The organism is Sorangium sp. So ce426 (assembly GCF_051475585.1).
Lineage (GTDB): Bacteria > Myxococcota_A > Polyangia > Polyangiales > Polyangiaceae > Sorangium > Sorangium cellulosum_B.
Genome location: NZ_CP150341.1, coordinates 4,233,594 through 4,348,936, shown reverse-complemented (window position 1 = coordinate 4,348,936; position 115,343 = coordinate 4,233,594). Strand labels below are relative to the sequence as shown.

General features: G+C 72.4%; 80 protein-coding genes and 1 pseudogene (2 of these 81 cut by a window edge). 43 read left to right on the top strand and 38 right to left on the bottom strand.

The features are described 5' to 3' along the window. Positions 1–1,325, top strand: the final stretch of a protein-coding gene (locus WMF44_RS16245; RefSeq protein WP_437301568.1) for a protein kinase domain-containing protein. Its footprint begins 2,230 nt before the window's first position; the window shows 1,325 of its 3,555 coding nt (coding positions 2,231–3,555); its start codon lies beyond the left edge, outside the window; its stop codon occupies positions 1,323–1,325. Positions 1,326–1,543: 218 nt separating this feature from the next. Beyond that, positions 1,544–2,227, top strand: coding sequence for a DNA mismatch repair endonuclease MutH (gene mutH, locus WMF44_RS16240; protein ID WP_437300017.1), 684 nt, complete (start codon positions 1,544–1,546; stop codon positions 2,225–2,227). Between the two features lie 39 nt (positions 2,228–2,266). On the opposite strand, the gene WMF44_RS16235 is transcribed toward mutH, so the two are convergent. Together WMF44_RS16235 and WMF44_RS16230 are read right to left on the bottom strand one after the other, a co-directional pair. Continuing rightward, positions 2,267–3,997, bottom strand: a complete 1,731-nt coding sequence (locus WMF44_RS16235) for a serine/threonine-protein kinase (protein ID WP_437300016.1) — start codon at positions 3,995–3,997, stop codon at positions 2,267–2,269. 274 nt (positions 3,998–4,271) lie between these two features. Next, on the bottom strand, positions 4,272–6,389 hold the full coding sequence (locus WMF44_RS16230) for a hypothetical protein (RefSeq protein WP_044964985.1): 2,118 nt from the start codon (positions 6,387–6,389) through the stop codon (positions 4,272–4,274). 1,023 nt (positions 6,390–7,412) lie between these two features. Here WMF44_RS16230 and WMF44_RS16225 point away from each other — a divergent pair. Genes WMF44_RS16225 through WMF44_RS16215 form a run of 3 tightly spaced genes read left to right on the top strand, consistent with a single transcriptional unit; the run spans position 7,413 to position 10,761 of the window. Then, a complete protein-coding gene (locus WMF44_RS16225; RefSeq protein ID WP_437300015.1) occupies positions 7,413–8,744 on the top strand; it encodes an HD domain-containing protein in 1,332 nt (443 codons plus the stop codon). Next, positions 8,744–9,466: a hypothetical protein gene (locus WMF44_RS16220; RefSeq protein ID WP_437300014.1), complete on the top strand. Its 723-nt coding sequence runs from the start codon at positions 8,744–8,746 to the stop codon at positions 9,464–9,466. Before WMF44_RS16225 ends, WMF44_RS16220 begins: the two co-directional genes overlap by 1 nt. 32 nt (positions 9,467–9,498) lie before the next feature. After that, complete coding sequence (locus WMF44_RS16215; RefSeq protein WP_437300013.1) at positions 9,499–10,761, top strand: DUF4147 domain-containing protein; 1,263 nt, start codon at positions 9,499–9,501, stop codon at positions 10,759–10,761. Between the two features lie 122 nt (positions 10,762–10,883). On the opposite strand, the gene WMF44_RS16210 is transcribed toward WMF44_RS16215, so the two are convergent. The 4 genes from WMF44_RS16210 to WMF44_RS16195 all read right to left on the bottom strand — a co-directional run bounded on the left by WMF44_RS16210 (position 10,884) and on the right by WMF44_RS16195 (position 14,092). Further along, positions 10,884–11,888 (bottom strand): hypothetical protein, encoded by a 1,005-nt coding sequence (locus WMF44_RS16210; RefSeq protein ID WP_437300012.1) that lies wholly within the window; start codon positions 11,886–11,888, stop codon positions 10,884–10,886. A 190-nt stretch (positions 11,889–12,078) separates the two neighbouring features. Continuing rightward, positions 12,079–12,660, bottom strand: coding sequence for an ExbD/TolR family protein (locus tag WMF44_RS16205; RefSeq protein WP_020735583.1), 582 nt, complete (start codon positions 12,658–12,660; stop codon positions 12,079–12,081). A gap of 15 nt (positions 12,661–12,675) precedes the next feature. Beyond that, a complete protein-coding gene (locus WMF44_RS16200; RefSeq protein ID WP_437300011.1) occupies positions 12,676–13,245 on the bottom strand; it encodes an ExbD/TolR family protein in 570 nt (189 codons plus the stop codon). A 226-nt stretch (positions 13,246–13,471) separates the two neighbouring features. Continuing rightward, the gene (locus WMF44_RS16195) at positions 13,472–14,092 is read right to left on the bottom strand and encodes a MotA/TolQ/ExbB proton channel family protein (RefSeq protein WP_231864858.1); all 621 of its coding nucleotides are present in this window, start codon (positions 14,090–14,092) and stop codon (positions 13,472–13,474) included. 996 nt (positions 14,093–15,088) lie between these two features. Here WMF44_RS16195 and WMF44_RS16190 point away from each other — a divergent pair. Genes WMF44_RS16190 through WMF44_RS16180 form a run of 3 tightly spaced genes read left to right on the top strand, consistent with a single transcriptional unit; the run spans position 15,089 to position 16,938 of the window. Beyond that, positions 15,089–15,766 (top strand): MotA/TolQ/ExbB proton channel family protein, encoded by a 678-nt coding sequence (locus tag WMF44_RS16190; protein ID WP_012235624.1) that lies wholly within the window; start codon positions 15,089–15,091, stop codon positions 15,764–15,766. Positions 15,767–15,769: 3 nt separating this feature from the next. Beyond that, positions 15,770–16,333, top strand: a complete 564-nt coding sequence (locus tag WMF44_RS16185; protein WP_012235623.1) for an ExbD/TolR family protein — start codon at positions 15,770–15,772, stop codon at positions 16,331–16,333. Next, entirely contained in the window at positions 16,330–16,938 is a 609-nt protein-coding gene (locus WMF44_RS16180; RefSeq protein WP_437300010.1) for an ExbD/TolR family protein, read from the top strand. The genes WMF44_RS16185 and WMF44_RS16180 overlap by 4 nt, the downstream gene beginning before the upstream one ends. 162 nt (positions 16,939–17,100) lie before the next feature. Here WMF44_RS16180 and WMF44_RS16175 read toward each other — a convergent pair whose 3' ends face one another. From WMF44_RS16175 to WMF44_RS16165, 3 genes are all read right to left on the bottom strand, one after another. Then, the gene (locus WMF44_RS16175; protein ID WP_437300009.1) at positions 17,101–20,430 is read right to left on the bottom strand and encodes an SNF2-related protein; all 3,330 of its coding nucleotides are present in this window, start codon (positions 20,428–20,430) and stop codon (positions 17,101–17,103) included. A 95-nt stretch (positions 20,431–20,525) separates the two neighbouring features. After that, complete coding sequence (locus WMF44_RS16170) at positions 20,526–22,742, bottom strand: sodium-translocating pyrophosphatase (RefSeq protein WP_437300008.1); 2,217 nt, start codon at positions 22,740–22,742, stop codon at positions 20,526–20,528. Positions 22,743–22,915: 173 nt separating this feature from the next. After that, positions 22,916–24,583 (bottom strand): TolC family protein, encoded by a 1,668-nt coding sequence (locus WMF44_RS16165; RefSeq protein WP_437300007.1) that lies wholly within the window; start codon positions 24,581–24,583, stop codon positions 22,916–22,918. A gap of 438 nt (positions 24,584–25,021) precedes the next feature. Here WMF44_RS16165 and WMF44_RS16160 point away from each other — a divergent pair, with 438 nt between their 5' ends. From WMF44_RS16160 to WMF44_RS16140, 5 genes are all read left to right on the top strand, one after another. Next, positions 25,022–26,842, top strand: a complete 1,821-nt coding sequence (locus WMF44_RS16160) for a c-type cytochrome (protein WP_437300006.1) — start codon at positions 25,022–25,024, stop codon at positions 26,840–26,842. Positions 26,843–26,940: 98 nt separating this feature from the next. Beyond that, positions 26,941–29,154, top strand: coding sequence for a hypothetical protein (locus WMF44_RS16155; RefSeq protein WP_437300005.1), 2,214 nt, complete (start codon positions 26,941–26,943; stop codon positions 29,152–29,154). Positions 29,155–29,255: 101 nt separating this feature from the next. Then, positions 29,256–30,869, top strand: coding sequence for an aldehyde dehydrogenase family protein (locus WMF44_RS16150; protein WP_437300004.1), 1,614 nt, complete (start codon positions 29,256–29,258; stop codon positions 30,867–30,869). Positions 30,870–30,893: 24 nt separating this feature from the next. Next, positions 30,894–31,670 (top strand): 5'/3'-nucleotidase SurE, encoded by a 777-nt coding sequence (gene surE, locus WMF44_RS16145; protein WP_437300003.1) that lies wholly within the window; start codon positions 30,894–30,896, stop codon positions 31,668–31,670. A gap of 41 nt (positions 31,671–31,711) precedes the next feature. After that, complete coding sequence (locus WMF44_RS16140) at positions 31,712–32,314, top strand: adenine phosphoribosyltransferase (RefSeq protein WP_437300002.1); 603 nt, start codon at positions 31,712–31,714, stop codon at positions 32,312–32,314. Between the two features lie 4 nt (positions 32,315–32,318). Here WMF44_RS16140 and WMF44_RS16135 read toward each other — a convergent pair whose 3' ends face one another. Further along, on the bottom strand, positions 32,319–33,533 hold the full coding sequence (locus WMF44_RS16135) for a hypothetical protein (protein ID WP_437300001.1): 1,215 nt from the start codon (positions 33,531–33,533) through the stop codon (positions 32,319–32,321). Between the two features lie 129 nt (positions 33,534–33,662). Here WMF44_RS16135 and WMF44_RS16130 point away from each other — a divergent pair, with 129 nt between their 5' ends. Together WMF44_RS16130 and WMF44_RS16125 are read left to right on the top strand one after the other, a co-directional pair. Beyond that, a complete protein-coding gene (locus tag WMF44_RS16130; RefSeq protein ID WP_437300000.1) occupies positions 33,663–34,913 on the top strand; it encodes an esterase/lipase family protein in 1,251 nt (416 codons plus the stop codon). Further along, entirely contained in the window at positions 34,910–35,671 is a 762-nt protein-coding gene (locus WMF44_RS16125; RefSeq protein ID WP_437299999.1) for a uracil-DNA glycosylase, read from the top strand. Before WMF44_RS16130 ends, WMF44_RS16125 begins: the two co-directional genes overlap by 4 nt. Here the strand turns inward: WMF44_RS16125 and grxD are convergent. Then, on the bottom strand, positions 35,668–35,982 hold the full coding sequence (gene grxD, locus WMF44_RS16120; RefSeq protein WP_012235610.1) for a Grx4 family monothiol glutaredoxin: 315 nt from the start codon (positions 35,980–35,982) through the stop codon (positions 35,668–35,670). The genes WMF44_RS16125 and grxD overlap by 4 nt on opposite strands. A gap of 701 nt (positions 35,983–36,683) precedes the next feature. On the opposite strand from grxD, the gene WMF44_RS16115 reads away from it, so the two are divergent. Continuing rightward, positions 36,684–37,367, top strand: coding sequence for a hypothetical protein (locus tag WMF44_RS16115; RefSeq protein ID WP_437299998.1), 684 nt, complete (start codon positions 36,684–36,686; stop codon positions 37,365–37,367). Between the two features lie 127 nt (positions 37,368–37,494). After that, positions 37,495–39,069 carry a hypothetical protein gene (locus WMF44_RS16110; RefSeq protein WP_437299997.1) on the top strand — a complete coding sequence of 525 codons (1,575 nt, stop codon included), beginning with the start codon at positions 37,495–37,497 and terminating at the stop codon, positions 39,067–39,069. Between the two features lie 4 nt (positions 39,070–39,073). On the opposite strand, the gene WMF44_RS16105 is transcribed toward WMF44_RS16110, so the two are convergent. The 5 genes from WMF44_RS16105 to WMF44_RS16085 form a co-directional block, all read right to left on the bottom strand. Continuing rightward, the gene (locus tag WMF44_RS16105; protein WP_437299996.1) at positions 39,074–42,175 is read right to left on the bottom strand and encodes a hypothetical protein; all 3,102 of its coding nucleotides are present in this window, start codon (positions 42,173–42,175) and stop codon (positions 39,074–39,076) included. A 216-nt stretch (positions 42,176–42,391) separates the two neighbouring features. Further along, a complete protein-coding gene (locus WMF44_RS16100; protein WP_437299995.1) occupies positions 42,392–43,735 on the bottom strand; it encodes a zinc-ribbon domain-containing protein in 1,344 nt (447 codons plus the stop codon). 402 nt (positions 43,736–44,137) lie between these two features. After that, complete coding sequence (locus WMF44_RS16095) at positions 44,138–45,871, bottom strand: sigma-54-dependent transcriptional regulator (RefSeq protein WP_437299994.1); 1,734 nt, start codon at positions 45,869–45,871, stop codon at positions 44,138–44,140. A gap of 298 nt (positions 45,872–46,169) precedes the next feature. Then, a complete protein-coding gene (locus WMF44_RS16090; RefSeq protein WP_437299993.1) occupies positions 46,170–47,816 on the bottom strand; it encodes a GMC family oxidoreductase N-terminal domain-containing protein in 1,647 nt (548 codons plus the stop codon). Further along, on the bottom strand, positions 47,813–48,400 hold the full coding sequence (locus tag WMF44_RS16085; RefSeq protein ID WP_437299992.1) for a gluconate 2-dehydrogenase subunit 3 family protein: 588 nt from the start codon (positions 48,398–48,400) through the stop codon (positions 47,813–47,815). The genes WMF44_RS16090 and WMF44_RS16085 overlap by 4 nt, the downstream gene beginning before the upstream one ends. 179 nt (positions 48,401–48,579) lie before the next feature. Here WMF44_RS16085 and WMF44_RS16080 point away from each other — a divergent pair, with 179 nt between their 5' ends. Next, a complete protein-coding gene (locus WMF44_RS16080) occupies positions 48,580–50,232 on the top strand; it encodes a hypothetical protein (RefSeq protein ID WP_437299991.1) in 1,653 nt (550 codons plus the stop codon). Positions 50,233–50,309: 77 nt separating this feature from the next. Here the strand turns inward: WMF44_RS16080 and WMF44_RS16075 are convergent, their stop codons facing one another. From WMF44_RS16075 to WMF44_RS16060, 4 genes are all read right to left on the bottom strand, one after another. Next, positions 50,310–52,403, bottom strand: a complete 2,094-nt coding sequence (locus WMF44_RS16075; RefSeq protein WP_437299990.1) for an ATP-dependent DNA helicase — start codon at positions 52,401–52,403, stop codon at positions 50,310–50,312. A gap of 10 nt (positions 52,404–52,413) precedes the next feature. Continuing rightward, positions 52,414–52,839, bottom strand: a complete 426-nt coding sequence (locus WMF44_RS16070) for a hypothetical protein (RefSeq protein ID WP_437299989.1) — start codon at positions 52,837–52,839, stop codon at positions 52,414–52,416. 127 nt (positions 52,840–52,966) lie between these two features. Beyond that, positions 52,967–53,350: a PilZ domain-containing protein gene (locus WMF44_RS16065; RefSeq protein ID WP_437299988.1), complete on the bottom strand. Its 384-nt coding sequence runs from the start codon at positions 53,348–53,350 to the stop codon at positions 52,967–52,969. Between the two features lie 121 nt (positions 53,351–53,471). Further along, the gene (locus WMF44_RS16060; protein WP_012235598.1) at positions 53,472–53,981 is read right to left on the bottom strand and encodes a hypothetical protein; all 510 of its coding nucleotides are present in this window, start codon (positions 53,979–53,981) and stop codon (positions 53,472–53,474) included. A gap of 129 nt (positions 53,982–54,110) precedes the next feature. Between WMF44_RS16060 and WMF44_RS16055 the strand changes: the two genes are divergently transcribed. The 5 genes from WMF44_RS16055 to WMF44_RS16035 all read left to right on the top strand — a co-directional run bounded on the left by WMF44_RS16055 (position 54,111) and on the right by WMF44_RS16035 (position 62,010). Continuing rightward, positions 54,111–55,919, top strand: coding sequence for a peptidylprolyl isomerase (locus WMF44_RS16055; RefSeq protein WP_437299987.1), 1,809 nt, complete (start codon positions 54,111–54,113; stop codon positions 55,917–55,919). Further along, the gene (locus tag WMF44_RS16050; RefSeq protein WP_437299986.1) at positions 55,916–57,211 is read left to right on the top strand and encodes a M16 family metallopeptidase; all 1,296 of its coding nucleotides are present in this window, start codon (positions 55,916–55,918) and stop codon (positions 57,209–57,211) included. Before WMF44_RS16055 ends, WMF44_RS16050 begins: the two co-directional genes overlap by 4 nt. A gap of 264 nt (positions 57,212–57,475) precedes the next feature. Then, positions 57,476–58,588, top strand: a complete 1,113-nt coding sequence (locus tag WMF44_RS16045) for an ArsR/SmtB family transcription factor (protein WP_437299985.1) — start codon at positions 57,476–57,478, stop codon at positions 58,586–58,588. Continuing rightward, a complete protein-coding gene (gene ahcY / locus WMF44_RS16040) occupies positions 58,578–59,894 on the top strand; it encodes an adenosylhomocysteinase (RefSeq protein ID WP_437299984.1) in 1,317 nt (438 codons plus the stop codon). Before WMF44_RS16045 ends, ahcY begins: the two co-directional genes overlap by 11 nt. 46 nt (positions 59,895–59,940) lie before the next feature. Beyond that, a complete protein-coding gene (locus WMF44_RS16035) occupies positions 59,941–62,010 on the top strand; it encodes a bifunctional aldolase/short-chain dehydrogenase (RefSeq protein WP_437299983.1) in 2,070 nt (689 codons plus the stop codon). A 19-nt stretch (positions 62,011–62,029) separates the two neighbouring features. Here the strand turns inward: WMF44_RS16035 and WMF44_RS16030 are convergent, their stop codons facing one another. Both WMF44_RS16030 and WMF44_RS16025 read right to left on the bottom strand, forming a co-directional pair. Continuing rightward, on the bottom strand, positions 62,030–63,535 hold the full coding sequence (locus WMF44_RS16030) for an MATE family efflux transporter (protein ID WP_437299982.1): 1,506 nt from the start codon (positions 63,533–63,535) through the stop codon (positions 62,030–62,032). A gap of 65 nt (positions 63,536–63,600) precedes the next feature. Beyond that, positions 63,601–66,414 carry a serine/threonine-protein kinase gene (locus WMF44_RS16025; protein ID WP_437299981.1) on the bottom strand — a complete coding sequence of 938 codons (2,814 nt, stop codon included), beginning with the start codon at positions 66,412–66,414 and terminating at the stop codon, positions 63,601–63,603. 290 nt (positions 66,415–66,704) lie between these two features. Between WMF44_RS16025 and WMF44_RS16020 the strand changes: the two genes are divergently transcribed. After that, a complete protein-coding gene (locus tag WMF44_RS16020; RefSeq protein ID WP_437299980.1) occupies positions 66,705–67,199 on the top strand; it encodes a hypothetical protein in 495 nt (164 codons plus the stop codon). A gap of 411 nt (positions 67,200–67,610) precedes the next feature. Continuing rightward, positions 67,611–69,638, top strand: coding sequence for a DsbA family protein (locus WMF44_RS16015; RefSeq protein WP_437299979.1), 2,028 nt, complete (start codon positions 67,611–67,613; stop codon positions 69,636–69,638). 208 nt (positions 69,639–69,846) lie between these two features. Here WMF44_RS16015 and WMF44_RS16010 read toward each other — a convergent pair whose 3' ends face one another. Together WMF44_RS16010 and WMF44_RS16005 are read right to left on the bottom strand one after the other, a co-directional pair. Further along, positions 69,847–73,911, bottom strand: coding sequence for a HEAT repeat domain-containing protein (locus tag WMF44_RS16010; RefSeq protein WP_437299978.1), 4,065 nt, complete (start codon positions 73,909–73,911; stop codon positions 69,847–69,849). A 120-nt stretch (positions 73,912–74,031) separates the two neighbouring features. Beyond that, complete coding sequence (locus WMF44_RS16005) at positions 74,032–74,853, bottom strand: sensor histidine kinase (RefSeq protein WP_437299977.1); 822 nt, start codon at positions 74,851–74,853, stop codon at positions 74,032–74,034. 376 nt (positions 74,854–75,229) lie between these two features. Between WMF44_RS16005 and WMF44_RS16000 the strand changes: the two genes are divergently transcribed. The 3 genes from WMF44_RS16000 (at position 75,230) to WMF44_RS15990 (ending at position 77,613) form a co-directional block, all read left to right on the top strand. Beyond that, positions 75,230–75,694 carry a response regulator gene (locus tag WMF44_RS16000; RefSeq protein ID WP_012235586.1) on the top strand — a complete coding sequence of 155 codons (465 nt, stop codon included), beginning with the start codon at positions 75,230–75,232 and terminating at the stop codon, positions 75,692–75,694. A gap of 224 nt (positions 75,695–75,918) precedes the next feature. Continuing rightward, positions 75,919–76,347 (top strand): response regulator, encoded by a 429-nt coding sequence (locus WMF44_RS15995; RefSeq protein ID WP_012235585.1) that lies wholly within the window; start codon positions 75,919–75,921, stop codon positions 76,345–76,347. 273 nt (positions 76,348–76,620) lie between these two features. Continuing rightward, positions 76,621–77,613 (top strand): sensor histidine kinase, encoded by a 993-nt coding sequence (locus tag WMF44_RS15990; RefSeq protein ID WP_437299976.1) that lies wholly within the window; start codon positions 76,621–76,623, stop codon positions 77,611–77,613. A 96-nt stretch (positions 77,614–77,709) separates the two neighbouring features. On the opposite strand, the gene dapE is transcribed toward WMF44_RS15990, so the two are convergent. Genes dapE through ndk form a run of 4 tightly spaced genes read right to left on the bottom strand, consistent with a single transcriptional unit; the run spans position 77,710 to position 81,070 of the window. Then, on the bottom strand, positions 77,710–78,813 hold the full coding sequence (gene dapE, locus WMF44_RS15985) for a succinyl-diaminopimelate desuccinylase (protein WP_437299975.1): 1,104 nt from the start codon (positions 78,811–78,813) through the stop codon (positions 77,710–77,712). Continuing rightward, positions 78,810–79,685 carry a 2,3,4,5-tetrahydropyridine-2,6-dicarboxylate N-succinyltransferase gene (locus tag WMF44_RS15980; protein ID WP_012235582.1) on the bottom strand — a complete coding sequence of 292 codons (876 nt, stop codon included), beginning with the start codon at positions 79,683–79,685 and terminating at the stop codon, positions 78,810–78,812. Before WMF44_RS15980 ends, dapE begins: the two co-directional genes overlap by 4 nt. Positions 79,686–79,727: 42 nt before the next feature. Continuing rightward, positions 79,728–80,636, bottom strand: coding sequence for a hypothetical protein (locus WMF44_RS15975; RefSeq protein WP_437299974.1), 909 nt, complete (start codon positions 80,634–80,636; stop codon positions 79,728–79,730). Continuing rightward, a complete protein-coding gene (gene ndk / locus WMF44_RS15970) occupies positions 80,636–81,070 on the bottom strand; it encodes a nucleoside-diphosphate kinase (RefSeq protein WP_437299973.1) in 435 nt (144 codons plus the stop codon). The genes WMF44_RS15975 and ndk overlap by 1 nt, the downstream gene beginning before the upstream one ends. A gap of 326 nt (positions 81,071–81,396) precedes the next feature. Between ndk and WMF44_RS15965 the strand changes: the two genes are divergently transcribed. From WMF44_RS15965 to phoU, 7 genes are all read left to right on the top strand, one after another. Next, positions 81,397–82,092 carry a response regulator gene (locus WMF44_RS15965; protein WP_437299972.1) on the top strand — a complete coding sequence of 232 codons (696 nt, stop codon included), beginning with the start codon at positions 81,397–81,399 and terminating at the stop codon, positions 82,090–82,092. A gap of 7 nt (positions 82,093–82,099) precedes the next feature. Beyond that, a complete protein-coding gene (locus WMF44_RS15960) occupies positions 82,100–83,596 on the top strand; it encodes an ATP-binding protein (RefSeq protein ID WP_437299971.1) in 1,497 nt (498 codons plus the stop codon). Between the two features lie 96 nt (positions 83,597–83,692). Then, positions 83,693–84,802, top strand: a complete 1,110-nt coding sequence (gene pstS, locus WMF44_RS15955; protein WP_437299970.1) for a phosphate ABC transporter substrate-binding protein PstS — start codon at positions 83,693–83,695, stop codon at positions 84,800–84,802. An 80-nt stretch (positions 84,803–84,882) separates the two neighbouring features. After that, positions 84,883–85,866, top strand: a complete 984-nt coding sequence (gene pstC / locus WMF44_RS15950) for a phosphate ABC transporter permease subunit PstC (protein ID WP_437299969.1) — start codon at positions 84,883–84,885, stop codon at positions 85,864–85,866. After that, entirely contained in the window at positions 85,863–86,774 is a 912-nt protein-coding gene (pstA, locus tag WMF44_RS15945) for a phosphate ABC transporter permease PstA (protein WP_437299968.1), read from the top strand. Before pstC ends, pstA begins: the two co-directional genes overlap by 4 nt. A gap of 9 nt (positions 86,775–86,783) precedes the next feature. Further along, the gene (gene pstB, locus WMF44_RS15940; protein ID WP_437299967.1) at positions 86,784–87,647 is read left to right on the top strand and encodes a phosphate ABC transporter ATP-binding protein PstB; all 864 of its coding nucleotides are present in this window, start codon (positions 86,784–86,786) and stop codon (positions 87,645–87,647) included. A gap of 20 nt (positions 87,648–87,667) precedes the next feature. Further along, positions 87,668–88,393 carry a phosphate signaling complex protein PhoU gene (gene phoU / locus WMF44_RS15935; RefSeq protein WP_437299966.1) on the top strand — a complete coding sequence of 242 codons (726 nt, stop codon included), beginning with the start codon at positions 87,668–87,670 and terminating at the stop codon, positions 88,391–88,393. On the opposite strand, the gene WMF44_RS15930 is transcribed toward phoU, so the two are convergent. From WMF44_RS15930 to WMF44_RS15915, 4 genes are all read right to left on the bottom strand, one after another. Continuing rightward, positions 88,390–88,914 carry a molybdenum cofactor biosynthesis protein MoaE gene (locus WMF44_RS15930; RefSeq protein ID WP_437299965.1) on the bottom strand — a complete coding sequence of 175 codons (525 nt, stop codon included), beginning with the start codon at positions 88,912–88,914 and terminating at the stop codon, positions 88,390–88,392. The genes phoU and WMF44_RS15930 overlap by 4 nt on opposite strands. Then, a complete protein-coding gene (moaC, locus tag WMF44_RS15925; protein WP_044964956.1) occupies positions 88,911–89,426 on the bottom strand; it encodes a cyclic pyranopterin monophosphate synthase MoaC in 516 nt (171 codons plus the stop codon). The genes WMF44_RS15930 and moaC overlap by 4 nt, the downstream gene beginning before the upstream one ends. A gap of 78 nt (positions 89,427–89,504) precedes the next feature. After that, positions 89,505–90,626: a GTP 3',8-cyclase MoaA gene (moaA, locus tag WMF44_RS15920; RefSeq protein WP_437299964.1), complete on the bottom strand. Its 1,122-nt coding sequence runs from the start codon at positions 90,624–90,626 to the stop codon at positions 89,505–89,507. Positions 90,627–90,652: 26 nt separating this feature from the next. Next, the gene (locus tag WMF44_RS15915; RefSeq protein WP_044964953.1) at positions 90,653–90,904 is read right to left on the bottom strand and encodes a MoaD/ThiS family protein; all 252 of its coding nucleotides are present in this window, start codon (positions 90,902–90,904) and stop codon (positions 90,653–90,655) included. A 136-nt stretch (positions 90,905–91,040) separates the two neighbouring features. Here WMF44_RS15915 and WMF44_RS15910 point away from each other — a divergent pair, with 136 nt between their 5' ends. Then, positions 91,041–94,586: a protein kinase domain-containing protein gene (locus WMF44_RS15910; protein ID WP_437299963.1), complete on the top strand. Its 3,546-nt coding sequence runs from the start codon at positions 91,041–91,043 to the stop codon at positions 94,584–94,586. 247 nt (positions 94,587–94,833) lie between these two features. On the opposite strand, the gene WMF44_RS15905 is transcribed toward WMF44_RS15910, so the two are convergent. After that, the gene (locus WMF44_RS15905; protein ID WP_437299962.1) at positions 94,834–95,526 is read right to left on the bottom strand and encodes a hypothetical protein; all 693 of its coding nucleotides are present in this window, start codon (positions 95,524–95,526) and stop codon (positions 94,834–94,836) included. 373 nt (positions 95,527–95,899) lie between these two features. On the opposite strand from WMF44_RS15905, the gene WMF44_RS15900 reads away from it, so the two are divergent. Next, a complete protein-coding gene (locus WMF44_RS15900; RefSeq protein ID WP_437299961.1) occupies positions 95,900–97,906 on the top strand; it encodes a PAS domain S-box protein in 2,007 nt (668 codons plus the stop codon). A 10-nt stretch (positions 97,907–97,916) separates the two neighbouring features. On the opposite strand, the gene WMF44_RS15895 is transcribed toward WMF44_RS15900, so the two are convergent. Continuing rightward, positions 97,917–101,513, bottom strand: coding sequence for a protein kinase domain-containing protein (locus tag WMF44_RS15895; protein WP_437299960.1), 3,597 nt, complete (start codon positions 101,511–101,513; stop codon positions 97,917–97,919). A 268-nt stretch (positions 101,514–101,781) separates the two neighbouring features. Between WMF44_RS15895 and WMF44_RS15890 the strand changes: the two genes are divergently transcribed. Further along, complete coding sequence (locus WMF44_RS15890; RefSeq protein WP_437299959.1) at positions 101,782–102,498, top strand: hypothetical protein; 717 nt, start codon at positions 101,782–101,784, stop codon at positions 102,496–102,498. A 46-nt stretch (positions 102,499–102,544) separates the two neighbouring features. Here the strand turns inward: WMF44_RS15890 and WMF44_RS15885 are convergent, their stop codons facing one another. From WMF44_RS15885 to WMF44_RS15875, 3 genes are read right to left on the bottom strand one after another with little or no spacing between them, the layout of a single operon-like run. After that, positions 102,545–104,449 carry a L,D-transpeptidase gene (locus tag WMF44_RS15885; protein ID WP_437299958.1) on the bottom strand — a complete coding sequence of 635 codons (1,905 nt, stop codon included), beginning with the start codon at positions 104,447–104,449 and terminating at the stop codon, positions 102,545–102,547. Between the two features lie 60 nt (positions 104,450–104,509). After that, positions 104,510–105,874: a DUF1552 domain-containing protein gene (locus tag WMF44_RS15880; RefSeq protein ID WP_437299957.1), complete on the bottom strand. Its 1,365-nt coding sequence runs from the start codon at positions 105,872–105,874 to the stop codon at positions 104,510–104,512. Beyond that, positions 105,871–107,586, bottom strand: a complete 1,716-nt coding sequence (locus tag WMF44_RS15875; protein WP_437299956.1) for a DUF1592 domain-containing protein — start codon at positions 107,584–107,586, stop codon at positions 105,871–105,873. Before WMF44_RS15875 ends, WMF44_RS15880 begins: the two co-directional genes overlap by 4 nt. A 323-nt stretch (positions 107,587–107,909) precedes the next feature. On the opposite strand from WMF44_RS15875, the gene WMF44_RS15870 reads away from it, so the two are divergent. The 3 genes from WMF44_RS15870 to WMF44_RS15860 all read left to right on the top strand — a co-directional run bounded on the left by WMF44_RS15870 (position 107,910) and on the right by WMF44_RS15860 (position 112,449). After that, the gene (locus WMF44_RS15870; protein ID WP_437299955.1) at positions 107,910–109,283 is read left to right on the top strand and encodes a hypothetical protein; all 1,374 of its coding nucleotides are present in this window, start codon (positions 107,910–107,912) and stop codon (positions 109,281–109,283) included. Between the two features lie 20 nt (positions 109,284–109,303). Beyond that, the gene (locus WMF44_RS15865; protein WP_437299954.1) at positions 109,304–109,897 is read left to right on the top strand and encodes a c-type cytochrome domain-containing protein; all 594 of its coding nucleotides are present in this window, start codon (positions 109,304–109,306) and stop codon (positions 109,895–109,897) included. A gap of 107 nt (positions 109,898–110,004) precedes the next feature. Then, entirely contained in the window at positions 110,005–112,449 is a 2,445-nt protein-coding gene (locus tag WMF44_RS15860) for a hypothetical protein (protein WP_437299953.1), read from the top strand. 1 nt (position 112,450) lies between these two features. Here the strand turns inward: WMF44_RS15860 and WMF44_RS15855 are convergent, their stop codons facing one another. After that, positions 112,451–114,013, bottom strand: a complete 1,563-nt coding sequence (locus WMF44_RS15855) for a tetratricopeptide repeat protein (protein WP_437299952.1) — start codon at positions 114,011–114,013, stop codon at positions 112,451–112,453. 277 nt (positions 114,014–114,290) lie between these two features. Here WMF44_RS15855 and WMF44_RS15850 point away from each other — a divergent pair. Together WMF44_RS15850 and WMF44_RS15845 are read left to right on the top strand one after the other, a co-directional pair. After that, a pseudogene (locus WMF44_RS15850) lies at positions 114,291–114,467 on the top strand (hypothetical protein); the annotation flags it as partial. 26 nt (positions 114,468–114,493) lie between these two features. Then, a protein-coding gene (locus tag WMF44_RS15845) for a hypothetical protein (protein ID WP_437299951.1) crosses the window boundary here: on the top strand, positions 114,494–115,343 show its 5' portion. 632 nt of this gene lie beyond the right edge of the window; only the first 850 of its 1,482 coding nucleotides appear in the window; its start codon is at positions 114,494–114,496; its stop codon lies off the right edge, out of view.

Sequence of the window (115,343 nt, the reverse complement as noted above, 5' to 3'; positions counted from 1 at the left end):
CCCGCGCGCTCAGCGCGCTGACCGGCGCGGGTGACGGCGACGCGGACGCCTCGCCGCTCGCCGCCCTGGAGGAGGCCCTGACGCGCCTCGCCCAGCTGACCGCGGGCGCGCGCCGGCGCTGCGGGGAGCACCCGGCCTCCGCGCCCTCCGGCGCGACCGAGCCGCTGCGCCTCGCGATCGAGGTCGCGCTGCAGCAGGAGGAAGGCGACGCGGAGCCGAGCGTCGCCGCGCCGATCGAAGCGCTCGTCTCGGCCGCGCGCGCGAGCATCCCGAGCGCGCTCGCCGATGTGGTGGCCCTCGTCGTGCCGCGCGTCCTGCTGCTCCCGGTCCGGCGGCAGAGCGCGCCGAGCGGGGTCGCCCTGCCCGAGCAGCCGCTGCCCGCGTGGCTGCCGAGCCGGCGCACGCTCGGCGGCTTCTACGTGCATCGCCAGCTCGGCGGCGGCTCGCTGGGGACGGTGTTCGTCGTCACCCGCACCGAGGAGCGACACGATCCGTCGGCGGAGCGCTTCGCCCTCAAGGTGCCGGAGTACGATCACACGGCGGCCAGGAGCGTCTCGGAGGCCGACTTCCTCCGCCTGTTTCGGGAGGAGGCGGGCGCGCTGCTCTCGCTGCCCGATCACCCGAACATCGCCCGCTTCGTCACGTTCGACGCGGGCGCGCGCCCCAAGCCGATCCTCGTGATGGAGCTCATCGAGGGCATCCGCTGCGACAAGCTGCTCGACGCTCGAGGCCTCACCTCGCGGAGCGCGGTGGCGCTGCTCGACGGCATCCTCGCCGGGCTGGAAGCCATGCACGCCGTCGGCGTCGGGCACCTCGACATCAAGCCGACGAACGTGATCCTGCGCGGGGGACGCGAGCCCGTGCTCGTCGATTTCGGCCTCGCCGGCCGCCACATCCGCCCTGGCTGCGCCACTGGTTGCTACGGCGCCCCGGAGATCTGGGGCGTCGTCCCCGCCGGGGTCACGCCCACCCCGCTCACGGCCGACGTCTACAGCTTCGGATGCGTCGCCTACGAGATCCTCACCGGCAAGACGCTGTTCGACGCGCCCACCGAGGTCGCGCTCATCACCGCGCACGTCACCCACGACGGGCTCCCCGCGCCGATCAAGCGCATGGCCGACGATCCGAGGACCGCGGACATCGCGGCGTTCATGTATGCATGTTTACGACACAACCCGAACGATCGCGCGACCGCCTCCTCCCTGAGGGAAATGCTGCTGCGGATCACCGGCCAGCTCGCTGACCTGAGATGGCCGCTCGACGACGAGCGGGCTGCCAGGCCCAGCATCGGTGGACCTCGGAAAGTCCATACAGGAAATTCCTGATGCGTTTTTCCTCTGAATCCTGTCGGCTCAAAGAAGGATTTAAGCAGTAGGTTGTTTCTCGGCGGCGCGTTCGGGGGGGCCGCGTATCAGGCCGCCATGGCCCCCGGGTCAGCGCTGCTCGATCCCCATCGACGTCCCGGCGCACCCCGGCGGCCAACCTTTCTCGATCGCGGCTGAGCGCTGGAGTCGCGCCCCGCGATGCTCTAAGGGCGGCGTCGTTGATCTCTGCGCTGCAACCGCCTCACGACGAGGCCGAGCTCCGGTGCCGGGCGGCCGCGCTCGCCGGCCTGACGCTCGCCGATCTCGCACGCGCGCTCGGTTGCGCCGTGCCCCGAGGCGGCGTGCGCACGAAGGGCGCCGCCGGCGCGCTCGTCGAGCGCGCGCTCGGCGCGACGGCCGGCTCGACGTCGAGGCCCGATTTTCCCCACCTCGGGATCGAGCTCAAGACGATCCCCGTCGAGGTCACCGGGGCGCCGCAGGAGTCGACGTTCGTCTGCTCGATCTCGCTGGCGGACGCCGATCGTGCGGAGTGGGAGACGTCGCGCGCTCGCGCGAAGCTCGCCTGTGTGCTCTGGGTCCCGATCATCGCCGCTCCGGGCCGGCCGAGCGAGGAGCGACGGCTGGGCGCCCCGCGGCTCTGGCGGCCGACGGACGCGCAGGAGCGCGTCCTGCGCGCCGATTTCGAGGACCTGATGGGGCTCATCGGCATCGGCGCCGTCGAGGCGCTCACCGCGCACGCGGGGCGCTGGCTCCAGGTGCGGCCGAAGGCCGCGAGCGGGCGCTCGCGGACGCTCGCGTTCGGGCGCGACGGGGAGATGATCGCCGCGCTGCCGCGCGGCTTCTACCTGCGCCCCAGCTTCACCGGCGCGATCCTCGGCGATCCTGCCGCGATCCCGTCGTGACCGGAGAGCCCCCGCCGCACACGGGCAGCCCGGCGCGCGTCACTTGCAGGGGACGACCTTCTTGGAGCCGTCCGGCATCGTGGCGGTGCATGTCTCCAGCGAGAGATCGTCGTTCACGGTCGGCGTGACGGTGCGCGGCTGCGCCGGCGCATCCACGGCAGCTCCCCCAGCTTCCGTGGGGCGCGTGCGCCCTCGCCCGCCCGCGCCGGCGCGCGGCGGCTTGCCAGCGCTGGCGCTCGGCGACGTCGTCCCCGCTGCGGACGGCCCGCTCCCCGCGTCCGCCGCTGTCTCGGTCGAGCTGGCGCCCGCGTCCGATGCGCCTGCGTCCACCTCGCTCGCGCTCGCCGCGCTCGCGCCAGCGTCAGCGTCAGCGGCCGCCGCGGTGGCCGCAGGGGCAGCGACCGTCGGGATCGCGGAGGCCGTGTCTGGCGCCTGAGGCGCCGTCGCTGCCGGCGCGCCGGGAGCCGCTGTGTCGCCTGACGAAGGCGCGCCCGCCGGAGCGGTCGCCTCGCTCCCTCCCACGGCGAACCGGCTGCGCTGAAACTGGAGCGCGCCCCACGCGCCCACGAGGACGGCGACGGCCCCGACCCCCACGTAGAGCAGCGTGCGCCCGCGGCGCGGGGCCTCTTCCTCCACCGGAGGCGCCGAGTTGCCCGTGCGCGCGCCCCTGTCGCTCACCGACGGCCCGCCGCTGCTCGCGCGCGAGGCGCGCGACGTCCGCGTCATGGCCGTCCGCGAGGCCGGCGGAGGCAAGTCGAGCTCCACGGCGTGCTGGCGAAGGATCGCGCCGATGGTCGTGCGCGTGCTCGGCGCGGCGTACGGCGCGAGCGCCTGAACGAACTCCGCGATCGACTGGAAGCGATCCTCCGGCTCGCGCGCGATCGACTTCTCGATCACCTCGACGAGGCCCTCCGGCACCTCGGGGCGGAGGTCCTGGAGCGCCTCGGGCGGCGATGTGTAGATCTTCGCGCACAGCTCGGGGAAGCTGTCGGCGACGTACGGCGGCCTGCCGCCGATGATCTCGAAGAGGCACACGCCGAGCGCGTAGATGTCGGTGCGAGGATCGACGCTCTTCGAGGAGCGCATCTGCTCAGGGGACATGTACAGCGCGGATCCGAGGATCGTGGTCGTCTGCGTGAGCGAGACGTTGCCCGTGTCGCCGGTGAGGATCTTCGAGACGCCGAAGTCGAGCACCTTGATGTGCGGCGCGCCGTCCGGGCGCTTCGTCAGGAACAGGTTCGCCGGCTTCAGATCGCGGTGGACGATCCCGAGCGCGTGCGCCTCCGCGAGCGCCTCGCACGCCTGGACGATGTGATCGATGCACTCGCCGATCGCGAGCGTGCCCGCCTCGGCGGCGTGGCCCGCGAGGTCCACGCCGTCGAGCAGCTCCATCACCATGTACGGCTCGCCGCTGTCGAGGGCGGCCACGTCGAGCACGCGCACGACGTGGGGCGTCTGCAGCTTGGCGACCGTACGCGCCTCGCGCATGAACCGCTCCGACGCCTCGGTGTACGACATGAACTCCGGGAGCAGGAACTTGATGGCGACACGCGTATCGAGATCGAGGTGCAGCGCCTCGACCACGAGGCCCATGCCCCCACGGCCGATCGTGCGCTCGACGCGGTACTTGCGCGCAATGACGGTGCCAGGCGCAATCGTGTAGACGTTGTCAGCCTTCGGTTCCCCCGGGCCGAGCGGAAACGCAGCCGTCTCCGGGCCGACCGAGACTTCTCCTTCGGTCGAGTCCGGCTCACCAGAGGAGGGCGCCATCGAGCTAAGGTATACACGTCGCGCTTCTCCGAAGCGATTCCCCTCACGCCGCAGGAATGCAAAGAGCTGCGAAAAACCACCTCCCAGGTGGGACCCGGGCGCGGAACAGGCGGAACCAAGCGCAGCCCAGGGCCAGCCTGCGCGCCTCACGCACCGCGCACGACGCGCCCCTGCGGTCCGTTTGTGAGCGCCGATGACCGAAAGGCCGTTCCTTCAGGTTCGGCTCAGCGGTCCGCCCGCGCTCGTGGCCTCTCGATGCCGGTTGACAGCGGGCTCAACGGGTGCGCGCCGGCGGAGTCCGTGATCGGCGCATGTTCGCCGTCGAGGAGGTCCGGTGCGGTCCCTCGGTGCCGTGCGCCGGGGTTTGCCGCGTCGCCTTGAGGTTGCCGAGATCGGCCTCGATCTCGACGCCGAGCGCGCGGCAGCGACGGATGAGCCGCTCCAGATCGACCCCCGCCTCGATCAGCAAGCCCGAGGGGGGTGACGGATCGACGAACATCTCGGCCGCCGGCCTCCGCGTGCGGAGCAGCTCGCGGATCTCGGGATCCTCGATCCAGAGGAAGCCGGAGGCGCCGACGAAGCTCGCCTTGCCGATGACGACGCTCGCCTGGATGAGCATGCGCGAGATGGTGTCCGGCAGCGGCGCGACCGCCTCGATGCGAGAGCGCAGGGCGTCGCTGTCGAGGCCCACCGACAGCGCGCGCGCGATCGACGGCGGCGTGAGCAGGAGATCGACCTGATCGCCGACGCGGCCGATCTCGGCGAACGACGAGAGCCCGAGCACGGCAGCGACCTTGGCGCTCAGGCCGACGCGCAGCGCGTGCGCCTCGACGAACTTGCTCTTGCTGTTGTCCGAGCTCGGCGCGGAGCCCGCGAGGAGCGCCCGCCCGCGCGGCGTCAGCCGGAGCGCCAGCTCCGCGCTGGCCACGTCCTCGGCCCCGCCGAGATCGATGATCCCGAGCGCCGGCAGCGACTCCAGCGCGATCCGCCGCGTGATGTCGGGGACCTCCGGCGCCTCGACCGAGGCGCGCTCGGCCCAGCGACGGACCAGCCGCTCGACCCCGGCGATGCGCTCGTCCGCCGCCAGGTAGCCCTGCAGCGACTGCCAGGGGACCCAGCGGCCCTCGCCGAGGTCGTGCAGCGCGTCGAGCACCATCTCGCGGAGCGCGCCGATGGGGCTCGCGTCGCGGTTGTCCGACGCGACCCGGAGCACCTCCCGCTCGGCGCGCGCTTCATCCCACGCGCCGCCGCGGCGCCACGTCGTGAACAGGAGCGGCGTCAGCTCCTGCACCTGGAGCGAGCCGGGCGGCGTCGCCGGCGACGCCGCCGATGCGTCCCAGAGCCCGACGGCGCGCGACAGCGCCGCGACGAGCGCGACGCCCTCGACGTCCCGCCCGAAGCGCTGCGCGAGCCGGACGAGCAGCGAGCGCGGCGTCCCGACGCCGGGGCGCACGTCGCTGCCGGGCTCGCGCACGCAGTACGCGAGCGCCAGCGCGAGCATCCCGGGATCCGAGGCGAAGCGAGCGCGCCGCGGGGCGTGATCTTCCTCCAGGACGAACGACCGGATCTGCTCGCGCCGCTTCTCGCGCATCCGGCGGCGATCCGCGCCGACGATGGCGGCCACCTCGGTCGGCACGACGTGCCGGTTCGGATGGATCGGGATGAGGAAGGCGCGGCGCTCGAGCGCGAAGCCCGCGCCGCGGCGGCTCGCCGTCACCCCGCTCGCGCTGCGCAGGCGCATCGGCTCCCGCTCCAGATCGAGGAGCTCCTGCGTGTCCACCTCGCCGCCGACGGCCTCGATGGACTCGAGCAGGCGGCGCTCGACGGGCGCGAGGCGATCGATCTCCTCGCGGAGCCGCTCCGGATCGCTCAGCGTCTCCCACGCGTTCTCGAGGGACAGCGCGATGGGCGGCGTGGCCGGGCGGCCGAGGTAGTGCGTCGCGATCGCGCTCATCGTCTCGAAGGGCGCCTGCGCGAGCAGCGCCCTGATCGCCCGGGGGTCCTCGCTCTCCCAGCTCTTCAGCTGGACGAGGAACGCCGCCGGGAGCACGAGCTCGATGCCCTCGTCGGTCTTGCGCGCGTAGACGACGCCACGGGCGATGAGCGGCTCGAGGCCGGCCGGGAGCGAGGGGACGACGAGCACGCCGCCCGCCTCGGCGATGCGATGGAGCAGCTCGCGGCTGGCGGTCGGGAGCCGCGACGGGTCGCGCACGTCGGGGAGGCCGACCAGCGCCCGCGCCGCCTGAGAAGGCGCGTCGATGCGCTTCGCGGCGTCGATGCGGATCCCCATGCGTGTGATGAGGCCCTTGAGCTCCGACTCTGGGAGGGCGCGGAGGATGGCGTCGAGCCGCCTCGGCGACTCGTCGAGCTCAGCATCATCACTGCTCGCCATGCCTCCCGATTCGCGTGTCACCCGACCTTGCTCCTCATCTGCAGGATGCTCCCGCCCTGACTGCCGTCCGTTGGTCGTGGTCATGCGCTCGACTTGATCTCCCGGATATCCGATGACCCGCGTTAACCAACGGAATAGTCAGCCTCCTACCGTACACCAGGATGCTCGTCCAGCTTCAAGAAATCGAGCACTTTCCTCCTCCGAACACAATTTTCTCCGATCGCAATTTCGCTCGCTGGGCATCGCGGCGCCTCCTTTTCGTCTGTTCTTCGTCTGTTCGCGTCTGTTCACGTCCGTTCGCGTCTGTTCGCGTCTGTTCACCCCGCTTCACCCCGCTGTGGTTCACGTCGTCGTCGCGCGTTCCTCGCACGTTCCTCGCGCGTTCCTCGCACGTTCCTCGCAGGGTCACGCGCTGTTCGCCCGATTCGCCTCAGGCATCTCAGCCGCGCATCTCGCGCGCTCGTCTCGTGTACCGCGACCGCACGCAACCGCACGCAACCGCACGCAATCACACGCGCTCGTACGCAATCGCAGGCGGCCGCGGGACAGCGTTCGCGGTGCCGTGGTGCGCCACGCGCGCCTTCGCCTCACGCGACGCTCGACACGATTTGCCCCTCGCTCGACCTTGGCGACGTCCGCGACGTCGGCCGCGCGACGTCCGCCCCGCGATTCCGCCTCGGCGTGGCTGGCCCCGCCGCGTGGATTCCGTCGCACGCCACGCTCATGCCGCCCCGATGCCGCGCGCCTGCCGTCCTCGTCCGGCGGAGCCGACCGGTTCGCTGGATCGCTCACGAGGAAGGCTCGGCGACGAGCCGCGCTTGCCTTCCCGCGGGCCCACGTGGGAACGTCGCATACCTCCTTGATTTCCCGCCCCTGTTCGAGGCGCACCATGCTGTGCTCCACGCCGCACGCCCGAAGCAATGAGCCCTCCCCCCCGCGCGCACGCCCGCAGATCGACGCCATCAGGCGACTCCTGAGTGACTCGGCGCCGTTTGCGCCCATGGCGTCGAGTGGAGACCCATCTTGATTCTGCGCGACCCAGTCCACGGCTTGATCGAGTTCGAGAGCGGCGAAGCGGCCATCGTTCCGCGCTTGCTCGGCGCTAGCGAGGTGCAGCGGCTGCGGCGCATCCGTCAGCTCGGGCTGACGTCGCTCGCCTTCCCGGGCGCCGAGCACACCCGCTTCTCGCACGCGCTCGGGGCCGCCCACGTGATGCGCCTCCTGATCGCGAGGCTCCGCCAAATCGATCGCGACCTTCCGTTCTGGCAGAGAGTGACCAGCGACCGCGCGCGCGACGCGATCGCCGCAGCGTTCCTGCACGATCTCGGCCACGGCCCGCTGTCGCACCTCTTCGAGGAGGCCATGCCGGGGGCGCTCCACCACGAGCGCTGGACCGAGCGCATCCTGCTCGACCCGTCCTCGGACGTGCACCAGGTGCTCGTGCGCCAGGATCCCTACCTCCCGCGGCGGGTCGCCGACCTCATCGGCGGGCGGCACGAGCTGCCGTACCTCGCCAAGGCGGTGAGCGGCACCTTCGACGTCGATCGCTGCGACTACCTGCTCCGCGACGCGCACGCGACGGGCGTCAGGTACGGCGAGTACGACCTGCCATGGCTGCTCCGCAGCCTCAGGTTCAGCGACGTCCAGGTGGAGATGCCCGGCGGCGGCGCCGCGTCTGCCCCGCCAGCGCCCGCGCTCGCCATCGACGGGACGAAGGGGATGAGCGCGATAGAGTCGTTCCTGCTCGCCCGCTTCTTCATGTTTCAGCAGGTCTATTTCCACAAGACGACGCGCAGCGCGGAGTGGATGATCGGCGCCATCCTCCGGCGCGTCGTCACCCGCCTCGCCGCCGGGGACCGGATCCCCGAGGTCCCCACGGCCGTCGCCGCGATGGCCGTCGGCGAGATGCCCACCCTGGCGCAGTACCTCGAGCTCGACGATCAGGTCCTGCTCGGGGCCATCCACGCCTGGGAAGCGGCGCCCGATCCCGTGCTGTCCGATCTCGCCCGCCGCCTGCGCGTACGCTCGCTCTTCAAGTCGGTCGAGCTGTTCCCGGAGCCCGGCGAGTCGCCGGCCGAGCGCGACGCCCGGCGCGCGTCGGCGCTCGAGACCGTGCGCGAGATCGCGCAGAGCGCCGGGCTCGACCCGGAGGTGTACGTCGGCGTCGACGTCGCCGAGGACACGCCCTACGCCGAGGACGCGTCGCTCATGGTCGTCTACTCCAAAGGGCGCCCGCGACGCCCCGCCGAGGTGTCCTTCTTGCTGGATCGGCTGCGCAACGAGACGATGACACGCACCCGGATCCTCTTCGCGCCCGAGCTGCGGGATACGGTGCGGGAGGCGCTGATACGCTGATGACCACCAGGGACAAGGCAGCCCGTGGATCGTCCGAGCCCACGCGCCGCGCCATCGCCAGAGCGCTCGCCAGCGTCGCAGCGCTCGCGGTGCTCGCGGCGGCGTCCACGGCGCACGCGGAAGGCGACGGCGCGTACGGCCGGCTGGACGGAGACCTCGATCTGCGCGCGGGCGCGGGCGCCTCGTTCGCGGACGGCGGTCCGGCGCTCTGCGCGCGCGGCGCCGCTGTGTACCTCTCGACCGCCGGCGTGTACGCGCACTACACCGACGCGCTCGGCGCAGAGGGAGCGCCCGTCGCGCGCTCGATCGCGGGCGGCGTCTTCATCCAGCCGCTCTTCCTCGCCCGCTATGCGAGCGATCTCGAGCGCAGCGCCCCCTGGCTCGACCTCTTCATCGACTCCGTTGCGCTCGGCGTCGGCTCGTTCTGGGAAGCGCCGCCCGGAGCCGGGCTCGCCGCGGAGCCCGGGCTGGAGCTCTCGCTGTCGCTCGACGTGCCGCTCCTGGGAGACGCCACGGGCCCGTTCCTCGGCCTGCGGGGCGCGCTCCGCTTTCGCGGGCCGGAGCTCTCGGGCGACGACGGCCCGCGCGACGCGCAGCGGGCGCTCCTCTCGGTCACGCTCGGCTGGCATCACGTCCTCCGCGCGCACCTCGTCGACGCAGGCGACCGCGCCCCCGCCCAGGGGGCGGCGCAGCGCGGCGTGGTCGGCGCGAGGACCCGCTGAGCGCCGCGCTCGACGAGCTGCGCGCGGCGCTGGTGGCCGCGTTCCGCGCCGGGCTGTCAGAGCTCGACCCAGCTCGGCTCGTCGAGCGCGCGCTCGACGCCGAGGCCGGAGCGCACCGCGGCCGCGTGTTCGTGATCGCGGCGGGGAAGGCGGCGCCCGGCATGGCCCAGGGGGCGCTCCGCCGCTGGGGTGACAGGATCGCCGGAGGGCTCGTCATCACCGTCGCGGCCCCGGCGCTCGCCGCGCGCGGTGAGACGGCATCGCTGGCCGACCCCGAGGAGGCCGCGCTGTGCCCGCTGCGCGTGATGCGCGCGGCGCACCCCATCCCCGACGCGCGCAGCGTGGACGCGGCCGAGGCGGCCCTCGCCATCGCGGCCGCGCTCGGGCCCGAGGATCTGTTGATCGCCCTCCTCTCCGGCGGCGCCTCGGCGCTGCTCGCCGCGCCGCCTCCGGGCGTGTCCCTCGCGGACAAGCAGGCCGTCGTCGCCGAGCTCCTGGAAGCAGGCGCGCCGATCCAGGACGTCAACCTCGTTCGCCGCCACCTGTCGCGGATCAAGGGCGGGCGGCTCGCGGCGGCGGCCCCGGCGCGCGTGCTGACGCTGCTCATGAGCGACGTCGTGGGTGGACTCCCGCACGACGTCGGCTCGGGCCCCACCGTCCCGGACCCGACGCGCGTGGACGAGGCGCTCGCCGCGCTCGATCGCTGGGCCCCTCGGTTCGCGCGGCTCGCGCCCGCGTTCAGCGAGTCGCTGAAGCCAGCGGACGCGCGGCGCCTGGAAGCGCGCGTGCTCGCCGATCCGGACGAGCTCGCGGAGCGCGTGGCGGCGGCCCTCGCCGACAGGGCAGGCCTCCGCGCCACCGCCGCCCCCGCCGAGGACGGCGACGCGCGCGCGATCGTGGAGCGTCGCCTCGCGCTCGCGCGCACCCTCGCTCCCGGCGAAGCGGCCGTGATCCCGTGCGAACCGACGCTCGCGCTGTCGGCCCACCGCGGCGCCGGCGGCCGCGCAGGATGGATCGCGCTCGCCGCCCTGCGCGGCTTGCCGCCGGACGTCGCGCTCCTCTGCGCGGCCTCCGACGGCGTCGACGGCAGCTCCGGCGCGGCGGGAGCGGCCGTCGCCCGCGCGGCAGCCGCCGCGATGGACGAGCGCACGATCGACTCCGCGCTCGCGCGCTTCGACGACGCCGTCGTTCACCGCGCGCTCGGCACGCGCGTCGAGACGGGCCCGACAGGTCACAACCTCACGGACTTGCACATCGTCGCGCGAGACTTCCTCGGAGGCGCGCGTGTGCGCTGACGCGGCGGCGCGCGCCGCGGCGCGGCAGCGCGCGTGAGCTCACGCGGCGGCGCGGGCCACGAGGCGAGCTCACGCGCGCAGGCGCGATGAGCGGCACCGCCCGCCGCAGAGGCGGCGCGCCCTCACTGCGGCTCGGTGACCGCGGCCGTGGTGTCGCCCATCGCCTCGCGCACCGCGAGCGCGAGCGCGCAGCTGTTCGCCTGCCGCTGCCGTGCGTCGAGCACGCTCCCCTCGACCGAGGGCGTCCCGCCGATGAGATTGCCGCTCGCTTCGCGGCGCACCCGCAGGATGGGCTTGCCGTCCGACAGCCGCCACACCCCGACCCGCGCCATGTGCGGCACCCCGAGCAACGCCTCGGTGCTCGCCGCTCCCTCGGCCGGCTCGTCGAGGACGAGGAGGTAATACTGCGCCCGCGTGAGGAGCTCCGCCGCGAGCGGAACATCGTCGCGCATCGTGTCCTCGAAGCTGGACTCCAGCAGCCGCAAGCGGAGCTCGCTCGAGGCATCCTGTGCGTCACGCACCCACTCGTCCGAGAGGACGTGCATCGTCCGGTAGGCGACGCGCAGGTTGAAGGGCTGCGCGGGCCTGGAGCAGCGCTCGGCCTCGTTGCAGTACTCGCCCGCGGGGCAGTCCCGCGTGCGCTTGCACTCCGCGCCGGCCAGCGGGTTCGGGTTCGGCACACGCAAGAGACACGCGGTGAACGCGTCGCGGAGCGACTGCTGCGCGTTCTTCCGGACGGCGTCGACGCCCGTGGCCTCGTCTACCCGGAGGCGCAGGTAAATGCCCGCAAGCTCGCGGAAATTCCACGTTCTGAGCGCCTCCCGATCCACGAGATCGGCGCCGGCGCTCCGCGCAAGATCGAGGGTCCAGCCCTCCACGCGCTCGCGCATGGGGAACCAGCGCGGGCCGAGCTCGACGGCGACCGCGCGCTGGCGCGCCATCAGCTTCTGGCGCGCGCTCTCCATCTGCCCCTGCGACCACTTCCAGTGGAGGATCGCCGAGACCGCCAGGACGAGGGCCGTGTAACCCCAGAACTTCGCCGGGGGCCAGCGCATCTTGGAGCGCGCCTCGCGCGCCTTGTAGACCGACGGCAGGCCGCGCTCGCGGGGCGGCTGTTCAGAGGACATAGCGGAGGCTCCACGCAGGAGGCCCCAGCCCGATCACCCGAGCAAGGCAGCCTCCTCCACGCGAGCCGCGTGGAGGCGAAGGCCGCGCCGAGCGCGCCGCTGGAGCCACCACGTTCCATGGTGACCGAGGCCGCCGGGGGTCGCCCGGCGTGCCCCATCCTTCTGTGCTCGATAGGTCAAGAAGCGGGGATCACTGCGACTTCGGGAGCTTGCTGACCATGAAGCTGACGTTCGGGTAACCGGCGAACGCCGCGGTCTGGAACACGCTCTTCACGACCAGCGCGGGCACGTTCTGATCGACCTGGAGGATGCACACGCCGGGGAACGGCTTGTTCGGCTGCACCTGCTTCCACAGCTCGCGCTTGTTCTTGAGCAGGTTGAAGAGCTCGTCGATCTTCTGAAGCCGCCCGAGCTCCTCGATCGCGCGGGTCGATCCGGCCAGGGCGCCGTCGACGAGGATCTGGTTGCCGTTCACGGCGACCATCGGCGCGTCGATGACGTCCTCGACGTTCTCCGCCTTCGGGAGCTTGACGTTCTTGTCGACGGCGATCTCGCCTGACGCCGAGAAGGACATCAGGAGGAAGATCACGGTCACGACGAGGAAGTCGATGAAGCTCACGAGGTTGAGCCCCGCGTTCGGGCTGCGAGCCCCGTGTCCGGACACCTTGTTCCACACGAACCGGAGCGGCACGCCCTTCATCAGCCGGCGGCCCGGCTGGTGGATCACGTGGGCGTGCGGGTTCTTGTGGTGCTTCGGATTGAACCTATCCATGTGCGCGCTCCTGCCTCAGCGGACCGAGAACGTCATGTTGAACACGGGGACCTGCTTGTTCCCATCGGGCAGCCGCATCTCGCGCTTGGGCGCGTAGAGCGCGTCGAGCACCGCGACGATCTCCTTGAAGGGCGTCCGGTTGTCGGTGTGGAGGATGGCCTGGTCGAGCTTCTTGTCGCTCGGATCCCGGTGGCCGCCGTGGGTCTTCCACTCCTCCTCGATCCGCTTCGCCAGCTCGGGGTAGCGGACGATCTTCGAGCTCGCGTCGCCGATCTCGACGGGCGACTTGTTCACCTTGACCTCGTTGACCACCGTCGCGCCCTGCTTCCACACGAGCCCGAACTCGCTCTCGCCGATGTGCAGGTTCAGCACCTTCTCCGGCGTCTGCGGGGTGAGCTCCTTGTTCGGGTCCGGAGGGCCAGGGACCTGGGCGTCCGCGTTCATGCGCGAGTTGGTGACCCAGACCGCCGTGATCAACAGGAATGCAATCGTGACCATCAGCAGGTCGATGAACGGGATCATGTTGATATCGCTGTTCGTCGACCGCTTCTTGCCGCCACCGTCGCCGACGTCTACGCCGCCCATATTGCCTTCCCAACGTGAGCCTGAGCTCACCTATCCAAGTTGTTCCGGGGAACGCCCTGCCCGCAGCTCGCGGTGGGCCACCATGCTGGGTCTGACTTCGTCGCTCTTCCGAAGTTCCCGGGGCCCCGGCGGCGGAAGCCGCCGTCCGGGGCTTCGAGGCGCGAAAGCGGGCCCAGGCAGCATCGCGCGCGGAGGGCGCTCGACGACCCGGGCCCGCCGAGGACCATCAGGCAGCCGCCTGACCTACTGCTGCGACATTCACCTTCTGACGGTTCGCGACGACGAGGTTGAGGATCTGCACCGACGCCTCGTTGATGTCGTCCTCGATGTGCTGCGTCTTGCCGTTCAGCACGGCGAAGCCGATGAGGCCGATGATGGCCACGCCGAGGCCGAAGGCGGTGCAGTTCATGGCCTCGGAGATCCCGAGCGCGAGCACGCGGGCCTTCTGGCTGGGGTCGACCGACTCGCCGGCGACGGAGCCGAACGACTTGATGAGGCCCGTCACCGTCCCGAGGAGGCCGGAGAGCATCGCGAGGTTCGCGAGCAGCGCGAGGTACGAGGTGCGCGCCGAGATCTTCGGCAGCTCGCGGAGAGCCGCCTCGTCCATCGCCGCCTGGACCTCCTCGTCGGGACGGTTCACCTTGACAAGGCCGGCCTGGACGATGCGGGCGAGCGGGGCGTTCGCCGCCGAACACATCTTCACGGCCTTGGCAACGTCACCCGCCAGGATGCACTTCTGCATGGTGGCGAGAAAGACGTCCTTGTTGATGGACGAGCCGAACAGGTAGAGGGCGCGTTCGACGATGATGCCGATCGTGAGGATCGACCAGAACAGGATGGGCCACATACCCCACCCACCCTCTTTGAAAGCTTCATACGCTCCGTGCATTGCTTCTGTCCTCCAGTTCGCCTCGCGTCCCCGGGATGAGGTTTCGCGCAACTCGATCGGTTCCCTTTGTCAGACTCGTGTTGCCGAGAGGCGGCAGTCTTTCACTCACACGTAAAGACGGATGAGAGGCCTGTTTTGCTTGGCGGCGCTGGCCGTGGACGGCGTGCTGCTGTCGCTCTCTGGCGAGATGCCCACGGGACGCTAACCGAGCGGCGCTGACCTCTGCAAGAGTCCTGATCGTCTCTTCTGGTGCCGGCGCGCGGCGCCGTCCCAGCTCTCCCACCTGTCGTCCAAGACTGACTTCGCGTCGTCGCGCCAGGGGCCCTTTCATGGCTCTGGGCGCGGCTCCCCGTTCACCGCAGAGCGTGCCGCCTTGTGGCCGAGCTACGCCGACGCGCCCGGGGGACTCGCGCATCTTCGCGATTGAGACCCGGCGCCGTCAAGAGAGATTTGGCCACACGTGAGCGCTCTGATACGGGCAAAACTTTACAACAATCGCGGGGTTATGTCATGATCGGCCGGGAGCGATGCGGGCCGACCAGCGGCAGATGCCGCGAATTTCAGGGGGCGCAGCGCCCGCATGACCGCCGCCGGCCCGACAGCGCGCCGCGGCAGTGCGAGCCGCGTCACCCGAGAGCGAGCGCAGCGGCTCATCCGCCCGGACGACGCGGCGATGGCAGAGCACGGCAGCCCGCTCAGACGCCCGCAGCCGGAGCGAATCAGGGGTCTCCGGACCACCCTGTCCGGCCTCGACGCGGACGGCGCCCGTCCGCGTGGCCGGAGCGAGCTCGCCGTGAGATACGCTGGTTCTTGCGGCGATTTTCGGCGATCTCGGCCTCGCGGCTCGGGGCGCGGCAGCATCGCCGAGCTTGCGCGCGGGATCGGGCGGCAGTTATAGTCGCCGCGCCTGGAGATTGTCGGGCTTCTGACGACGCTGAGAAAGGGACTTCGAGGATGCGTCATCTGCTGATGTTGGCGGCCGAGGGTGGTGGCGAAGGTGGGATGTGGGAGGCCATCAAGCACAATCCGACCTTCCTGATCGCGAACCTGGTCGTCTCCGCGGTCGTGGTGACCATCATCATCGAACGAACCGCGTTCCAGCTGGGGCGCTACCGCGTGAACTCCAAGGAGTTCTTCGCGCAGGTCAAGAAGCTGGTGGCGGCCGGCAACATCGACCGCGCCATCAAGCTCTGCGACGCGAGCGACTACCCGATCCTGCAGCTCGTCAAGGCCGGCCTGACCCACGCGAACAAGGGGGCCGACGAGATCGACGCCGCCCTCAGCGAGAAGCTGTCCGAGCTCAAGCCCGCCGTGGAGAAGCGCATCGGCGCCCTGTGGTCGCTCGCGAACATCGCGACGCTGATCGGCCTCATCGGGACGGTCTCCGGCCTGATCAACACGTTCGCCTCCATCGCCGCCCAGGGCCTCTCGCAGGCCGACAAGCAGCGGATGCTCTCGAACGGCATCGCGGAGGCCATGTACAACACGGCGTTCGGCCTCGCCATCGCGGTCGTGTGCATGATCGCGCACGTGCTGCTCCACACCCGCTCCAAGAACATCCAGCACGATCTCGAGTCGACGACCGAGCGCGTCTTCAACCTGCTCACGATCAGCAGCAAGCCTGGCTACTAGCCCATGGCGGACCCGCAAGACGTCCCGCTCAGCTCGGCGCAGCGATCGAAGATCCGGCGCCTATCGCAGCCCAAGGAGCCCGAAGCCGGGGAGGAGGCCGGCGAGCTCAACGTCGTCCCGTACCTCGACATCATCACGAACATCCTCATCTTCGTGCTCGCCAGCGTGTCGGTGACATTCGTGTCGTCGATCGACACGACCCCGCCGTCCATCGGCGGCGGCAAGGTGCGCAGCGAGCTCTCGAGCAAGGCGTTGAACCTCTCCGCGTTCATCACCAGCCAGGGGATCTCGCTGAAGACGTCGAGCGGCAACATCGCGACCGGCTGCCAGGACGTGGGCGGCGGGGTCACGGTGCCGAAGGCGAACGACAGCTATGACTACCCCGCGCTCACGGCGTGCGCGAAGCGCCTCAAGAACGCCCGCCCCGAGTTCAAAGAGGAGACGCAGGTGACGATCACGGCGAACCCGGGCATCGACTACAAGACGATCATCGACGTGATGGATGCGCTGAGGAGCGACGACGGGGAGGTGCTGTTCCCGGAGGTCCACTTCGGGGTGGCCCGATGAGCGCCGATCAGCGACCTGCTCCGCGGCCGAGGGCGACAGTCGTCCGCTACAAGGCGGCCCTCCGGAAGGCGATCCGAAGGAACCGGCGGGAGCCCGAGATCGACTTCCTGAACATCACGGCGATGCTCGACCTGATGACGATCATCCTCGTCTTCTTGCTGAAGAGCGTGGGATCGTCGGCGGCATCCATCCCGCAGTCGAAGGACCTCACCCTGCCGAAGTCGGTGATGCAGGCCGAACCTTCCCAGGAGGGTGTCGTCGTCATCGTCTCGAAGTCGCAGATCCTGGTCGGCGAGGATCCGACCCCGATCGTCATGCTGCCCAACCGCGAGCAGCTCGCGCAGTCGGGCGTCGACGCAAAGTACAAGCGCAGCGGCCCGAACGATCTCTACATCGTGCCGCTGGCGAACGCCCTGTCCCACGCGCGCGAGACGGACAAGGCCATTCGCGCGGCGAAAGGGCTCGATCCGTCGTCGTCGGAGGCGATCATCGTCGCCGACGCAACCACGCCGTACCGCCTGCTGATCGAGGTCCTGTTCACCCTGGGGCAGAGCGAGTTCGGCAAGTACCACCTGATGGTCCTGAGCGGCGGCCGCAAGCCGTAGCCCCCTCCCCCGCCCTGCGGTGCCGGAAGGCCCCGCGAGGGCCACTCCGAGCGCCGCCATGGATCCACCCGTGCCCCCATGAGGGCGCGCTCCACTGCGCCCCCTCATGGATCGGCCCGGTGCTCCCCGACCGGCGCGCTCCCCCTGCGCGCCGTCGTTCTCTCATTCCACCGCGAACAGCTCTTCCAGGTCGGCCTTGGTGAGCTTCTTCGCGCCGCCCGCGTCCTCGCTGAGGACGGAGGCGACGAGCTGACGCTTCTTGTCCTTGAGCAGCAGGATCTTCTCCTCGATCGTCCCCTCGGCGATGAGCCGGTAGGCCGTCACCACCTTCGTCTGCCCGATGCGGTGGGCGCGGTCGGTGGCCTGCTGCTCGACCGCCGGGTTCCACCACGGATCGAAGTGGATGACCGTGTCGGCCGCGGTGAGGTTCAGGCCCGTGCCGCCCGCCTTGAGGCTGATGAGGAAGACCGGCACGCTCGGATCGTTCTGGAAGCGGTCGACGCGCTCCGCCCGGTCCTTCGTGGAGCCGTCGAGGTACTCGTAGGCGACACCATCCTCCTTCATCGCCTTCTCGATGAGCCTCAGCATCATCACGAACTGGCTGAAGACGAGGACCTTGTGCCCGCCCTCGACGGCGTTCGCGATGAGCTCTCGGACCGCGACGAGCTTGCCCGAGTCGTCGTCGCCGAACTCCCGCGGCAAGCCGAGCAGCCGCGGGTCGCAGGCCGCCTGCCGGAGGCGGGTGAGGCCGGCGAGGATCTGCAGCTGGCTCTTCGCGAGGCCGACGCGCTCGACCTCGCCGAGGACCTGCGCCCGCACCTCGCGCGCGACCTGCAGGTAGAGCGCCCGCTGCTCGCCGGTGAGATCGCAGATCTGATCCATCTCGATCTTCTCGGGGAGATCCTTGGCGACCTCCTGCTTCGTGCGGCGCAGGATGAACGGGTGGATGGCGGCGCGGAGCCGCTGCGCGGTCTTGTAGTCGCCCGCCTCGATCGGGCGCGAGAAGCGGGCCTCGAACTTGTCGAGCGAGCCGAGCAGGCCCGGCGAGACGAAGTCGAAGATGGACCAGATCTCCGAGAGCCGGTTCTCGATGGGCGTGCCCGTCAGCGCGAGCCGGCGCTTCGCGCGGAGCCGCTTGGCCGCCGCGGCGGTGGCGCTCATCGGGTTCTTGATGTGCTGCGCCTCGTCGAGGATGGCGTAGCTCAGGTCGAGCTGCGCGAGGAAATCCTCGTCGCGACGGAGGAGCGCATAGCTCGTGATCACCACCTCCGCGGCCTTCACCTCGTCGATCTGATCCTTGCGATCGGCGCCGTGCCAGAGGGCGACCGACAGCGACGGCGCGAACCGGGCGAGCTCGCGCTCCCAGTTCGTGACGACGCTCGTCGGGGCGACGATCAGCGCGCGCATGTGCTTCTCCTCCTGCTTGACGGCGAGCAGGAGGGCGAGCGTCTGGACCGTCTTGCCGAGGCCCATGTCGTCGGCGAGCACGCCGCCCGAGCCGATGTCATGGATGAACTTGAGCCACGAGAGGCCCGCCTCCTGGTAGGGGCGGAGCGTGGCCTTCAGGTTCCTCGGCCGCTTGGTGCTGCCGATCTCGTCGATGTTGCTGAGCTTCTGGAACAGCTCGCGCGCGGAGGCGGTCACGCTCGATCCGCTCGCGTGCTGGAGCAGCTCGTGCACCCGCCCGGCCTGCGCGAGCGGCAGCCGGCCGTTCTTGCCGGCCGCCATCATCAGCTCGACCTCGCGATCGAGCATCGCGCGCACGGCGTCGGGATCGAACGCGGCGAACGACCCGTCCTCGAGGCGGACGTAGCGCTTGCCCTCGGCGAGGCAGCGGCGCAGCTCGTCGCGATCGACGCCGATGCCCTCGCTCTCGAAGCTGAGCTTGACGTTCAGCCAGTCCATCCCCGAGGTGACCTTGGCGAACACGCCGATCGGCCTGCCGCGCACCTGCGTGTCGACGAGATCCTCCGGGACGAAGAGGTCCCAGTCGTCGGGGAGCTCGGCGAGCCCCTCGGTCCAGAAGGTGAGCGCCTGGTCGCCGTTCGCGATGAAGCCCTGGCCCGTCTCGTCCGGCTTGAGCCCGAGGGCGAGCAGCCTGCTCGCCGCCTCCTGCTGCGCGGCGATGTCCACGCGGATGCAGCGGGCGCGCTTCATCCCCTCCTCGGGCGGCTGCACGAGCACCGGGGGCGACATGCCGTCGGCGCGCACCGCGACCTCGGCGTCGCCGTAGGCGGCGGTCAGCGTGACGCGCGCCTCGATGAGCGAGCCGCCTGCGCGCATGCGGAACGTGGGCACGAGGTCGACGACCTCGGCGATCTGGTTGAGGTCGGGCAGCTCCGCGCCGACCTCGAGCGCGATCTTGGGCAGCCCCTGCATGATGATGCGGGCCAGCTCGCTCATCGGCTCGCCGATGGTCGGCGAGCGGAGCAGGCGGCGCATCGCCGCGGGGGAGACGCGCTTGTCGATGCGGCGCGCGAGCCCCTCCTGCGTGTCGATGTGCCAGCCCGGCCAGCCCTCGAACCACCCGCCCTGCAGCAGCGAGAAGCGGCGCTTGTCGTTCCCCCGCTCGAAGCTCGTCTTCACGATGATGGTGTCGCCGCCGACGGTCTCGAGATCGAAGCGCGGCCGCAGGCTGTCGTCGCCGAAGCGGAGCTGCATCAGCGCCGGCTCGAGCAGCACGCGCTGGCCCTCGAGCAGCGGGAGCAGCTCGGCCACGTCCTCGCCGCGGATGTCGACGGCCGGGTGGCGCGGGTTGCCGCTCTCGAACCGGGCGAGCAGCCGGAGCGCGTCGCGATCCGGCGTCGGGTAGAGCGCCTGCCAGGCGAGCGCCGCAGAGGGCAGCACCGGGACGCGCGCCTCGGCGTCGAGGACGGTGACGGTCAGCGCCCCTTGCCGCACGTGGAGGCGGAACTCCACGCGCCGTGCTCCAGTGACGCCCTCGGGCGGAAGCCAGGCGCCGATCCCGGTCTGCTTGGCCGTCGCGTCCAGGATCGGCGCCGCGAGGGCGACGGGTGAGCCCGGCGGCCCGTGGGAGCCGACGACGGTCGGGACGGGCGCCGCCGGCGTGATCGCCAGGCGCCCGCGGCGGTCGCGACGGCGCACGCGCTTCAGGGCGTCACCGCCGGCGTGGGCGGTCTGCGGGACGAGCGCCGGGATCGGCGGCTCGCGCCGCGGCTGCGCGCCGCGCGCCTGGTCGCGGATGCTGATGAGCAGCGCCGCGACGTGCTTGCAGTGCTGCCCAGCCTTCTGGAACGCCGGACAGGAACACTGCGACTGGATGCCATCGGGGGATAGCTCGACCTTGACCGGATACGGCTCGGAGTCGGCGGCGCGGACGGTGCCGCTCGCCATCGTCTCGTTGATGGAGATGTCCTCGACGACGCGGCGGCGGAAGTACTCCAGCCCGCGGAGGAAGGTGCGGGCGCCAAGCAGCCTTCGCAGGCCACGATCGCTGAGGGTGGAGAGTGCGTCGGAGATCGGAGGCGGCACGTCGTGGGCTCGGGATACGGGTGCGGCGGTGATTCGCCGGGATGGGTCGGGTGAACGGGATCTCTTGGCAAATCCCGCTGGGTGAAGAACCGTCATCAGATGAAGAACGGCAAGAACACGATGATCACGGCGGGGAGCATCTTGATGAGCACGTGGATCGCGGGACCGGCCACGTCCTTGAGCGGATCGCCGATCGTGTCGCCGACGACGGCGGCACCGTAGGTGGGGTTGTCCGCCCGCGCCCCCGTCTCGTCGACAAGGTAGCGCCCACCGTGCGCGCCGGTCGCGATGTACTGCCTCGCATTGTCCCAGATCGCCCCGGTATTCCCCAAGAAGAGCGACCCGAGGACGCCTGCGACCGTCCCGGCCATGATCAAGGCCGCGACTGAATCGGCCGCGACCAGAGGATTATCTTCCGTCCTTGCAAAGCGCAAGGCAAGTCCCACGACGACGGGCACCACCGCGGAGACGAGGGCTGGCGCGATCATATGGCGCAGCGCGGCCCGAGAGACCATCTCGACGCAGGGCTCGTGGTCGCCGACGAACCCCGGCGGGCGGGCGCGGGCCTGGCGCCTCACCTCGTCGAGGACGCGCCGGCCAGCCTGGAGGACGTTGCGAATGCAGCGGCCGGCCAGCCAGAAGACAAGGAGGATCCCCACCAGGGCGCCGAGATAGACCTCGGGCCGGTCGAGGCGCAGGACCATCGCGGTCGTCTCGCCGCGGATCGGCGCGCTCGACGTCAACGCGCGGCGCCGGGACTCATCGAGGTAGCCGGCGACGAGCAGCAGCGAGGCGAGCGCGGCCACGCCGGCCGTGTACGCCTTCGTGAGCGCCTTGGTCGTGTTGCCGACGGCGTCGAGCACGAGGGTGCGGCCACGCACGTCCGGCCGCTCGCGGGCGACGGTCACGGCGACGATGCCGCCCGCGTTGTCCACGATGGGGCCGAACGCATCCATGGCGAGGACGTACCCCGCGGTGCCCAGCATCCCCATCGTCGCGACCGCGGTGCCGAACAGGCCCCCCCCGGCGAGCCCGGAGCGGGCGCCGAGCAGGTAGGAGCCGAAGGTGGCGCCGACGACGACCAGGAGCGGGAGCACCGAGCTCTCGAGGCCGATGGCGAGCCCGCGCAGCACCGCCATCGCGGAGCCGCTGCGGGCCGCCTCGGCGAGCTCGCGCACCGGGCGGTGCCGCTGCTCGGTGTAGTACTGCGTGACGTGCAGCACGGCGATGCCGGTGACGATGCCGATCACGCCGCAGGCGAAGAAGACGACCCAGTGGGCGCCGAGCAGCCACTTGGCGGCCCCGGCGATGCCGACGGCGTGGAGGGTGGCCGTGACGTAGAGCCCTCGCACGAGGGCGTTGAAGGCGTCCTCGCGGTCGTCGGTCTTGACGACCATCACGCCGAAGAGCGTCGCGATGAGGCCGAACGCGCGGCTGACGAGCGGGAAGAGCACGACGGCGAGGGCGCTCGGGAGCCCGGCGTTGTTGCGGAAGAGCATCGCGCCGACCACCATGGCGCCCGCGTTCTCGGCGACGGTGGAGGCGAAGACGCCGGCCGCGCGCCCGGCGCAGTCGCCGACCGTATCACCTGCCAGATCGACGATCGTGGCCGGGTTCTGGAGGTCGTCCTCGTCGAGCCCGACCTCCGCGCCGGCGAGGTCCGCGCCGAGGTCGGCCGCCTTGGAGAAGGTGCCGCCGCCGAGCTGCGCCATCAGGGCGGCGAAGGAGGCGCCGAGCGGATAACCGGCGATGACCCAGGGGATGGTCGGGGCGAGCGCGAGCGCCTCGGCCGGCTCGGCGCCGAAGCCGCCACGGAACGCGAGGACCGCGGCGAACAGGCCGCCGAGGCCGAGCAGGCTCATGCTCGCGACGAAGAGCCCCGACACGGCGCCGCCGCGGAGGGCGATCTGCAGCGCGAGATCGAGCGAGCGGCGGGCGCCGCTCGCGGCGCGCACGCTGGTGCGGGGCGCGATCCAGGCGGCGACGCGGCCTGTCGCGACCGCGCTGGCGGCCCCGACCGCGAACGAGAGCGTCAGCCAGACACCGAGCTCCAAGGCTGGCACCGGGTTGTTCTCCCCGGTGCGCCGGAGGAGGCCGTAAGCGAGGAAGATGGCGCCTCCGAGCATCGCGGAGACCGCGCCGATCACGCTGCTCTGGCGGCGAAAGTACGCCTCCGCGACGCCCTGGATGATCGCGGCGACGCGCTGCATCTCGGGCTCGACCGCGGGGCGCGCGACGACCCAGCGAGCGAGGTAAGCCGCAAAGGCGAGCCCGAGCAGGCCGCCGCTGAGGATGAGCGCAAGCTCCGTCATGACGGGCGGACCGGGCGCGCACCGTGGACGCGCTGCCTCGGCCGGTGAGGGATGATGCGGGTGATTGCCGCGGTGTCGACGAGGGCGCCGCAGGAACCCGCGCTGCAGCGGCGCACGCCTTCCCTACTCCGGCCAGGATGGCCGCGCAAGCGAAGAAGACGCGCGCGGCCAGGTCATTTCAGGTCCTTCGCGTCGCGTCCGACCACGTGGTCCAGCCGGGTCTTGGCGACGAGCGCGCCGACACGCGCGTTGAGCTGCTGGAGCCGCGCGCGCGTCACCTCGCCCTCGGCGTCGACAACGTCGACGCTCGTGGCCCGCCCTGCCCGGAACAGCTCGGATCGGACGCGCATCGACTCCGCGGCCGCCGCGAGCTGGCGCTCTGCAGACTCGATGCTGCTCGCGGCCTTGCTCAGCTCGGAATACGCCGAGACCACCTCGAGGCGGAGGGCGTCGCGCAGCGCGGCCTTCTGCTCCGCGATCTGCGTGGTGCGGGCGTTCGCCTCGGCGGAGGCGCCCGCGGTGGTGAAGATGTCGTTGACGACCCACGTGGCGCGGACGCCCGCGGACCACGTCGCATCGAACCTGTCCTGAGCTCCGAAGACGCGCTGGTTGGGGTTCGCGTAGGTGAGATCGGCGAACCCGTCGAGCCGCGGGAAGTAGCCGGCCCGCGTGACCGCCTCGGCCTTCTCGAGCGAGTACTGCGTCTCGTCGAGCGCGCGGATCTCGAGGCGCCTCTGGAGCGCCTCCTGGACCAGCGCCGGGAGCGCCTCCGCGGGCGGCTTCGCAGGCGCGCTCCCCATCACGTCGATCCCCAGCGTGAGCGGCCTGTCCGGCGCGGCGCCGAGCGCGATACGGATCTGGTCGTCCGCGACCATGAGCGCGGCCTGCGCCTCATTGAGCACCTGCTCCGCGCCGGCCACCTGGGCCTCGAGCCGGAGCACGTCCGCGCGCGAGAGCAGCCCGACTTCGAAGGTGCGGCGCGCGTCCTCGACGTGCGCCCTGGCCTGAGACACCGCCTCACCTGCGACGACGACCTGCCCCTTCACGCGGACCCAGTTGAAGAACGCGATCTTCGCGTCGGCGGCGGCTTGCAGCGTCTCCGCCTGCAGCTCGAGCTTCTTCGCGCTCTCTGCGTGGGACGCAGCGGCGTATCCCTGCGAGATGCGGAACACGTAATCCGAAATGGGTACGGCGAGGCTCGCCGTCAGGGAGTAGGAGTTGACGGACGAAGGGAGGCTGAGCCCAGGAGAACGGCTGAGGGTCACGAAGCGGCCGCCGCCGTCGACGACACACTGCCCCGCAGCGTCTGCGCAAGGCGCGGTGGAGAGGGGTCCCTCGCTGAATCCAGACTGCCCCGGGCCGTTGGTCACGCCGACGACCGGCGCCCCCGCGCCGAGGGCCGGGGTCTCGACCTCCGACAAACGCGTGTAGGTGGCCGTGAGCGTCAGCCGCGGAAAGTAATTGACCATGGCCTGGTCGACCTTCGCAGCCGCCGCGCGGAGATCGGCCTGCTTGGCCCGGAGCGACGCGCGCGTCCGCAGCGCAGCCTTCGCGATGTCGTCCGGCGTCAGCCCCCCCGGCTGCGGCGCGAGCGCCGTGGCGAGCGGATCGGCCTTCGGCGCCGCCGGCGGGGCCGCAGCGACAGGAGCGCCCGGGGGTTGCGGCTGGCCTGCGGCAGGAGGCGCCGGGGCGGGCGGCGGGGTGACCGGCTGCGGAGCCGCCGGTCGGGGAGCGGCCGGCTGCCCCGCGGCCGGTGAGGCGATGAGCCCGAGGGCGAGCAGCCCGGCGAGCGTCGAAGCCAGCGAGATGCTGCGTCGAGACGAGGGTGCGGTGCTTTTCATGACCGGTCGGTCACTTATGGGCGGCGAGAGCACCCGTCAAGTCACAGGCGATCCCACGCATCGCGTCTCGGCGATGGCTCGCCTCGCGGTCTGGCGAAGGTGACCGGCAGCCCGCGCTCTCGGCCCACGGGGTGCTTGCGCCCAAAGGACCACGTCATGGGCCGGCCGCGCAGGACACCGTCCGGGACCACGCCGGACCCGATGGTCTGGTGCGCTCGTCATGCCGTGCCGCAATGGGCCACGACAGCAGGGACGGCGTCACCGATGCGCATCACGGGACCCGCGCCAGACGCGCCACCCAACCCCGGCTCACGCGCGTTGTGGACGGCAAGACTACGTCGCTCTCTCCGCGGCAACACATATTGCCGCGCGCGATCGGATGGAAGAACATCGAATGAAGTGGCCGCCATCTTGCTTGGCGGCGGACCGGAGGCCCTCATGCATAGACTGCTTGCGTCGCGCCGCAGCTTCTCCCCGTTCCTCGCCGTCCTTGTGATTGCATCACCCTTTGCCGCCTGCGCTCCGTGGGAGCTCGGTGAGGACGACACCCCCGACATCGGCGATCCTGGGAGCGTCGCGGTCGCGGCGGAGCCGCCGCCCGCCATCAGCGGCGGAACGCTGGCCGTGAGCAAGAGCGCCCTCCGCGCGGTGGCCGCGGATCCGGATCGCGACCGGGTGTGGATCGTCGATCTCCAGGCGCAGAAGCTGACCGCGGAGATCGCCCTGCAGAAGGGCGACGAGCCGGGCAGGGTCGTCGAGGACGACGCGGGTCGCTTCCACGTCGCGCTCCGCCGCGGCGGCGCGATCGTGACCGTCGACGCGGACAGCGGGACGATCGTCGACCGGCGCGACGTGTGCCCGGCCCCGCGGGGGGTCGCCTACGATGCGCAGGCCGACGCGATCCATGTCGCCTGCCTCGGCGGCGAGCTCGTCACGCTCCCGGCCGGTCCCGGCGCGGCGACGCGCCGCCTGAAGCTCGATCGCGACCTGCGCGACGTGGTCGTGGACGGGGACCGGCTCCTGGTCAGCAAATTCCGGTCTGCCGAGTTGCTCACCATCGGGGCGGACGGCATGGTCATGGAGCAAAAGAAGCTCCCGAAATTCAACCTGTTCGGGCAGGAGTTCGCGCCGACCGTCGCCTGGCGGACGATCAAGCTGCCGACAGGCGGTATCGCGATGGTCCACCAGCGCTCCTTGATCGCGCCCGTCGAGATCGTGGAGGGGGGCTACAGCTCCGGCGGGTGCGATGGGAGCGTCGTCCACGGCACGGTCTCGGAGGTCGGCACGCCCGACTCCGACGGCCAGCCGAACCTGGCCGCTGCCCTCCCCTCCGCGACCCTGCCGGTCGATGTCGCGGTGTCCGATGACGGTCTCTCGTATGCGGTCGTCGCGGCCGGCAAGAGCGAGATCCTTATGACCAGCCGCGCGAACCTGAACATGACCATGGATTCCTTCGAAGGAACCTGCGTCGAGGCGGAGCAGCGCGTGGTCGTGGAAGGCGAGCCCACGGCCGTCGCGTTCGCCGGCGGCTCGGTGGTGGTGCAGACCCGCGAGCCGGCGGGCATCCAGGTCCTCGGGGCTCCCAACAGCGTCGGCAACCGCGTCGCCAAGGTCATCACGCTCCCCGGGGAGAGCCGCAGGGACACCGGCCACGAGATGTTCCACCGGAACGCTGCCGGCCCGATGGCGTGTGCGTCGTGCCATCCGGAGGGAGGCGAGGACAGCCATACCTGGCACTTCAACCCCATCGGACCGCGGCGCACCCAGTTCGTCAGCGGCGGCATCCTCAACACGGCCCCGTTCCACTGGGACGGCGATATGTCGGGTATCGAGGCCATCATGGACGAGGTCTTCGAGCGGCGCATGGGCGGCATGCACCAGGGGCCGCGCCGGGTGAAGGTCTTCGCCCGGTGGATCGACAGCCTCCCCGCTCCGCCGGTGTCGTCGGCGCCCGACGCAGAGGCCGTCGCGCGCGGCGAGGCCCTCTTCCACGACAAGGCCGTCGACTGCGCGAGCTGCCACGCGGGCGCTCAGCTCACGACCAACGATTCGTTCGACGTCGGTACGGGCAAGGCCTTCCAGGTGCCGTCGCTGGTCCGCATCGGCGCGCGCGCGCCGTTCATGCACGACGGATGCGCGCCGACGCTGAAGGACCGGTTCATCAACCCCGCCTGCGGCGGCGGCGACCGGCACGGCAAGACGTCCCAGCTCTCGGACGCCCAGATCGACGATCTGGTCGCCTACCTCGAGACCCTCTGACCCCTTCCGGCGGGATTTTCCGCCGATGAGCCCGCCCGATCGCGCCCCTTCACCGCGAATGATGTAACGAGCGCCGAGCCGCGATATGCTGGCGCGGCGTGAACGTCGCCGAAAAAGTCGCCACCCTCGAAGCGCTCCTCCACCGGGTGCAGCGGAACGCCGCTGCGCCTCGCACCCGGGCGCAGCTCGCGGCCTCCGCCGAGCTCGTCCCGCATCGCGGCGAGGCGCCCGGCGCCATCGCCAACGACACGGCGGGCGCGGCCTCGCCCGACCCCAGGTTCAGCTCGCCGGCGAACGAAGCACGGCCGGCAGCGGCGGCCAGCGCGGTCGCCGCGAGCGGACCGTCTGCGCCGCGCGCCATCGAGCCCGTCCTGGACGACGTCGGTGGCATCGACGCCTTCAGCCCGGCGGCCGCGCAGGCGTCGCAGACCGCGGCGGCCAGCGCCGCGAAGCAGCCGGCAGCGGCCGCGAAGGCGCCACAGCAATCTCCGGCGAAGACGCCGCAACAGCCGCCGGTGAAGACGGCTGCAGCCGCCACGCCCGCGGCGAGCGGGGTCAAGGCCGCGGCCGCCAAGCCGGCAGCGGCGACGCCGGCGCGCAACCCTGCGCCGCCTCCCAGCTCACCCGGGAAGCCGGTCGCGAGGCCCGCCGCCTCGATCGATCTCCCGCGGGCTGACGCCGGCCCCCCGGCCGGTGCTCAGGAGACCTTCCGGCCGCCCGCGGAGGCGGCCGAGCTGAAGCCGAGAGAGGCAGCCAGGACCGCGGCCAAGGTCACGGCGCCTGCGGCCAGGTCAGCTGCCCTGGGCAAGGACGCGCCCACTGCAGGCCCGGCGGTGCCCCCGGCCCGGGGCTCCAGCCCGCGCGCAGAGACGAAGCCGTTCTTCCCTCACGAGGACGTCGCTGCGCGGCCGAAGGTTGCGGAGAGCGACAGCGAGCTCTCGTTCGCAGGGCTCCTCCCCGACGAGCCGGAACCCGGCCAGAAGCCCGCTGCAGCGCTGAAGCTCCCGGCCGAGCGCAGGGCGGCGCCGGATGCCGAGGCGCGCGCGGAGCGCCGATCTCGGCCCGACCGCGCGGAGGTACACGCCACGACCGCGTCGGCCGCCGCGGACGACGCCGCCACGCTCGAGGCGGTCACCGCCCGTGGGCCGTCCTCTTCTGGTGAGCCGGTCACCCCCAAGGCGCCGGATCCGATCGCCGCCGCCACGCGGCGCGCGATGGGGGAGCCTGCCACCGAGCGAGAGTTCAGCCGCGAGATGGTCGACGACGAGCCGACCGTGATCCGCGGCATGCTCGAGGACGAGCCCACCGTCATTCGTTCTCGCCCCGAGGGCCTCGAGGACGAGGAGACGGCCGTCCGTTCCGCGCGGTCCGAAGCCCAGGCCATCGCGCGCTCGGTCGCGGAAGAGGCCGGCGATGCGTCGCCCGGAACGCTGTCGAGAGACGCGGGCGACGAAGCGGATCGCAGGTCCAGGCCGAAGGCGGCCGATCGCGATCTTCTCCCGAAGGTCATCACCAAGGACCCGCCCCTCCCGGCCGACAAGGACGTGAAGCCTTCCGACCACGTCACGGCGCGGCCCGCCGCGGACGCCGGCATCACCGTGCGACCGCCGCCGCGCCCGCGCTCCCGCGTGGGCATCGTGATCGCCGCGGTGGCGCTCCTCGTGGGCGGCGCGGCGGTCGCGTACCGGCTCAGCGTGTCTGACCCCGAGCCCGCGCCCCTCCCCAACGTCGACACGCCTCCGGGAGCGACCCAGGGCGCGACCGCGCAGCCGCCGGCCACCGCGCCGACGCCGACCGCCGCGCCCACCGAGACGGCGCCCGCTGCGCCGTCCGCGGCCGAGACCGCGACGCCGGCAGCGAGCGCCGCGCCCGAGGCGAGCGCCGCGCCCGAGGCGAGCGCCGCGCCCGAGGCGAGCGCTGCGCCGGCCGCAGGCAAGGCCGAGGATCTGCCGCCGAGCCGGGGCCACCTGACGGTCAATTCGCCAGAGCGCGCGTCGGTGTATGTGAACGGCTCGCTCGCCGGAAGCACCGGAGAGACGCTCGACGTGCCTTGCGGGACGCGTTACGTGCGGCTCGGCAAGCTGACGACGGAGAAGACGTCGGATCCCTCGTGGCTCTCCGCCGGCCAGGCGGTCATCGTCGGTTGCCGCAAGCAGACGGTCGTGTCGATCACGCCCTCCGCGGCGAGCCCGGCGCCCGACCGCGCCACGAAGCGGAAAGGCAGCCCCGCCGGCACCGCCACCCCGGACGGTGAGGGCGCTGCGCCCGCGCCCGCTGAAGAGACCGCGCCTGCGCCGGATCCCGCTCCGTAGAAACCCGCGCCCCCGGCCGGTCCGGTCGGGGCCTGCTCCCTAGGGGTCGCGCTCCTGCCCCATGCAGAGGGGCAGGAGCGCGGTGCTAGGCTCCGCGCCCGATGGATTCCGAGACGACTCCCCTTCCCCACGAGGCCGGCGCCGCAGCTGGCGACGCGGCCTCGTCGGCGTCCGTCAGGGTAGCGAGCTCCGGTCCCTTCCCTCTGCGCAGCCCGGCAGGGGGAGCGCCCCTCGACGGCGTGGCAGCGACAGAGCTCAGCGCCCTCGCGACGATCGTCGCCAGCGCGCGGGCGGCGCAGATCGCCTGGGCGGAGGTCCCGATCAGGGAGCGCGCCGAGCTCATCGCGCGCGTCAAGAAGCGCCTGCTCGCGCGGGCCGAGGAGATCGCGACGCTCGTGCACCGCGAGTGCGGCAAGCCGCTCGAGGAGGCCGCGCTCGCTGAAGTGCTCCCGAACGCGGATCTCATCGACTACTGGACCCGGTCCATCGAGGAGCTGCTCGACGACCCCCCCGTCGCGCTCGACCCGCTCGCCTACCCCGGCAAGGTCGGGCGCATCCAGAGGGATCCGCGCGGCGTCGTCGCGCTCATCACGCCCTGGAACTACCCTGTCGCGATCCCGCTGCGCACGATCGTGCCGGCGCTGCTCGCGGGCAACGCCGTCGTCTTCAAGCCGAGCGAGGTCACGCCGCGCTCCGGCGCGCTCGTCACGTCGCTGTTCGACGGGCTGCTCCCGGACGGCGTCCTTGCCGTCGCGCAGGGCGGCAGCGACGTCGGCGCCGCGCTCGTCGGGGCCGGCGTCGATCTCGTCGTCTTCACCGGCAGCGTCGCCACCGGCAAGAAGATCGCCGTCGCGTGCGCCGAGCGCCTCATCCCGACGTCCCTGGAGCTCGGCGGGAAGGACAGCGCCATCGTCCTCGGCGACTGCGATCTGGAGCGCGCCGCGCGCGGCGTCCTCTGGGGCGCCTTCACGAACGCCGGACAGAACTGCGCCTCCATCGAGCGCGTCTACGTCGAGCAGGCGATCGCGGACCGCTTCATCGCGCGCGTCATCGCGCTCACGGGGCAGCTCCGGGCCGGCATCGACGTCGGCGTGATGACGACGGCGCGGCAGGCGGCGATCGTGCGGCATCAGCTCGAGGCGGCCGTCGAGGGCGGGGCGGAGATCCTCGCCGGCGGCGCGCCGGAAGAGGGCTCGCTCGCCTTCCCACCGACGGTCCTCAAGGTGGAGCGCGAGGACACGCCGCTGCTCCGGGAGGAGACATTCGGCCCCGTTCTTCCCATCCTCGTGGTGAAGGACGCCGAGGAGGCGATCGCGCGCACCAACGCGTCCCGCTTCGCGCTCACGACCAGCCTCTGGACCCGCGGCTACGAGCGGGCCCACGCGCTCGCGCGACGGCTGCGCTCCGGCGTTGTGACGATCAACAACCACGGCTTCACAGGCGCGCTCCCGGCCGCGCCGTGGACGGGGGCGGGAGACAGCGGCTACGGCGTCACGAGCAGCCCACACGCGCTCGCGGAGCTCACGCGGCCGCGCTTCTTGCTCGAGGACCGCAGCAGGGCGAAGAGCGAGCTGTGGTGGTACCCTTATACGCCCGCGCTCCGGACGGTCGCCTTCGCGATGGCGCGGGCGCGCGGTGGAGCCGGATGGTTCGGCCGCGTCAGCGCCCTCGTCGAGCTCGTCGCCGCGCTCGCGAGGCGCCTGCTCGGTCGCTGATCCAGAGACCCATCGAACGAACGCATGCGCCCTCTGATCCTCCTCTCCAACGATGACGGCTACTCGGCGCCGGGTCTGACCGCGGTGCGGGACGAGCTCGCCCGGCACGCCGACGTGGTGGTGTGCGCCCCCGCGGTCAACCAGAGCGCGACGAGCCACTCCCTGAGCCTGCACCGCGTCCTCCGGCTGCTGGAGGCTGCGCCCGGCGTGTTCGCGGTCGACGGGACGCCCGCCGACTGCATCTACGTCGCCCTCCACGCCGGCACGCGCGTGCTGCCGCGGCGCCCCGATCTGGTCGTGTCGGGCATGAACCACGGGCTCAACCTGGGCGCCGACATCTTCTACTCGGGCACCGTGGCCGCCGCGCGCGAAGGAGCGCTCCGCGGCGTCCCCTCGATCGCGCTCTCCGCCGATGCAGGCGCGTCGCTCCCGGCCGCAGCGGCGCTCGGCGTCGAGCTCGCCCTCGCCCTCCACCGCGCCGCCGGGCAGGAGGGACGCCGGCCAGCGCCGCTGCTCAATGTCAACATCCCTGCGGGCAGCAGCTGGCCCGTGCGGGCCACGCGCATGGGCGCGCGCCTGTACACCGAAGAGGTGATCTTCCGCCGGGATCCGCGCGGGCACGAGTACCTCTGGATCGGCGGCGCGGGCGTACGCCACGACCTCGTCCCCGGCTCGGACACCGAGGCCTACGACGCAGGGGCCGTCAGCGTCACGCCGCTGACCCTCGACCTCTTCGCCGCGCAGCACGAGGGCATCGCAGCCCTCCTCGCCGCGGAGCTCAACGACGGCCACGTCACCTGACGTAGCTCGCGTCGCGGCGCGTGGAGCGCTTTCCGGCTCGAATGCGCTCGCCTACGCTCGGCGTCATGTTCAATCACGACGCCCTGCCCTCCGAGCACGCGCTCCGTTATCTCAAGGCGCACCTCCGGAACGTCCCGGATTTTCCGAAGCCCGGGATCCTCTTCAAGGACATCACGCCGCTCCTCGCGGATCCGCGCGCGCTCCACATCACGCTGGATCTCCTGGCCCAGCGCTTCGTCGGCGAGCACGTCGACGTCGTGGTCGGCGTCGAGTCCCGGGGCTTCATCTTCGGCGGCGCGCTGTCGGCCCGGCTCAACGCCAGCTTCGTGCCCGTGCGCAAGCCAGGCAAGCTCCCGGCCGCGACCGATCGCGTGGCGTACGCGCTCGAATACGGCACGGCAGAGCTCGAGATGCACAAGGGCTCGATCAGGCCGGGGGCCAGGGTCCTGATCGTGGACGACCTGCTCGCGACCGGCGGCACGGCCGCGGCCGCGGCCGAGCTCGCGCGCAAGCAGGGCGGCGAGGTCGCCGGCTTCGCCTTCGTCGTCGAGCTCGATTTCCTCGGCGGTCGTGCGCTCCTCGCGGAGCGCGCCGGCGACGCGGCGCCGGTCTTCTCGATCGTGCACTTCGCCGCGGGCGAGTGAGCGTTCACTCCTGGCCCACGCCGACCTGCAGCTTGCGCGCGACGGTGCGGCTCGCGGTCGTCGCCCGGGTCGGCCCGCCGACGGGGAACGTGATGACGACCGCGCCTGCCCCGCCCTTGGTGATGCCCCCGCCGTGCGCCCCCACCAGCTTCCCCAGGCTCGCCGCGTCGAGCGAGGCGCCTGCGCCGCGCAAGGCGTCGATCGGCCCCACCCCTGGCAGCGCGGCGAGCGCCCCGCGATCGACCGCCGACATCTCGGCGAAGAGTCCGGACGCATAGACGAGCGCCGTCGCCGCCGTGGCCGGATCCGAGCCGCGGAACCAGGCGCCGGCGTCGTGGTAGGGCAGGTGCGCGCAGCGCGCGTACAGGGCGCCCAGCGCCGCGGCGGCCGCGTCGGCCATGCGATCGCCGAGCGCGACGAAGCGCGCCCGGTGCGCGGGATCGAAGTATGCCCGCGCGTATCCGCCGGAGAAGCGCGCGGTGATGGCGCGCCACGACGGAGAGCGCCTCGCCTCCTCCGCATCGAACCCGGGGACGATCTCCACGACCCCGTCGGTGATCGCGGCGAGCTCGGCGTCGGCGCCCGCCGTCAGCTTGCCCTGCGCGATGAGCGCGCCGAGCCCCACGGACTCGGCGGTCAGGGCTGCTGGTTCCCCGGCGCCGGCGGCGACCTCCGCTGCAGCGGCGCCGCGCGGCGTCGCCAGCCAGAGCTCGGCGACCCAGCCCGCGAGCTCGAAGGGCCCCATGGAAGCCCCGGCGTAGATCCGCTTGCGCGCGGCCTCGCAGGTGCGCGCGTTCCGCGCCGCGTCCTCGCCGGCGGTCGTCTCCGGCTCCGTGGGCGAGGCGGCCGGGGCCTCTCGCGATCGGAGCATGCGCGACGCGAAGAGCGCGCCGACGACCACCAGCGCGAGCACGCCGACGGGGATCACGAGGTGCCGCGCCGGCCGGACCCGGGCGGCCGGCGCTGGCGGCGCGAGCGAGCTCACCGATCGGTGCGCCTGAGCGAGCCGCCGCGCGATGTCGGACGCCTTACGCGTGCGCAGCTCTTGTGGCAGGAGCGGCCACTGCTCGACCAGCTGCTCCAGATCGATGGCCACGGGCGCGCCGCGCCCACGCAGCGCGATCTGGCGTCCCTGCACGCTCACCGAGCCCGATGTTCCAAACAGGCCCAGGGCCTCCTGTACGGCCGCCTCGATCTCCCGCGCGCTGGGGTCGTCCACGATCGCAGGGTAGCCGGATTTGCCGCCGGCATGCCGCCGCTTCTTCACGCCGCCCGGCTGTCACGGTCGCAGGCGCGGGCGGCGATGGAAATGCCGCAGAGGGCCGGCGGACATGGCACATTCCCGCGCGTGCAGAAGACGCGCGTCTACCTGTCGCCGGGCATGTTCGGCTTCGCGACCCTCGCCTCCCTCGAGTATTTCGAGCACTTCATCCGCGCGATCGAGGAGCGGTTCCGCGATCGCGGCCGCATCGTCGAGATCCACGTCTGCGAGGTCCACCCGACGGCCTCCATCCTCCGCCGGGCGGCGAAGCTCGCCCGCCTCGTGGACGAGAGCGCCGGGGACGACGGCGGCCCAATCCACATCGTGGGCCACTCGACCGGAGGCCTGGACGCTCGCCTCGTCGCTTCGCCGACGGCGCGGCTCCCCGGGAACGCTCACCGCCGGCTCGGCTGGACGAGCCGGCTGCGGTCCGTCACCACCATCAACACGCCGCATTTCGGCACCCCGCTCGCCGCCTTCTTCGCCACGGTGAGCGGCCAGCGCCTGCTCTACGCCGTCACCGCGCTGACGGTGGCCGGCCTCAAGCTCGGCGCGCCGCCGCTCGCGGCCGCGTCGGCGCTGGTCGCCGCGTTCGGCCGGGCGCAGCTCGGCTTCTTCGAGATCGAGCTCATCGATCGCGCGGTCGAGAGCTTCATCCGCGTGCTCGACGACGCCTCGAGCCGCGAGCTGCGCGCCTGGCTGAAGCTCTTGCGCGACGACCAGGGCGCCATCGTCCAGCTCATGCCCGAGGCGATGGATCTGCTCCACGCCGGCCTCGAGGACCGCGCGGGCTTGCGGTACCAGAGCGTCGCGACGTACGCGCCGCGCAACGCCGTCCGGGACTGGGTATCGGCGCTCCGGTCGCCGTGGGGAGCGATGTCGGCTGCCATCTTCACCGCGCTGTCGAACATCACCGCCCGCCTGAACGAGCACTACCCTTGTCGCTCCCATGACGGCTCGATCGAGCAGAAGCTCGCGCGCGTGCTCGGGGAGCTGCCGCCGCCGGACGCCAACGACGGCGTGGTCCCGCTGGCCTCGCAGGTCTGGGGGGAGCTCATCTGGGCCGGCAAGGCCGACCACCTGGACATCGTCGGCCATTTTCCGGGCAAGGGCGGGCACATCGACTGGCTGGCGAGCGGAGCCCGCTTCAATCGCCTGCGCTTCGACGCGGTGCTCGACCGCATCGTGACCGGGATGGTGGCCGGCGAGCAGGGCGGCCTGACAGCGCACGCGGCGGCCCCGCCGCGCCCGCTCGCGGAGGCGCGCGCATCGGAGCGCGGCGCGGACGCGGGGCAGAGCGGCGCCTCGACGAGCTCGGGCGGCGAGCCCGCCGCGTGAGCCGCGGCGGCGCGGCGCGCGCGCTCGATCTGATCACGGCGGAGCTCATCGAGTGCCGGCGCTGCCCGCGGCTCGTGGCGTGGCGCGAGGAGATCGCGCGAGAGAAGCGGCGCGCTTACCGGGACCAGACCTACTGGGGCCGCCCTGTGCCGGGCTTCGGCGATCCGGACGCGCCGCTCGTGATCGTCGGGCTCGCCCCGGCGGCGCACGGCGGGAACCGCACCGGCCGCATGTTCACGGGCGATCGATCGGGTGACTTCCTCTACGCGGCGCTCCATCGAGCGGGGCTCGCCTCGCAGCCGACGAGCAGCTCGCGCGACGATGGGCTCTCGCTCCGGGGCGTGTTCATCACCGCTCCCTGCCGCTGCGCTCCCCCGGACAACAAGCCCACGATCGCCGAGCTCGCGGCGTGCCGCGGGTGGATCGACCGAGAGCTCGCGGCGCTGCATCGGGCGCGCGTCTACCTCGCGCTCGGCAAGATCGGCTATGACGCCGTCGCCGCGCTCGCCCGCTCGCGCGGCGCGTCCGCGGGGGATCGCGCGGAGGCTCCCCCGCGCCTCCCGCCGTTCGCGCACGGCGTGGAGGCGGCGATCCCCGATCCGCGCGGCGGCGCCGGGGCGGCGCTGCTCTTCGGCAGCTACCACGTCAGCCAGCAGAACACCCAGACGGGGCGGCTCACCGGCGACATGTTCGACGAGGTCCTGCGCCGCGCCGTCAGCGCGGCGAGGCTTCGCGCCCCCGAGCGATCCGGACGTTAGTCCTGCTTCGACAGGAGCTTCTGCAGATCGCCCGACTGGAACATCTCCATCAGGATGTCAGAGCCGCCGATGAACTTCCCGTCCACGTAGACCTGCGGGATCGTCGGCCACTGCGAGTAGTCCTTGATGCCTTGGCGCAGCGAGGGATCGGACAGCACGTTGACGTCCTTGAAGTCCACGCCGCACTTTTTCAGGATGTCGACGGCCCGCGCCGAAAATCCGCATTGCGGGAAGGTCTTGGTGCCCTTCATGAAGAGGACGACGCGGTTGCTCTCGACGGTATCCTTGATCGCCTGGTGGATGTCGCTCATGGCTCGTTCCTGATCTCCCGCCGCGAGCGGGATCGCCCATTGTTCAATCTACACAGAAGCGGCGCGTGACTGCCGGGCCGCGCGCCGTGGCGTGCCGGCGGGGCTCGCGATGGGACCGCGCTGGGCTCGCCAAGCGGACCACGTGACCGCCCCGCCCCGCGCGCGGTCGTGAACGGGGTTTCTGGTGTCGCCCTCCGCCCGCGTCAACTGGGCTGGAGCGCCGCAGGGGTCCCATGGAGGGCTGCATGGACCGGTGGTTCCTCGGGCGGGTGCGCCGACGGCTTGGTGCGTCTTCGCGAGGGACGGGGGGCGGCGGGCGGCGCCGGCCAGGCTCAGCGCATCCATCGGCGGCTCGACGGCCGCGGCCGTGCGGGGAGGCGGCGGGCAATCGACACCGCCGACACCGCCGACACCGCCGACACCGCGCGCGTCCGCCCGCGAACACGGAAACGTCGAACGCTGGTCGACAACGTGCTCCAGGACCTGTGTACACCCAGGCCGCGGCGGCGCCGCTTTCCGCTCGCTGGACGCGCCTCGCGCCATCTGCACCGCAGCGTCTGGCCTCGCGCCGCCAAGTCGTTGTAGAACACGCCCCCACCTCGGCCGTCTTACCGACCGTGACCAGCGGCCGTGAGCCGCCGCGGGTGCGGCAAGCGTCCCATTGTCGCGGCCTCACCCGCACAACCCTGAAGGAGCCTCGTATGCGCTTGCACGTCCTCATCCCAGCGGCCCTGCTCGGCCTCGCGCCCCTCGCCTGCGGCGGCAGCGACCCGGAGCCGAACAACCCGTCGCAGATGCAGAACCAGTACGGGGCGTCAACCCAGTACCCCCCCGGACAATACCCGCCCGGACAATACGGTCAGCCCACCCAGCCGGGCCAGTACGGCCAGCCCACCCAGCCGGGCCAGTACCCGCCGCCGGCCACCACGACCCCCGCCCCGACGCAGACGGCGCCGACCGCAACGGGCACGAGCACCGGCCAGGCGACCCCGATCGCGCCTGCCGCGGTCAGCGCAGCGACCCCGATCCTCACCGCCATGGCGGCCTCCGAGGTCCAGGGCATGCAGCCGGAGGGCGGCGCGTTCGCCGGGCAGTTCCAGGACGGCCAGACGCTCGAGCAGCCGTTCAATATCCAGCCGGGCAAGTGTTACTCGGTGATCGGCGTGGGCCTCGGCGTCCAGGAGCTCAACCTGCAGATCGTCGCGCAGCCCGCGCCGATGCTGCCGCCCGTGGTGCTCTCCCAGGACAACACCACGGGACCGAACGCCACGCTCGGTGGCAAAGGCACTTGCTTCAAGAATCCGCTCCCCGTGGGCGGCCCCGCAAAGGCCATCATGACCGTCCGGGGCAGCGGCCTCGCCGTCGCCCAGATCTACGTGAAGTAGTCGCGTCCCTGCGGGCCGGCGCCATCTGCCTCATCGAGGCGCGGCGCCACCGCTCGCGCCTCGGGACCTCCGTCGTACGTTTGCCCCTCCACTGTTCGCCGGGGGAGATGCAAGGTACACTCCAAGGGTGAGCTTGCCTTGGAAGTACTCGGCTCCCTGGATCGCCATCGTCGGACTGGCGGCCTGCTCTTTTCGTATGGCCGATGAGTCGGCGGACAGCCCCGAGTTCCCCGGGGACGCCGCTCGACCCACCGTCCTGGCGTTCGAGGAGGACGGCACGCTCCAGCTCGTGCCAGGGGAGCTGCGCACGGTCTGGGTCACGGGACAACCGCCGGCGCCCTACGAGGTGAGCTTCACCCTCCTCGGCGAAGCTGCAGGTGCATGGGTCGACCGCACGACGGCCGTCGCGGACGAAAATGGCAGGGCCTCGGTTCAGCTCCACGCGTCGACCCTGGGAAGCACGTTTCGGCTCCGCGCCGCGACGAAGGGCGGGCCGTCCGCGGAGCTCGGCGTTTCGGTGAGCGCGGATGGCTTCGGCACGCTCCGCGTCATCCCGGTCTACGAGGGGACGCGCGTCGCGAAGGACTGGACGGCGAGCGTCGTCGCGGAGGCCACCTGCGAGGAGCTCGCAGCCGCTGCGCCCGAAGCACCCGTGGGCGCGCTCGTGGCGCACGGCGGTCCAGACGAACCGGTGGTCGTCGAGGGCGCGCCTGTAGGGCCAAGCCTTACCGTCGCGCTGCACAGCGGTCGGATCATGTGGGGTTGCGTGGGCGAGCGAGAGCTGCAGGCTGGCTCAGCGCGCGACGTCTGGGTCCCGATCAAGGACCTGCCGATCGACATGGCGGCGACGCGCCTCGACACGAAGCTGACCCTCGTGACGGCGGAGGGGCTGACCGCGATGCTCGAAGCAGCGACCGAGCAGCTGCTCGACGCGTTCTTGCCTGCCGGCGCGGAAGCCGCGTCCCTGCTCGACGCCATGCAGCGCGCGGCGCCGCCGGACCAGGCGCGCGCGTTTGCCGCGCAGCGGATCGAGCGTGACTGGGACGCCGCAGCACAGGCGCACCTCGCCGCGCTCCCGCTCCCCCTGCGCGACAGGTGTCGTGGATGGGCGCGTACCGGGCTCGCGGGTACGCCGCTCACGCTCGACGGCCAGCTGAGCGGCGTGGCAGACATGCAGGGACGCGCGCTCTTCGAGGCGAGCTGGCTCGGCAGCGTGACCTCTGACAACGCGGGCGGACCACCGGCACATTTCATGTCGTGGAAGGCGGATCCCGGCGACGTGCTCCGGCTCGCGGGAACGCTGACATGGTCGCCAACCCGAACCATCGGCGGAGTGACCGGGCTCGGGGTCGCAGCGGAGGCGGACGCGGAGTCCGTCCCCGCGGCGCTCGCCATCGCCGCAGAGTGCGAGGCGCTCGGCGAGCTGCTCGGCGGCTACTCCGACTGCACGAGCGACTGCATGGCGATGCTGTGCGCTGGCGGGCTCACGCTCCTGTGGCGCGCTGGGACCGAGGCGTCGGAGACGGCCGGGATGATCGGCGAGATCGTCGTGAACGCTTCAGGCCCCGCGGAGCTCAACAGCTCCGCCGCGCCGATCGCATGGACGGCCGACTGGCTCGGGACCATCCGCTACGGAGAAGGCGAGGAGGTCGCCGTCGAGGGACGGGTGAACGCGGTTTCGCCGGAGGCCATCACCCGCTAGCGGATCATCTTGCGGCGTCCTTCGGCTCGCAGCGCAACCGCCACCTCCGGCCCGTTGCGCGCTCGGTCGCAGCGAGCGGGATCGCGCTGGCGCCGACGGCGTTCTGCTTCTCGGGTGCCTTCGAGAAGGCGCCCTGCAGCCTCACCGCCATCGCCTCGACGCACGCGCTGCCTGGATCCAGGCGAAGCCGGAACTCGGCGCCGTCGACGGAGGGAGCGCTTCCGCCGAGATCGAAGCTCGGCGAGCCCTCCAGGCTCGTGTCGAGGAGCCAGCCGTCCTGACCCGGAGCGCAGCGCTCGATCCGCGTATCCGCGAGGTCCTTGCGGCCGAGCGGCACGGCCTCGCCGAGCGCGCCGGTCTCGCGGTCGATCGGGAGCACGTGCCAGGAGCCGGCGCGCACGCCAGGGTCGGGAGCCGCCGAGATGAGCAGGCCGACGCCGCCGCCCAGCGCACGCCGGACCAGGCGCGGAGGATCCACGCCGTAGCCCGTGCGGCCAGGGCGATAGTAGGTCGCCAGCTGCCGCGCGATCCCGAGGTCGGCGCGCCACAGCGCCACGACGTCGTACGAGCCGCCGGGCGTCACGAAGAACCACGTCTCGCCGAGCCGCACGGCGCCGTTCGGAAACGGCCGGAGGAAATGGCCGGCGCGGCCTGCGCTGTCGCGCAACGGAAGGATCGGCAGCCCTTCAGAGGCTGCGAACAGGCTGCATCCGGCGCCCCGACACACGTGGGTCAGCGCGGCCCGTCCGCCAGGATCGAGGTACGCGCCCCAGGACGCCGCCCCCTGAGCCACCACCCCGAGCGCCTCGGCGGCCGACGCCTCATCCGACCAAGGCGAGGCGCTCACGCCGCTGGAACGCACCCCGCCATCCGGGTCGAAGCGATCGTCGAAGCGGAGGAGCCAGCGCCCGGCGCGCGCCCAGTCCGCGCCTCGCTTGCCCCATGCGTAGGCGCGCATCGTCACGATGTCGTACGGAGCCCCGTTATCGAGGCCGATCTCGTCGGCCCCGCGCTTGGGCGGCGGCGTGTTGCGGAAAGGAGCCCACGGCGACGTCGGTGTCTCCGTCGACGCCGAGCGCGTGACCGACGAGGCCGGGCGCGCTCTCTCGGCGCGCGCGGAGGGCGCGGCGGGAGGCTTGTCCGAAAGCGGCGGCGTCGAGGCGCCGAGGGCCTCGCAGCGCATCGCGATCGGGCTCCCCGCGCGGAGCGGCGTCTGGAGCACCGGCGGCGGCTTCGCCTCGGCGAGATCGTCCGGCAGCGCCGTCTTGCCCCAGCCGACCCGGATCCAGCCCCTGAAGACGCAGCCGACGGGGCCGCACGCGCGCGTCCTCGACGCCGCGGTGTCGTCGTCCCGCTCCGGCAGATCGAGCGAGCGCCAGGTCATGCCGCCGTCCGTCGACTCGGCGGCGCGCTCGCCTTCTCCGAGGGAGAACGCGAACCGCCCGGACAACAGCGCGCCCGTGCCGTCCTGGCGCGGCGCCCCCGCGGTCACCTTCCCGCTCTTCGCGTCGATCCGGACGCCCACGATCGGACCGCCCGCCTCCACCCAGCCGCCGATGACGCCGGGCTCACGCTCCTCGAACCCTTCGATCCACATACCGCGCTGCAGATCGCGCGCGGTGCTGCGCGGCTTGGGCGGGAGGATCAGCGGGACGGTCGTGACGTCGCTCCCCTTGAGCAGCGTGAGCTGCCCCGACGCGTCCAGGCGAGGCGGCGAGAGGACGGCGATGCGGCCGTCGGACAGCGCGACGACGCGCTCGATGCCGACGTCTCGCGCGGGCGCGCGGACGTGGATCTCGCGGGCGCGCCCGTCGGCGGCGACGACGCAGTACGCACGCCCGGTACGCACCGCGCTGTCTTCGCTGCAGGAGCCGCGGATCACCAGCGCGCCGTTGCCGCTCGCGACCACGAAGCGGGGCTCGTCGAAGCGCATCAGCCGGCGCATGCCGAGCGGCGGCTGGAACGCGTACAGGGTCGTCGGCCCCTCGCGCTCGCCGCACACGAACCCGAACGACGCCCCCGCGCGGATCGCATGGCAGGCCGCCTCTCGCTCCGGATAGGCGTCGGGCGCGACGTCGATGACCGCCCCGTCGCGCAGCGAGACGCGCGCCAGGGCGCCGCCGCGAGCCACCACCGCGGTCGCGCTCGAGTCGGGCCACCCGTCCTCGACCGCGGCGCGGAGCGGGCGCCTCCCGAGAGGCCCCTGGGCGCGCGCCGGCGGCTCGTGCACGTCGTCGGAAGCCTCCAGCGTGCGGTACGTCACGCCGCCGCGCGCATCGACCGCATAGAGCCCGCTCGCGGTCATGACGGCAGGATCGCCGCCGACGACGGCGACAGAGGTCGGCCGCGCGTCGATCTCGACCTCACGCCAGGTGGCCCCGGCGTCGAACGTGACGAGCAGGCCGCGCAGATCGGCCTCGACCAGGGCGCGCCATCCGTCGGCGAACGCGATCTGGCCGTACGTGCTCGCCGGTGGGAGCGGGCCGAGCGGCATCGCCGCGCCCGTCTGCGCGTCGATCGCGAGGAGCCGGTGGCTGTGCGAGAGCCGCGCGTAGAGGCGATCGAACCCCGCGAGGATCTCGTTCGCCTCCGACGGAAGCTGGACGAGCGGCTCGAGCGGGGCGAGCCACGCCTGGGCCCGCCAGAGCTGCGCGCCGCCGCGGTTCGAGGCGTGGAACAGGTACCCGCCGCCCAGGCGCGTCGGCAGCTTGAGCGAGGTGACCTGACCTGACGGCAACAGGTCGGCGGCGCGCTCGAGCGATCCATCGTCGTGCGCGACGACGCGCATGCGATCGATGAGCACCCGCTTGGCCCCCGCCTCGCTGGCCACCACGCCGCGCTCTCCGACGAGATCCGGGAGCAGCCGCGATGGAGTGACCATGGTCACGAGCGCCCCCTGCGAGGATCGCCCGCCCGGAGCAGGGCGCGACGCTTGCCCGGAAGCGCTGCGATCGCTCGACGCCGGTCCTCCGGAGGGCGCCATCGCCGCCTGTCCACCGCACCCTGCCGCGCTCGCGCAAAGGAGCAGCGCCATCGCGGAGCGCCGCGCCGCGCCCGGCATCCGCCGAGGAACCGGCGCGCGCAGCCGCCCGTCGGGCTCACTCATGACGGACGATGCTAGCGCGGCGGTCCAGGCGCCGCACCGTCCTTGCGAGCGCCCACGCCAAGGTTCAGCCGCGGCTCGCGTCGCGCATGTCTGCAGCGGCTGGCTCACGCCGGTCGCGCATCGCACGCCCAGCGCCGGAGCAGCCGCTGCACGCGCGGCTCCGGCGACGAGGATCTCCGCTCACCGATCGGACGACGGCCGACGGCCGACGCGCGTTCACTTGCCCTTTGCGGAGCACTGCATCGCGCACATCAGATCGCCGACCGCGCACCCGCAGCCGCCGCGCTTCGCGGGGGCCGGAGCGGCCGGCGCCGGGGCGGCCGCAGCAGGCGACTGCTTGCCTGCGGTGCCGCCGCCGGTGTTCGGTCGCGGCGACGGCCTCGTGTTCGGACGCGCCCCCGCTGCCGTCGGCGCGGCGCTCGGCGCGGCGCTCGCGACCGGCTCCGCCGTCGCGGTCGCCGACGCCGTCGCCGACGCGGTGGGCGCGGGCGCCGGCGCCGTGTCGAGGGGCGCCGGCGTCGCCGGCGCGGCGGCCGTGGTCGGCGCGGCCTCGACCGCGGTGGGAACCGGCGTGCTGCCCCCGCCCTTCATCAGGAAGAAGACACCTGCGATCGCGATGCCCGCGATCGCGATGCCCGCGGCGATGATCAACGGGGCGCGGTTCTTGGAAGGGGCCTCGCCGACGTTCGGCGGCGCGACCGACGGCGCTCGCGCCGTGGTCACGATCGGCGCGCTGAGCTGGAACAGGCCGCCATCGTTGGCGACGATGCTCGCGACGGGCGACGGCGCTCGGACGCCGGCCCCCGACGCGAGGGCCTTCAGATCGATGAGGCCGGAGTCGTCCGACGCGCTGACGGCCGCCCGCGCCGGAGCCGGAGCGGCGGCCTTCGCCGTGAGGGCGCTCAGCGAGAACAGCATCGAGTTCTCGTCGCGCTGGCCAGGCGCGGCGCCGCTCTTGAAGAGCGGAGCGCTCGTGGCCACGTCGTCGGAGCTGGGCCGGTGCGCCTCGACGCCCGGGCTCGCGCCGAAGAGATCCTGCGTCGGACGCGCCGGATCGCGACGCACCGCCGCTGCTCGAGGAGCGGCCGCCGCGACCGACTCCACGCCCGGCGAGGTCTGCCCGAGGGCCGCTCCCCCGCTGGGCACGGACGTCGACTGCACCGGCGCCGCCTCCTGCGCGGCCACCGAGGCAGGAGCGCTGCCTGCATGCAGGGCCGCGACGATCGTGTCGATCTGGCCGAGCGGCTGCCAGTCGGCCATGCCGTCCGCCCAGACGTACGTCTCGGCGTTGATCACCCCCGACTGGTAGCTCGTGACGATCTCGGCCAGCGCCATCGAGCGCTGATCGCCGTCCGCCACGTTGACCAGGTACGTCGTCCCGTCATTCGGAACGCTCGTGCCGGAGACCGGATCGGCGACCCCGCCGTTGGTCGTCACGCCCGAGCTGTTCACGAGGATCGTCGCGCCGCATTTGCGGCACTTGATCTTGACGGTTCGGCCTTGGACCTTCTCGTCCGAGACGGTGTATTTCGACTGACAGGACTGGCAGGTGATCTTCATTGGGGGCTGGCCCGCTGGGGTGTAGTGCCGGCGAGGCGTCGCGTAGAGTTTACCTTGATGCCGCGCCGGTGGCTCGCTCTCTGACGTGCCAGTCGCGCGTCTGATCTCGCAGCTCCGCTTTACGATAGCCGAGGTCGTCGTCCCTTCGTAAAGCACAAAGGGACGGACCTCCGACGGGACCGTTGTCGGGGTGCGGCGCAGCAGCGCGCAGGTCGGGCTCCGGAGTGCGACCAGCCGCCTCGCGGCGCGGCTCGGGCGCCCATCCGCGCGGGGAGGCGCCTCACACTCGACGCGCCCGCGAGGCCCGTGATTGCTGCGGTACTGCGAACCTGCGGTGTGGCGGTGTGAGCTCGCGGCGCGGCGCGCTGTGGCCTCGCGGCGCAGAGCGGCAAGGAGGCCCCGTCAGGCGTCGCCGCGCACGGAACCGAGCTCTTCCAGGACGGGCTCGTCGGTGACGACCGGCACATCGTCGACCGGGTCTTGCGGCTCGGCGCTCTCGCTGTGCCCCTGGGCCTCGTGGCTCCCCACGTGCTCCCCGTACGCCTGCAGCTTCGAGTACAGGCCGCGGCGGCTGATCCCGAGCACGCGGGCGGCGCGCTGTTTGTTGCCGCGCACCGCCTCGAGGGTCAGCAGGATGAGCTTGCGCTCCGCGTCCGCCAGGCGCGTTCCGACCGGAAGGCGCAGCACGAGCGGGTGCTCGGCCGCTTCGCCGGCGTCCCGCGACGGCTCGGCCTCGTGCGTGCCCGTCTCCCCCGGCCTCCGCGGCATCGAGGCCGGGCCGATGGAGGACGGCACAGGCTGCGCGCCGACGTGCGACGGCACGGGCTCGGAGGGAACCACCAGGTCGGCGGCGTGAACGATCGGCACCGAGAGCGGCTCGGCCGGCTCGGCAGGGACGACGGGCGCCGCCACCCTCGCCGACGGGATGCTGTCATAGGAACGCCGGCCCGAGCGCCGCTCGATCCGGCCCTGGCCGAGCTGGACGTCGTTGGCCGAGACCAGCTCGTTCGAGGCGAAGAGCGCCGTCTGCTCGATGACGTTGCGCAGCTCGCGGACGTTGCCCGGCCAGTCGTGCTCGGCCAGCCGCTCGACGGCGGCGTCCGAGAGGCGGCGGGCCGGGGTGCCGTAGCGCTTGGCGAACTTCAGCAGGAAGCGCTCGGCGATGGGCAGGATGTCCTCCCTGCGCTCGCGCAGCGGGGGCAGCGTCACCGTGAACACGTTGAGCCGGTAGTAGAGGTCCTCGCGGAAGACGCAGTCGTCGACGAGGTCGAGCAGGTCCTTGTTCGTGGCGGCGACGACGCGGACGTCGGCCTCGATCTCCTTGCGGCCGCCGACGCGCGTGAACCGGTACGTCTCGAGCACGCGGAGGAGGCTGACCTGCACGGCCGCGTCCATCGTGCCCACCTCGTCGAGGAAGACGGTGCCGCCCGCCGCCGCCTCGAACTTGCCCTCCGCGGCCGCGAACGCGCCGGTGAACGAGCCCTTCTCGTGGCCGAAGAGCTCGCTGCCGATGAGCTCGCGCGGGATCGCGCCCGTGTGGACCGGCACGAACGGGCCCGCGCGGCGGCGGCTCCGGTTGTGGATGGCGCGCGCGACGAGCTCCTTGCCCGTGCCGCTCTCGCCGACGATGAGCACGGGGGCCATCGTCGCGGCGACGCGATCGATGCGGGTGAAGACCTCCCGCATCCGCGGCGAGCCGCCGATCATCCCCTCGAACACGAGCTGACCATGGAGGGGGTCGTCGTCGTCGAACTCGGTCGGCGGCGACGAGAGGAGCTCGCGCACGAGCAGCACGAGGCGCGCCGGATCGAGCGGCTTCTGGAGGTAGTCGGCCGCTCCCAGCTTGAGCGCGTCGACGGCGCTTGTGATCGACGCCGCGCCCGTGACCATGACCACGTGGGGCGGCGGCGCCTTCGGCTCGGGCCCCTCGAGCTCGCCGGGCGAGAGCCGGCGCATCAGATCGACCCCCGTCATGCCCGGCAGGTTGAGATCCGTGACGAGCACGTCAGCCGGCGTCCGCTGGTGGATCTCGAGCGCTTGCTCGCCGCTCGACGCAACGACGACGTCGAGCCCTTCATGGCGCAGCACCGCCTCGAGGATGGCCGCCTGGTCGGGCTCGTCCTCGACGAGGAGCACACGGCCGTGATGGCTGTGGCTCCGATGCGGCGAGCGCGCTTGTCCGCGCGGAATTGCAGCTGAAACTGCGTTCGGTCCCAAAGCTTCCCTCCCAGCTCGGCGGACGGACGGCTCGGCCCCGTGCGAGTTGAAACGTGCCGTTAAACTTGTACCTCGCGGGGCCTCGTATCAACTCGGGAGTTGCCTCCTTCTCGGGTGCAAAGCCCCCCTCACATGCCGTCCGCGACATGCCGTGCCTGCCCGACGGATGCGGCGCCCCTGGCTCACTGACTCCTGTGGTGACACGCCGCCGCGCGCCTCACCAGCGCTCGATGATGCCGCATGCGATGCGATCGGCCAGCGCCATGCACGTAAGCATCGGATTCACCGCGGGACTTCCAGGAAAGATGCTCGTGTCAGCGACGTACACATTGTCCAGATCGTGGCAGCGCCCCTCCTCATCGACCACCCCGTCCCGCGGGCGCCTCGACATCCGCGCCGTACCGAAGGCGTGATTCGCCGCGGTGATCGTGTCGCGCCCGTCGAGCCGTTTGCTCTTCAGGATCTCGGCTTCTTTCGGCGACGTCAGCTCGTCAGGCACGCCGTGCAGCCCGGGCAGTATCGACGAGGCCCCCGCCGCCCAGCAGATGTCGGACAGGATGCCGAGACCGCGCTGGATCTTCTCGACGTCGCGCGGTGCGTAGTCGAATCGCACATCAGGGTCCCAGCTGCCGCGCTTCGGGCGCACCGTCCCGCGCGACTGCTCTGCTGCAATGATGACGTCGAACGGCGCCATCCGGTTGTATGTCCGGAGATGACGCTGGTAGTCGTGCCCGAGGCCGGGAAATCGCGCGGCGAGCACGGCCGGAGGCGACCAGAGGACCTCCAGCTTGATCCCTTGCTCGATGAAGTGGAGCGAGTGATAGCCCTGGGTCGCGCCCTCCCATGGATCGATGGGCTCAGGGAACACCGCCATGATGGCGAGCCCAGGGTGGAGCTGCAGCTCGTTGCCCACATGGCCGCTCGACCCGGCGGCGCCGCTGCGGAGCAGGATGAGCGGGGTCGCCATGCAGCCGGCCGCGAGCACGACGAGCTCCGCCCGTACCTCGACGGGCGCCCCCTCGCGCCAGGTGAACGGCTCGATCGTGCGCCCGCGCATCCCGGCGGCGCGCCTGCCCGAGAGCAGCAGGTGCTCGGCGCGCACGCTGGTGAAGACGCGCGCGCCCGCCCGGATCGCGGCGGGGACGTACGAGACGTCGGTCGACATCTTTGCGCGGTTGCGACACCCCGTGAAGCATTCGCCCGAGCCGCGGCAGCCGCGCACGTTGCGGTGGGTCGGCTCGCTCGACAGCCCCAGCGCGTCGCAGCCGCGCTTGAAGCGCAGGTTGCGCTCGCCCTGCACCTCCATCGGCGTGGGTGAGACGCCGAGCAGGCGCTCGACGTGATCGTAGTGGGGCAGCAGCGCGTCCAGGGTGAGCGAGGACGTGCCGGTCCGCTCTGCCCACTTGTCGAACACCCAGGCGGGCGAGCGCGCGCAGATGGCCGAGTTGACGACCGAGCCGCCCCCGAGCGCGATCGCCTGCATGGTCGGGATGAGCATGCGCCCGCGGGCGGCGCGCATCCCCCCCTCGCGCAGCGTGCGCGAGAGCGACTCGCCCGGCTCCTGGCGGAAATCGTCCACCCCGAACGGCGGCCCCTCCTCGACGAGGATCACGTCGCGCCCCGCCTCGGCGAGCTCCTTGGCGACGACCGCGCCGCCCGGACCCGAGCCGACGACGAGCACCTCGCACGACGCCCGCACCTCGCCCTCGTAGTCGGCGAACACCTTCACCTGCGAGCGCGGCTCGTCGGGCGAGAGCGGCTCCACCGCGCCCCTCGATCGGAGCGTCACCTCGGAGAGCGAGCGCCGCTCGCCGCGCTCGCGGCCCACGGCGCGAGGCGGCTCCGGGAAGACGGGGAGCTTCACGCCGTCACCCCCGGCGCGAGCGACGGGGGCGCCGCGGCGGCGGGCTCACCCGCCGCTCTCCCGGCGGCGCGGCGCTCGAAGGGCGTGGCGCAGCAGGCGACGCCGATCGCGCCGGCGACCTTCTCGTTCGCGAGATACCCCATCGAGAGCATCGTCCGCAGCGAGAGGAACGTCACCCGCCGGAGGTAGATGCAGCTCTGCGCCATCGACGCGAGCGCCGCGATGCGATCGGCCTGCGGGAGGCGCGTGAAGCGTGCGCGGCGCGGCCCGAAGACCCAGGGCGAGAGCTCGACGAAGTGGAACAGCAGCCGCATGTAGGGCCGGAGAGGCCGCGGTGTGCGCGCGACGTAGCGGTCCACGTACTCGACCAGCCCGGCCTCCGTGCCGGAGACCGGGATCGGGCCCCCGGCCGGGAACAGGGCGTCAGCGCAGGCCGCCACGATGGCCCGCTCCTTCACGGACAGCGCGGAAGAGGGCGCACCAGGGGCCGACGCCCTGCGCACGAGGAAGACGGCGGCGAGGGCGAGCGCCGCCAGGACAACGACGGGACCGATCACGGGCAGGTGCGCAACGAGCTCGCTCATCACTCGACTCCTTCCTTGTCAGCACGGGAAGCCGTCGCCGCGGCTGCCTCGACAGCGTAGCCCTACAGCCAGAGTGCGCAATTTCGTTCGCACTGCGTCCGGGTGTTCGCACACCATCCTGTCCCGATTTACGCAGCTCGACGTTGTGGCTGTGACAATCGCGGTATCGTCGGCGCCCGATGAGCGACGAGCCCGTGACCGCAGGGGGGAGGAGCGAGGAGGTGGGACACGACGAGTCCATCGACGGCGAGGAGCCGTCCGGAGCCGAGCGCCACAGCTCGCCGGCGCGCGATCTTCGAACCTGGCTCGCCGGCGCTCCCCTCCCCGCCTCGCTGGAGCTCACGCTCGGGCTGCTCGCGCCGATGGTGATCACGATCGCGGCCGCGCTCCGCGTCGCGAGCTTCACGATCGACGACGCGTACATCTCGTTCCGGTACGCGGAGAACCTCGCGAACGGAAACGGGCTCGTTTACAACGTGGGCGAGCGCGTCGAGGGCTACACGAACTTCCTCTGGACGGTGCTCCTCGCCGCGGCGGTGAAGCTCGGCGCGGCGCCGGCGGCTGCGGCGAAGGTGCTCGGCGCCGCCTGCGCCGCGGGTGCGCTCGTCCCGACCTACCTCCTCTCCCGGCGGCTGCGTCCGTTCTCGAACGTGCCCTGCCTCGCCACGTGGCTGCTCGCGATGAGCGTCCTCTTCTCCGGCTACGCGGTGTTCGGGCTGGAGACGCCGCTGTTCCTCCTGCTCACGCTCGCGGGGACCGAGCTCTTCTTCCGCGAAGAGGACGCCGCCGGCGACGACAGCGGCGCTCGGCCCGCGCTCGTCTCCTCATGGTTCCCCTGGTTCCCCTGGTCCGGCGCGGTGTTCGCGCTCGCCGCGCTCACCCGCCCGGAGGCGCCGCTGTTCCTCGGGCTGCTCGTCGTCTGGCACTCGGAGCAGGCGCTCTCGCGCCGGAGCGTGCTGCGCCTTGTCGCGTTCGCGCTCCCGGTCGCCGCGCACCTCGTGTGGCGGCACAGCTACTACGGCGCGTGGCTCCCGAACACGCTCGCCGCGAAGACGGGCGACTTCGCGCAGCAGATCCAGGGCGGGGGCGACTACGTCCGCAAGTACGCGCAGCACGCCGGCGCCTTCCTGTGGCTCGGGATCCTCTCGGTCGCCTCATCCATCGTCCACCGGCGCCGGAGCGGCCTCGCGATCGCGTCGATCGCGCTGCTGTTCGGCGTGTACGTCGTCGCGGTGGGCGGCGACTGGATGCCTTACTTCCGGTTCCTCGCGCCCGCGGAGCCGTTCGCGTTCCTGCTCGCCGACGACGCGGTCCGCGCGATCGCCGCGCGCCGCGAGCGCGTGGCGTCGCTCGCGATCGCGGCGTTCGGCGCGATCACGATCGCGACCCGCGCCGGCGAGCTCGCGCGGGCCCAGCGGAACCTCCTCGTCAACGACAAGGGCTTCTGGGACGACGCCGCGGGGCGCTCCGCGGAGTGGCTCGTCCAGAACGCGGAGCCTGGCCCCATCGCGCTCGCCGACATCGGCTACGTCGGTTACCGCACGGGCTTCCCGGTCGTGGACATGCTCGGGCTGCTCAGCCCCGAGGTCTCCCGCCTGCCTGGCGCGTACACGCACAAGGTCGGGGCCGGCTACACCGACGCGATCTTCGCGAAGAACCCGCGTTACTTCTTGCTCATCTCCTCCGGGATCGACTGCAAGACCCCGACGGTGCCCTCCTCCCGCGCCTCGTACGACGACCCCAGGTTCAAGGCGGACTACAGGCTCCGCCAGGTCATCGCCCTCCGGAAGGGCGGCGCCTGGTGCATCTACGGGAAGACGTCGTATCCCTGACGGGCGCTCCGGCGCGCGCGTCGCCGGAGCGCGCGTCTCACCTCGCGCTTCGCCTCGCGGCCCCTTCGCGCCGCGCCTCACGTCCGCGCCGGCGCTCCACCTCGCTCCGCTTCCGCGTCGGCCGCGCGGGCCGCCCAGAAGGCGCGCACGTCCTCGATGCGGTCGGTCCGGCGCGCGTCGGGCAAGCTGTCGAGCAGCACGCGGCCGTAGCCGCGCGTGCGGATCCTCCGGTCCAGGATCGCGACGATGCCGCGATCGGTGCGCGCGCGGATCAGCCGGCCGAAGCCCTGCTTCAAGGTGATCGCGGCCTGCGGCACGCTGTAGGCGATGAACGGGTTGCCGCCGCCCTGCTCGATCGCCGTGCACCGGGCCGCGACGACGGGATCGGTCGGCACCGCGAACGGGAGCTTCTCGATGATCACGAGGCGCAGGGCCTCGCCGGGGACGTCCACCCCTTCCCAGAAGCTCATCGTCGCGACGAGCACCGCGTGCCGCTCTGCGCGGAAGCGGCGGAGCAGCGCGCCCTTCGGCGCGTCCCCCTGCACGAGCAGCGGGGCCTGCCGCCCCGGAGCGCCGCCGTTCGCCCCGGCCACCGCCGCGGCGCGCCCGAGCCGGGCGCGGAGGGCCGCGGCGAGCGCGTTCATGGCGCGGATCGACGTGCAGAGGAGGAACGCGCCGCCGCCCGTGATGCCGATGAGCTCGGCCGCGCGATCGGCGGCCCGCTCGACGAACGCCGCGTCGGTCGCCTCGGGGAGGTCGCGCGGCGTGTAGAGCAGCGCGGCGGTCGGGTAGTCGAAGGGCGAAGGGACCTCGAGCTCGTCGACAGGGACCGACACGTCCTCGTCGAGGCCCATCCGCGAGCGGAGGAAGCGGAACCCCGCCCCGGCGGAGCCGCCCGTCGTCAGCGTGGCGCTCGTCAGCACCACGGCGCCGATCCGCTCGAAGACGTGCTCGCGCAGCATGTCCCCGACATCGACCGGCGACGCGCCGAACGAGACGGCGCGGCCGCGCACCTCGACCCACGTGACCTGGTTCGTCGCGGGGTCGACGATCCGCGCCGCGTCGTCCCGCAGCTGCGCGGCGCGGTTGCCGACGAGCTGCACCGCCTCGCTGATCGCGTTCGCGCTCGCGTACGCCGCGAGCGCCTCGAGGTGGTCGTCGAGGCGGTGGTACGCGTCGAGCAGCTCGCCGGACCAGGCGTCCCTCGCGAGCGGGCTCCGGGCTTCGCCGCGATCCCCGCCGCCGGCGGCGCCGCCCAGCGACGCGAGCCGATCGAAGAGCGCGTCCGCGGACTCGCGCACCACGGCCGTGATCGCCGTCCCCTCGCCCCGCCCGAGGATGCGATCGGCGAGGCCCGACGCGATGAAGGCCCGGTCCGCGTCGCGCAGCATCGAGTCGACCCGCGCGCGAGAGACGCGGACGCCGAAGAAGCCCGTCGCGATGTCCTCGAGCTGGTGCGCCTCGTCGAAGATGACCGCATCGTACGGCGGGAGCGCGCCGGCGCCGGCGAAGCCGCGGCGCGCTCCGGCGATCTTCAGCGCGAGATCCGCGAAGAAGAGGTGGTGGTTGACGACGAGGAGGCGCGCCGCCTCGCTGTCGCGCTTCATCCGCGTGACGAAGCACCTCTCGAAGTGCTCGCACGAGGCGCCGAGGCGCGTCTCGCTGGACGACGCGACCTCTCGCCAGAGCGGATCCCCCTCGGCGAGGTGGGCGAGCTCCGCGACGTCGCCCATCTCGGTCTCCTGCGCCCAGGCCTCGATCAGCGGCAGCGAGCGCCCGGCGATCCCGGCGCCCGCGCCGGGGCTGGTCCGGAGCTCGCTGAAGCGCCGCAGGCACAGGTAGTTGCCGAGCCCCTTCACCAGCGCCGCGCGCGGATCCAGCCGGAGGTGCTCGGCCACGAGCGGCAGGTCCTTCGTGTAGATCTGGTCCTCGAGCGCCTTCGTCGCGGTCGAGACGACGACCTTGCGACCGCTCAGGATCGCGGGCACGAGGTAGGCGAGCGTCTTGCCCGTCCCGGTGCCCGCCTCGCAGAGGAGGATGCGGTCCTCCGCGAGCGCCCGCTCGACGGCGCTCGCCATCGCCACCTGGCCCTGTCGGTCCTCGTACCCGTCGAGGCCGCGCGCGAACGGGCCCGAGGGCCCGAGCAGGCTCGCGGCGCGGTCCAAGGGCATCGCGTACCGCTCAGCGCGGCAGGGCGGTCTTCTCCAGCGAGAGGGCGAACCCCACCTCGCTGACGGCGAGCTCGAGCGACGCCACGCGCTTCTCGAAGTGGACCTCGCACCACGTATCGAGCGTCCGCTCGGCGTCGCCGGGGTCGCGGACGTGGCGGAGGGCGGCCTCGGCCTCGGCGTAGCCATGCGCCACGGCGGACTCGGCCATCCTGCGCGCCCGCTCGAAGAGCTGCTCGTCCGCCGCCCCCGGGAAGTCGTTGCGCTGGGCGCGCACGACGAACCCGACCCGCAGCGGCTCGGCGCCCACGACGATCCCCGAGTCCATGAGGAGGTTCTCCCGCACCCGCTCCGCGACCTGCACGGCGTCGCCCCGGGTGCGGTAGACCTCGAATCCGGCCTGGAGCAGGGCCTTCTTTATCTCCGCGGGTGTCGGCATCTTCCGCTGGTTTCCGGCTACCCCCAGCTGTCAGCAGGAACATCCATCGCAAAATTGCGGGTGCCTCGTCAAGCCGACAGCGCCGACCAGGTGTGGCGCTCTGGCGCGCCGGCGCGCCCCCGTGGGCTCAGGAGCTCGATCGCGGCGACCTCGAGGGGCCTCCTTCCAGGCCCCCCAGACCGTTGATGCCCTCCCGATCCTCCAGACCATCAAGGAAACACACCCCGACGATCGATCCATCGGGCTCGTCCTGGACCCACATTATCCTACCTGGACGCGGGCTTCTGCCGTCGAGCCAGACCGTCAGCTCGGTACCGGGATCGAGTGAATTTTCTATCACCACCCTGAGCCCGCCGACGCTCACGTTCAGCGTCCAGCCGGCGACGGCGCGCTGGCCGGTCTCCAGGCGTACCCGTTCGCTCAGCTCGCGGCGTGGGCTCCTGCGACGGTTGGCCAGGACCTCAGGTGGAATCTGGAGTGACGGGGGAGTGAGGGTTCTGCGTCGAATCACGAAAGAAAATTACAAGCACACGCCGTACCCGGGGACAGAAATGTGGGCTCCGGTCGATATTCAGTATGGACGGGAGCGGCGTTCTGCGCGGTGCACGAGGGTGCGCCCTCGACGGCGGCCCTCAGTGCGCGTCGGCGTGATCGGGCTGGTGGCCGGAGCCGTCGCTCGGCTCCTCGAAGACGGAGACGGGCTCGAGCAGGGAGAGCTGCTCGCGCTTGATGCCTACGCCCTTGTCGGAGAAGAAGAGGTCGTTCTCCTGAAGCCGCGAACGCACACGGGCGATGAACAGGATGGGCATGCCTGCCTGCGTGTACCCGAGCTGCACGAGCGTGCCCTTCGGCCAGTTGCCGCCGTCGAACGCGAGCTCCTTGCGAAGCGTGTAGAACCCTTCGGCGGGGAGGCGCTGCAGGGAGTCCGCCCACGTCGTGCCCCGGAACGCGACGGCAGGGCCGTGGAAGTGCCAGCGGTTGTGAACGTTGTGGTCGGGCGTCGTGACCGTCGGCAGACCGTTGTCCGAGTGGTTGTGGAAGGAGACGATGGTGCCAGCAGGCACCTTGTCCTCGTTTCCGGGGAGCGGCTTTGTCGTCAGGTAGAGGCCGCAATCAGGGAGGTGTGACTTCGAGCTTGCCATGGCATCTGCCCCTAGCCCCGCTCCCGACCGCCGTAAAGACACGCCGTCGACGCTGTGCTATGCCGCGCCAGGCCAAGGCGGGAGGCCGCTCGAAGAGCGAGCGGCGCACGCCCCGGGAGCGAGCCCTTCGTGAACAGACTGAGCCAAATCTTCGGCGCCGCCATCATCATCGCGATCGCCGTCGTCTTCATCGTCGAGTTCCGCCCGAGCGCGGGCCCCGTGCAGTCGGCCGCGAGCACCTGCGCCGTCGAGGTCCGAGGCAGCTGCATCTCCTCGCTCGACTTCAACGCGTCCAGAAACCTGCTCGCGATGCGGAGCCCCGACGAAAACCGCCTCCGGGCGATGGGTTACCGGCGGCTCACGGCGGAGGGGCTCTATGAGCGGTGGCTCCTCAACGAGGACGCGAAGCGCCTCGGGATCACCGTCTCGGACGACGAGCTCACGGGCGAGCTCGTGGCTGGCAGGGTGCATGTCTCGCTCCCGGCGGACAAGATCCGCCAGGTCGGTTACGCCCTCAGCCTCCGGGAAGACCTCATTCGCTACCTGGACGTCCGCAACCGGCAAACGAAGAAATTCGACAGCAAGCAGTACGAGAAGCAGATCCGGAACATCGCGAAGATGAGCCCCACGGACTTCCGCGATTACCAGCGGAAGGAGCTCATCGCCGCCCGGATGCGCGACCTCATCCGGGCGCGGGTCCGGGTCGGCGAGAACGAGGCGTTCGAGCAGTTCTCGCGCGAGAAATCCACGAGGACGCTCGCCTATGTGCGCTTCGACCGGCGCTTCTACAGCGATCTCATCGTGGACACGTCGGAGAAGGCGATCCAGGCCTGGGCCGACAACAACAAAGAAGAGCTCGACAAGGCCTGGGAGGGGCGGAAGGCGCAGTATCAGCCCGAGTGCCGCGTCGCCCGAGTCCTCGCGGTCGAGGTGAGGCCCGAGGAGGCCGAGCAGGGGCCGGAGGCGGGCAAGGCCGCCGCGAAGGCGCGGATCGAGGGCGCGGTCCAGCGCCTCAAGAAGGGCGAGAGCTTCGCCGACGTGGCCCGCAGCGCGAGCGACGATCCGAGCGCGGCGCGCGGCGGCGAGCTCGGATGCGTGGCCAAGGGGCGCCTGAGCAAGCCTGTCGAGGACAAGCTCTTCGAGATGAAGGCGGGCGATGTGTCGGACCCCATCGAGACCGAGGACGGCTTCCACGTGATCAAGCTCGAGCAGATCGCGAAGGACGCCGAGGCCGAGAAGATCGGCCGGCAGGAGACGGCGCGCGACCTCTACATCGCCCACGAGTCGGAGCGGCTCGCGGCCGAGGCCGCGAAGCAGGTGCTCGCCGCCGCCGCGGGCGGCAAGTCGCTGGAGGACGCGCTCGCCGCGTACATGGCCCAGCTCACGCCGGCGAACTCGAAGGAGGGTGGCGCCGCGCCGGGCGCGAAGGCTGGCGGCGGGGCCGCCGCGGCGAAGCAGGACGGCAACAAGGACGCGGGCGCGAAGGAGGGTGGCCAGGCCGAGGCCGGGGAGGCGCGAGCTCCCTACACGATCGCGACGCACCCGAACCGGCCCACCGTCGAGACGAGCCTGCCGTTCAACGTCTCCGGCTCACCCATCGCCGACGCGAGGGACAGCACCGAGGCCGCGCGCATCGCCTTCCAGCTCGACAAGCCGGGCGACCTGCCCAAGGACGTCGTGGCGCTGGCGAACGGTTATGCGGTGATCCAGCTCAAGGAGAAGACTTCTGCGAGCCAGGAGCAGTGGGACAAGGATCGCGAGTTCTATACGTCGGCCATGCGCGCCGCGAAGCAGAACGACGCGCTCATCGGGTACGTGCGCCGGCTGAAGTCGACGATCGGCAGCGAGGTGAAGTACGACCAGAACCTCCTCAAGGAGTCCAAGCCAGCCGAGGACGGCTCCGGCGAGCCGCCGCTGCCGCTCGAAGAGGGGGAATGACGTCGCTCCCCCTGCGTGACGCGCGCGACGTCGTCCTCTCGAACGGCCTCAAGGTCGTCCTCGTCCCGCAACCGCACGTCCACCGGGCGGTCGCCTCGCTCTACCTGCGCGTCGGCTCGCGGTTCGAGAGCCAGCAGAACAACGGGATCTCTCACTTCCTGGAGCACATGGTGTTCCGGGGGACGCCGACGCTGCCGACCGCGCACGCGCAGGCGCTCGCCTTCGAGCGCCTCGGAGGGACGCTCTACGCGGCGACCCACGTCGACCACGGGGTGATGAGCATCTCCGTGCCGCCGACGAACCTCGATCCGGTGCTCGCCCTGCTGGGCGAGGTGACCACGTCGCCCAGCTTCACCGCGATCGAGGTCGAGCGCGGCATCGTGCGCGAGGAGATCCTCGAGGACCTCGACGACGAGGGGCGCGACATCGACGCGGACAACAACGCGCGCGCGCTCATGTACGAGCGACACCCGCTCGGGTTCACCATCACGGGCGACATCGAGGCGCTCGATCGCTTCGACGAGCCGATGCTGCGCGCCCACCACGCCCGGCACTACACGACGGCGAACGCGGTGCTCTGCCTCGCGGGGCGGCTCGATCCCGAGGCGTGCGCGCGGGCCGCCGAGCGGCACTTCGGCGCCATGCCGCGCGGCGAGCAGGTGCCCGCCGCGCCCCCGCCCAACGGGCAGAAGAAGCCGAGGTTCCGCTTCATCGAGAACCAGTCGAGCCAGACCGATCTGCGGATCGCGTTCCGGGGCGTGAGCGAGCGCGATCCGCGCGAGCCCGCCGTGGAGATGCTGCTCCGCGTCCTCGACGACGGCATGTCGACGCGGCTGTACGAGCGGATCTGCGATCGGCTGGGCCTCTGCTACGACGTCTCGGGGATGTTCGAGGCCTACGAGGACGACGGGGTCGTCGACATCGCCGCGGGCGTCCAGCACGACCGCGCGACCGTGGTGGTCCGGGAGATCTTCGCGTTGCTCCGCGAGCTCGCCGAGGTCGGCCCGCGCGAGGACGAGCTCGCCAAGGCGCGCGACCGCCACCTCTGGTCGGTGGAGGCGATGCTCGACGACGCCGAGGCGACCGCCGGCTTCCATGGGCTCGCCGCGCTCGCCGACATCACGCGCACCCCGGAGGCGCGGCACGAGGAGCTCGCCCGCGTCAGCGTCGCCGACGTGCGCGACGCCGCGCGCGCGCTGTTCCGACCGGAGCGCCTCACCGTGGTGGCCGTGGGCCTGCTCCGCTCCTCGGAAGAGGCGAAGCTGGAGAAGGCCGTCCGCTCGTTCGGTTGACCCAGCGCGAGCCAGGCGCCGCGGCGCACCACGACAGCGGCGATCGCAGAAGAAGCGGAAGGAGCCCGGAAGGAGGCGGCCGCTGAAGGGCGCCCCCCGTGCGCACCGCTGGCCACGGCTGCCCGCCGCACGGGAGCCTGCCTCGGCGCGCGAGCCGAGGTGCCCGGGCACACATGTCAGCCGGGCTCTCGAGGCGAACCGGACGCGTTCAGGGCCTTGCTCAAACTATTTGCATCTATGCGCATCAACACATATACATGAGCCATGGTCTCGGTCACAGAGACGCCGGCTCAGCCGGAGGAGGCGGTGGCGCGGTGCGAGCTGTACCGGCTGCTGGCGGATCCGGTGCGGGTGCGGCTCCTCGGCCTGGCCGCGGCGGAGGAGCTCGCCGTCGGAGAGCTGGCCGAGCTGCTCCGCGAGGGCCAGCCGAAGATCTCGCGCCACGCGGCCGCGCTCCGTGAAGCGGGGATCCTGCTCGCCAGGCGCCAGGGGACGTGGACGCTGCTCCGCCTGGATCCGCGCGCGACGACCGATCCCGTCGTCGACGACGCGGTGCGCGCGGGCCAGCGCGCCTGCGCGGCGGACGGGACGCTCGCGCGCGTCGAGGAGGTGCTGGCCGCGCGCGACGCCGAGACGCGCGAGTTCTTCGCGCGCGGCGGGCGGCCGTTGCGCCCGGGGCCGCCGGCCGAGCTCGCCGCCTACCTCGCGGCGCTCGCGCCGCTCCTGCCCCATCGGCGGCTGGCGGTCGACGCGGGCACCGGCGACGGGGCGCTGCTCGAGGTGCTGTCGCCCGTCTTCGATCGCGTCGTCGCGCTCGATCGCGCGAGCGCGCAGCTGCAGCTCGCCGGGGAGCGCCTGCGGCGGCGCAGCCTCGAGAACGTCGAGCTGGTGTGCGGCGAGATCGACGGGCCCGAGGTGATCCGGGCCGTGGCGCGCGCGCTCGGCGGCGATCCTCCGGAGGCCGGCGAGGCGCTCTCCGGGGGCGCCGACGTTGTCTTCGCGGCGCGCGTGCTGCACCACGCGCCTCAGCCGGCGAAGGCGATGCGCGCGCTCGTCGAGCTCGCGCGGCCGGCCGCGCCCGGCCGCGGCGACGGCGCTCACGCCCGCGGGGGCGCGGTGTGCGTGCTCGACTACGAGGCGCACAACGATCAGGCCCTCCGGGAGCAGGAGGCGGACATCTGGCTCGGCTTCTCGCCGGGCGACCTCCGAGGGCTCGCCGAGGAGGCCGGGCTCTCCGGCGTCGAGCTCCGGCGGCTGCCGTCCGCATGGCAGGGCGAAGGCCCGGATCGACACCTGGTTTGGCAGCTGCTCGTCGGCTGGCGCGGCGCGCGCTCAAGCGCATTCACCGAAAAGGCAAAGGGACACCATGACTGCTGAGAAGAAGCTCTCCTACAAGGTCGCCGACATCACGCTCGCGGACTGGGGTCGCAAGGAGATCCGCATCGCCGAGAAGGAGATGCCCGGGCTGATGGCGCTCAGGGCGGAGTACGGCCCGACGCAGCCGCTCAAGGGCGCGCGCGTCGCCGGATGCCTCCACATGACGATCCAGACAGCGGTGCTGATCGAGACGCTGGTGGCCCTCGGCGCGGAGGTCACCTGGACGAGCTGCAACATCTACTCGACGCAGGATCACGCGGCGGCGGCGATCGCGGCGGCCGGCATCCCGGTCTTCGCGTGGAAGGGCGAGACCCTCGAGGAGTACGACTGGTGCATCGAGCAGCAGCTCTACGCCTTCAAGGGCGGCAAGGGGCCCAACATGATCCTCGACGACGGCGGCGATCTCACGATCGTCGCCCACGAGAAGCACCCGGAGCTCTTCACCGGCGCCGACCCGATCCGCGGGCTCTCCGAGGAGACGACGACCGGCGTGCACCGGCTCTACGAGATGCACCGCGCGGGCAAGCTGAAGGTGCCCGCGATCAACGTCAACGACTCGGTGACCAAGAGCAAGTTCGACAACCTCTACGGTTGCCGCGAGTCGCTGGGCGACGGGATCAAGCGGGCCACCGACGTGATGTTCGCCGGCAAGGTCGCCGTCGTGTGCGGCTACGGCGACGTCGGCAAGGGGTGCGCGCAGTCGCTGCGCGGCCTGGGGGCGCGCGTGATCATCACCGAGATCGACCCGATCTGCGCGCTGCAGGCGGCGATGGAGGGCTACGAGGTGAAGCGCCTCGAGACCGTCGCCCCGGTCGGCGACATCTTCGTCACGGCGACCGGCTGCGCCGACGTCGTCCGGGCGGAGCACATGATCGCGATGAAGGACGAGGCGATCCTCTGCAACATCGGGCACTTCGACTCGGAGATCCAGATCGCGTGGCTCGAGAAGAACCCCGAGATCAAGGAGGAGAACATCAAGCCGCAGGTCGATCACTTCGTCTTCCCGGACGGCAAGCGGCTGATCGTCCTCGCGCGCGGCCGGCTCGTGAACCTCGGGTGCGCCACCGGCCACCCGTCGTTCGTGATGTCGACCTCGTTCTCCAACCAGGTGCTCGCGCAGATCGCCCTGTGGACCGAGAAGCACACGATCGGCGTCCACCTGCTGCCGAAGAAGCTCGACGAGAAGGTCGCGGCGCTGCACCTGCCGAAGCTCGGGGTCGAGCTGACCCAGCTCACGACGGAGCAGGCGAAGTACCTGGGCGTCCCCGCCGAGGGCCCCTTCAAGGCCGAGAACTACCGCTACTGAGCGGCGGGCTTTCGGCGCCTCCGCCGCTGGGGTAGGCGGCCGATCGATGGATCCTCGCCACAGCAAGGACGAAGCCCAGCGCCACCTCGACACCTACGCCTCGACCTGGGGCGAAGATCTCGCCCTCCGCGTCTACACCTCCCGCCTGCTCGGCGCCGATCCGTCGCTCGTCCTCCACGGGGGCGGGAACACGAGCGTCAAGAGCACGGCCGTCGACCTGCTCGGCGATCGCGTGGACGTGCTCTTCATCAAGGGCAGCGGGTGGGACCTCGCGACCATCGAGCCGCGCGGCTTTCCGGCGTGCCGCCTCGCGCCGCTCCAGCGCGCTTGCGCGCTCGAGGCGATGACCGACGAGCAGATGGTCGCGCTGCTGCGCGGCCAGATGCTGGATCCGGCGAGCCCGACGCCGTCGGTCGAGGCGCTGCTGCACGCGATCATCCCCGCGAAGTTCGTCGATCACACGCACGCGGACGCGGTGCTCGCGGTCATCGATCAACCCGGCTCGGCCGAGGTCGTCCAGGCGATCTACGGGGACGGCGCGCTCTTCGTGCCGTACGTCATGCCGGGCTTCGCGCTCGCCCGCCGCGTCGCCGAGCTCGTCCGGGAGCGCCTCGCGGGAGGGGCGCTCCCGTCGCTGATGATCCTCGACAAGCACGGCGTCTTCACGTGGGGAGACACCGCCGAGGAGAGCTACACGCGCATGATCGACGCCGTGACGCGCGCCGAGCGCTACATCGCCGAGCGCAGCGTGATCGCCTCGCACCCCACGGTCGTGGCGGATCCGGACCTCCGGGCCGCCATCGGGCCGGTCGTCCGCGGGGCGCTCGCCCGCGCGTCGGGGCGCCCCTGGGTCTGCACGCTCCGCACCGGCCTGGAGCTGCTCGCGTTCTGCGCGCGCGACGATCTGGCCAGGGTCTCGCAGATCGGCTGCGCCACGCCGGATCACGTCATCCGCACCAAGGCGCGGCCGCTCGTCATCCACGGCCACGACATCGCCGACACGGCGCGCTTCCGCGCGACCGTCGAGCAGGCCATCGCCAGGTACGTGGACGAGTACCACGAGTACTTCCGCCGCTCCTGCGCGGCGCGGGGCGTCGTCCGCGACGAGCTCGATCCGTTCCCGCGGGTGCTGCTGTTCCCCGGGGCGGGCGCGCTGTGCGTGGGCGGCACCCGCGCCGAGGCGGAGATCGTCGCGGACGTCTACGCCCATACCGTCTCCGTGATCGAGGCCGCCGAGGCGCTCGGCGGGTACCAGCCGGTCCCGGAGCTCGATCTCTTCGACATGGAGTACTGGAGCCTCGAGCAGGCGAAGCTGAAGCTCGGCGCGGGGCAGCGGGGCCCGCTCGATCGGCGGATCGCGCTGGTCACGGGCGCCGCCTCGGGGATCGGCCACGCGACGGCGGCGGCGTTCCTCGCAGCGGGAGCGCACGTGGTGCTGGCCGATCGCGACGAGGAGTCGCTCGAGAAGGCCGCCGCCGAGCTCGGGGGCCGCTACCGCGGCCGCTGCATGAAGGTCGCCTGCGACGTGCGCAGCGAGGCGAGCGTGCACCGCGCGTTCGCGCAGAGCGCGGCGCACTTCGGCGGCGTCGACATCGTCGTGTCGAACGCCGGCCGCGCGTTCTCTGGATCCCTCCACACGTCCGAGGGGCACGAGGCCCTGTGCGCGTCGCTCGAGCTGAACCTGCTCGGCCACCAGAACGTCGCCCGCGCGGCGGCGCGGGTGCTGCTCGCGCAGGGCTCAGGCGGCGCGATCCTGTTCAACGCGTCGAAGAGCGCGTTCAACCAGGGGCCCGATTTCGGCCCCTACGGCGTCGCCAAGGCGGCGCTCGTCTCGCTGATGCGCCAGTACGCCGTGGACCTCGGGCCTCAGGGCATCCGCGCCAACGCCGTGAACGCCGACCGGATCCGCACCGCGCTCTTCGGCGCCGGCTTGCTGGAGGCGCGCGCACGCGCCCGCAACGTCTCGGTCGACGACTACTTCCGCGACAACCTGCTCCGGCGCGAGACCACCGCGGCGGACGTGGCGCAGGCCTTCCTCTACCTCGCGACCGCCGAGGCCACGACGGGCTGCGTCGTGACCGTCGACGGCGGGAACGCCGCCGCTTTCCCCCGCTGAGCCGGTCGGCTCAGCGCCCCTACGCGCTCGCCCCGCCGCCGCCCTCGCCGAGCGCGGCCTCGTCGAGGGGCTTCTGGGCGTCGAGCCGGATCTTCTTCCAGTCCCCCGAGCGGAACTTCCACACCATGATCGCGGCGAGGAGGACCACGTAGACGACGCCGGCGCCCCAGATGCCCATCAGGCCGAAGCCGAGCGTGATGCCGAACAGCCACGCCAGCGGGACGAGGCAGGTGAAGTGCAGGATGAGCTCCACGACCATCACGAACATCGTGTTTCCCGCGCCGAAGAGCGCCTGCGTGAGGATCATGCCGACCGCGACGAGCGGCGTGCAGATGCCCATGATCTGGAGCGGCCGGAGCGCCGCGGCCTGGACGAGCTCGCTGCTGCTGGCGAACGCGAGGATCTGCGGCGCGAAGATCGCCTCGAGCAGGCCGACGACGCCGAAGATCGCGAGCCCCAGCCGGACGCTGGTCCAGCCGAAGCGCGCGGCCTTGTCGCCGTCCTTCTCGCCGAGCGACTGCGCGACCAGCGTCGCCGTCGACGTGCCGAAGGCGAGGCAGGCGGTGAACGTGAGCTTCAGGATCCCGACGATCACCGTGGTCGCGGCGCCGTACACCGGCTCGGCGCGGCCGCCGGGACAGAGCGGCGAGACGACGCCCGCCGGCGCGACCTGGTCGAGCTTGCTGGCGATCGCGTAGAAGAGGGCGAAGCCCGTCATGATCGCGACGGTCGCGACGGCGCTCGGGATCGACAGCCGGAGGATGGACCAGACGAGCGGGGCCGACAGCTTGCTCGTAGCAAACGGGCGGTAGCGGCGCCGGTACTCCGGCAGGAGCGCGTACCCGAGCATGATCGCGAGACCGACGTAGGTCGAGATGAAGCCGGCCATGCCCGCGCCGGCGATGCCGTACTTCGGGATGCCGAGCGAGGCGTTGCCGAAGATGAGCAGGAGGCAGAGCACGATGTTCAGCCCGTTCATCGCGAGGGCCGAGACCAGGTGGATGTGCGTCTTGCCGATCCCGTCGAAGAACGCCTTCAGCGCGAACGTCGCCGCCATCGACGTCACGCCGAGCAGGCGCCAGCCGAGGTAATCGAGCGCCGCCTGCCGCGCGTCCGGCACCTTGATGATGACGGACAGGATGTACGGCATCGTCAGGTACCCGATCGCGGAGAACACGACGCCGGCGACGATCGCGAAGAACAGGGCGTTCGCGAGGACCGCGCCGGCGTCCCCGGGGCGATTCTCGGCGAAGCGGCGCGCCGTGAACGCCTGCGTGCCGACCGAGATCGCGCTGAGCGAGCCGCCGAACAGCCACAGGACGATCAGCGACGGCAGGAGCGCCGCGTGCGCGTTCGAGGACTCGGGGCACGGCAGGTGCGCGAAGAAGACGATGTCGACCTCGTTGACGATGCTCTGGGTGAGCATCGCCGCCACGGTCGGCAGCGCGAGCCGCAGGATGGCGCGATGGGGTGGGCCCGAAGTAACGGCGTTCGAACCCGGCGCGGACAAGGCGATCTGAGCCATCGCAGGCTGCGCGGTATACAACGCCGCAGCCCACGCGCGAGCGAAATGCGCCGCGCGACGCGCGGCTATTCCGCTTTCGCGACCCGGGACCGCCGCTTGTGACGGCGCCGCTTCGCTTCGCTGCGATCCTCGTGCGCGTCTTTCGCCGCCGTGTCAGCCTCGCCACGCGCGGGCGCCGGCGCGGCCGACTCGCGCGCCGCGGACGAGGACGATCGCTCGCGCGCCTTCGGCTCGCGCTTCGCGACCTCGCGGGAGGCGCGATCCGCCGCGCCGCGCGCCGCGGGTTTGCCGGCCTTCGCCGGCGCGCGCGCGGTCATCGCCGAGGCGCGCCGGGCGGGCTCGTCCCTCGCGGGCGACTTCGCCGCGTCGCTCTTCGCGACGGCGGCCTGCGCAGGCGGCGCGGCTCCCTCTCGGGGCGCGGCGGCATCGGAGCCGGCGGCGGGCACGGCCGCGAGGGCCGGAGGCGTGGCGCTCCCCTGCCCTGCCGCGCTGGCCGCCGCGAGCGCTGCCGCGACGGACGCCGGCGCGTAGGAAGCTGCCGCGAGCGCGCCGCCCGCCGGCGCCTCCGCGGCTGCCGCCGGCGCCTCCGCGGCTGCCGCCGGCGCCTCCGCGGCGACCGCCGCCGCCTCCGCGGCGACCGCCGGCGCGGCGGGCTGCGCCGCATCACCCGACGTCGCGGCCGCCTCGCCCGCAGCGCCGACGAGCGCAGCGACCGCGGGGACACGCGCCACCAGCTCGCGCCCCTTGCCGACGACCAGCACGCCCGCGAGCGTCATCGCGGCGGCGACCGCGGCGAACCCCATCGCGCGGCGGCGGGTGCGCGCGCGAGCAGGTCGCCCCAGCGCCTCCAGGATGGCCTTCCGCATCTCGGCGGCGCTCTGGAAGCGGACGCTCGGGTGACGGGCCAGCGCGCGCATCACCAGATCGTCGACGAAGGTCGGGATCTGCCGGGTCGGCGCGCGCTCGCGGAGGCGCTCGGGGCTGCCCTTGATCTTCGCGTCGATCAGCGCGACGAGGCTCTGCTCGACGAACGGCAGGCGCCCCGTGAGCATCTCGTAGAGGACGCAGCCGAGCGCGTAGAGATCGGCGCGCCCGTCGATGCGCCCCGACGCGGCCTGCTCGGGGGCCATGTACTCGGGCGTCCCGACGATCGCGACCGCGGCCCGGGCCGGCCCTTCGCCGGCGCCCGTCTCGTCCGCGACGCCACAGGCCTCGCCGCGATCGTCGGAGAGGCGCTTCGCGAGCCCGAAATCGAGCAGCTTCAGGCCGGCGTCCGCGAGGGAGAGCGCCCCCTCGGCGCCGCGCGGGCGCGTCATGAAGAGGTTCTCGGGCTTGATGTCCCGGTGAACGAGCCCCTCGGCGTGCGCGAGCTCGAGCGCGCTCAGCACCTTGGCGGCCATCGCGAGCGCGTCCCTCCAGTCGATCGCGCCGCCGCGGACGAGCAGGGCGTCGAGCGTCTCGCCCTCCAGGAGGTCCATGGCGCAGAACAGCCGGCCGTCCGCGGCCATGCCGAAATCGTGGACCTTCACGAGGTGCTCGTGGGAGAGGCGCGAGAGGACGCGGGCCTCGCGGCGGAAGCGGCTCGCGATCACGTCCGTCGCCGAGTGCTCCGCCGAGACGACCTTGAGCGCCACGCGGCGCCCCAGATCGACGTGCTCCGCCTCGTGGACGGTGCTGCTCGCGCCCGTCCCGATCTCGCGCAGCAGCCGGTAGCGCGTCCCGGGCAGCGTGCCGTCGTCCACGCGCTCGGCGGAGGCCATGGCCTCGGCGCGCGGGCTCACCGGCGTCACGGCCGTGGCGCGGTGGGCCTTGGCGGCGGCGACGAGGGCCGCGAACTCGCCGCGCGAGCGCCCCGGCTCGCCAGGGAACAGGCGCTGCATCAGGTGCGCGGCCCGCGCGCGCACGCCGCGTTCGCCGCCGGGCAGGGCGACCGCCGCCCCGAGGAGCGCGGCGAGGTCGCGCGCGGCGGCGCGGCTCGACGGGTACCGGGCCTCGCGGTCGAAGGCCGTGAGCCGCCCGATGGCGGCGTCGAGCGCCGACGGGGCCCCGAGCGACAGCGCGATCGGCGGCGGGTCGTTCTGGTTGCGCGCGACCGCGGCCATGTGCGTCTGCGCGTCGCCCTGGAGGAACCGGCGCCCCGCGCACAGCTCCCAGAGCATGATCCCGAGCGCATAGAGATCGACCCGCGCGTCGCCCGGGTCGCCGTTGGCGACCTCCGGCGCGACGTAACCCGGCTTCGCGAAGACGACGCCCGCGACCGTGTGGCAGCGCCGGTTCTGGCCGCGGGCGGTGCCGAAATCGATGATCTTCACGTCGCCGGCGAAGCCGAGCATCACGTTCTGCGGCGACAGATCGCGGTGGACGATGGCGAGCGCGGCGCCCGACGGGTCCCTGCGCTCGTGCACGTGGGCGAGCGCCTCGGCGATCATCGTCGCGATCGCGACCGCCTCCGCCCAGTCGAAGCGATGCCCGAGCTGCACCGCGCGGGCCCGGACCTCGCCGAGGCTCCGGCCCTCGACGTGCTCGACCACCGCGTACGGCTCCCCCGTCGCCGGGTCGACGTCCGCCTCGATGACCTGCGCGACGCCGGAGTGCTGGAGCTGCGCCTGCACCCGCGCTTCGTCCAGGAAGCGGGCGATGTAGCTCGGATCGGACGCGTGCTCGCGGCGGATGATCTTCACGACGACCGGGCGCTCGGCCCCCTCCAGCCCGGTCGTGGAGGCGAGGAACACCTCCCCCATGCCTCCCCGAGCGATGCGTCGCAGGAGCACGTAACGGCCGAGCGGCCGGGGAACATCGTCCGCAGCGAAGCCGCTCTTGGTGGGCTCGTGCGAGGGCGGAGGAACCGGGCGAGGCACGGTCGCGGAGGAGTTCGCCATGAAGCGAACCTACCGGATGTAGGACAAGGTGGGCCAAGTTCACGCGAACCGCTGCGCGACGCGGAAACCGGCCGCGCTGCTGCTGGCGCCGGTCGCTCGAACCACCGTTTCGACACAGGGGATCTCCAACTTATCCACAGGGTTATCCACACCCTGTCGACAAGTGGCATCCTCCGGGCGGTACCCTGGAGAAGCGTCGGGATCCGTCCAGGAAGACCTCGAAGTGTCGCATTCCTGCGGGGATCCGGGCCATTGCTCTCCCTGCACGCCTCGGCTAATCCTTGCGAGGGATGTCGCGACACGCTGTCCAGCGCCTGATGACCGTGCTGACGTTCGCGTTGGCGCTGGTCCTGCCGCTTACAGCGAGCGCTGCGATCGTCCCCGTGTGCGAGGACGACCGGATGACGATCGTCGCCCCGCCGGACGAGCCGTCGTGCACCGTCTTCACCAGCGTCGACGACGCGACGGGCGAGACGAGGTACGCGCCGATCTGCGATCCCCGCGGAGCTTCCTCGGTCGCTCCGCCCCGCACCCTCCCGATCACCGACGCGCGGATCGACGCGGCGCCAGGCTGCGCCACGGGCGATGGCGGGCCGATGGTCGGGCCGAACTCGCGGCACCCCGGCCCTGTGAGCGAGCTCTCCAGCGCCCCGCAGCAGGCGTTGCTCCTTCCCGACCTCGTCCTCCCTGCCCCGTACGCGTCGGTCTCGCTCTTCTCGTTCGCGGCGGTCCCCGGAGGACCGCGTCCCGGCGTCGCGCAGGGCGTCTACCACCCGCCTCGATGAGGCGAGCTCGCCGGCAGCCCGCACGCGATCGCGCCGCGTGGTCTCTCGTGGACCGCAGCTCTCGGCGCGAGGGCGGCGCTGCCGCGAGGTCCGGAGCGCTTGCCGGTCTGACCCGAGCCTCCTAGGCGCTGGTCCGGTCCCACGTCGCGCAGGCTCGCCCTCTCGAGGGCGAGGTGCCAGCCGCGCTCGTGGCCGGGCGCAGGCGCCGGCGTGAGGGTCGAGAGCGGCCCTGGCGCTCCGCCGGGGGCTGCGCCGCGCGCACGCGGCGGCGGCTCCCTCGGCCCGGGGTGGCTCGCCGCCCCGGGAGGTCACGATGGGCGATCTTGTCGCGGGCGCTGCACCCGGTGCCGCGCCCGCGTTGAAGGAGGGGCCCGCCTGGCGGAGCCCCACCACGTTGAGAGAGGAAACATCATGAACAAGGGAACAGCCATCGTCGGCTTTCTTCTCTGCTTCATCGCAGGGATGGGGCTGATGTGGAGCATCGATCGGAGCGCCGGCTCGCGCGGGCATGAGATCTCGGCGGTCCACGAGGACGGTCAGCCGTGGACCGACGAGGACGCGGCGGTCCCGGTGTCGTCGAAGGACCCCATGTGGGGCACGCGGGCGGCGCCGGTGACGATGGTCGTCTTCAGCGACTTCGAGTGTCCGTTCTGCACCAAGGTCGAGACCACGATCAACCAGCTCAAGGACAAGTACGGTCCCGAGAAGCTGCGCATCATCTGGAAGAACAACCCGCTCCCCTTCCACAAGAACGCGCGCCCGGCGGCGCTCGCGGCCGAGACCGTGTTCCGCCTCGGCGGCTCGAAGGCGTTCTGGAAGTTCCACGAGCTGGCCTTCCAGAACCAGAAGAGCCTCACGCCCGATAACTTCGAGAAGTGGGCCGTCGACGCCGGCGTCGACAGGGCGAAGTTCAAGGCGGCGTTCGATCGGCAGGAGTACATGGCCAAGATCGACGCCGACATGGCGGTCGGCAAGACGTCGGGCGTCACCGGCACGCCCGCCTCGATCATCAACGGCGTGTTCCTGAGCGGCGCTCAGCCGATCGACAAGTTCACCGCCGTCATCGACGAGCAGCTCAAGGCCGCGCAGGCGGCGGTCGCCGCCGGGACCAAGCCCGACAAGGTGTACGCGAAGCTCGCCGCGGAGAACAAGGCGAAGGCGCCGCCCCAGAAGGACCGCGAGCGCCCGCAGGAGGACGACAAGACCGTCTGGAAGGTGCCCGTCGGCGACGCGCCGGCGAAGGGCCCGGCCACCGCGCTGGTCACCATCGTCGAGTGGTCCGACTTCCAGTGCCCGTTCTGCAGCAAGGTCGTCCCGACCATCGACGAGCTCCTCACGACCTACGGCGACAAGGTCCGGTTCGTCTGGAAGAACAACCCGCTCCCGTTCCACCAGCGCGCCGAGCCGGCGGCTGAGCTCGCCATGGAGGCCCGCGCGCAGAAGGGCGAGAAGGGCTTCTGGGACGCGTACTACCTGCTCTGGAAGAACCAGCAGAAGCTCAACGACGACGACCTGCTCGGCTACGCCAAGGAGCTGGGGCTCGACGTCGAGAAGGTGAAGGCCGCGATCGCCACCAAGAAGTTCGGCGCGTCCATCGCCGCCGATCAGGAGCTCGCGGACGACCTGCAGGCGTCCGGGACCCCGCACTTCTTCATCAACGGCCGCCGGCTCGTCGGCGCGCAGCCGATCGACAAGTTCAAGACGATCATCGACGAGGAGATCAAGAAGTCGGAGGCGCTGCTCGCCAAGGGCGTCGCCGCCAAGGACCTCTACGCCGAGATCATCAAGAACGGCAAGGAGCCGCCGCCGCCCGAGCGCAAGGAGGTCTCCGCGCCGGCGCCGAACAGCCCGTGGAAGGGCGGCGAGCGGGCCAAGGTCGTGATGCAGGTCTTCTCGGACTTCGAGTGCCCGTTCTGCAAGCGCGTCGAGGACACGGTCTCCCAGATCTCGAAGACCTACGGCGACAAGCTGAAGATCGTGTGGCGCCACCGGCCGCTGCCGATGCACAAGAACGCGCCGCTCGCGTCCGAGGCCTCGCAGGAGGCCTACACGCAGAAGGGCAACGCCGGGTTCTGGGCGTACCACGAGGTGCTCTTCAAGAATCAGGGGCAGCCGGACGCCTTCTCGCGCGCCTCGCTCGAGAAGTACGCCGAGGAGCAGGGCCTCGACATGACGAAGTTCAAGAAGGCGCTCGACGCGAACACCCACAAGGCGTTCGTGGACTCCGAGAACTCCGTCGCGGACAAGGCGGGCATCAGCGGGACGCCGGCGTTCGTCGTGAACGGCTACTTCATCAGCGGCGCGCAGCCGTTCTCGAAGTTCAAGAAGCTCATCGACAAGGCCATGAAGGAGGCCGGCGAGACCGCGCCCGCCGGGCTGCCCGCCAAGAGGCCGGCGCCCGCCACGCAGCCGGCCGCCGCCCCCGCCGCGCCGAAGTGAACCGCCGCTGCGCGGTTCGCTCTCTCCCCTTCCCCTGACCCTCCCTCAAGCCCACCCGACGGGCGGCTCCCGCTGAGCGGCCGAGCCGCCCGCCTCCCCGCGCGACGCGGGCTCAAGCTCCTTCTGCGCGCGTCGCCCGTGAGGCGTCGGCGCGCCGCTCCCACGGGAGGCGGCGCCACGAGCCGCCCCCCGCTCCATGGTTGCGGCGTCAGCCGGTGGTGCGGAACCGCGAGCGCCCCTCGGAGATCCACCACGCGCGGTAGCGCTCCTGGGCTGCCTCCCGCTCCTGCCGCGGCAGGTCCTCGTAGTACCCGAAGTACTCCTTGGTGACGCCCTTCAGCTCGTCGATCGCCGCGCGGCGGATGGCAGGCTTCTCGTGCGTGAGCGCGTCGATGATCCACTCGATGCGATGGCGCTCGCCGTTCCTCGACCACCACGACAGCCACCTGCGCGCGTCCCGGCCGAGATCGTCCCGCGTGACGACGACAAGCGCCCGCGCCGCCGCCTCGGCGATCGCCTCGTGAGGATCGGTGAGCGCGCTGATGAGCGCCGGCACGCTGGCTCCCGAGCGGATCTCGGTCATCGTCTCGATGGCCGCGAGCCGCCGCGCGGACGCCTCCTCGCGGTCGCGCGCGATGTGGTCGAGCCCCTGCAGGATCGGGGCGCCCGCAGGCGGCGCCGCGATCAGCGAGGCGGCCGACTGGATCGCGATCCGCCGCACGGCGATGCTGTCGTCGAAGAGCCGTGGGAGCAGCGCGTTGGCGGCCTCCGGGTACGTCAGCTCGCCGAGCACGTGCGTGGCCCACAGGCGCACCTCGGGATCGGGCGAGGCGCTCCGCACGGTCATGAAGGGCAGCGCCGGGCGCCGGATCGCGACGATCAGCTCGAGCAGCGGCCCGCACTGGGAGGCGGGGGGCGCGGTGGCGACGATCGCGGCGCCCTCCGGGCCGGCGAGCTGCTCGCGGAAGCGCTGACGATCGACCCGGAGCGGACCGGGAAACCGCGCGGCGACGACCGAGATCGCCGTGTCGCCGTTGCGCACGAGCTCGGCGAACGCCCTCGCGCCGGCCTCGCCGCCCGCGAGGACGTGCTGAAGCAGCGAGGTGTATTCCGCGCGCAAGTCGCCGGCCGGCGACGGCGAGACCGCGGCGCGCCGCTCGGACGGGGGCCTCGCGTAGGCCGTGGCGGTCTCGACGGCAACAGGCGTACGGCGGCGCCACGAGGGCCGCCCCGCGGCCGGCGCCGGTCCGAGCTCCCGGTGCTCTTCTGCGCCCGGCGTGATCGAGCTGTCGAGCATCCACGGAGGCCGTGAGTACCGCTTCGTCCGCGCCTCTTCCGGCTCGCCGAGATCGAGGTCCTCCGACGCCGAGGGGACCGGCGCCGCGGGGATCTCGAGGTCGGGGATCTCGTCGATGATCGCCGGCGCCGACGACGCCGCGGCGCGCGGCGCAGGCAGCGGCGTGATCGCCGGCATCATCGGCGCTGTGACCGCCGGCATCATCGGCGGCGTGACCGCCGGCATCATCGGCGCCGTGACGGCCGTGCCGGACACGACGTCCGCGTCCACCTCGAGGCCCGATCGGAGCTGCGGCTCGGAGCCCATGCGCTGCGCGTGCAGCGTCGGGGCCGGCGGGATCGTCGAGCTGAAGGCCATCGCGTGCGCGACACCTTCGTCCGGCCGCACGGCCTCGGTCTCCACGCCGGTGCCGCGAAGGCCGAAGGCCCGCGCGACGGCGTCGATCCCGGAAGCGCCGTCCTCCGTGGTCCAGCTGCCCTGCCGCCGCACGGCCTGCGGCGCGACGTCGGAGGCGTCGGCGGGCAGGGGCTCTCCCGCGTCGCGGTCTGCATCCGCCGCAGGCAGCTGCGCGCCCGCGGCGGCGACGTGCGCGCCGTGCGCGTCCGCGCGGACCATGCTGCTCAGCTCCATGAGCGCGGCGCGGGTGCGCAGGGAGAGCGGTCCCTCGGTTGCCTGCTCGTCCATCGGCGCAGCGGCGTCCTCCGAACGCGCGGCGGCGTCCTCCGGAGGCACGGGCGCCTTCTGCTGAGGCGCGGGCGCCTTCTGCTGAGGCGCGGGCGCCTTCTGCTGAGGCGTGGCGGCCTCGTGGGGCGCCGGGCCGTCGCTTGGCTGGGCTCCGCCGCTGCGGTTCTGCTTCTTCCGCAGGATGAGCCGCTCCAGCACCGTCGCCGCGATGCCGGCGAGCGCGATGAGGTCTCCGATGCTCGAGAGCTCGACCGAGGTGGCGCCGTCGTCGCCGTAGACGAGCGCGACGACGCGGCCGCGCACGACGATCGGGACGACCGCCACGGCGGCCGCATGGACCTTCCTGCCGAGCTCGCGCTGGAGCTCGGCGTCAGGCGCGCTGCCGGCGACGGCGGTGACGACCGGCGCGCGGAGCGCGCGCGCCCTGGCGAGGGCGCTCGGACGTTCGAAGGGCACGGCGATCTTCGTGACGCGCTCGCGCTCGGCGCCTGGACCCGAAGCGTTGCGGCCCTCGGCGCGCTCGCCGTGCACCGTGAACAGGACCGTGTACTCGAAGTACTGTTGAGCGAAGTCGAAGAGGACCCCGAGCACCTCTTCGCTCGATCCGACGGCGGCGAGCGCCTGCTCGGCCATGGCCAGCGTGAAGGGGCCCTTCCGCCTCTGTGCAGCGGACGCAGACCGTCCCGCCTCGCGCATGGAGACCTTCGCCGCCGGTGCGCTCGAGGAGAGCTCGCGCCGCTCCGCCGGAGTCGCCGCAGGTGCCGGCACCGCAGGCGCTGACGGCACGGGGACCGGCGCCTCAGGTGTCGAACCTGCGGGTACCGATGCCGCCGTTGTCGACGCCGTGGATGCGGATCCGTGGGGCTGCTGCTGGAGCGCCGCAGCGGCTGGCGGCAGCGGCTCCTGCTGAGGCCGGTGTGCAGCAGAGGCCCGCTTCAGCCAGCCCGTCAGGAGCTGAGTGCCTGGCGCTGGCGAGCGCACGCCGGACAGCGCCGACGCCGGCGAGGCCGCTGCTTTCGGCGCCGGCTCCGTGATCTCGACGGGCGGCCCCGGGGCTTCCGCGGGCGGCGACGTGCGCACGGCCTCCGATGGCGCCAGCGGCGAAAGGTGCGGCGCGAGCTGCTCGGAGCGCGGCGTCGGCACGGCCGGCTCGATCGCCGGCTCTGCCTGCAGCGCGGCCGCCTGGCCGGTATGCGCGGCCGCCTCACCAGGAGCTGGCGTGACGCGCGGTGAAGCGACCGCCTCGACCCGAGGAATGTGCGCCTCGGGATAGCGGAGCAAGGAGAGATCGAGCGGATACGCAGCGACGACCGTCGGCTCGTCATCCATCTCGTGGAGCGGCGGCTTCCTCGGCGTGGGCACCGCCTCGTTGAGCGCCACGTCCGCGACGACCGTGTCCTCGTCGTAGATCGAGGTCAGCGATTCGACCGTCGGAGCATCCTCGATGCTGGGTCGCCTTTGCTGGGTCTCGGCGGCGTCCTCGGGCTCATCGACGCTGGCCAGCGAAGCCGCCTCGACTCCTGGAGGCGACGTGGGGCGGACGCCTGCCGGTGAATCCGCATCGGCGCCACGGGGCGAGGCGGCAGCGAGCTCAGCTGATGGATCCGCGACGACCTCGGCAGGCGAACCCGTGTCGATCTGCGCGGACGAGCTGGCGTCGACGGCCGCGTGGGGAGCCGCGTCGATGCCCGCAGGTGAGGCGGGCGCCGGCGCCGGCGGGACCGCAGCGGCGACCGGAGGGCCAGGCTCGTGCGCCAGGTTCGGCTCGTTCGGGCTCGGCTCGGCGCGCGCGTCGAGCTGCTTCACCAGCCGCGACAACCGCCGCTCCAGGGCCACGCCGTAGTGCTCGGCGAGCGCCTGGCGGATGCGCACCAGCGGCGCGGCGAGCTGCCGCAGGCTGACCCCCAGCGCGAAGCTCAGCTCTTCCGCCACGGGCAACGCGAGGGGCTCTGCCGTGGCGATGACGAGCGTCGCCTCGCGCTGCAGGGCTCCTGTCGCCGCCACGTCGAGGCCCGCGCGTACGTCGAGGGGGAACACGCGGTGCTGGACCGCAAGATCGACGGGGATCGTCCGCAGCACCTCGGGCGACGCGGGTCGCAGCCGGCCCACGGCGGGCGGGAGCCCGAGGCTCTCCGCGAGCAGCGCCGTGAGCTCTCGCTCACGCACCGCACCCAGCTCCAGCACATTCGTGGCGAGATCGCCGCCGTGGAGCACTTGGCGGGCGATCGCCTCCTCGACCACCCGCATCGAGGTAACCCCATGCTGCACGAGGAGAGAGCTCAGCGTCGGCATCGAGGCGCATTCATCGGTGGGCGGTGGAAGTTGGAGCACGCTCGCGACGTGCGACCCCGTCCATCCTAGACGAAGTCTTCATCGGACACGATCCGCGCGTTGCGAGCCCAGGGCGGGATCTCATCCGTCATCGCCGCTCGCGCTCGCCGCACGGCCGCGATCCGTCGTTTCGGGCGAGCCGGAGGGAGAGCCCCGCCGAACGCCGCCGAGAGAGCACGTGAATCGCAGCCCCGTCGTGGAGAGCCCCGAGGCCGGCTCCGTCGAGCCGCCTTCCGCGCGACCGGACGACGGCTCCACGGTCAGCCCGCCCCCGTGCGCACCGAGGATGCCACGCGCGATCGCGAGCCCGAGGCCCAGCCGCTCTCGACGGCGCGGCGCGACAGGGTCGGCGGGGATCGCCGCCCGCTCGCCGAACGGATCGAGCAGCCGGGCGAGCGGCTCGGGCGCGACGGGGCCGGCCTCGTCGATGACGGTCACCACCGCCTCTCCGCCGGAGATCGAGACACACATCTGCACGGGGCGATCGCGCGAGCGCAGGATGGCGAAGCCGAGCACGTACTCGATCGCCACCCGGAGCAGCTCCGGATCCCCCTCCACGGGGGCGCCCCCGTCGGGCTCGGCAACGAACGAGATGCGCACGCCACGCGCGGTGGCCGCTTCTTCGAGATGCCCCGCCGCGCGGCGGGCGAGCTCGCCTGCATCGTACGAGGCGATCGCCATGGGACGGCTCGGGTCCGCGCGGAGCCAGATGGAGTTGTCGAACTCGTCGAGCAGCCGCTTCAGCCGCTCGCCCGCGCCGCGCACGCGCTCCAGCATGTCCCGCGGCGCCGCCCCGAGGTCCTTCTGGTAACGCAGGAGATAGTGGACCCCCGCCAGCATGGTCGCCAGCTCGCCCCGAAGATCGTGGCCCACACGCGCGAAGAACTCGTCATCCATCCACATAAACGCCTGCTCCGAATATGCAGCAGCGCGGACCGCGAGCATCAGACGAGCAAGCCAACTGTCGTCGGGGCTGCCCCGAAACAGCGGTCGCCGGAGGCTGGGGGTGAACCGCGCAGAGACCCCCCATCTGCGCTGGACAGTTGATGGTTGCGGATAAGCGACCTGGGCACAAGGTGTACCTGGGGTTCAGGTTCCGCCTCCACCAGCGCGGGGGGGCCTTTCCAGAAACGCCGGCGGGAGGCCGTTGCTCTTCGTTGCTCTCCTTCCATGTTCCATGGGCCATGTTCCATGGGTCGATGGTCATGCTTCCGCGCATCAGCGCATCGAAGCCCGAGCACCTGGGGAGCGCTGTCAGCCGAGCCGCGAGCGGGGGAGCATGTCCGAGGCAGAGCGCAGAGAGTTCACCGAGCATCACGACGAGCAGGGAGACGAGGATACCCTGGTGATCGAGCGGCGGCGCCGGGTCCTCATCGTCGATGATGATCCCGATTTCCTCGTCATGGCGGAGGCGGCGCTCGCTGCGCACGGCTTCCTGGTAGAGCGGGCAGCCGGCGGGCTGCGTGGCGTGTTCCTCGCGACGCAGGACGTCCCGGATGTGATCCTGTGTGACCTGAGGATGCCCGGCATCGACGGCTTCGTCGTCGCCGAGGCGCTGCGCGCCGATCCGGCGACCCAGCACGTCGCCATCTTCGCGTGCACTGGCCGGCGCGATCTCGAGGCCCGCGCCGCGCTCAACGCCTCGGCGTTCGACGGTGTCCTCGTGAAGCCGGTCGACTGGGACAGCGCCGCTCGTTTGCTCCACGAGATCGTCGGCGTCCGCCGCCCCTACGGACCTACCTAGGCCACGTCAGGAGCAACCTGAAACCCCTTCAGGGCAAATGCAGGATAACCCCTGCGCGGGAGGGGAAATGCCCGGCATCGTGCCCGCAATCAGGTATACAAACATGACGTGACCCGAGCGGATCGCCCCCCTACATGACCCTGCGTGAGAGGCCGGCCGAGCGATGCCGGAGCCCCTTGCGATCGGGCGGCGCGGTGCGCCGAGGAATGGAAAGGTTCACTGGGATGGAAGTGAAGTCTGATGACAACGCGGTCTCGCCGCTCGTCCTGGTCGTGGACGACTTCCAGGACAACCGGGAGATGTTCGCGGAGTACCTGTCTTTCTCCGGGTTCCGCGTGGCCGAGGCGGCGACGGGGCGCGAGGCGCTCGACCGCGCGTTCGAGCTGATCCCGGACCTCATCCTGATGGACCTCTCGCTCCCCGAGATCGACGGCTGGGAGGCGACGCGCCACCTCAAGAGCGATCCTCGCACCATGAGGATCCCCATCGTCGCCCTCACGGGTCACACGCTCGCGGGGCACTCGCGCGAGGCGAAGGACGCGGGGTGCGACGCCTTCCTGACGAAGCCGTGCCTGCCGGACACGCTCGTGCTCGAGATTCGCCGCCTCCTGTCGCGCGGCAGCGCGTCATCGCAGCCGGAAAGCGCGCCCTGACGCGCCGCGAATCCCCCGCCACAAGACCAGCGAAACCTACACAGCACGCTCGAGCTCGCGAGATCCGCGAGGCGCGTGCCCTCCGTGGGACCGCAGCGAGGCCGCAGCGACACCGCAGCGGGACCGCAGCGGGACCGCAGCGGGACCGCAGCGGGACCGCAAATAGCGCACCTGCGCTCCCGCGCTGCCAGGACTTGACTGCGGCACCACCTGACTATTCTCGGTGCGGTCTTTCTGGCTAACTGAGGGCTTGAGAGGCACGAGGGGACAAGAATGGCGGGGGTGACGAGAAAAAAAGCCGGGAAGAACGCGGCGGACGGCGCGGACGCAGCGCACGGCCGCACGCTCCGCGGGCGCACGACGGCGGCGCCCCTGCGCGCTCCGAAGCGGGGCTCGACGTCGGCCGCGGCGAGCGGGCCTCGATCCGCGGGACCGGCGACCCTGCGCGCCAGGGCGCCCCGGCGATCGAAGGCGGACGCGGAGCGGCTCGCCCCGCGGGGCGACGCGGCCAAGCGCGAGCGGATCATCGAGGAGCAGCGCCAGCTCCTCGAGCGCCGCGCGGAGGCGGCAGAGCGCATCCTGCGCGAGACCGTCTCCACCATCTCTCACGACCTCAGGAACTCGCTGAGCGTGATCGTCGTGAGCGCCCGCATGCTGATGCGATCCGTCCCTCAGGAGGGCCCGGGTAGGCGGCAGCTCGAGGCGATCACCCGCGCAGCGGACGAGATCAACCAGCTCGCGCAGGATCTTGTCGACGCCATGAGCATCGAGAACGGCTCGCTGAAGGTCGGCAAAGGCGCGCACGAGGTCGAGCCGATCCTCGACAAGGCGATCGAGCTCGTGGCGCCCACGGTCGCGCTGAAGCCGCTCGAGATCGCGAAGGAGCTGCCGCACGAGCTGCCGCCCATCGCGTGCGATCGGGAGCGCATCGTCCAGGTCATCGCCACCCTGCTCGGCAACGCCATGCGCTTCACGCCGAAGGGCGGACGCATCACGGTGCGCGCCGAGCCGTCGGGCACCGACGCGCGATTCTCGATCTCCGATACAGGACCTGGCATCTCCCCGGAGCAACAACTGCTGCTCTTCGCTCGCCACGCGCCCCCTCGAAGGCCCATGGGACAGGGGATGGGGCTCGCGGCGTTCGTCACCAAGGGCATCGTGGAGGCCCACGGCGGCACGATCTGGGTCGAGAGCTCGCCCGGCCAGGGCAGCACGTTCTTCTTCACCATCCCCGCCGCCGGGCTCTCGGTGCGCACGGCCACCTGAAGCGCACGAGGGTCACCGGGGCGCGCCCGAACGCTGCGCGCGATCAGGCGGGCTTCCCCCTGACACGGAGCGCGCGCAGCGGGTGCGCGCGCGGCCTCAGGCCGGTCCGAGCGCCGAGAGCCAGCGGCGGAGGATCGTGCGACCCTCGGACAGCTTTCGAAGCGACGACCACTCGTTGCGCTGGTGCGCCTGGGCGTTCTCGCCGGGGCCGAAGTTGACCGCGGGCACCCCGAGCTCCGCGAAGCGGGCCACGTCGGTCCACGCCTGCTTCGGCTCGACCGCGGCGACGCCCGCCTCGCGCAGCGCGACGACGAGCGGGTGCGACGCGTGCGGCGGCGCCGAAGGGCTGAGGTCGCGCCAGGCGATCTCGGCGCGCCCGTCCACGAGCGCCTCGATGGTCCGCTGCGCCTCCTGGATCGACGTCCCGGGCGGGAAGCGGTGGTTCAGGTTCATCGTGAACTCGTCCGGAACGACGTTCCTCCCGCGCCCGCCCTGCGCCATCGTCGCCGTCGTCACGGCGCGGTAGACGAAGCCGTCGATCTCGACCTCGCGCGGCGCGAGCGCGGCGAGCTCGCACAGGAGCGGGCCCGCCTTGTAGATGGCGTTCTCCCCTTGCCACGGCCGCGCGCTGTGCGCCGTCCGCCCGCGGAACGTCAGCCCCGCGTGGAGCGACCCGCTCGCGCCGAGGCTCAGCCGGTTGTCGCTCGGCTCGAGGCACACCGCGAGATCGAGCGCGCGGAGGTCGGGCTCGCGCTCGATGACCAGCGCGAGCTCGTTCTCCAGGTACGGGCCCTCCTCCCGCGCGTAGAACACGAGCGTCAGATCGACGCCCGCGATCGCCTCCCGCTCGCCCTCGACGAGGTCGAGCATCAGCGCGAGCCCCGACTTCATGTCGCTCGCGCCGGGGCCGTAGAGGCGATCCCCCTCGATCCGCGGCGGCCCGTCGTGCGAGGTGCGCACCACGTCGAGGTGCCCGGCCAGCGCGATCTTCGGGCCGCCCGTGCCCTGCGTCACCTGCACGACGAGCGAGTCGCCGTGGCGGCGCACCGGCGCGGCGAGCCGAGCCCGACCGAGCCGCTCCGCCACCGCGCAGCACAGCTCCTGCTCCTCGCCCGTGGGCGACGGGACGGAGCAGAGCCAGAGCAGCTTGCCCGCGAGATCGGCCGCGGCCGCCGCGTCCGCGTCGGAGCGCGCGCTCACACCGGCACCGCGAAATCCCGCAGCGCCGCGTTCAGCGACACCTTGCGATCCGTCGCCTCGCTCCGCTTGCCGATGATGAGCGCGCAGGGGATCGAGAACTCCCCTGCGGGGAAGCGCTTCGGCCGCGTCCCCGGGATCACCACGCTGCGCGCGGGCACCCGGCCGCGGTGCTCGACGACCTCCGGCCCCGTGACGTCCAGGATCGCCGTCGACGCGGTGAGCACCACGCCGGCGCCGAGCACCGCCTCCTCCTCGACCACGACGCCCTCCACCACGATCACGCGGGAGCCCACGAAGACGCCGTCCTCGATGATCACCGGCCGCGCCCCCGGCGGCTCGAGCACCCCGCCGATGCCGACGCCCCCGGCGAGGTGCACCCCTCGCCCGATCTGCGCGCAGCTGCCGACCGTCGCCCAGGTGTCGACCATCGACCCCGAGCCGACCCACGCGCCGATGTTCACGTAGCCGGGCATCACGATCGCGCCCTGCTCGAGGAACGCGCCGTAGCGCACCGTCCCCGGCGGGACGACGCGCACGCCCGCCTTGTCGAGGCCGCGCTTGAGCGGGATCTTGTCGTGGAACTCGAAGGGGCCGACCTCCATCACGCTCATGCCGCGGAGCGAGAAGTAGAGAAGGATCGCCTCCTTGATCCACGCGTGCGTCACCCACCTGTGCGGAGCGCCCTCGCCGGTGGACGCCGCGCCTTCGCCGCCCGCCTGCGCGGTCTTGTCGGGCTCGGCGACGCGGAGCAGGCCTTGATCGAGGCATTCGATCGTGCGGAGGACCGCGGCCTCGTGCGCGGGCGAGCGGAGGAGCTCGCGGTCGCGGAACGCCGCCTCAACGAGGGACTTCATGGATTCTTCGGTGGCCATGGCGCCGCCTTTAGCACGGCCGAGCCAGCACCGGCACCGGGGTCAGAACGTCATGGTGACGACGCGCCCGTCCGTCCCCTCGACGAGCTCGATGCGCGCGCGGCGCGCGACGACGCGGGCCACGGCGGCCGCCCGCTCGCCGCCGTCGCGCAGCACCACGTCGAGGGCGACCGCCGGCGCACCCTCGCGCGGGCCGCGCTCGGCGATGCGCACCATCGAGCGCCCGTCCGAGAGGCGGGACACCGTGAGGTGCGGGCTCGCCACGCCCGCCGCGCTGACCATGCCGACCGCGAGCTCCATGAGCCCGCTCACGGCGCGCACGTCGCCCTCCACCTCGTTGGCGCGGCCATCGGAGGAGGCGACCGAGATGCCGACCACGGGCCGCCCCTCGGCCGGGGCGGCGCTCCAGTTGCGGAGCACGTCGATGAGATCGAGCGGCGTCGGGCGCAGCTCGAGGGTCGCGATCACGAGCTCGGACAGGCGAAGCGCGCCGCTCAGCTCCCGGGCCGTCCTGCGCACCGACGCCTCGAGCCCGAGGCGCTGCCGCGCGTCGATGCCGCGCTCGGAGCCGCCGCGATCCGCGCGGCCGCGGCCAGCGCCGCGCGCCGGCGAGGCGCCCGCCGCCGCGCGGGACAGCTCGTCCGTGAGGCGCGCGACCTCGACGCCCGCGTGGCCGAGGACCGCGCAGGCGGCGTCGGCCGCCGCGGCGTCGGCCGCCGCGGCGTCGGCCGCCGCGGCGGAGCCTGTCTCGACGAAGCCGTCGCGGACCGCCGCGGACAGGCTGTCGAGGGCGACGACGAGCGCCGCGCACCCCTCGCACACCTCCGGCAGCGCGAGCGCGACCCCGCGCGGCCCGACGCGGCGCGAGCCGAGCAGGTGCGCGAAGCTCTCGATGCCAGCCGCGCCGTCCCGCGCCGCGCCGAGCGCAGCCGCGAGCCGCTCGCCGAGCATCAGGCCGTCGCGCTCGGGGCGACCTCGTAACCCGCGAAGAAGTAGCTGATCTCCCGCGCGGCGGTCGCCGGCTTGTCGGACCCGTGGACCGCGTTCTCGCCCACGTTCGCCCCGTAGAGCTTGCGGATCGTCCCGTCCGCCGCCTTGGCCGGGTCCGTCGCGCCGATGACCTCGCGGTACTTGGCCACCGCGTCCTCGCGCTCGAGCGCCATCACCAGGATGGGGCTGCGCGACATGAACGTCACGAGCTCGTCGAAGAAGCCGCGCCCCCGGTGCTCCGCGTAGAAGCCCTCGGCCTCCGCGCGGGTAAGGTGGATGCGCTTCATCGCTTTGACCGTGAAGCCCTCCTTCTCGAGGCGGGCGACGATCGCGCCGGCCGTGTTCTTTTCCATCGCATCAGGCTTGATGATTGAGAGAGTTCGCTCGAGGGCCATGGGCGGCCCAGTTAGGCGAAAACGCCGAGCGTTGCAAGCGCCACGCATTCCGTCCTGGGAGTCCGCCGCCCGCCTCGCTGCACGATCCGCCGCCCGGCCGCGCTTCCGTCATCGCTGTCCATCCCGCCGCACCGCTCCAGGCTGCTCTCCCGGCCGCGCCCCCGGTCGCGGCCGCGTCCGATCACCCGGCGTCTGTCTCGCCTCTCCGCGCTCTCCTCGCGCTCGCGCTCCACCTCGTCCTTGTCGCAATTCCGTCTCGCGAGGGCGACGCGCGACACGCGGGATCGCCATCAAGCTGTCACAATGCGCTGCTACATACATCCGCCATGCCGAGCCATGTGCTCATCGTGGAGGACGAGCGCGACCTGCAGCGCGTTCTCACCTACAACTTCCGTCAGGCCGGGTTCGATGTGGTGTCCGCCGGGAGCGGAGAGACAGCGCTCCGGGCGGTCAAGGAGGAGCGGTTCGATCTCGTCCTGCTCGACCTGATGCTCCCGGACATGTCGGGCACGGAGATCTGCCGCCGCCTCAAGCAGAACCCGCAGACCTCGGCGGTGCCCGTCATCATGGTCACGGCCAAGGGCGAGGAGATCGACCGGATCGTCGGCTTCGAGCTCGGGGCCGACGACTACGTCGTCAAGCCGTTCAGCGTGCGCGAGCTCATCCTGCGCGCCCGGGCGATCCTCAAGCGCTCGGAGAGCCCGGCGTCGGCGCCGGAGAAGTTCGACTTCGGCATCCTGCGGGTCGACCGCGCCGCGCACCGGGCCTGGGTGCAGGAGGCCGAGATCGCGCTGACCGCGCTCGAGTTCCGCCTGCTCATGATGCTCCACGATCGCCGCGGGCGCGTGCTGTCGCGCGATCTCCTGCTCGACGAGGTGTGGGGCTCGCACGTCGACGTCACCGCGCGCAACGTCGACACCCACGTGAAGCGCGTCCGCGAGAAGCTCGGGGCGGCGGGCGATTACATCGAGACCGTGCGCGGCGTCGGCTACCGGTTCCGCGCCGAGCCCGAGGTCGCCTAGAGGGCCCATGCGCTTGCCGAGGGGGCTGGGCATCGGTGCGAAGCTCGCGGCGGGGACGGTGCTCGCCCTCCTCGTCGCTGGCGTCCCGATCGAGCGCCTCGCCGCGCGCGACATGGAAGCGGCGCTGGTCGCGGAGCACAGCCCGCGCGCCGCCGCCGACGCCGCCCTCTTTCGCTCGCGGCGCACCCTGCTGCTCGGCATGGGCACCGTGATCGTCGCCGCCGTCTCGGTCGGCGCCGCCACGGCCTTCTTCGTCGCGCGCCCCGTCCGGAGGCTGACCCGCTTCGCGCAGGCGATGTCCGAGGGCGACCTGTCGACGCGCGCCCCGCTGCGCGGCTCGGGCGAGCTCCGCCAGCTCGCGCGCGCGCTGAACCACCTCACGAGCGAGCTCTCCCGCTCGACCGCCGAGGTCCGGACGGAGCGCGCCCTGCTCGCGGGCATCCTCGACGGGATGAGCGAGGGCGTCCTCGTGCTCGATCGCGACGGGAGGATCCTCCGCGCCAACCGGGCGCTCCGCGCGATGGCCTCCCTCGGCGAGGACGCGCTCGGTCGATCGGTCATCGACTCGATTCGCAACGCGCGGCTCACCGAGGCGATCCAGCTCGCCGGCATGCGGGACGAGCCGGTCGACGTCGAGGTCGAGCTCGGGCGGACGCTGCCGAGGCGGCTGCTCGTGCGCGTGTCGCGCCGGAAGGGCCCGGAGCGGGTCGGGCACGATGAGCGCGAGGCCCTCGCCGCGTGGGGCGCGGATCACGACGGCGCGTCCGCCGAGCCGGGGCTCATCGCGGTGTTCCACGACGTCACCGACCTCCGCCGGCTGGAGACGATCCGGACCGACTTCGTCGCCAACGTGTCCCACGAGCTGCGCACCCCGGTCACCGCGATCAGCACCGCCGCCGAGACGCTGCAGCTCGGCGCGCTGAAGGACCCTCACGAGGCCGCCGAGTTCGTCGACGTGATCGATCGGCACGCGAAGCGCCTCCGCCACCTCGTCGACGACCTGCTCGACCTCTCGAAGATCGAGGCGAAGAGCTTCCGCCTCGCGCTGTCGGAGCTCGACATCGCCCCCGCCATCGAGCACGTCACGCAGCTGCTCGCCGAGGCGGCGCGCCGGCGCAGGGTCACGCTGACGGTCGACGCCTCCGCGCTCCCGCCCGTCCGGTGCGATCGCCGCGCGCTCGAGCAGGTGCTCATGAACCTGCTCGACAACGCCATCAAGTACGCGGGCGAGGGAGCTCACGTCACGGTGAAGGCGCGCTCGGCCGATCAGCAGGTGACGCTCGCCGTCGCCGACGACGGCCCCGGTATCCCGCCTCACCACCTGGGCCGCATCTTCGAGCGGTTCTACCGGGTCGACGCCGGCCGCTCACGCGATCTGGGCGGCACCGGTCTCGGCCTCGCCATCGTGAAGCACCTGGTCGAGCTGATGAACGGCTCGATCGAGGTCGAGAGCGCCATCGGCCGCGGCACCCAGTTCACCGTCCGCCTGGCGCGCGCCGGGTGATCCACGCGAACCACGCAAAGCCAGGAAAGCGAGGTACTCGCTGTTCCACCTTGCCGTCACGGAGCTGTCACAAACCTCGATTACGCCTTGCTGCGCATGGCTCGAACTCTGCTCACCCTGGCGATGTTCCTCCTGACCGCGGCGTGCGGTCGCTCCGATGCCCCCCAGGAAACCGGCTCGCTCCCCGGCGCGAAGAAGGACGCCGCGCCGCAGCCGACCGCGGGCGGGGACCTCGCCTTGACGGGCGCGGGAGCGACGTTCCCTTACCCTCTCTACACGAAGTGGATCGCTGAGTTTCAGAAGGCCAACTCCAAGGTCAAGATCAACTACCAGTCCATCGGCTCCGGGGGTGGGATCCGGCAGATCACCGAGCGGACCGTCGACTTCGGCGCCTCCGATGCGCCGATGAACGAGGAGCAGCTCGCGAAGGCCGCGGGCATCCTTCACCTGCCGACGTGCCTGGGCGCGGTCGTGCTGACGTACAACCTCGAGGGCGTCCCGTCTGGCCTGAAGCTCACGCCGGAGGCGGCCGCGCACATCTTCCTGGGCAAGATCAAGAAGTGGAACGACCCGGCCCTCCAGCAGGAGAACCCGGACGTGAAGCTCCCCGACAAGGAGATCGCGACGGTCCACCGCTCGGACGGCAGCGGGACGACCAAGATCTTCGTCGACTACCTGAGCGCGGTCAGCCCGGAGTGGAAGAGCGGACCGGGGACCGGGACGAGCGTCAACTGGCCTGGCGGCCTCGGCGCCAAGGGCAACGACGGCGTCTCCGCCCTCATCACGAGCACGCCCGCCTCGATCGGCTACATCGAGCTCGCGTACGCGATGCAGAACAAGCTCACGTTCGCCTCGCTCAAGAACAGGAGCGGGAAGTTCATCACCCCGTCGCTCGAGAGCACGACCGCCGCGGGCGCGGGCGCCGCCGCCAGGATGCCGGACGACCTCCGGATCTCGCTCGTGGATGCCGAGGGCGAGGACGCATACCCCATCGCCGGCTTCACGTATCTCCTCGTGTACCAGGAGCAGAAGGACCTCGCGAAGGGCAAGGCGCTCTCCAGCTTCATCAAGTGGGCGATGCAAGACGGCCAGAGGTTCACGAACGACCTCCATTACGCCCCGCTGCCCGCGGCTGTCGTCGAGAAGGTCAACAAGAAGCTCGCCGCGCTGATCGGCCCTGACGGCAAGCCCCTTCTCGCCCCATGACCCCAGGAATGCGCGTCAGCCGCGCGACCGGCGCCCCGCCGCGCGCGGCTGGCGTGCGCGCTGGAGCGCAGGATAGGTCCATGAGCACCGTAGAAGTCCCGATGCAACGAGCCGCCTCGCCCGCGCCGCACAGCGACGCGCCACAGGGCACGCGCGGAGCCGATCGAGCGTTCCGCGCCATCCTGACGATGTTCGGCCTCACGGTGCTCGCGGTGCCAGCGCTGATGGTGCTGGAGCTCCTCCGATCGTCGCGCCTCGCGATCGACAAGTTCGGGCTGGGGTTCCTCGGCGGGAGCGTGTGGGACCCTGCGCGCGAGGAGTTCGGCGCGCTCCCGTTCGTCTACGGCACGGTCGTCACGTCGCTGATCGCCATCGCGATCGCCGTCCCCGTCTCGCTCGGTCTCGCGATCTTCCTGTCGGATCTGGCCCCCCACCGGATCCGCAAGCCGCTCGGGTTCATGGTCGAGCTCCTCGCGGCGATCCCGAGCGTCGTCTACGGCTTCTGGGGCATCGCCGTGCTCCGCCCCTGGCTCCGGGACACCGTCGAGCCGGTCATCATCAAGTACTTCGGCTACATCCCCCTCTTCGAGGGCCCGCCGCTCGGCTTCGGCATGTTCGCCGCGGGCGTCATCCTCGCCATCATGATCGTCCCGACGATCACGTCGGTGTCGCGGGAGGTGATGCAGGCGGTGCCCCAGCTGCACCGCGAGGCAGCGGTCGGCCTCGGCGCGTGCGCGTGGGACACGATCCGCTACGCGGTCCTCCCGTCGGCGCGCTCGGGCATCATCGGGGCCGTCATCCTCGGGCTGAACCGGGCGCTCGGCGAGACGATGGCCGTCACGATGATGATCGGCAACGTCCCGAAGGTGAGCGCGTCGATCTTCCACCCCGGCTATTCGATGGCGAGCGTCATCGCCAACGAGTTCGTCGAGGCGACGAGCGACATGTACGTGTCGGCGCTGTCCAAGATCGCGCTGCTCCTCTTCGGGGTCGCCCTCCTCCTCAACCTCTTCGCCCGGTGGCTCGTGAGCTCGACCAAGAGCAAGCTGGAGAAGCGCGCATGAACAGCGACACCCCTGTCCCCGTGGCGAGCCCCGCGAGCGCCCCCCGGCGCACGCTGCTCGAGCCCGCGCCCGGCGAGACGCTGCGCCGCGTACGCAGCTACTTCTTCGAAGGGCTCTGCGTCTCGAGCGCCGTCGTCGTCCTGGTCCCGCTGCTTCTGATCCTCATCTACGTCGTCAGCAAAGGCCTCAGCGGGCTGTCCCTCGACTTCTTCACCCAGCTGCCGAAGCCCGTCGGCGACGAGCGGAGCGGCATGGGCAACGCGGTCGTCGGCACGCTCATCCTCGTCGCCATCGGCTGCGGCATCGGGTTGCCGACGGGCATCCTCGCCGGCATCTACCTGGCCGAGATCGGGCGCGGCAAGCTCGCCGCCGCCATCCGGTTCATCGCCGACGTGCTCGGCGGCGTCCCCTCGATCACCATCGGCGTGTTCGTCTACGCCCTCGTCGTGGTCACGATGAAGCGCTTCTCCGCGCTCGCGGGCGGCATCGCGCTCGCGATCGTGATGCTCCCGACGGTGACCCGCACGACGGAGGAGCTGCTCAAGCTGGTGCCCGCCCACCTCCGCGAGGCGTCGCTCGCCCTCGGCGTGCCGGAGTGGCGCACCAGCCTCCTCGTCGTGCTCCGGACGGCCTCGCCCGGGATCGGCACCGGCGTGATGCTCGCCGTGGCCCGCATCGCCGGCGAGACAGCGCCGGTGCTCCTCACCGCGCTCGGCTCATCGTACTGGAGCTTCGCCATCGACCGCCCCATCGCCTCGCTGCCGGTGCAAATCTGGCGGAACGCGACTTCGCCCTACCCGAAGTGGCAGCAGGAGGCGTGGACAGGCGCCCTCGTGCTGATCGTCATCGTCTTCCTCCTCAACCTGCTCGCGCGCATCGCCACGTCGCGGAGCGTCAAGGCGCGCTAAGGGCACTCGATGAGCTCGTTCGACTCACTGCACCACAAAGTACGGTCCGGGGAACGCCGCAGCGGGCTCGACGCCGATGGCATCGACAGCCGCTCCATGGAGCCAGAGGACGAGGCGCCGCCAGCCAAGATCAGCGTCACCCGGCTCAACGCCTATTTTCACAAGTTCCACGCCATCCACGACATCACGCTGAACATCCCCGACGGCCAGGTCACAGCGGTCATCGGCCCGTCCGGGTGCGGGAAGTCGACGTTCCTGCGCTGTCTCAACCGGATGCACGAGCAGGTGCCCGGGGCCTCGGCGAAGGGCTCCGTCATGATCGACGGCGTGAACATCTATGACAGAGCCGTCGACCCGGTGCGGCTGCGGCGCCGCGTCGGCATGGTGTTCCAGAAACCCAACCCGTTTCCAACGATGTCCATCCGCGAGAACGTCCTCGCCGGGCACAAGCTGAACGGCATCTCCGTCAAGGATCCCACAGGCCTCGTCGAGAAGTGCCTGCGCCAGGTGGCGCTCTGGGACGAGGTGAAGGACAAGCTCGATCAGTCCGGGCTCTCCCTCTCGGGCGGGCAGCAGCAGCGGCTCTGCATCGCCCGCGTCCTCGCGGTGGAGCCCGAGGTGATCCTGCTCGACGAGCCGTGCTCTGCGCTCGATCCCATCGCGACCGCGCGCGTCGAGGAGCTCATCGACGAGCTGAAAGAGCGATATACTTGCGTGCTCGTAACACACAACATGCAGCAGGCCGCCCGGTGCTCTGACTATACCGCTTTCTTCTACATGGGAGACTTGGTGGAGTTCGACAGGACCCAGACGATCTTCACCAACCCCAAGGAGAGCAAGACGGAAGACTACGTCACCGGGAAGTTCGGCTGATGGAAGCGGGGGAGAGAGTCATGCCGACGTCGCACACGAGCAAGGTCTACGAGCACGAGCTGCGCACGCTTCGCGAGAAGCTGCTGCTCATGGGCAGCCTCGTCGAGGAGATGATCCAGAAAGGCTCGACCGCGCTCATGACGCGCGACACGGGCCTCGCCAAGGCGACGATCCGGCTCGATCGCCGGATCAACCGCCTCGAGTGCGAGGTCGATGAGCTCTGCATGAGGATCCTCGCGACGCGCCAGCCCGTCGCGTCCGACCTGCGCTTCGTCACCACGGCGCTCAAGATCGTCACCGATCTGGAGCGGGTCGGCGACCTCGTGGTGAACGTCTGCGAGCGCGTGCAGGAGCTCAACGAGGAGCCGCCGCTCGCGCCGGTCGCGGAGCTGCAAGGCCTCGCGGACGAGGCCATCGAGGTGGTGCACGAGGCGCTGGACGCGCTGGTCGCCCGCGACTGCGAGCGAGCGAACCAGCTGCTCACGCGCGATGACGTCATCGACGAGCACTACGCCCGCATCTTCCAGGAGGTGCTCCTCGTCATGAGCCGCGACCCGAGCACGGTGTACAGGGCCACGCGCATCCAGTCGATCGCCAAGTACCTGGAGCGCATCGCCGATCACGCGATGAACATCGCCGAGTCGGTCGTCTTCCTCGTCAAGGGGACGGACATCCGGCACCACAACCGCCTGAAGGAGAACGACCCGCTCTCCTCGCCTCCGCCGGCCGGGCTTCGCCTGCGCTAGGCGCCGGCGCCGCCCGGAGGCGCCGTCCCACCGTGGCCGTGGGGCTCCTCGTCGCCGTGCGTGTGCGCGTGCCCGTGACGCGCCTCGTGCCCGTGCTCGCCGGCGCAGCGGGCGTCCTCCCATCCGACCCAGTAGGGGCCGTCGGGCCCATGCTCGCGCTTCCAGATCGGCAGGCGCTCCTTGATGCGATCGATGAGCAGGCGGCACCCGCGGAACGCCTCTCCCCGGTGCGGCGCGCTCGCGGCGCAGGCGACGGCCACATCGCCGACGTGGAGCGCGCCCACCCGGTGCGTCGCGGCGACGCGCACGCCAGGGATCTCCGCGGCGAGCTCCGAGAGGATCCGCTCTAGCTCGGCCTCGGCCATCGTCCCGTAGGCCTCGTACTCCAGCAGCGTGACCGAACGGCCCTCGTTGACGTCGCGCACCACGCCCAGGAACGTGGCGATGCCGCCCGCGCCAGGGTGAGACACAGCGGCGATGAGCTCGTCGAGGCCGAGCGGCTCGGCGCGGATCCGGCTCACGGCGCGCTCCGCTGGAAATGGCCGGAGCGGCCGCCGCTCTTCTCGAGGAGCTTGATGTCCGAGATCACCATCTCGCGATCGATCCCCTTCAGCATGTCGTAGATCGTCAAGCACGCGGCGCTCACCGCGACCATGGCCTCCATCTCGACCCCCGTGCGATCCACCGCCTCCGCGGCGGCGGTCACCCGGATCGTCGCGGAGGGCTCGTCCACGTCGAGCGAGACCGAGACGTGCGTGAGCGCGATGCCGTGGCAGAGCGGGATGAGCTCCGGCGTGCGCTTCGCCGCCATGATCCCGGCGATCCGCGCCGCGGCCAGCACGTCGCCCTTCGGGGCGTCGTCGCGCGCGACCCGGGCGATCGTCTCGGGGCGCATCATGACGGCGCCGGACGCGACAGCGCGGCGGTGCGTGACGGGCTTGCCTTCGACAGGCACCATGCGGGCCTCGCCGCTCGGAGAGAGGTGAGTCGAGAGCGCTTCGCCCTCGCCAGGTCGATCAGGGGTTCGCGGCATCGCCCCGGAATCTGACACGGCAGCCGTGAGGACCGGAAGCCGAACGTGATCCGGCCCCGCGCGGATCCGCCCGCTCCGTCAGCCGCCGATCGCGCGGATCGACACAGCGGAGGCCGTCTCTTCGGTGCAGCCCTTCCATACCTTGCCGTCCGGCTTGAGACGCCACGCCTCGTCCAGGCGCAGGCGGATCGCCGCCCGATCGCCGATCTTCGCCTCGCGCGAGGCGTCGACGCCGTCGTCGGTGGCGAGGCACGGCCGGAGCACGCCCGTCGAGGAGACGCGCAGGCGATCACAGCTCTCGCAGAACGTGTCGCTGGTGCCCGTGATGAAGCCCACGCGGAGCGACGGGTCGCGGCGAGCGCGGACGTACCTGGCCGGGCCGAGGCCGGGCTCGGCGGCCGCCTCCTCCGGGAGGAGGTGCTCGGCGAGGCGCGCCCTCATCTCGGCCGCGGTGACGAGGTGCTTGCCGACGAGCCGAGCGCCCTCGGCGATCGGCATCACCTCGAGGAAGCGCGGCACCATCCGGCGCTCCCACGCCCACAGCGCGAGCCGCTCGATCTCGTCGTCGTTCACGCCGCGGAGGACCACCGTGTTCAGCTTGATCGGCGAGAAGCCCGCCGCGATCGCGGCGTCGATGCCGTCGAGCACCCGGGCGAGCTCGCCGCCCCGGGTCATCTCGCCGAAGCGCGCGGGATCGAGGGTGTCGATCGAGACGTTCAGCCGGTGCAGCCCGGCGGCGCGCAGCGCCCCGGCGAGCCGCGCGAGCTGCGACGCGTTCGTCGTGAGGGCCAGATCCTCGAAGCCGAGCGCGGCGAGGCACCCGACGATCGACACGATCTCGGGGTGGAGCAGCGGCTCGCCGCCGGTCAGGCGCACCCGCCGGACGCCGGCGTCGCGCAGCGCCTCGAACATGGTGCGCCAGGCGGCCGTCATGAGCTTGCCGTCGGCATAACCGTCATGCCGCGACGGGCGGCAGTAGGTGCACGCGAAGTCGCACCGATCCGTGACCGAGATGCGCGCGCTCCGCGGCGCGGGCCCCGCGTGCTCGCCGGCTGCCTCGCGGGCGCCGTCGCGGTACGGGATCACGGCGGCGCGCCGGCCAGCGTCTCCGCCGCCGACGAGCGGCAGCGACCGCCGCCGCTGCGCCGACGCGTCGCCCGCATCGCGCGCAGGATCGAGGCCGCCGATAGAAAAAGGCATGGGCGCGTCCCTCTCGGGTCCTCTCGCTAGCCGCCCGCCACCGGCGGGATCAGCGCGACCTCGTCACCGAAACCTACAGGATCGCTCGGCGTCGCATAGACGCCGTTCACCGCCACCCGGATGGATCCCTTGTAGGGGCCGAGCCCCGGATAACGAGCACAGACGTGCTCCAGGAGCTCCGCTGCGGTGCAGGGGCCAGCCAGCGGCAGCGCCACTTCTCCGGCACCCAGCACATCCCTCGCGCCAGCGAATGCAAGCACGCGTACCGCTGCATCCATCACCGCAACCTAGCATCGCTCCGCGGACCCGACACGACGAACTGCCGGCAAGCGACCTCGGGCCGCCCTGGCGACCTGGCGAGATTCGAGTCTACCGGGCCCGGCCGGCACGGCTATCATCGGGCGGCTCACCGTCATGTCGGAAGAAGGCTTTTTACCGGGCACGATCCTGGCCGGTCGCTATCAGGTCCGCCGAGAGCTGGGCCGCGGCGGCATGGGGGTCGTCTATCTCTGCCGCGATCTGGTGATCGACGAGCGCGTGGCCGTGAAGCTGCTCGACCGGCCAGGCGCGGCGGCCCGCCCCGAGGACGCCTGGTGGTTCCAGGAGGAAGCCCGGGCGCTCGCCGGTCTCTCCCATCCGGCGCTCGTCAAGGCCCGCGACTTCGGGGCGCTCAGCAACGGGACGCCGTACCTCGTGATGGACGCCGTCCCGGGTCGATCGCTCCACGAGTGGCTCTACCTCGCGCGGCTCGAAGACCCGCTGCCCTGGCCGATCATCTGGAGCGTCATCGACCAGGTGCTCGGCGCGCTGGCGCACGCGCACGCGCGCGGCGTCATCCACGGGGACCTGAAGCCGTCCAACGTCCTCGTCGATCTGCAGCACGGGGGCGAGCCGCCGCTCGTGCACGTGCTCGACCTCGGGCTGGCCTGGCTCATCCAGGACCGGGTCGATCACCGGCTCGACGGCTCCAGGGAGAGCGAACCCACGGTGCGCTGGGGCGCGGGCACCCCGGGCTGGATGGCGCCCGAGCAGATCCGCTTCGCGGCGCCCCACGTCGGACCGCCGACGGACCTCTACGCGCTCGGCTGCATCCTCTACGCCCTGCTCGCCGGCGGCGAGGTCTACGACGGCAACAACGACGAGCTCCTCCAGCAGCACCGGAGCGCGCCGATCCCCGACCTGCCGCTCCCCCCGCCGGTGCCGGGCGACGTCGCGAAGTTCGCGAAGCGCCTGCTCGCGAAGCGGCCCTGGCACCGCTTCGACTTCGCGGGCGACGCGCGGCGGGTGTGGAAGCGGTTCGAGCCGCGCAACAACGCGAACGTGACAGCGACGCCGCTGCCGATCGCCCTCTTGACGAGCGGCCGCCTGCCCCCGAGCCGCAAGGAGCTGCTCACGCCCGAGCTCATCGAGCCTCCAGACGACGACCCGCCGCCGTCCGTGACGACCACCGGGCTGCTCGCGCTCCGGCCGAGCCCGTTCGTCGCGCGGACCGGGGAGCGGGCGCGGCTCATGGAGGTCGTGGCCGAGATGGTCGACGCGCCGAAGGCGATGCACCGGTTCGTCCTGCTCGCGGGCGAGGCCGGCGTCGGCAAGAGCCGGCTGGCCGAGTGGCTCTGCGAGGAGGTCCACGAGCGGGCGCTCATGGTGCCGCTCCGCGCGCGCTACCGGCGCATCGCGGCGCCGCTCGACGGCGTGCTCGGCGCGGTGACCCAGCACTACCGGCTGGAGCGGGCCGAGCGCGAGATCGTCGAGAAGGTGCTGATGAACCTCTGGGAGGTCCCGCCCGAGGACGAGGTCGGCAAGACGTGGGTCGCGGCGACCGCCGAGTGGATCAAGCCGTCGCCCCCGGGCAGCGAGGCGGTCGGCCCTACGGGGAAGCGCTTCCGCCTGGATCGCCCCGAGCTCCGCTGGCTGATCATCCGCAAGACGCTGGAGAGGATCGGCCGGGACAGGCCGGTGCTGCTCTGGCTCGACGACCTGCACTACGCCTCGTCGACGACGTTCGAGGGGCTCCTCACGCTCCACCGCGACGCGCCGAACCTGGGCCTGCTCGTCGTGGCGACCGTCAGGAGCGAGGCGGTCGAGTGCGATCCGGTGGCGGCGCGGCGGATCGAGGGGGCGCTCGCGGCCTACGTCGGGGAGCGGCTCGACGTCGCCCCGCTGAACCCCACGCAGACGCACGCGCTGCTCCGGGAGACGCTTCCGCTCGACGACGCGGCGGCCGAGGCGGCGACGGCCCGCAGCAAGGGGAACCCGCTCTTCGCGCTGCAGCTGCTGCACGCGTGGGCGGGCGGCGGGCACCTCCAGCTCCGCGCGGGCAAGTACTTCGTGCCGAGGGCGTCGATGGCGGTGCAGGCGGCGACGACCGCCGACCTCTGGGAAGAGCGCCTCGCGGCGCTGCCCGAGGAGCTCCGCACCGGCGCGCGCGCCGCCGCCGCGCTCGGCGGCGACATCCGGCGCGAGATCCTGCGCGCGCTGCTCACCTCGCTCGATATCTCGGCGGACCGGGCGCTCGCGTCCATGCAGCGCGCCCAGATCCTCCTCGCCGTGGGCGATCGCCTGCGCTGGCCGCACGCGCTGCTCCAGGAGCACCTCCTCTCGCAGCTCTTCCTCGAGCCGGACGCGGCCCGCGTGTTCCGCGCCGCCGCCGACGCGCTCGGGGCGCACCCGGCCGCGTCGAGCCGCCGCATCCTCCGGCACCGGGTCGTCAGCCTCCTGCGCGCCGGCGACACCGACGAGGCCGCGGCGCTCATGCACGCGCACGTGGCGGCGCACTGGCAGAGCTCGCGCGACATCGCCGCGACGCTCCGCGATCTCGCCGTGCTCGACGGCAAGCTGCCCGGGGGGAGCGACTCGCGCCCGGGCCTCCGGGGCGGGGTGGACGCGCGGCCCGTGCTGACGGGGACGCGCCTCGGGACGCAGCTGCGCTTCCGCGCCGAGGCGCTGCGGCTGGCGGGGAGGCTCGACGAGGCGCGGCGCGACGCGGACGACGCGCGGCGCATCTTCGAGCAGGCCGGCGACCGCGAGAACCAGGCGCATTGCCTGCGCCTGCTCGGGCACATCGCGTCGGACCTCGGCGCGGAGGCGCAGGGCCGGCGGCTCGTGGCGCGGGCGCACGCGATCTTCGACGAGATCGGCCACGGCCACGGGCAGGCGCAGTGCGAGGTGCTGCTCGGCGAGATCGACTACCTGCTCGGCGAGCACGCGCGGGCGCGGGCGGTGCTCGCGTCGGGGGCGTCGCGGTTCATGGAGGTCGGCGATCGGCTCGGCCGGGCGCAGTGCCTGCTGCTGCAGAGCATGGTCGAGCAGGCCGGGGCGACCTCGGACGCGGCGCGCGCGCTGCTCACGACCGCGCACACCGATTTCGACGCCATCGGCTACCGGCTCGGGCTCGCGCAGTGCGATCTCGCGCTGTCGCACTCGGACCACCGCGCCGGCAACTTCGAGGCGGCGCGCTCGGGCGCGCTCGCGGCGCGGCAGAGCTTCCGCGACGTCGCGAACCCGCGCGGCGAGGCCGGGTGCGAGCGCCTGCTCTCGATGGTGGCCCTCGACGCGGGCGCGCCGGAGCTCGCCGAGGAGCACGCGCTCGCCGCCGGCAGGCTCTTCGAGCGGCTCGGGGATCCGTGGGGCCTTGTGGAGGCGCGGCTGCTCTTCGCGCAGATCGCGCTCCACCGCGGGGAGGCGGAGCTCGCGCGCGAGCACCTGATGGCGTGCGAGGCGGTGGCGCTCGCGGAGGCGGAGCCCCGGCAGCACCGGCACCTGACGCTGGCCTGGCTCGCGTACCACGAGGGGCGCTTCCACGAGGCGGCGCGCGAGCTCGACGCGGCGCGCGCGGCCTTCAAGGACAGCCGCACCGGGGACCACACGCCGCAGCTCCTCGAGCGCTTCGCGCGGATGGGCTGGCCCAAGCCGGCGGGGACGCGGATCAGCGGCTGGATGCGCACCCTGGAGAACACCTGAGCCGGAGTCCGGACACGGGGGCGCCCGCGCCCGGCAACTCCCCTCCACGAGCGCTCTCCAGGGGATCAGCGGCCGTCGATAGCTGACGTTCTCACGAGCTGCGTCGCCGAGCGGGGCTCACCCGCACAGGAGACGGGTCCAGATCGGCGTTTTCGGCGCGCAGGCGCACTCCCGTGCGCTGAGCACCGAAAACGCCGAGATGGGCCCGTATCCGAAGCGGGTGAGCCCCGCTCCGGGTGAGCCCCGCTCAAAGAGGGAGCCAGAAGTCCGGCCCGAAGAGGCGGCGCGCGTCCTCGATGGTGCGGAGGGCACGCGGCAGATCGAGCCTCGCCTGGTGCTCGGCCAGCTGCACGACGTAGGGGATCCAGAGCGGCCTGCAGACGACGAGCGCGGCGAGGTGGAACTCCGCCTCCTCGGTCTGGCCGAGATCCATCGCCACACGCGCCAGGAGGCTGTGCACCGGGACGGGCGACCCGAGCGGCGCGATGGCCGTGGCGCAGCACCGCACGCTCTCCGCGGCCTCCTCGCTGGGGTGCCGCCGGAACTCCTGGAACGTCTCCTCGAGCTCGTGCTCGTCGCTCACCTGCTCCGGCAAGTGCTGCGCGACGAGCGCCTTCCAGTGTTCGACGAACGGCAGACCGGCGAGGGCGCTCGAGCTGTCGGCGTGGGCAAGGAGCATATCGGCCTCCTTCCAGTCGCCAGCCTCCCGGGCGAACTCGAGCCCCGAGACGACCCGAGCCTCCTCGTGGAGCCCAGGCTCCTTCGTCAGGAGCCAGCGCTGCCAGTAGAGCGCGCCCCGGAAGGCCACGCGCGCGAGCGGCTCTCTGTCGTCCGCACGCATCTGCAGCGCCATGTCCAGGAGCGCCCCCTTGTGCCGCTGCACGTCGTCGACGACGAGGCTCGCTGGCCAAGCACAGAGCCCGCACGCCTCCGAGATCATCACACCCCCCTCGCACCGCGCGAGAGCTGCCTGCCGACAGGCAGCGCAGAAGAACCCCCCCGCGATACAGACCAACGCTACCACGGCACCCGCAGCACGCGAGAGGTCGTCGCCAGCGGATGGGTGGAAGACAACATCGACGAAGGCAACAGCGCTCGAATGCCACCGCGCGAGCGGCCTGCACCGGGACGGATCCCGGACCAGGGCGCGCGGGCTCATGGACCTCGATCTCCACCAAGGCTTCCTGCACAATGCGCCGCTGGCGGCGGCGGCAGAGAGGGGGTGTCCGCGGCCGCTCGAGGTGCTGATTGGCGATCGAGATCGAGAGGACAACGCGGCGGCACGGCGCTCCTGACCCCCTGCGGCGCCCACGATGAGCCAGCCTGATCTCCACCGCGCCGCATTCGAGGCGGCCGAAGACGCGATCCTCCTCCTGGAGAACGGCCGCGTGATCGACGCCAACCCGAGCGCGATCCGGCTGCTCGCCGGATCCGCGGGCGGCCTCGTCGGACGGGAGCTCGCGGACCTCGCGCCGCTCCTGCAGCCCGACGGACAGGCCTCCGCCGAACGCCTCGCGCGGCGGCTCGACGCGGCGGGCCGGGGCGAGCCGCAGCGGTTTCGGTGGCTCTACCGGCGCCCGGGCGGGGACTTCGTCCAGGCCGACACGCAGATCGCGCGCCTCGCCCTCCCCGACCGCGCAGGGCCGATCCTGCGCGCGGTCGTGCGCGAAGAGGACAAGGAGCAGCGGCGGCTCTACGCGCTCGCCGTCGACATGCTCGGCGCCGCGACGCTCGACGGGCGGTTCAAGGAGCTCAGCCCCTCGTGGGAGCGCACGCTCGGCTTCAGCCGCCAGGAGCTGATGGCGCGGCCCTACCTCGAGTTCATCCACCCCGAGGACAAGGCGCGCACCCTCTCGGAGACAGACACGTTCTCGACGGGCGCGCAGACGATCACCTACGAGAACCGCTTCCTCTGCAAGGACGGCTCGTACCGGTGGCTCGAGTGGAACGCGATGCTCGCGCTCGACGAGGGGCTCGTCTACTTCGTCGCGCGCGACGTCACGCGGCGCAAGACCGCCGAGATCTCGCTCCGTGAGTCCGAGGAGAAGCTGCGGGCGCTGTACGACGGCATCCCGCACTACCTGGTCGTCGTCGACAAAGACGCGCGCATCGTCTCGGTGAACCGGCCGTATCCCGGGATCCGGGAGGAGAGCGTCGTCGGCCGGAGCCTCTACGATTTCACGTCGCCGGAGTACCACGACACGGTGAGGGAGGCGCTCCAGAGGGTGCTCCGGGAGGGAGGCCGCGCGAGCTACGAGGTGGTCGGCCTCGGGGTGAACGGCGGGCGGGCGTGGTACGCGAACCACGTCAGCGCGATCCGGGGGGCGGACGAGGTCACGAACGCGCTCATCGTGGGGGAGAACATCACCGAGCGCCGGCGCGCCGAGGAGCAGCGCCGGGAGAGCGAGGCGCGCTTCCACGCGGCCGTCGAGGCCAGCATGGACGCGTTCCTCACGCTTGCCTCCCGCCGCGACGACAGCGAGGAGATCGCCGACTTCGTGATCACGGGGCTCAACGCCCGCGCCGCGACCATGCTGTCGTCGATGCCGCGCGAGCAGCTCCTCGGTCAGCGCCTCTCGGAGCTCGTCCACTCGGTCGAGGCCGGCGTCCTCCTCGAGAGGTGCCTGCGCGGCCTCCGGAAGGGGGCGCCGATCGAGGAGGAGATCCGCCTGCCCGCGCCGGACGCCCGCGCGTCGCGCCCGAGCGTCTGGGTGCACCACCAGATCGTGCCGATCCAGGGCGGCGTCGCCGTGACGATGCGGGACACCACCGACCGCAAGCGGCTCGAAGATCAGCTGCGCCAGTCGATCGAGCGCCTCGAGGTGTACGCCGAGGAGCTGGAAGGCAAGAACCGGATGCTCGCCGCGGAGAACGCCGAACGCGAGCGGACCGCGAGCGTCCTGCGCCAGCAGCAGGAGGCGATCCGCGCGCTGTCGACGCCGATCATCCAGGCGTGGGAGGGCGTCCTCGTGCTGCCGATCATCGGCGCGCTCGACCGCGCCCGGGCCACGGACGTCATGGAGAAGCTGCTCGGGGAGATCGTCCGCACGCAGGCCCACTTCGCCGTGCTCGATCTGACCGGCGTGGAGGGCGTGGACACGCCGACGGTCGACCACCTGTTCCAGGTGGCCCGGGCCGCGAGCCTGCTCGGCAGCCGCTGCCTCGTCTCCGGCATCTCCCCCGGGGTCGCGCAGGCCATCGTGACGCTCGGCAGCGACGCGCGGACGCTCGAGACCTTCGGCGCGCTGGAGGACGCCCTGCGCCACGCGCTCGTCGTGTCGGGCGCCCGGCTGCCGAGCGCGCGCGGCAAGGCGCGGTAGCGGCGGCCCCCTACGCGTCGTCGGCCGCGAGCTCGTCGTGGAGCTCCCGGGCGCGCGCCGCGTGGCGCAGCGCCGCGGCGCCCTCGCCCATCGCGGCGGCGTGCGCCGCGGCGCGGTCGTACGCCGCCGCGGCCGCCCGCAGATCGCCGCCCCGCTCGTAGTGGTGGGCGAGGAGGGCGGCCCCCTCGTCGCGCGCCTCCACGTTCGGCGCGCGGTGCTCGATCCAGTCGGCGACGAGCAGGTGGATCCGCCGGCGGATCTTGAGGCTCAGCATCTCGTAGGCGACCTCGCACGTCGCCTGCTCCACAAACACGTACTCGCGCTCGCCGGGGAACGACGCGGGGGAGCGGAGCCGGATCAGCTGGCGCTCGCAGAGGCGCGCGAGCAGCTCGGCGGTGGACGCGCCCCCCCCGTGGCGCACCGAGAACGGCGGATCGAGATCCTGGAGCTCCGCGAGGATGCGCTCGCTCGACATCGGCGAGCGCGCCTGCGGGGCGTCGTTCCGGAGCCGCTCGACCGCGCCCTCCCAGAAGGTCCGGCCGACGACCGCCGCCTGCGCGAGGAGGCCGCGCGCGCCCTCGTCCAGGCGGTCGAGGCGCGCCTGGACCACGCCGTGCACCGCCGGCGGCAGGCTCAGCGCGCCGAGCGCGTCGTCGCGGACGTGCCACGCGCCGTCCTGGGCCTCGATGGCGCCGGCGTCCACGAGGAGGTGGAGGGTCTCCTCCACGGTTCGCGGGTTGCCCTCGGAGCGCTCGGCGATCGCGCGCACGAGCTCGTGGTCGAGCGCGGAGGCGCCGCGGAGCCGATCCCGGATCATCTCCTCCGCGTGCCGCCGCGCGAGCGGCGACGCGTCGACGCGGACGTACGCTTCCTTCCCGACGCCCCAGTCCGGGCGGCGCTCGTAGAGCTCGGGGCGCGCGGTGCACACCATGCAGAGCGGCAGCCCCTCCGCGTTCGCCACGAGCTCCTCGACGAGGTCGAGCGTCGCGTCGTCGGCCCACTGCAGGTCGTCGCACACGATCACCATCGGCGTCCGCTCGAGCGCGAAGGCGACGAGCAACGCGAGCGCGGAGGCGATCCGGCGCCTCGCCAGCACGCTGCCGCGCGCCGCGGCCTCGAGGAGCCCGGCGGGCGCAGGCCGCGCGCCCAGGATCGCCGCCAGCCGGGCGAGGATCTCCTCGAGGTCGCTCCCCCCGCTCGGCCTCGACAGCGATGGGGACGGATCGAGCTCGTCGTCGTCCTCGTACCGCGCCGCCCCGGCTCCCCTGCGCCCGCTGACGGTCGAGCTGATCGGCCCTCGGAGCGGGACGGACGACGCGCGGGTCACGATGGGCGACGCGCCCCCGAGCGCGGCGGCCCTGGCCCCCGCGCCGGCGGCCTCCCGCTCGGCGCGGACGCGGGCGCGCGCGGCGCGCAGCCGGATCCAGCGCAGACCGCGGCGCAGCTTGCGCAGGATGACCTGGGCCGGATCGGCCTCGTGGATCCCGAACCAGCGGCGGAGCAGCGCGCCGGCGAGGCCATAGCTCGAATCCTGCGCGAGCGCCGAGCACTGCGCCGACAGGACGAGCAGCCCCCCGGGCGGCGCGAGCGCGTACCCGCGCTCCGAGGAGGGCGCGCCGCCCCCGGCGCCGCCGTCGCGGAGGCCCGCGAAGAGCTCCGAGAGCATCCGCGTCCGTCCCACGCCGGGCGCGCCGACCAGCGTGACGAGGCGCGGCCGCCGCTCGTGGAAGGCGGTCTCGACGAGATCACACAGGCGCTGCATCTCCGCGCCGCGCCCGACGAGGCGCGTCGAGAGCCCGTGGAAATCGGGCGGCACGAGCGCGTGGTGCGGCGGCGCCTCGCCGAGCACGCGGTAGATCGGCGGCGCCGCGCCGTGCGCGGTGGACGCCGGCGGCGCCGCCGGCGCCCGGACCGCGCCGGCGCTCGCGCCCGCGTCGAGCGCCTCGACGTGGAAGCGCCCGAGGACGAGGCGGCGGGTGTCGCGGCCGATCACGATCGCGCCGCGCGGCGCGAGCTGCTGCAGGTGCCCCGCGCCGTCGACCGCGTCGCCGATGACGGCGAGATCTTGCCGCGCCGAGCCCCCGGCGCCGACGAAGGCCCGCCCCGTCGCGATCCCGAACCGCACCGAGAGGCGGACCGATCGCGCGGCGCGCGGCAGCGTGAGGCGCGGGATCGCGGCCTGCGCCCCGAGCGCCGCGACGATCGCTCGCTCGGCGTCGCTGTCGGTCGAGCGAGGGACGCCGAAGACCGCCATGACGCGCCCGCCGATCGGCCGCTCGACGATCCCGTGCATCTGCTCGACGTGCTCCGCGAGCACCTGATAACAGCGGTCGACGACGTCCTTGACGTCCTCGGGATCGAGCCGCGACGAGAGCGCGGTCGCCTCGGACAGATCGGCGAACAGGACGGTGCAGATCCGGTGCTCACCGCCCTCGAACGGCAGCGCGGCCCGGGTCCGCGGCGAGCCGCGATCGGAGCTCACGCTCCCCCTCATCCCGCTGCTGTCCGGCGCCCGCCACGGCGTCGACGACGGCGGCAGCGACGGCGGCGGGACGGACATCGCCGGCGGCGGCGGCAGCGGCGGCAGGTGGACGGCGGCGAGGTCGAGCAGCCCGTCATCCGCGTCGTCGTTCGCGTCGCCCGGGCCGAAGGCGGGCGCGCGCAGGGTGTCGCGCGCCACGACGACGACGCTGGAGCGGTGGGCGGCCTCCAGGGCGGCCCACATCTCGCCGAGGTTGTGGAACCGCTGCGAGGGGTTGATCGCGAGCGCGCGGCCGAGGACCGCCTCGACGTCGGCGTTCGCGTTCACCCCGCGGGCGCGGAAGCTCGGACGGATCGCCTCGTCGCTCGAGGCGACGAAGAGCTGGATGACGTCGCTGCCCGAGAGGGCGGGCTGACCGCTCGCGACCTCGACGAGGATGAGGGCCATCGCATAGACGTCGGTCCAGGGCCCCGTCGCGCCGAACCGCGGGCTGAACTGCTCCGGCGCGCCGTACTGCGGCGTGAAGGCGCGGAACGTTCGTCCCGTCTGGACGAGCGCCTCTGCGAACGTCGGCGTCTCGGAGAAGACCTTGGCGAGCCCGAAGTCGAGCACCTTCATGCGATCGCCGAGCAGGAACAGGTTGGCCGGCTTGACGTCGCGGTGAGACACGTTCTCGTCGTGGGCGACGGCGAGGGCGGAGGCGACGGGCGCGAGGAGCCGGATCGCCTCGCCGAGGCTCCTCGGCGGGAGCTTCTCGGCGCTGCGGCGCTTGAGATCCTGCTCGAGCGTCTCGCCCTCCAGCCACTCCATGACGATGTACGGCGTCCACGGCCCCTTCGGAGCGGCGGCGGCGCCGATGTCGAGCGCCTGGACGATGCCCATCGTCCGGCGTGAGAGCTGGTGGAGCAGGCGCGCCTCCTCGCGGAACTTGGCGAGGAAGCCGTCCTGCTGGTCAGGGCTTAGACCCGCGGGGATCTTGAGACATTTGACGGCGACCGGCGAATCGAAGCCGAGGTGCCGGGCCCGGTAGACGACGCCGAACGCTCCCTCGCCCGCCAGCGCCTCGACGGCGAACTGGCCGTCGATGATCGACCCCACCCAGCCGAACGGGTCGCTGGCCTGCATCGTTGCCTAGGCTACCTGTTGCGCCGAACGCCGAGCAAGAGATGCAACGGCCACGGGCGAGGGGATGTGCGAGGCGGGGCGCGCGTGGGGCCCCGCCGAACTCGCGGCTCCAAGGAGGAAAAGGGGCCATGACGGCCGCAGCGGGCGACTGGCATGGAGCCATCTCCGCTGGCCGGGTATCGGAGGCAGGAGATGCGAGCTCGACAGCGCCGCTCCCCCTACATGCTTCGCCGTCGACCGCCGCGGACGGCGGCGCCATCCTGAACACATGAACTTCCTGCTTCATCGCCACCTCGCCGCGCGCGACCTCGGCTCGGCCGCCGCGGGCGCGGCGGCGATGCTCCCGGACCTCTGGCGCATGGCCGACCGGCGCGTCAGGCCCTCCCGCGCGCCCGATCGCCCCGCCGCCCCGCCGCCCCGCCTCGCCGAGGTGCTGGCCGGCATCGACCACCACGTCGCCGCCGACCGCTGGTTCCACGCCGCCCCCGTCTTTGTGGAGGGCGAACGCCGCCTCGCCGCCGCCTTGCGCGCCGCCTCGCTCGGCGCGCCGCGGCTCGCGCTCTTCGCCCACGTGCTCTGGGAGATGTGCCTCGACGGCGCGCTCGTCCGCAGGACCGGCCTCGCGCCCCTCCTCGACGACCTCCGCGCCGGCCTTGAGGCCATCGACGGCGCCCCGACCGAAACCGCCGCCTCGATCCACCACTTCCAGCAGCGCGCCCCCTCCCCCGCCGGCGCTCTCGCCGATCGCGCGGCCTTCGAGTCGCGGCTCCGCCGCATCTGCGACGAGCTCACCCGCGGCCCCTGGATCGCCGGCTACCAGGACGGCGCCGGCCTCGTTCTTCGCCTCTCAGGCGTGCGCGCGCGCTTCGGCATGCCCCCCTTCACCCCGGACCAGCACGTCCGCCTGGCCGCGCTCCTCGACGCCCTCGCCGCCTCCGCAGACGACGCGCTGACCGACCTCATCCGCACCGCGCCGAAGCACTGACGCGCCCGCCGCTCGCCTTCATCCAGACGGCGATCGCCTCCCCTATTTATTCATGCACGATGATCGTCGTGCCCTCGCCCAGCTCCTCGCCTGTGTTGATCGCGTGCCATCCGGGCGGCACCGGGGGATCGGTCCACAGGAATACCCGGTGGGCGTCGATGGGCGCCAGGTTGATGCAGCCGTGGCTGCGCGGCGTGCCGAAGACGTCGTGCCAGTACGCTGCGTGGAGCGCGTAGCCGCTCGCGAAGTACTGGATGTACGGCACGTCCTTGAGGGCGTAGGTCCCCTCGCCTCGGCGCCGCGTCACGCCGTACTCCCCGTCGCCCTTCCGGGGGACCGCCTTCTCGCCTGCCGCGGGCTTCGCCGCCGCGCTCGCGCCGGGCTTCTTCGAGGCGCGCTCCTTCGACGAGCCGCCCTTGTCCGGCTTCGCGCCGCGCGAGGCCGACGGCGCGTCGGCGGTCGTCTCTGCGCGGCCGCCGACGCTCGACGACTCGTTCGAGTCCATCGTCGCCGTGATGTGCTTGTTGCGGATGCGGAAGACGCCGCGCACCGTCGCGGTCGTGGTCTTGGGATCGGCCACCCCTGCCTGGCCGGTCGAGACGAGCGTGGCGTAGACCGGGCGCTTGCCCTCCCAGAGGACCAGCGTCTGGTGCGTGATCGACACCTCGATCCACTTCTCGCCCTTCTCGGCGACCTCCGGCCACGCGGACGGCGCGACAGCGAGCCCGACGTCCAGCTGGCTCACGTACCGCTGGTCCCGGGTGCGGTAGTACTTCACGCCCTCGAGCCGGCGCATCCTGCCGGTCAGCGGGACGATGTCCCGGAACGGCAGCTCCTTGCCCGGCGTCGCCTTGTCGCCCTGGATCTGGACGTCGCGAGCGCTCCGCGCGCGGACGAAGGCGAGCGGCAGCGTGAGCGCGTCGGTCAGCTCGACGCCGTGCCAGGGAGAGCCGGTGTCGGGCTTGATCTTCGTCGCAGGCGCGAGCCGCAGATCGGTCGTGATCGCGAACCGCCGGCTCAGCGACTCCGGTCCGGTCGGGAACGATCCGATCAGCGACAGCCCGGTGAAGCGCCGCGCGCGATCGGCGAAGACCGCGTAGTCCGGGACCTTGAAGTCGCTGATGTTGCGGATGAGGCGCTTGCCGCCCTCGAGCCAGAACGGGATCGGGTCGCCGTCCCCTTCCCCGCCGAGCAGCGCGCCCTCGCCGAGCTCGAGCGAGTTCTTCCCCAGGCCGAGCTCGCCGATCTGCTTGCCCGGGAGCGGCACGCCGCGCGCGTCGATCGCCACGTCGTTCGCGCCGAGGATGACCCGCTGCACGGTCGCCTTGTTCTCCTCGAACCACGACAGGTGCTCGTCGAGCTTGAACTCCGATTTGCGCTGCTCCTCGGCGGTGGGCACGCGCAGGTAGAGCGGCAGCACCGCGCGGACGAAGGCGTACCGGTACGGGAGCGCTGTCCTCAGGTTCGGCCCGGGGCCGGCGGCCTTGAGGATGGGGTCGTCCAGGTCGAGCGTCGCGTCCTCGCCCACGCAGAGGTAGCCGCGGGGCTCGATCGCGTACCAGCCGCCCGGGCAGCCCGCGGTGCCGGCGGGCTCGGCGGAGCGGGGCACCCTGGAGCCGACGCGCAGGTACCCGAGCTTCTTCGACGTGTCGCGCGGCTCGTTGTAGACGGTCGCCACGAAGGCCGTCACGCCGAGCAGCGGCTTGTCGCTCGGCGGCCACGCGGGCGCCGCGAGCTCCGCGGGCGCGGCCTGCCCCTCGGTCGCCGTGAGCGCCGCGGAGGCCGCGTCGGCGCCGACAGCGCCCGCGGCCCCCGCGTCCGCCGGGACGTCCGCGGGCTTGCGACAGCCGCACGCCGCCGCCGTGAGCGCCGCGAGGTGCGCGAGACAGAGAGCGAGGCGCGCCGCGCGCCGCGCGCCGTGAGGCTTCCCGGAGGACAGCAGGGCGCCCATGCGGGCGTACTTGCCAAAATCGGCGCGCGACGAAAAGCCCAAAACACGCGGCGCGCGCACCTAGGCCAAGAGGCCGGGCAACACCCCCGTGCAGTACGCGGGGTTGCCGAACGTCGACACGTCCACGCCCATCGCGTTGCACAGCGCGACGAGCAGGTTGTTGTGGGGATCGCCGGCATAGCGCAAAAATCTTCCAGTCCTGAGCGCCCCGCCGGCGCCCCCCGCGATCACGTACGGCATGTCGCGCCGCGAGTGGCTCTGCCCCTCCGAGATGTCCGTGCACCAGAGGACGAGCGTGTTGTCGAGGAGCGTGCCCGTGCCCTCCTGGACGGCGTCGAGCCTCTCGAGCAGGTACGCGAGCTGCTCTGCCTGCCAGCGCCCGATGTCGACGAGCTGCTGCTGCTTCTCCGCGTCGCCGATGTTCGAGTGCGAGAGCGCGTGGTGCGTCTCCGACTGGCCGAGCCACGTGAACACCTTGCCCGCCTGGGTCGCGCTCCACTGGATGGACGCGACCCGCGTGAGATCGCAGGCGAGCGCCATCGCGAGCAGGTCGGTCTGCAGCCTCCCGATCGCGGGGAAGTTGTCGTTCGCGTACACGTCGAGCGGCTCGCCCAGCGCCGGCAGGGCGCACGCGCCGCCGAGGAGCGCCGGCACGTCGAGCCGCTGCTCGATGTCGTTCAGCGCGTCGAGGTGCTGCTCCAGCTTTCGCCGGTCCTCGCCCCCCAGCTCGCGCGCGAGGGCGCCGTAGTCCTCCATGACGCCGCCGAGCACCCGGCGGCGCAGCACGCGCCGCCGCGCGAGCTCCGCCGGATCGGCGCTGAGGTCCAGGAACAGCCGGTCGAACGCCGCGCGCGGATCGTCCTCGGGCGGGACCGGCTGGCCCGGGCCGAGGTAGGAGAGGCGCGACGAGACGTTCGCGTACTGGACCTGGACGCCGAGCTCGAGCGACGAGAGCTTCGTGCGATCCCCGAGCCTCGCGGCGAGGAACTGGTCGACCGAGATGCCCCCGCCCCAGCCGACCCGCGCGGCCGGGTTGCAGGCGTACGGGAAGAGGGTCCCCTCCTGCAGCTCCGTGCCCGTGAGCGCCTGGCCGATGCCCTGCTGGTGAGAGTCGCCCGGCCCGTGGTGGGCGGACTCCATGTCGATGCCCTCGACGACGAGCAGCTTGTCCCGGTAGGGAGCGAGCGGCGCGAGGATCTCTCCGAGCTCGAACGACGTCTCGGTCCCGGTCGGCTGCCAGGCCTCCTTCACCGTGCCGAGGCCGGTGAAGAAGACGACGAAGCGCTTCGGGAAATCGACGGCGCTCGCCGATCCCGCCATGGCGTCGAGGAAGGGCAGCGCGAGGGCGAGCCCGCCGGCCCCGCGCAGGAAGGCGCGGCGCTCGAGGCGCCCCCTCGACGCCCGGCGCTGTGCGGCGCGGCTCACGGCGCGCCCCCTGCGTCCGGCGCCGCGCGGCGGTAGCGGAACGCGTCCGTCTGGGTCAGCGCCACGAGCAGCGCCTTGATGTTGTACCCGCTCTCGGCGAAAGCCGCCTGGATCTGGCGCATGCTGCACTCGTCCTCCGCCTGCTCGGCGCGGCCGTAGCCGAAGCGGAACCACTGCGTCGCGACGCACTGGCGCACCTCGTCGCTCTCCGCGAGGCGGTGCGCGAGCTCCACCGCCCCGTCGAAGGGCCCATCGACATCCCGGCTCGCCACGATCTCGCCGCTCGCGTCGACCGGGACGCCCTGATCGACCTCGCGGTAGAGGCCGATCCCGTCGTAGCGCTCGAACCCGAAGCCGATCGGATCCATGAGCCGGTGGCAGCCGGCGCAGCCCGGGTCCTCCGCGTGCCGCTCGAACTGCCGGCGGGTCGGGATCCCTTCCCGCACCGGCGGCGGCTGGATGTCCACGTCGGGCGGCGGCGGCGGCAGGATCTGGCAGAGCAGCCGCTCCCGGACGAACTTGCCGCGGTGGACGGGCGAGGGCTGATCCGGCTTCGCGAGCACCGCGAGCACGCTGGCGTGGGTGAGGAAGCCGGCGCGCTGCGCTGGGTCGAGCGGCACGACCGAGAGCTCGCCGGGCGCCCCCGCGCCGCCCGCCGCTCCCAGCCCGTAGAACGCGCGGAGCTCGTCGTTCATCAGCGAGTAGGGCGCCGTCAGCAGCGTCGCCACGTCGCCGGCGCCGTCCTCGAACACGACGTGATCGAGGAACGCCTCGGTCTCCGCCCGGAGGAGCGCCGGGAGCCCGGCGTGGAAGCCGGGGTAGACCGCCGGATCCTTGGTGAGGGTGTCGATGTTCGACAGCTGCAGCCATTGCGCGTGGAAGTTCGCGACGGCGGCGCGGGCGCGCGGATCCTCGAGCATACGGCGGGCCTGCGCGGCGATCTGCTCCGCGGAGCGGAGCTCCCCCGCGTCGGCCGCCGCGAACAGCGCGTCGTCGGGCATCGAGCTCCAGAGCAGGTACGAGAGCCGCGAGGCGATCTCGTGGTCCGAGAGCGCCACCACGCCCTCGCCGGCCGGATCCGGCATGCCGTGCTCGACGCGGTAAAGGAAGTGCGGCGACTGGAGCATCGCCTGGATCACGAGCTCGACGCCGGTCGAGAAGCCGTGCTCGTCGTTCCCGAAGGCGAAGAGCCGCGCGAGCCGCTCGCTCTCCGCGGGCGCGAGGGGCCGGCGGAACGCGCGCTTGCCGAGGCGCTCGATGAGCTCGGCGGCGCACGCGTCGGGCCCCTGCACCGCCGGGTCGCACCCCGGAAGGAGCTTCCCGAGATCCTTCGCGGCCCGCGCCGCGATCGCCTCGGAGGCCTTCATCAGCTGCTCGGCGAGGAGCTGCGTGACCCCGAGCGCCGCCGCCTGGTTGTTGAACCCGAGCGCCTCTTCCTCGACCACGAAGGCGTCGGCCGGCGCGCTGTCGTCGCCGAGGAGATCGCGGATCGTGTTGTTGTACTCGAAGCGCGTCATCCGCCGGAGCGGCGACGCGCCCGGCCGGATCTCCGCGCAGCGCGGCGCCTCGCCTTCCGCTCCCCCCGCGGCCCCGCCGCCGTGCCCGCTGTGCCCGCCGGAGCAGGCGGCGGCCGCCGCCACGACGATCGCCAGCCCGAGAGAGCCCCCGGGGCCGCGCGCCGCGCGGCGGTGCCGTCCTCTTGACCGATCCATCTGCCCTCTCCCCTCGGGGACGCGCTGGCCTGCGATGCGGTGCGTTGCGGCGCTGCGCATCGAGCTAACGACATGTCTCACGTCGCGGGGGCCCGTCAAGACGCCAGGGAAGACGAGGGTCGGTGAGCCCCGCGAGTCCGGTTGTAGCGGAGTCTCCTAGCTACACTGCGCGTCATCGGAAATGTCGCGGAGCCCCCTCGAAAGACGCTGGATCCAGCCGCGACATCACCTGTAGGCTCGCGCGCGTGCAAGCTTCGTTTGACGCCGCTGCCGGCAAAAGGCCCGCGCGGAAGCCGACCAGGTTCACAACGCTGTCCCTCTCTTTGAGCCTCTGCGGGAGGATCCTCCTCGGGCTCTCCGCCGCGACGGTCACGACGTTCGCGCTCTCGCCCATCGCGCTCGCCGCCCCCAACGAGTCGAAGTCGATCGCGATCCACATCGAGGGGCCGAACGCGGACGCCATCCGCGAAGACATCGTGTCCCTCGTCCCGGAGACGCTGAAGGTCGTGGACGAGGACGCCTTCTCGAAGTCGCTGCGCAGCGCCGGCCAGACCAAGCCGGTGGGCGACGCGCTGGTGATGAAGGCCCAGCGGAAGAAGGCCCTCGACCGCATCCGCAAGGCGGGCAAGGCCGCGAAGGCCGAGGGGGTGATCTACGGCGTCTCGCGGACGAACAAGAAGAAGAAGAAAGAGGTCTACCTCGTCTTCGTCGACGAGAACGCCGGCGACCTCGCGGTGGACAGCGCGGTGCCGCTGAGCGGCTCGCGGGACGCCCGCAAGAAGGCGCTGGAAGACCTGCTCGGCCCGACGCTCTCGCAGATCGCGCCGGCGGCCGCGGCCGACGAGGACCAGCCGAAGGACGGCGGCGACGAGGGCGACGGCGACGAGAAGAGCAGCGACGGCGACGAGAAGAGCAGCGACGGCGACGGCGACGGCGACGAGAAGAGCAGCGACGGCGGCGACAAGGGCGGGAAGCGCAAGCCCCACGACCCCCGCTCGGCGCTCTTCTCGATCGAGGCCGGCGTCGAGTTCACTGGCCGCTGGTTCGAGTACTCCGATCCGGTCACGCAGAACCTCCGGCCCTACGACGTCTTCGGTCAGCCCGCGCTGTCGGTCTCGGGCGAGGTGTACCCGCTCGCGTCGACGGACATCCCCGTGCTCAAGGGCCTCGGCATCACCGCGGGGTACATGATGGCGATCGGCCTCAACTCGGCGGTTGGCGACGGCGACCCGATCAGCACGACCTACCAGCGCATCAACCTGGGCCTGCGAGAGCGGCTGTCGATCGGCGAGTCGTCCGTGCTCGGCATCTCCGCCGGGCTCCGGCTCCTGACCTTCGAGGTCGACGCGGCGGAGGCCCTGGCCAGCACGGTGCCGAACGTCTCCTACACGCTGATCCGGGCCGGGCTCGACGCGCGCGTGCCGGTCGGCCCGGTCGCGCTGGCGCTCGGCGCCGACTACCTCTTCCCGCTCTCGTCAGGCCCGGTTTACGATCGGTTCGCCGGGGCGAGCGTGCAGGGCATCGGCGCGATGGCCGGGGTGCTCGTGCCCGTCACGACCGGCGTCGAGGCGAGGCTCCTCGTCGAGTACGCGCGGTTCTTCTCGTCGTTCGACCCCGCGATCGGCGACCGGTACGTCGCCGGCGGGGCGATCGACCAATACCTTGGGGTGCGGCTCGCCGGAGCCTACGTTTACTGAGCGAGAGAGAGAGGTAGCACGTGACGTACATCGCTTTCCTTGGCGGGCGCACCGCGCTCGCCGCCGCCGTGATGAGCGGCGCCGCGTTCATCATCAGCTGCGCGGGGACCCTCGAGGACAAGGAGCAGTACCTCGCCGGCGGCGACGGGCCTGGCGGCGGAAACGGCCAGGGCAACGGCGCGGCGACCGGCGGCGGCGGCGACCCCACGACCACAAGCAGCGGCGACCCCACGACCACAAGCAGCGGCGATCCTACGACCACAAGCAGCGGCGACCCCACGACCACCAGCGCGGGCAGCGGCGCCGGGGCCGGATGCGCTGAAGCGCAGGCGCTGGTGATGGCGAGGTGCGCCACCTCGGGCTGCCACGACGCGGAGTCGAAGCAGGCGGGCCTCTCGCTCGCAGCGGGGTGGGAAACCACGGTAGCGGCCCAGAATGCCTCGGCGCCGTGCGGCTCGGGCCCGCTGCTCGTGCCGGGTGACCCGGACGCCAGCCTGATGTACGTGAAGGTCACGGACGACCCGACGTGCAACAACCGGATGCCGCTCGGCCCGTTGCTCAGCGACGACGAGATGAAGTGTCTCTACGACTACATCGCGGCGCTCCCGCAGTGAGGTAGCAAGGGAGCCTCTGGCCGCGGCAGCGGCGCGGGCGGCGCGGTCGTCCCCTCGATGAGACCGCCTCGTTGGCGCCCCCGTGGCCAGACGCTACGCTCGCCGCGATGCTGCGCCGGCGCTCGTTCTGGATCGCCGCGGCCGCCGTCGCCTACACCGCCTTCGCCGCGCTCCGGGCGTCCGGCGGCCACGGGCCCGCGTGGCTCGCCCTGCTCGGGCTGCCGGTGCTGCTCGCGCTTGGCCTCCGCTGGGTAGAGCGGCCGCCGCGGGGAGAGGACCGGATCGAGCCGGCGGCCCGCCGCGCGGCCGCCGTCTGCCTCACCGGCGCCGCGATGCTCGCCGCCTCGCGGAGCGGCCCCGCCGGGCTCGCGCTGATCGCGCTCGGCAACCTCGGCGCGGCGGCCGCGGCGATGGCCGCCCTGGTCGGGCTCGCGCGCATCGCGGGCCTCGGCGGTCTCCTCGAGCCTCCGCCGAGCACGCGGCGCCTCGACGCGGCGGCGTTCGCCTCGCTCTTCTGGACCGTGGCGGTCGCCCTGCCCGCCGTCTCCGCGGTGGCGCCCGAGCGCGCGGCGGATCTCGATCCGCTGCTCGTCCACTACGCCACGTCCGCCGCGTCGCTCGGCTCGCTCACGGTGACGCTCGTGGCGATCGCGCGCGTCCGCATCGCGCGGCGGCTCGAGCTCGGCGTGGCCGACCGGGTCGAGGCCGCGCTGCTGCTCACGGCGACCGCGCTTTCGGTCGGCCTCGCGGCGGCCTTCGTCGGCGTCGCGCCCCCCGAGTCGATCCTGCCGGTCACGAGCGCCGTCGCGGCGGTCTGCGTCGCGCTCTGCACCGTGGCCGCGGACGCGGCGCAGGTCTCGCGCGCGCTCCGCGGCACGCTCGCCGTCGCGACGCTCGCGACCCCGCCGGCGCTGCTCGCGGTCTACGCCGTGCACCAGGCGCCGCGCGGCGATCTCGGGCTCCGCGGCGCGCCGCAGTCCTCCGTCGGCGTCGCCGTGTTCGGCGCGTGCGCGCTCTGCGCGCTCGCGGGGCTCGCGGCGCCGGTGCTCGCGCGCCGGTTCGCGCCGGAGGGGGCGCGCTGGCTCGGGGCCTTCGACGCCGCGACGCGCGCGGCGATGAACCCGGAGCCGGAGGCGGCGCTCGAGGCGGCGCTCTCCGCGCTGCGCGAGGCGTCGGACGCCGGCCTCGCCGGGCAGGCCCCGCCGGCGCTCTACCTGCTCTCGCCGCCGGAGCAGGTGACCGTCGATCGCGCCGGTTACAAGCACACCGAGCCGGCGGAGGTGCCGGCGCGCCTCATCGAGCTCGCCCAGCTCGAGCCGGAGCGCGTCCTGCGCGTCGAGGCCGCCGAGGCCGTCGAGGTCCGGCGGCCGGAGGTGCGCCCGCTGCTCGCCTGGCTCGCGGAGCGCGACGTCGGCGTGGTCGCCCTCGTGAACGACGCGGAGGGCCCGATCGGGGCCCTCGCCATCCCCCGGGCCCGGCGCGCGTCGCCGATGACGCTGGAGGAGGTGAGCGGCCTGCGCGCGGTCGCCGACCGGCTCGGGGCGGTGATCGCGGTGTCGGCGATGCTGTCGGGGTCGCGCGGCCGCGAGGTCGCCGCCCGCCGCGAGGCCGAGGAGCGCGCGCGCGAGGTGAGCCGGCTCGAGCGCGCGGTGGCGCAGGGCGCGGGGCGGTTCCGCGCGATCGCGGCGCTGCTCGCGCGGCCGGCGCGGGCCGCCGCCTACAGCCCCGCCGCCCGCGCGGCGCTCGAGCAGCTGGAGCGGCTCGGCGTGGCCGGCGGCCCGGTCACGCTGCTGACGGCGCCCGGGATCGACGCGGTGGCGTGGGGCGCGGTCGTCCACCTGACCTCACCGCGCGCGGGCGGCCCGCTGGCGATCGTCGACGGCGCGGCGCCCGTCCCCGAGGGGTTCGCGCAGGCGTTCGCGCAGGCGCGGGCCGCCGCGCCGGCGCGCGACGAGGCGGCCGCGATCGAGGGCTCCGCGGGGGCGCCGAGCGCGCTCGCGCTGTGGCGTGATCCGGACAGCTCGCCCATCGAGGCGGCGCGGGGGGGCACGCTGCTCGTGCTCGACGCCCAGGCCTTGCCGTCCGAGGTGCAGAGCTACCTCGGCGCGGCGCTGCCGGACGACGTCGGGCTCGTCGTGGCGGTGCCTCAGACCGTGGACGCGCTCGCGGCGACCGGCCAGCTGAGCGAGCGGCTCGCGGACCGGCTCGGCGATCGGGCCGTCGCGCTGCCCTCGCTGTCGTCGCGCGCCGAGGATCTCCGCGCGCTCGCGCTGGATCACCTCGCGCGCATCGGCGTCCGCCTGCGGGGCCGGCCGTTCGGCCTGGATCTGCGCGCGCTGCAGGCGGTGCTCGACCACCCGTGGCCCGGCAACGACGCCGAGATGGGCGCGGTCCTGCTCCGCGCGGCGCTCGTGGCCAAGGGCGACGTCATCGGCGAGAAGGATCTCGCGGCGATCGGCTTCGCCCCGCCGCCCGAGCCCGCCAGCGGGGCGGACAGCGCCCGCGGCGAGCCGCGCCGCGCCCGGCGGCGGCGCGCGGACCCGAGGGGGTAGGCTACGCCTCGCGCGGGGCCCGCCGCGCTGCCCTGGGGGGCACGCCGGGGCGGAGCTGCGCGGGCTGCAGCATGCCCTTCCGGAGGAAGTGATCGACCATGTGCTGGCAGCTGGGACAGGGGTCGACGGGATCGCCGGCGTCGAAGTACCTGGACGCCGCTGCCTGGATCGCGATGCCGGCGTCCGGGATCTCGCGCAGCGCCCGTCGCGTTCCTGCTTCGTCCAGGGTGCCGGGGCGGAGCGCGTGCTGCCGCTCCCATGAAGCGAGGTAATCGCTGAGCGCCGCGGGCGCCGAGCAGCGACCTGGCTCCACGGGGATCCGCGCCGGCTCTCCCCTGGAGAGCGCGTCGATCCATCCGCGGTACCACGCGGTGAAGCTGTCGTGGGTCGGGACGACGCCGAGGCCTGCCGCGCGCAGATCCGCCCAGACGCTGCCGGCGCGCGGGCCGCGGATCACGAGCACGGAGAAGTAGCCGCAGCCCATGTGCGCGAGCGCGACGGTCCCGCGGACGACTTCGTCGGACTGGAGCGCGGCGCGCTGGGTGGCGGTCAGCGTCCGTGGGTCGGGCCGGTACGCCCTCGTGTGGGGGAACTCGCCGGTGAGGCTCTCGATCTGTCCAGGGCCGTCGAGCGGCAGGAGCCCGTGGTACGGGCCGGCGCCGGAGCTGCCGACGCGGGTCAGGAAGGCGGCGTAGTCGGCGGGGATGCGTGCGCCGCACGACGCCTCGATGCGCTCGATGTCTCGCCGGGTGAGCGGCGGATGGAGCCGGTATCCATGCTCGCGGGCGCCGAAGCGGTTCAGCCACGGATCGTGATCGCGGTGGAGGTGGTCGAGCGCCTCGGCGGCGCCCGCGACGAAGCCCTCGACGACCGCGACGGGCGCGGGATGGTGGAGCCCCTCGGCGCGCAGGCGCTCGAGCGACCACGCGGCGGCGGCGCTCTCCGGGTGCGCCCTGGCGTAGGCCGCGAGCCTGTCGTACGCGGAGGCGTCGCCGTCGCGCGCGGCGCGGTGGTAGGCGTGGATCGGGAAGGCGGTCGGGTGCGCCGGCTGCGTCTCGAGGACGGCCTCGAGGTGGCGCAGGCCCTCGTCGGTGCGGCCGGCCTCGCAGAGCATGGCGCCGAGGTCGCAGCGGGCCGATACGTCTGCGGCATCGAGGCGAGCGGCGGCCTCGAACGCGTCGCGGGCGGCGTCGATCTCGCCGCGCTCGCGGAGGGCGTAGGCCAGGCTCACGGCGGTCGCGAACGTCGGATCGAGCTCGAACGCCCGGCGGGCGAGCTGCACGGCGTCGTCGAGGCGGCCGAGCTTGCGGAGGATCATCCCGGAGGCCCAGGCGACCTGCGGGTGGTCCGGGTGGCTCGCGCGGAGCGCGTCGAGGACGGGCAGCGTCTTTTCCAGAGCGCCGCGGGCCTTCGTGTCGAGGCGTTCGTCCGGGTAGCGGGCGAGGAGCTTCACGAGGCGGTAGACCGCGGCGTCGACCTCCATGCGCGACACGTTCTTCGGCGTGAGCTCCGGGGCGCCCTGTCGCGGCGTGGGTTTCTGCTTGCGCCGCCCGGTCCTGGACATGGCGGGACGGTAGCCTGCCCCCGCGGGGGCACCAAGGAGCGGCGGAGGCCTGGCCGACGCCGCGTGGGGGGACGCCCGCCGGCGTGCTCCGCCGCGTGGGGGGACGCCCGCCGGCGTGCTCCGCCGCGTGGGGGGACGCCCGCCGGCGTGCTCCGCCGCGTGGGGGGACGCCCGCCGGCATGCTCCGCCGCGTGGGGGGACGCCCGCCGGCGTGCTCCGCCGCGTGGGGGGACGCCCGCCGGCGTGGACGTACGACTGGAGCGGCGGCGGGCGGCTCATGGCACGCGAACCCCGGAAGGAAGTACGAGCTCGTTGCTGCGCCGAACCGCAAGCCCTCTCCGACCACATCAGGGACTGGGAACGCCGGACCGGCCGCTCATGCGCCCCTGGAGATCGCAACTGGCAAAGGAATCTCAAGAGCGCGCTCGGCGAGGTCGACACCATCCGCTCGGAAACGGGATCGAACGACGCTGTGCCGGCGTGCCCGAACTGCTCTCAGCTCATTCCGCGACTCTGGACGATGGCTGGACGACCACCGCCGAGCGGACGCGTGATCGGTGGAGGCACAAACGCGAGCCAGGGCTATGCATCCCATCCGACCAGCCACCTCAGCCGGCCAAACGCGCACGGTGCCATGAATCTGGGAACCTGGAACGTAGACAACGGCCAGTTTTCGAGGCGACGATGACCTCCCGCAAGGCGTTCCTCCGTGGCTTCGACACCATCAAGCTGCCGGCGAGCCTCGCGCTGCGGCTCGACCGCCGCGACGAACACACCGAGCTGCGCATCGACGGCGTCCGCGTCACAGAGCGCCCGGTCGGGCGGGGTAGCCGGGTGTCGTTCGATCGGAGCTTCACCAGGGCGCACATCGCAGAAATCGTATTCGAGCACCGCCTCGCCAAGCTCCGCGCCGAGGGGTTCGCCGCTGGCGGTCAAGCCGCCACGAGCGCGCCCCCCGACGAAGATATGCTCGCCGCAGCTCACCAGATCGGCGCACAGCTCGAGCGACGCGGCGATCCGATAGGAACGCTGATCGCATTCCAGGTCGAGCAGTTGCGTCACGATGGAGACGACGCACGCGCCTTGGTGCACGAGCTCCTCGACTCGACAAAGGAGATGACCTTCGGCCCGATCCCTGAGTTCGGCGAGCCATGTGCGTGCGTCGACGACGGCCAAGGTGGCCTCATCGGCTGGGTCCATGACGAGGACGCCGCCACCATCGATGAGGAGCTCCGACCGGAGCTCGAGCTCATCAGCCGCGACGCACTCGGCTTCTCACCGGATGCCCCCGACGTCTCGCTCGGCGTTGTCGGCCTGCACCGCTTGCGTC

Excerpts from the sequence above, each read along its gene's own strand:
- WMF44_RS16235 (WP_437300016.1), bottom strand. The coding sequence starts at position 3,997 with ATGGCGCCCTCCTCTGGTGAGCCGGACTCGACCGAAGGAGAAGTCTCG.
- WMF44_RS16230 (WP_044964985.1), bottom strand. The coding sequence starts at position 6,389 with ATGGCGAGCAGTGATGATGCTGAGCTCGACGAGTCGCCGAGGCGGCTC.
- WMF44_RS16220 (WP_437300014.1), top strand. The coding sequence starts at position 8,744 with ATGACCACCAGGGACAAGGCAGCCCGTGGATCGTCCGAGCCCACGCGC.
- WMF44_RS16210 (WP_437300012.1), bottom strand. The coding sequence starts at position 11,888 with ATGTCCTCTGAACAGCCGCCCCGCGAGCGCGGCCTGCCGTCGGTCTAC.
- WMF44_RS16205 (WP_020735583.1), bottom strand. The coding sequence starts at position 12,660 with ATGGATAGGTTCAATCCGAAGCACCACAAGAACCCGCACGCCCACGTG.
- WMF44_RS16200 (WP_437300011.1), bottom strand. The coding sequence starts at position 13,245 with ATGGGCGGCGTAGACGTCGGCGACGGTGGCGGCAAGAAGCGGTCGACG.
- WMF44_RS16195 (WP_231864858.1), bottom strand. The coding sequence starts at position 14,092 with ATGTGGCCCATCCTGTTCTGGTCGATCCTCACGATCGGCATCATCGTC.
- WMF44_RS16190 (WP_012235624.1), top strand. The coding sequence starts at position 15,089 with ATGCGTCATCTGCTGATGTTGGCGGCCGAGGGTGGTGGCGAAGGTGGG.
- WMF44_RS16185 (WP_012235623.1), top strand. The coding sequence starts at position 15,770 with ATGGCGGACCCGCAAGACGTCCCGCTCAGCTCGGCGCAGCGATCGAAG.
- WMF44_RS16180 (WP_437300010.1), top strand. The coding sequence starts at position 16,330 with ATGAGCGCCGATCAGCGACCTGCTCCGCGGCCGAGGGCGACAGTCGTC.
- WMF44_RS16170 (WP_437300008.1), bottom strand. The coding sequence starts at position 22,742 with ATGACGGAGCTTGCGCTCATCCTCAGCGGCGGCCTGCTCGGGCTCGCC.
- WMF44_RS16165 (WP_437300007.1), bottom strand. The coding sequence starts at position 24,583 with ATGAAAAGCACCGCACCCTCGTCTCGACGCAGCATCTCGCTGGCTTCG.
- WMF44_RS16160 (WP_437300006.1), top strand. The coding sequence starts at position 25,022 with ATGCATAGACTGCTTGCGTCGCGCCGCAGCTTCTCCCCGTTCCTCGCC.
- WMF44_RS16150 (WP_437300004.1), top strand. The coding sequence starts at position 29,256 with ATGGATTCCGAGACGACTCCCCTTCCCCACGAGGCCGGCGCCGCAGCT.
- surE (WP_437300003.1), top strand. The coding sequence starts at position 30,894 with ATGCGCCCTCTGATCCTCCTCTCCAACGATGACGGCTACTCGGCGCCG.
- WMF44_RS16140 (WP_437300002.1), top strand. The coding sequence starts at position 31,712 with ATGCGCTCGCCTACGCTCGGCGTCATGTTCAATCACGACGCCCTGCCC.
- grxD (WP_012235610.1), bottom strand. The coding sequence starts at position 35,982 with ATGAGCGACATCCACCAGGCGATCAAGGATACCGTCGAGAGCAACCGC.
- WMF44_RS16115 (WP_437299998.1), top strand. The coding sequence starts at position 36,684 with ATGCGCTTGCACGTCCTCATCCCAGCGGCCCTGCTCGGCCTCGCGCCC.
- WMF44_RS16105 (WP_437299996.1), bottom strand. The coding sequence starts at position 42,175 with ATGAGTGAGCCCGACGGGCGGCTGCGCGCGCCGGTTCCTCGGCGGATG.
- WMF44_RS16100 (WP_437299995.1), bottom strand. The coding sequence starts at position 43,735 with ATGAAGATCACCTGCCAGTCCTGTCAGTCGAAATACACCGTCTCGGAC.
- WMF44_RS16085 (WP_437299992.1), bottom strand. The coding sequence starts at position 48,400 with ATGAGCGAGCTCGTTGCGCACCTGCCCGTGATCGGTCCCGTCGTTGTC.
- WMF44_RS16080 (WP_437299991.1), top strand. The coding sequence starts at position 48,580 with ATGAGCGACGAGCCCGTGACCGCAGGGGGGAGGAGCGAGGAGGTGGGA.
- WMF44_RS16075 (WP_437299990.1), bottom strand. The coding sequence starts at position 52,403 with ATGCCCTTGGACCGCGCCGCGAGCCTGCTCGGGCCCTCGGGCCCGTTC.
- WMF44_RS16070 (WP_437299989.1), bottom strand. The coding sequence starts at position 52,839 with ATGCCGACACCCGCGGAGATAAAGAAGGCCCTGCTCCAGGCCGGATTC.
- WMF44_RS16060 (WP_012235598.1), bottom strand. The coding sequence starts at position 53,981 with ATGGCAAGCTCGAAGTCACACCTCCCTGATTGCGGCCTCTACCTGACG.
- WMF44_RS16050 (WP_437299986.1), top strand. The coding sequence starts at position 55,916 with ATGACGTCGCTCCCCCTGCGTGACGCGCGCGACGTCGTCCTCTCGAAC.
- WMF44_RS16045 (WP_437299985.1), top strand. The coding sequence starts at position 57,476 with ATGGTCTCGGTCACAGAGACGCCGGCTCAGCCGGAGGAGGCGGTGGCG.
- ahcY (WP_437299984.1), top strand. The coding sequence starts at position 58,578 with ATGACTGCTGAGAAGAAGCTCTCCTACAAGGTCGCCGACATCACGCTC.
- WMF44_RS16035 (WP_437299983.1), top strand. The coding sequence starts at position 59,941 with ATGGATCCTCGCCACAGCAAGGACGAAGCCCAGCGCCACCTCGACACC.
- WMF44_RS16030 (WP_437299982.1), bottom strand. The coding sequence starts at position 63,535 with ATGGCTCAGATCGCCTTGTCCGCGCCGGGTTCGAACGCCGTTACTTCG.
- WMF44_RS16025 (WP_437299981.1), bottom strand. The coding sequence starts at position 66,414 with ATGGCGAACTCCTCCGCGACCGTGCCTCGCCCGGTTCCTCCGCCCTCG.
- WMF44_RS16020 (WP_437299980.1), top strand. The coding sequence starts at position 66,705 with ATGTCGCGACACGCTGTCCAGCGCCTGATGACCGTGCTGACGTTCGCG.
- WMF44_RS16015 (WP_437299979.1), top strand. The coding sequence starts at position 67,611 with ATGAACAAGGGAACAGCCATCGTCGGCTTTCTTCTCTGCTTCATCGCA.
- WMF44_RS16010 (WP_437299978.1), bottom strand. The coding sequence starts at position 73,911 with ATGCCGACGCTGAGCTCTCTCCTCGTGCAGCATGGGGTTACCTCGATG.
- WMF44_RS16005 (WP_437299977.1), bottom strand. The coding sequence starts at position 74,853 with ATGTGGATGGATGACGAGTTCTTCGCGCGTGTGGGCCACGATCTTCGG.
- WMF44_RS16000 (WP_012235586.1), top strand. The coding sequence starts at position 75,230 with ATGTCCGAGGCAGAGCGCAGAGAGTTCACCGAGCATCACGACGAGCAG.
- WMF44_RS15995 (WP_012235585.1), top strand. The coding sequence starts at position 75,919 with ATGGAAGTGAAGTCTGATGACAACGCGGTCTCGCCGCTCGTCCTGGTC.
- WMF44_RS15990 (WP_437299976.1), top strand. The coding sequence starts at position 76,621 with ATGGCGGGGGTGACGAGAAAAAAAGCCGGGAAGAACGCGGCGGACGGC.
- WMF44_RS15980 (WP_012235582.1), bottom strand. The coding sequence starts at position 79,685 with ATGGCCACCGAAGAATCCATGAAGTCCCTCGTTGAGGCGGCGTTCCGC.
- WMF44_RS15975 (WP_437299974.1), bottom strand. The coding sequence starts at position 80,636 with ATGCTCGGCGAGCGGCTCGCGGCTGCGCTCGGCGCGGCGCGGGACGGC.
- ndk (WP_437299973.1), bottom strand. The coding sequence starts at position 81,070 with ATGGCCCTCGAGCGAACTCTCTCAATCATCAAGCCTGATGCGATGGAA.
- WMF44_RS15965 (WP_437299972.1), top strand. The coding sequence starts at position 81,397 with ATGCCGAGCCATGTGCTCATCGTGGAGGACGAGCGCGACCTGCAGCGC.
- WMF44_RS15960 (WP_437299971.1), top strand. The coding sequence starts at position 82,100 with ATGCGCTTGCCGAGGGGGCTGGGCATCGGTGCGAAGCTCGCGGCGGGG.
- pstS (WP_437299970.1), top strand. The coding sequence starts at position 83,693 with ATGGCTCGAACTCTGCTCACCCTGGCGATGTTCCTCCTGACCGCGGCG.
- pstC (WP_437299969.1), top strand. The coding sequence starts at position 84,883 with ATGAGCACCGTAGAAGTCCCGATGCAACGAGCCGCCTCGCCCGCGCCG.
- pstA (WP_437299968.1), top strand. The coding sequence starts at position 85,863 with ATGAACAGCGACACCCCTGTCCCCGTGGCGAGCCCCGCGAGCGCCCCC.
- pstB (WP_437299967.1), top strand. The coding sequence starts at position 86,784 with ATGAGCTCGTTCGACTCACTGCACCACAAAGTACGGTCCGGGGAACGC.
- phoU (WP_437299966.1), top strand. The coding sequence starts at position 87,668 with ATGCCGACGTCGCACACGAGCAAGGTCTACGAGCACGAGCTGCGCACG.
- moaC (WP_044964956.1), bottom strand. The coding sequence starts at position 89,426 with ATGCCGCGAACCCCTGATCGACCTGGCGAGGGCGAAGCGCTCTCGACT.
- moaA (WP_437299964.1), bottom strand. The coding sequence starts at position 90,626 with ATGCCTTTTTCTATCGGCGGCCTCGATCCTGCGCGCGATGCGGGCGAC.
- WMF44_RS15915 (WP_044964953.1), bottom strand. The coding sequence starts at position 90,904 with ATGGATGCAGCGGTACGCGTGCTTGCATTCGCTGGCGCGAGGGATGTG.
- WMF44_RS15910 (WP_437299963.1), top strand. The coding sequence starts at position 91,041 with ATGTCGGAAGAAGGCTTTTTACCGGGCACGATCCTGGCCGGTCGCTAT.
- WMF44_RS15905 (WP_437299962.1), bottom strand. The coding sequence starts at position 95,526 with ATGATCTCGGAGGCGTGCGGGCTCTGTGCTTGGCCAGCGAGCCTCGTC.
- WMF44_RS15900 (WP_437299961.1), top strand. The coding sequence starts at position 95,900 with ATGAGCCAGCCTGATCTCCACCGCGCCGCATTCGAGGCGGCCGAAGAC.
- WMF44_RS15895 (WP_437299960.1), bottom strand. The coding sequence starts at position 101,513 with ATGCAGGCCAGCGACCCGTTCGGCTGGGTGGGGTCGATCATCGACGGC.
- WMF44_RS15890 (WP_437299959.1), top strand. The coding sequence starts at position 101,782 with ATGAACTTCCTGCTTCATCGCCACCTCGCCGCGCGCGACCTCGGCTCG.
- WMF44_RS15885 (WP_437299958.1), bottom strand. The coding sequence starts at position 104,449 with ATGGGCGCCCTGCTGTCCTCCGGGAAGCCTCACGGCGCGCGGCGCGCG.
- WMF44_RS15875 (WP_437299956.1), bottom strand. The coding sequence starts at position 107,586 with ATGGATCGGTCAAGAGGACGGCACCGCCGCGCGGCGCGCGGCCCCGGG.
- WMF44_RS15860 (WP_437299953.1), top strand. The coding sequence starts at position 110,005 with ATGCTGCGCCGGCGCTCGTTCTGGATCGCCGCGGCCGCCGTCGCCTAC.
- WMF44_RS15855 (WP_437299952.1), bottom strand. The coding sequence starts at position 114,013 with ATGTCCAGGACCGGGCGGCGCAAGCAGAAACCCACGCCGCGACAGGGC.